The organism is Pseudomonas sediminis, assembly GCF_002741105.1.
Lineage (GTDB): Bacteria > Pseudomonadota > Gammaproteobacteria > Pseudomonadales > Pseudomonadaceae > Aquipseudomonas > Aquipseudomonas sediminis.
Map to the genome: position 1 here is coordinate 1 of NZ_NIQU01000002.1, position 114455 is coordinate 114455.

The 114455-nt window shown below is 62.5% G+C and carries 100 protein-coding genes, 6 tRNA genes and 1 pseudogene; 30 read left to right on the forward strand and 77 right to left on the reverse strand.

Translation table 11 applies throughout. The annotated features are described in order from the left end of the window. Positions 1–167: 167 nt before the first annotated feature. The 6 genes from recD to CDO35_RS05575 all read right to left on the reverse strand — a co-directional run bounded on the left by recD (position 168) and on the right by CDO35_RS05575 (position 12174). Positions 168–2198 (reverse strand): exodeoxyribonuclease V subunit alpha, encoded by a 2031-nt coding sequence (gene recD, locus CDO35_RS05550; RefSeq protein WP_099522984.1) that lies wholly within the window; start codon positions 2196–2198, stop codon positions 168–170. Beyond that, positions 2195–5824 (reverse strand): exodeoxyribonuclease V subunit beta, encoded by a 3630-nt coding sequence (gene recB, locus CDO35_RS05555; protein WP_099522985.1) that lies wholly within the window; start codon positions 5822–5824, stop codon positions 2195–2197. The genes recD and recB overlap by 4 nt, the downstream gene beginning before the upstream one ends. Then, positions 5821–9234 (reverse strand): exodeoxyribonuclease V subunit gamma, encoded by a 3414-nt coding sequence (gene recC, locus CDO35_RS05560; protein WP_099522986.1) that lies wholly within the window; start codon positions 9232–9234, stop codon positions 5821–5823. The genes recB and recC overlap by 4 nt, the downstream gene beginning before the upstream one ends. Positions 9235–9395: 161 nt before the next feature. Beyond that, entirely contained in the window at positions 9396–9719 is a 324-nt protein-coding gene (locus CDO35_RS05565) for a ComEA family DNA-binding protein (protein ID WP_099522987.1), read from the reverse strand. A 364-nt stretch (positions 9720–10083) separates the two neighbouring features. Next, a complete protein-coding gene (locus tag CDO35_RS05570; RefSeq protein WP_021490517.1) occupies positions 10084–10968 on the reverse strand; it encodes an SDR family NAD(P)-dependent oxidoreductase in 885 nt (294 codons plus the stop codon). Positions 10969–11040: 72 nt separating this feature from the next. Continuing rightward, complete coding sequence (locus CDO35_RS05575) at positions 11041–12174, reverse strand: Gfo/Idh/MocA family protein (RefSeq protein ID WP_099522988.1); 1134 nt, start codon at positions 12172–12174, stop codon at positions 11041–11043. A 249-nt stretch (positions 12175–12423) separates the two neighbouring features. On the opposite strand from CDO35_RS05575, the gene CDO35_RS05580 reads away from it, so the two are divergent. Further along, positions 12424–13263 (forward strand): LysR family transcriptional regulator, encoded by an 840-nt coding sequence (locus CDO35_RS05580; protein WP_243699056.1) that lies wholly within the window; start codon positions 12424–12426, stop codon positions 13261–13263. 229 nt (positions 13264–13492) lie between these two features. Here CDO35_RS05580 and CDO35_RS05585 read toward each other — a convergent pair whose 3' ends face one another. The 6 genes from CDO35_RS05585 to CDO35_RS05610 form a co-directional block, all read right to left on the reverse strand. Then, the gene (locus tag CDO35_RS05585; protein WP_079783569.1) at positions 13493–13720 is read right to left on the reverse strand and encodes a hypothetical protein; all 228 of its coding nucleotides are present in this window, start codon (positions 13718–13720) and stop codon (positions 13493–13495) included. Next, positions 13713–14975, reverse strand: a complete 1263-nt coding sequence (locus CDO35_RS05590) for an MFS transporter (RefSeq protein WP_099522990.1) — start codon at positions 14973–14975, stop codon at positions 13713–13715. Before CDO35_RS05590 ends, CDO35_RS05585 begins: the two co-directional genes overlap by 8 nt. 73 nt (positions 14976–15048) lie before the next feature. Further along, a complete protein-coding gene (locus CDO35_RS05595) occupies positions 15049–16173 on the reverse strand; it encodes an alkene reductase (RefSeq protein WP_099522991.1) in 1125 nt (374 codons plus the stop codon). A gap of 128 nt (positions 16174–16301) precedes the next feature. Then, positions 16302–17756: an aldehyde dehydrogenase family protein gene (locus CDO35_RS05600; RefSeq protein ID WP_243699051.1), complete on the reverse strand. Its 1455-nt coding sequence runs from the start codon at positions 17754–17756 to the stop codon at positions 16302–16304. A 208-nt stretch (positions 17757–17964) separates the two neighbouring features. Further along, complete coding sequence (locus CDO35_RS05605) at positions 17965–18642, reverse strand: type 1 glutamine amidotransferase domain-containing protein (protein WP_099522993.1); 678 nt, start codon at positions 18640–18642, stop codon at positions 17965–17967. Positions 18643–18701: 59 nt separating this feature from the next. Beyond that, complete coding sequence (locus tag CDO35_RS05610) at positions 18702–19295, reverse strand: TetR/AcrR family transcriptional regulator (protein ID WP_079783565.1); 594 nt, start codon at positions 19293–19295, stop codon at positions 18702–18704. 172 nt (positions 19296–19467) lie between these two features. Between CDO35_RS05610 and CDO35_RS05615 the strand changes: the two genes are divergently transcribed. After that, positions 19468–20418: a GlxA family transcriptional regulator gene (locus tag CDO35_RS05615; RefSeq protein WP_017676611.1), complete on the forward strand. Its 951-nt coding sequence runs from the start codon at positions 19468–19470 to the stop codon at positions 20416–20418. Positions 20419–20481: 63 nt separating this feature from the next. Here the strand turns inward: CDO35_RS05615 and CDO35_RS05620 are convergent, their stop codons facing one another. Beyond that, complete coding sequence (locus CDO35_RS05620) at positions 20482–21063, reverse strand: TetR/AcrR family transcriptional regulator (protein WP_099522994.1); 582 nt, start codon at positions 21061–21063, stop codon at positions 20482–20484. Positions 21064–21198: 135 nt separating this feature from the next. On the opposite strand from CDO35_RS05620, the gene CDO35_RS05625 reads away from it, so the two are divergent. Then, positions 21199–21900 carry a glutathione S-transferase gene (locus CDO35_RS05625; RefSeq protein WP_099522995.1) on the forward strand — a complete coding sequence of 234 codons (702 nt, stop codon included), beginning with the start codon at positions 21199–21201 and terminating at the stop codon, positions 21898–21900. 100 nt (positions 21901–22000) lie between these two features. Here CDO35_RS05625 and CDO35_RS05630 read toward each other — a convergent pair. The 10 genes from CDO35_RS05630 to CDO35_RS05675 all read right to left on the reverse strand — a co-directional run bounded on the left by CDO35_RS05630 (position 22001) and on the right by CDO35_RS05675 (position 29789). Then, a tRNA-Pro gene (locus tag CDO35_RS05630) sits at positions 22001–22077 on the reverse strand. A 75-nt stretch (positions 22078–22152) separates the two neighbouring features. Continuing rightward, the gene (locus CDO35_RS05635; protein ID WP_013716019.1) at positions 22153–22509 is read right to left on the reverse strand and encodes a MerR family transcriptional regulator; all 357 of its coding nucleotides are present in this window, start codon (positions 22507–22509) and stop codon (positions 22153–22155) included. After that, the gene (gene ihfA, locus CDO35_RS05640) at positions 22490–22792 is read right to left on the reverse strand and encodes an integration host factor subunit alpha (RefSeq protein ID WP_003243414.1); all 303 of its coding nucleotides are present in this window, start codon (positions 22790–22792) and stop codon (positions 22490–22492) included. The genes CDO35_RS05635 and ihfA overlap by 20 nt, the downstream gene beginning before the upstream one ends. Before the next feature lie 3 nt (positions 22793–22795). After that, a complete protein-coding gene (gene pheT, locus CDO35_RS05645; protein WP_099522996.1) occupies positions 22796–25174 on the reverse strand; it encodes a phenylalanine--tRNA ligase subunit beta in 2379 nt (792 codons plus the stop codon). A 44-nt stretch (positions 25175–25218) separates the two neighbouring features. Next, entirely contained in the window at positions 25219–26235 is a 1017-nt protein-coding gene (gene pheS, locus CDO35_RS05650; RefSeq protein WP_017676600.1) for a phenylalanine--tRNA ligase subunit alpha, read from the reverse strand. 96 nt (positions 26236–26331) lie between these two features. Further along, entirely contained in the window at positions 26332–26688 is a 357-nt protein-coding gene (gene rplT / locus CDO35_RS05655; protein ID WP_003461224.1) for a 50S ribosomal protein L20, read from the reverse strand. A 30-nt stretch (positions 26689–26718) separates the two neighbouring features. Next, positions 26719–26913 (reverse strand): 50S ribosomal protein L35, encoded by a 195-nt coding sequence (rpmI, locus tag CDO35_RS05660; RefSeq protein ID WP_003461222.1) that lies wholly within the window; start codon positions 26911–26913, stop codon positions 26719–26721. A 60-nt stretch (positions 26914–26973) separates the two neighbouring features. Further along, on the reverse strand, positions 26974–27525 hold the full coding sequence (gene infC / locus CDO35_RS05665; protein ID WP_177345355.1) for a translation initiation factor IF-3: 552 nt from the start codon (positions 27523–27525) through the stop codon (positions 26974–26976). After that, positions 27525–29447, reverse strand: coding sequence for a threonine--tRNA ligase (gene thrS / locus CDO35_RS05670; protein WP_099522997.1), 1923 nt, complete (start codon positions 29445–29447; stop codon positions 27525–27527). Before thrS ends, infC begins: the two co-directional genes overlap by 1 nt. Before the next feature lie 265 nt (positions 29448–29712). After that, positions 29713–29789: transfer RNA gene (locus CDO35_RS05675), tRNA-Val, on the reverse strand. A 183-nt stretch (positions 29790–29972) separates the two neighbouring features. Here CDO35_RS05675 and CDO35_RS05680 point away from each other — a divergent pair. Beyond that, positions 29973–31256: an NAD(P)/FAD-dependent oxidoreductase gene (locus tag CDO35_RS05680; protein ID WP_099522998.1), complete on the forward strand. Its 1284-nt coding sequence runs from the start codon at positions 29973–29975 to the stop codon at positions 31254–31256. Between the two features lie 49 nt (positions 31257–31305). Here CDO35_RS05680 and CDO35_RS05685 read toward each other — a convergent pair whose 3' ends face one another. From CDO35_RS05685 to CDO35_RS05740, 12 genes are all read right to left on the reverse strand, one after another. Then, the gene (locus tag CDO35_RS05685; protein ID WP_425048527.1) at positions 31306–32259 is read right to left on the reverse strand and encodes a PA2778 family cysteine peptidase; all 954 of its coding nucleotides are present in this window, start codon (positions 32257–32259) and stop codon (positions 31306–31308) included. After that, a complete protein-coding gene (locus CDO35_RS05690; RefSeq protein ID WP_059391549.1) occupies positions 32244–32651 on the reverse strand; it encodes a PA2779 family protein in 408 nt (135 codons plus the stop codon). The genes CDO35_RS05685 and CDO35_RS05690 overlap by 16 nt, the downstream gene beginning before the upstream one ends. 80 nt (positions 32652–32731) lie before the next feature. After that, positions 32732–34456 (reverse strand): hybrid sensor histidine kinase/response regulator, encoded by a 1725-nt coding sequence (locus CDO35_RS05695; RefSeq protein WP_099523000.1) that lies wholly within the window; start codon positions 34454–34456, stop codon positions 32732–32734. After that, positions 34440–35603 (reverse strand): alcohol dehydrogenase-like regulatory protein ErcA, encoded by a 1164-nt coding sequence (ercA, locus tag CDO35_RS05700; RefSeq protein ID WP_099523001.1) that lies wholly within the window; start codon positions 35601–35603, stop codon positions 34440–34442. Before ercA ends, CDO35_RS05695 begins: the two co-directional genes overlap by 17 nt. 77 nt (positions 35604–35680) lie before the next feature. Next, the gene (locus tag CDO35_RS05705) at positions 35681–37573 is read right to left on the reverse strand and encodes an alpha/beta hydrolase family protein (RefSeq protein ID WP_099523002.1); all 1893 of its coding nucleotides are present in this window, start codon (positions 37571–37573) and stop codon (positions 35681–35683) included. Next, entirely contained in the window at positions 37561–38715 is a 1155-nt protein-coding gene (pqqE, locus tag CDO35_RS05710) for a pyrroloquinoline quinone biosynthesis protein PqqE (protein ID WP_099523003.1), read from the reverse strand. The genes CDO35_RS05705 and pqqE overlap by 13 nt, the downstream gene beginning before the upstream one ends. Beyond that, entirely contained in the window at positions 38687–38968 is a 282-nt protein-coding gene (gene pqqD / locus CDO35_RS05715; RefSeq protein ID WP_017363275.1) for a pyrroloquinoline quinone biosynthesis peptide chaperone PqqD, read from the reverse strand. Before pqqD ends, pqqE begins: the two co-directional genes overlap by 29 nt. 100 nt (positions 38969–39068) lie before the next feature. Beyond that, entirely contained in the window at positions 39069–39821 is a 753-nt protein-coding gene (gene pqqC, locus CDO35_RS05720) for a pyrroloquinoline-quinone synthase PqqC (protein WP_099523004.1), read from the reverse strand. 87 nt (positions 39822–39908) lie between these two features. Beyond that, entirely contained in the window at positions 39909–40823 is a 915-nt protein-coding gene (pqqB, locus tag CDO35_RS05725; protein WP_099523005.1) for a pyrroloquinoline quinone biosynthesis protein PqqB, read from the reverse strand. Positions 40824–40870: 47 nt separating this feature from the next. Then, a complete protein-coding gene (pqqA, locus tag CDO35_RS05730) occupies positions 40871–40942 on the reverse strand; it encodes a pyrroloquinoline quinone precursor peptide PqqA (protein WP_003243383.1) in 72 nt (23 codons plus the stop codon). A 327-nt stretch (positions 40943–41269) separates the two neighbouring features. Next, positions 41270–42790: an acetaldehyde dehydrogenase ExaC gene (gene exaC / locus CDO35_RS05735; protein ID WP_099523006.1), complete on the reverse strand. Its 1521-nt coding sequence runs from the start codon at positions 42788–42790 to the stop codon at positions 41270–41272. Between the two features lie 329 nt (positions 42791–43119). Further along, entirely contained in the window at positions 43120–44895 is a 1776-nt protein-coding gene (locus CDO35_RS05740) for a methanol/ethanol family PQQ-dependent dehydrogenase (RefSeq protein WP_099523007.1), read from the reverse strand. 217 nt (positions 44896–45112) lie between these two features. Here CDO35_RS05740 and CDO35_RS05745 point away from each other — a divergent pair, with 217 nt between their 5' ends. Then, the gene (locus CDO35_RS05745) at positions 45113–45499 is read left to right on the forward strand and encodes a hypothetical protein (protein WP_099523008.1); all 387 of its coding nucleotides are present in this window, start codon (positions 45113–45115) and stop codon (positions 45497–45499) included. A 169-nt stretch (positions 45500–45668) separates the two neighbouring features. On the opposite strand, the gene CDO35_RS05750 is transcribed toward CDO35_RS05745, so the two are convergent. From CDO35_RS05750 to pedF, 4 genes are all read right to left on the reverse strand, one after another. Continuing rightward, the gene (locus CDO35_RS05750) at positions 45669–46598 is read right to left on the reverse strand and encodes a quinoprotein relay system zinc metallohydrolase 1 (RefSeq protein WP_099523009.1); all 930 of its coding nucleotides are present in this window, start codon (positions 46596–46598) and stop codon (positions 45669–45671) included. 119 nt (positions 46599–46717) lie between these two features. After that, positions 46718–47467, reverse strand: coding sequence for a quinoprotein dehydrogenase-associated SoxYZ-like carrier (locus tag CDO35_RS05755; RefSeq protein ID WP_099523010.1), 750 nt, complete (start codon positions 47465–47467; stop codon positions 46718–46720). Positions 47468–47488: 21 nt separating this feature from the next. Further along, on the reverse strand, positions 47489–48361 hold the full coding sequence (locus CDO35_RS05760; protein ID WP_099523608.1) for a substrate-binding periplasmic protein: 873 nt from the start codon (positions 48359–48361) through the stop codon (positions 47489–47491). 148 nt (positions 48362–48509) lie between these two features. Then, the gene (pedF, locus tag CDO35_RS05765; protein ID WP_021490544.1) at positions 48510–48929 is read right to left on the reverse strand and encodes a cytochrome c-550 PedF; all 420 of its coding nucleotides are present in this window, start codon (positions 48927–48929) and stop codon (positions 48510–48512) included. Positions 48930–49258: 329 nt separating this feature from the next. Here pedF and exaA point away from each other — a divergent pair, with 329 nt between their 5' ends. From exaA to CDO35_RS05785, 4 genes are all read left to right on the forward strand, one after another. Then, entirely contained in the window at positions 49259–51121 is a 1863-nt protein-coding gene (gene exaA / locus CDO35_RS05770; RefSeq protein WP_099523011.1) for a quinoprotein ethanol dehydrogenase, read from the forward strand. 114 nt (positions 51122–51235) lie between these two features. Beyond that, positions 51236–51895, forward strand: coding sequence for a pentapeptide repeat-containing protein (locus CDO35_RS05775; RefSeq protein WP_099523012.1), 660 nt, complete (start codon positions 51236–51238; stop codon positions 51893–51895). Between the two features lie 517 nt (positions 51896–52412). Next, a complete protein-coding gene (locus CDO35_RS05780) occupies positions 52413–52841 on the forward strand; it encodes a DUF2231 domain-containing protein (RefSeq protein WP_099523013.1) in 429 nt (142 codons plus the stop codon). Next, complete coding sequence (locus CDO35_RS05785) at positions 52838–54139, forward strand: PQQ-dependent sugar dehydrogenase (protein ID WP_099523014.1); 1302 nt, start codon at positions 52838–52840, stop codon at positions 54137–54139. The genes CDO35_RS05780 and CDO35_RS05785 overlap by 4 nt, the downstream gene beginning before the upstream one ends. A 172-nt stretch (positions 54140–54311) precedes the next feature. On the opposite strand, the gene CDO35_RS05790 is transcribed toward CDO35_RS05785, so the two are convergent. From CDO35_RS05790 to CDO35_RS05800, 3 genes are read right to left on the reverse strand one after another with little or no spacing between them, the layout of a single operon-like run. Beyond that, a complete protein-coding gene (locus tag CDO35_RS05790) occupies positions 54312–54962 on the reverse strand; it encodes a response regulator transcription factor (RefSeq protein WP_099523015.1) in 651 nt (216 codons plus the stop codon). Further along, a complete protein-coding gene (locus CDO35_RS05795) occupies positions 54959–56224 on the reverse strand; it encodes a sensor histidine kinase (RefSeq protein ID WP_099523016.1) in 1266 nt (421 codons plus the stop codon). Before CDO35_RS05795 ends, CDO35_RS05790 begins: the two co-directional genes overlap by 4 nt. 13 nt (positions 56225–56237) lie before the next feature. Beyond that, positions 56238–56675: a cupredoxin domain-containing protein gene (locus CDO35_RS05800; protein ID WP_099523017.1), complete on the reverse strand. Its 438-nt coding sequence runs from the start codon at positions 56673–56675 to the stop codon at positions 56238–56240. A gap of 249 nt (positions 56676–56924) precedes the next feature. Between CDO35_RS05800 and CDO35_RS05805 the strand changes: the two genes are divergently transcribed. From CDO35_RS05805 to CDO35_RS05840, 8 genes are all read left to right on the forward strand, one after another. Continuing rightward, the gene (locus CDO35_RS05805; RefSeq protein ID WP_099523018.1) at positions 56925–57884 is read left to right on the forward strand and encodes a tetratricopeptide repeat protein; all 960 of its coding nucleotides are present in this window, start codon (positions 56925–56927) and stop codon (positions 57882–57884) included. 121 nt (positions 57885–58005) lie between these two features. Next, positions 58006–59190, forward strand: coding sequence for an ABC transporter substrate-binding protein (locus CDO35_RS05810; protein ID WP_099523019.1), 1185 nt, complete (start codon positions 58006–58008; stop codon positions 59188–59190). 144 nt (positions 59191–59334) lie between these two features. Continuing rightward, positions 59335–60300, forward strand: a complete 966-nt coding sequence (locus CDO35_RS05815) for a YVTN family beta-propeller repeat protein (RefSeq protein ID WP_099523020.1) — start codon at positions 59335–59337, stop codon at positions 60298–60300. Further along, a complete protein-coding gene (locus CDO35_RS05820) occupies positions 60297–61157 on the forward strand; it encodes an ABC transporter ATP-binding protein (protein ID WP_099523021.1) in 861 nt (286 codons plus the stop codon). The genes CDO35_RS05815 and CDO35_RS05820 overlap by 4 nt, the downstream gene beginning before the upstream one ends. Then, positions 61154–61945 (forward strand): ABC transporter permease, encoded by a 792-nt coding sequence (locus tag CDO35_RS05825; RefSeq protein WP_099523022.1) that lies wholly within the window; start codon positions 61154–61156, stop codon positions 61943–61945. Before CDO35_RS05820 ends, CDO35_RS05825 begins: the two co-directional genes overlap by 4 nt. A 247-nt stretch (positions 61946–62192) precedes the next feature. Then, entirely contained in the window at positions 62193–62768 is a 576-nt protein-coding gene (locus CDO35_RS05830; protein ID WP_099523023.1) for a PQQ-dependent catabolism-associated CXXCW motif protein, read from the forward strand. 23 nt (positions 62769–62791) lie between these two features. Further along, the gene (locus tag CDO35_RS05835; RefSeq protein ID WP_013716056.1) at positions 62792–63457 is read left to right on the forward strand and encodes a response regulator; all 666 of its coding nucleotides are present in this window, start codon (positions 62792–62794) and stop codon (positions 63455–63457) included. A 154-nt stretch (positions 63458–63611) separates the two neighbouring features. Further along, complete coding sequence (locus tag CDO35_RS05840) at positions 63612–64031, forward strand: GNAT family acetyltransferase (protein ID WP_099523024.1); 420 nt, start codon at positions 63612–63614, stop codon at positions 64029–64031. A 250-nt stretch (positions 64032–64281) separates the two neighbouring features. Here the strand turns inward: CDO35_RS05840 and nahK are convergent, their stop codons facing one another. The 14 genes and pseudogenes from nahK to CDO35_RS05905 all read right to left on the reverse strand — a co-directional run bounded on the left by nahK (position 64282) and on the right by CDO35_RS05905 (position 83114). Further along, positions 64282–66924, reverse strand: coding sequence for a hybrid sensor histidine kinase/response regulator NahK/ErcS' (gene nahK / locus CDO35_RS05845; RefSeq protein WP_166432386.1), 2643 nt, complete (start codon positions 66922–66924; stop codon positions 64282–64284). Next, positions 66854–68017 carry a nitric oxide-sensing protein NosP gene (nosP, locus tag CDO35_RS05850; protein WP_099523026.1) on the reverse strand — a complete coding sequence of 388 codons (1164 nt, stop codon included), beginning with the start codon at positions 68015–68017 and terminating at the stop codon, positions 66854–66856. The genes nahK and nosP overlap by 71 nt, the downstream gene beginning before the upstream one ends. Positions 68018–68268: 251 nt before the next feature. Next, the gene (locus CDO35_RS05855) at positions 68269–68661 is read right to left on the reverse strand and encodes a hypothetical protein (protein ID WP_099523027.1); all 393 of its coding nucleotides are present in this window, start codon (positions 68659–68661) and stop codon (positions 68269–68271) included. A 72-nt stretch (positions 68662–68733) separates the two neighbouring features. Next, on the reverse strand, positions 68734–69918 hold the full coding sequence (locus CDO35_RS05860; protein ID WP_079783496.1) for a porin: 1185 nt from the start codon (positions 69916–69918) through the stop codon (positions 68734–68736). A 314-nt stretch (positions 69919–70232) separates the two neighbouring features. Next, complete coding sequence (pqqF, locus tag CDO35_RS05865) at positions 70233–72623, reverse strand: pyrroloquinoline quinone biosynthesis protein PqqF (RefSeq protein ID WP_099523028.1); 2391 nt, start codon at positions 72621–72623, stop codon at positions 70233–70235. Positions 72624–72793: 170 nt separating this feature from the next. Further along, positions 72794–74347: a BCCT family transporter gene (locus CDO35_RS05870; RefSeq protein WP_099523029.1), complete on the reverse strand. Its 1554-nt coding sequence runs from the start codon at positions 74345–74347 to the stop codon at positions 72794–72796. 305 nt (positions 74348–74652) lie between these two features. Further along, positions 74653–75924 (reverse strand): MFS transporter, encoded by a 1272-nt coding sequence (locus CDO35_RS05875; protein ID WP_208019936.1) that lies wholly within the window; start codon positions 75922–75924, stop codon positions 74653–74655. Positions 75925–76006: 82 nt separating this feature from the next. Beyond that, entirely contained in the window at positions 76007–76378 is a 372-nt protein-coding gene (locus tag CDO35_RS05880) for a cupin domain-containing protein (RefSeq protein WP_099523030.1), read from the reverse strand. After that, entirely contained in the window at positions 76375–77703 is a 1329-nt protein-coding gene (locus CDO35_RS05885) for an NAD(P)/FAD-dependent oxidoreductase (RefSeq protein WP_099523031.1), read from the reverse strand. Before CDO35_RS05885 ends, CDO35_RS05880 begins: the two co-directional genes overlap by 4 nt. A 10-nt stretch (positions 77704–77713) precedes the next feature. Further along, positions 77714–78967: an FAD-dependent oxidoreductase gene (locus tag CDO35_RS05890; RefSeq protein WP_243699058.1), complete on the reverse strand. Its 1254-nt coding sequence runs from the start codon at positions 78965–78967 to the stop codon at positions 77714–77716. Then, positions 78956–79120 (reverse strand): annotated as a pseudogene (locus tag CDO35_RS23000) (rubredoxin); the annotation flags it as partial. The gene CDO35_RS05890 and the pseudogene CDO35_RS23000, both read right to left, overlap by 12 nt. 5 nt (positions 79121–79125) lie before the next feature. Beyond that, entirely contained in the window at positions 79126–80571 is a 1446-nt protein-coding gene (locus CDO35_RS05895; protein ID WP_099523033.1) for an aldehyde dehydrogenase family protein, read from the reverse strand. A 10-nt stretch (positions 80572–80581) separates the two neighbouring features. Continuing rightward, a complete protein-coding gene (locus tag CDO35_RS05900; protein ID WP_208019937.1) occupies positions 80582–81772 on the reverse strand; it encodes an aromatic ring-hydroxylating oxygenase subunit alpha in 1191 nt (396 codons plus the stop codon). Between the two features lie 415 nt (positions 81773–82187). After that, the gene (locus CDO35_RS05905; protein ID WP_099523035.1) at positions 82188–83114 is read right to left on the reverse strand and encodes a LysR substrate-binding domain-containing protein; all 927 of its coding nucleotides are present in this window, start codon (positions 83112–83114) and stop codon (positions 82188–82190) included. 240 nt (positions 83115–83354) lie between these two features. Here CDO35_RS05905 and dusA point away from each other — a divergent pair, with 240 nt between their 5' ends. Further along, positions 83355–84356 carry a tRNA dihydrouridine(20/20a) synthase DusA gene (dusA, locus tag CDO35_RS05910; protein WP_099523036.1) on the forward strand — a complete coding sequence of 334 codons (1002 nt, stop codon included), beginning with the start codon at positions 83355–83357 and terminating at the stop codon, positions 84354–84356. Here the strand turns inward: dusA and CDO35_RS05915 are convergent. Continuing rightward, positions 84350–84652 carry a transcriptional repressor gene (locus CDO35_RS05915; protein ID WP_099523037.1) on the reverse strand — a complete coding sequence of 101 codons (303 nt, stop codon included), beginning with the start codon at positions 84650–84652 and terminating at the stop codon, positions 84350–84352. The two genes, dusA and CDO35_RS05915, sit on opposite strands and share 7 nt — an antisense overlap. Before the next feature lie 195 nt (positions 84653–84847). On the opposite strand from CDO35_RS05915, the gene tal reads away from it, so the two are divergent. Beyond that, on the forward strand, positions 84848–85774 hold the full coding sequence (gene tal, locus CDO35_RS05920; protein ID WP_099523038.1) for a transaldolase: 927 nt from the start codon (positions 84848–84850) through the stop codon (positions 85772–85774). Positions 85775–85896: 122 nt separating this feature from the next. On the opposite strand, the gene rssC is transcribed toward tal, so the two are convergent. Beyond that, the gene (gene rssC, locus CDO35_RS05925) at positions 85897–86379 is read right to left on the reverse strand and encodes an anti-sigma factor antagonist RssC (protein ID WP_026088796.1); all 483 of its coding nucleotides are present in this window, start codon (positions 86377–86379) and stop codon (positions 85897–85899) included. Positions 86380–86387: 8 nt separating this feature from the next. Next, entirely contained in the window at positions 86388–87572 is a 1185-nt protein-coding gene (rssB, locus tag CDO35_RS05930; protein WP_099523039.1) for a two-component system response regulator RssB, read from the reverse strand. A gap of 214 nt (positions 87573–87786) precedes the next feature. Between rssB and CDO35_RS05935 the strand changes: the two genes are divergently transcribed. After that, positions 87787–88086 carry a PilZ domain-containing protein gene (locus tag CDO35_RS05935; protein ID WP_021490576.1) on the forward strand — a complete coding sequence of 100 codons (300 nt, stop codon included), beginning with the start codon at positions 87787–87789 and terminating at the stop codon, positions 88084–88086. A gap of 57 nt (positions 88087–88143) precedes the next feature. On the opposite strand, the gene CDO35_RS05940 is transcribed toward CDO35_RS05935, so the two are convergent. Continuing rightward, positions 88144–88848 (reverse strand): MlaA family lipoprotein, encoded by a 705-nt coding sequence (locus CDO35_RS05940; protein ID WP_099523040.1) that lies wholly within the window; start codon positions 88846–88848, stop codon positions 88144–88146. Positions 88849–88952: 104 nt separating this feature from the next. Between CDO35_RS05940 and CDO35_RS05945 the strand changes: the two genes are divergently transcribed. From CDO35_RS05945 to CDO35_RS05955, 3 genes are all read left to right on the forward strand, one after another. Beyond that, a complete protein-coding gene (locus CDO35_RS05945) occupies positions 88953–89363 on the forward strand; it encodes an acyl-CoA thioesterase (RefSeq protein ID WP_099523041.1) in 411 nt (136 codons plus the stop codon). A 62-nt stretch (positions 89364–89425) separates the two neighbouring features. Further along, positions 89426–90142 (forward strand): HAD superfamily inactivated hydrolase PcrP, encoded by a 717-nt coding sequence (pcrP, locus tag CDO35_RS05950; RefSeq protein WP_099523042.1) that lies wholly within the window; start codon positions 89426–89428, stop codon positions 90140–90142. 116 nt (positions 90143–90258) lie between these two features. After that, positions 90259–90525 (forward strand): DUF4404 family protein, encoded by a 267-nt coding sequence (locus CDO35_RS05955; protein WP_021490580.1) that lies wholly within the window; start codon positions 90259–90261, stop codon positions 90523–90525. Between the two features lie 67 nt (positions 90526–90592). On the opposite strand, the gene queF is transcribed toward CDO35_RS05955, so the two are convergent. The 6 genes from queF to CDO35_RS05985 form a co-directional block, all read right to left on the reverse strand. Further along, positions 90593–91423: an NADPH-dependent 7-cyano-7-deazaguanine reductase QueF gene (gene queF / locus CDO35_RS05960; protein WP_099523043.1), complete on the reverse strand. Its 831-nt coding sequence runs from the start codon at positions 91421–91423 to the stop codon at positions 90593–90595. A 301-nt stretch (positions 91424–91724) separates the two neighbouring features. After that, on the reverse strand, positions 91725–94793 hold the full coding sequence (locus CDO35_RS05965; protein WP_099523044.1) for an efflux RND transporter permease subunit: 3069 nt from the start codon (positions 94791–94793) through the stop codon (positions 91725–91727). Next, positions 94790–95812, reverse strand: coding sequence for an efflux RND transporter periplasmic adaptor subunit (locus CDO35_RS05970; RefSeq protein WP_099523045.1), 1023 nt, complete (start codon positions 95810–95812; stop codon positions 94790–94792). Before CDO35_RS05970 ends, CDO35_RS05965 begins: the two co-directional genes overlap by 4 nt. Positions 95813–95968: 156 nt before the next feature. Next, positions 95969–96763, reverse strand: coding sequence for an ABC transporter permease (locus tag CDO35_RS05975; RefSeq protein WP_099523046.1), 795 nt, complete (start codon positions 96761–96763; stop codon positions 95969–95971). Then, positions 96760–97692, reverse strand: a complete 933-nt coding sequence (locus tag CDO35_RS05980) for an ABC transporter ATP-binding protein (RefSeq protein ID WP_099523047.1) — start codon at positions 97690–97692, stop codon at positions 96760–96762. The genes CDO35_RS05975 and CDO35_RS05980 overlap by 4 nt, the downstream gene beginning before the upstream one ends. 154 nt (positions 97693–97846) lie before the next feature. Further along, positions 97847–98509, reverse strand: coding sequence for a transglutaminase-like domain-containing protein (locus CDO35_RS05985; RefSeq protein ID WP_099523048.1), 663 nt, complete (start codon positions 98507–98509; stop codon positions 97847–97849). Positions 98510–98649: 140 nt separating this feature from the next. On the opposite strand from CDO35_RS05985, the gene CDO35_RS05990 reads away from it, so the two are divergent. After that, positions 98650–101097, forward strand: coding sequence for an acyl-CoA dehydrogenase (locus tag CDO35_RS05990; RefSeq protein WP_099523049.1), 2448 nt, complete (start codon positions 98650–98652; stop codon positions 101095–101097). Between the two features lie 142 nt (positions 101098–101239). After that, the gene (locus tag CDO35_RS05995; RefSeq protein ID WP_099523050.1) at positions 101240–101647 is read left to right on the forward strand and encodes a PA2817 family protein; all 408 of its coding nucleotides are present in this window, start codon (positions 101240–101242) and stop codon (positions 101645–101647) included. Positions 101648–101758: 111 nt separating this feature from the next. On the opposite strand, the gene CDO35_RS06000 is transcribed toward CDO35_RS05995, so the two are convergent. From CDO35_RS06000 to CDO35_RS06015, 4 genes are all read right to left on the reverse strand, one after another. Next, positions 101759–101834: transfer RNA gene (locus CDO35_RS06000), tRNA-Gly, on the reverse strand. 14 nt (positions 101835–101848) lie between these two features. Further along, positions 101849–101924, reverse strand: a tRNA-Glu gene (locus CDO35_RS06005). A 46-nt stretch (positions 101925–101970) separates the two neighbouring features. Then, a tRNA-Gly gene (locus CDO35_RS06010) sits at positions 101971–102046 on the reverse strand. 15 nt (positions 102047–102061) lie between these two features. Beyond that, positions 102062–102137, reverse strand: a tRNA-Glu gene (locus CDO35_RS06015). Between the two features lie 222 nt (positions 102138–102359). Between CDO35_RS06015 and CDO35_RS06020 the strand changes: the two genes are divergently transcribed. Next, positions 102360–103127: a hypothetical protein gene (locus CDO35_RS06020; protein ID WP_243699052.1), complete on the forward strand. Its 768-nt coding sequence runs from the start codon at positions 102360–102362 to the stop codon at positions 103125–103127. A gap of 47 nt (positions 103128–103174) precedes the next feature. Beyond that, positions 103175–103837, forward strand: coding sequence for a glutathione S-transferase family protein (locus CDO35_RS06025; protein WP_099523052.1), 663 nt, complete (start codon positions 103175–103177; stop codon positions 103835–103837). 89 nt (positions 103838–103926) lie between these two features. On the opposite strand, the gene CDO35_RS06030 is transcribed toward CDO35_RS06025, so the two are convergent. Together CDO35_RS06030 and CDO35_RS06035 are read right to left on the reverse strand one after the other, a co-directional pair. After that, positions 103927–104409: a GAF domain-containing protein gene (locus tag CDO35_RS06030; RefSeq protein WP_099523053.1), complete on the reverse strand. Its 483-nt coding sequence runs from the start codon at positions 104407–104409 to the stop codon at positions 103927–103929. Then, a complete protein-coding gene (locus CDO35_RS06035; protein ID WP_099523054.1) occupies positions 104406–105296 on the reverse strand; it encodes an ATP-binding protein in 891 nt (296 codons plus the stop codon). Before CDO35_RS06035 ends, CDO35_RS06030 begins: the two co-directional genes overlap by 4 nt. Positions 105297–105406: 110 nt before the next feature. Here CDO35_RS06035 and CDO35_RS06040 point away from each other — a divergent pair, with 110 nt between their 5' ends. Beyond that, positions 105407–107728: a response regulator gene (locus tag CDO35_RS06040; protein WP_099523055.1), complete on the forward strand. Its 2322-nt coding sequence runs from the start codon at positions 105407–105409 to the stop codon at positions 107726–107728. Here the strand turns inward: CDO35_RS06040 and CDO35_RS06045 are convergent. The 3 genes from CDO35_RS06045 to pdxB form a co-directional block, all read right to left on the reverse strand. After that, the gene (locus CDO35_RS06045) at positions 107718–108176 is read right to left on the reverse strand and encodes a MarR family winged helix-turn-helix transcriptional regulator (RefSeq protein WP_099523056.1); all 459 of its coding nucleotides are present in this window, start codon (positions 108174–108176) and stop codon (positions 107718–107720) included. The genes CDO35_RS06040 and CDO35_RS06045 overlap by 11 nt on opposite strands. Continuing rightward, entirely contained in the window at positions 108173–108658 is a 486-nt protein-coding gene (locus CDO35_RS06050) for a glutathione peroxidase (RefSeq protein WP_037002727.1), read from the reverse strand. The genes CDO35_RS06045 and CDO35_RS06050 overlap by 4 nt, the downstream gene beginning before the upstream one ends. Before the next feature lie 181 nt (positions 108659–108839). Further along, positions 108840–109970, reverse strand: coding sequence for a 4-phosphoerythronate dehydrogenase PdxB (gene pdxB / locus CDO35_RS06055; protein WP_099523057.1), 1131 nt, complete (start codon positions 109968–109970; stop codon positions 108840–108842). A gap of 289 nt (positions 109971–110259) precedes the next feature. Here pdxB and CDO35_RS06060 point away from each other — a divergent pair, with 289 nt between their 5' ends. Then, positions 110260–111633, forward strand: a complete 1374-nt coding sequence (locus CDO35_RS06060; protein WP_099523058.1) for an MATE family efflux transporter — start codon at positions 110260–110262, stop codon at positions 111631–111633. A 39-nt stretch (positions 111634–111672) separates the two neighbouring features. After that, complete coding sequence (locus CDO35_RS06065; RefSeq protein ID WP_099523059.1) at positions 111673–112746, forward strand: DUF3080 domain-containing protein; 1074 nt, start codon at positions 111673–111675, stop codon at positions 112744–112746. A 90-nt stretch (positions 112747–112836) separates the two neighbouring features. Here CDO35_RS06065 and tusA read toward each other — a convergent pair whose 3' ends face one another. Both tusA and rlmM read right to left on the reverse strand, forming a co-directional pair. After that, on the reverse strand, positions 112837–113088 hold the full coding sequence (gene tusA / locus CDO35_RS06070) for a sulfurtransferase TusA (protein ID WP_425048528.1): 252 nt from the start codon (positions 113086–113088) through the stop codon (positions 112837–112839). Between the two features lie 68 nt (positions 113089–113156). Further along, the gene (gene rlmM / locus CDO35_RS06075) at positions 113157–114212 is read right to left on the reverse strand and encodes a 23S rRNA (cytidine(2498)-2'-O)-methyltransferase RlmM (RefSeq protein ID WP_099523060.1); all 1056 of its coding nucleotides are present in this window, start codon (positions 114210–114212) and stop codon (positions 113157–113159) included. Positions 114213–114455 lie beyond the last annotated feature (243 nt).

Here is a 114455-nt window from a genome sequence, read left to right on the forward strand (position 1 = left end):
ACCCTGTCGACCGGCGCGCATTCTACACGCCAGATCCAGTTTTGCAAGCCCTTCATTCAACTTAACTTATTGATTAACAAGAAGTTTTTGAAGCGCTTCATCGCTGAAGTGGCGCGCATTCTACATCCAGCAGAATGCGCGTCAAGCTTTAATTGCAGTTTTATTACTCAAAGCGCTTCGAGCGCCTCACGCAGACCGCTACGACGTTCCACACGTCGCTGTACGGCCTGCTCGAAGATACCTGCTCGGCTTTCAATCAAGCTGAACCAGTGGCGGGCACGCGTGATACCCGTATACACCAGCTCCTTGGTCAGCACTGGATTGAGACTATCAGGCAGAATCAGCGCGCAATGAGCGAACTCAGAGCCCTGCGACTTGTGCACGGTCATGGCAAACACGGTCTCCACCGCGCTCAGACGACTCGGCAGGATATGGCGCAAGGCGCCGCTGCCATCATTGCGTGGGAATACCACCCGCAACACCTGGCGCGTGGGTGCGCCCGGAACCTCTGGTGGCTCGGGTAAGCGCAGCGCGATGCCGATATCGCCATTCATCAATCCCAGGCTGTAGTCATTGCGCGTTACGAGCACAGGCCGACCTTCATACCAGCCATGCGCCTGCTCAAGGAGTCCACGCCGGACCAACGCTTCAGCGATACGCTCGTTGAGCGCCTCCACGCCCCATGCACCTTTGCGAACCGCACAAAGCAGCTGGAACTGATCGAATGCCGCCAGCACCTTACCGGCCCAACGATCCCAGGCTTGCGAATCAGCATCGGGAGCGGGACGCTCCATCTGCATCGTCCGCAAATAATGCGCATACCCCTGAGGACGAGGCTCACCACTGCCCTGCCCGTCTATTAAGAATCGCTCCAGCGCACGATCCTGCTCACCAGACAAACGCAATACATGCAGATCGTCCGCACCGGCTGCCAACGTCGCACGAGCCGTCTGCGCATCGCCCTGGTTCACTGCACGCGCCAGACGCCCGATACCCGAGCCACTGCCGAAGCGGCGTGAGTGACGCAGCATGACGATGTGCTGTGCCAGCGCCTTGTCCCCTACGACCAGCGCAGGATCTTCAAGCCGCTGCCCCGTCTGATTTTCCAGCCAGGTGCGCGTCGCCTCGCTATAGCCACCGCTTTCCGCCTCTCGGCACAGATCGCCCAATACCGCACCAGCCTCGACGGACGCGAGCTGATCCTTGTCGCCCAGCAGAATCAGACGCGCATGCGCCGGCAACGCGTCCAACAGGCTGGCCATCATTTCCAGGTCGATCATCGAGGCTTCGTCGACCACCAACACGTCCAGCGGCAACGGATTGGCGGCATCGTGACGAAAATGACGACTGCCAGGACGGCTGCCCAGCAAGCGATGCAGTGTCGTCACCAACGTCGGAATCTGCTCACGCACTCGCTCGTCCAGCGCCAGGGATTGCACTTGCGCACCGATGGATTCGGTCAGGCGCGCGGCAGCCTTGCCGGTGGGTGCAGCCAGGCTCAGGCGCAGCGGTTCACCAGTGGCCATGGCAGCTTCCTGCAACAATGCCAGCAAGCGCACCACCGTGGTCGTTTTGCCGGTTCCAGGCCCCCCGGTGATCAGCGTGAAGCGGCCTTGCGCGGCCATCGCACAAGCCAGCTTCTGCCAGTCGGTCTGGCGCTTGCCGTCCACCACCAGCGCATCAGGAAAGAGTGAAGCCAGGCGCATGGCCAAATCGGACGGCGCTGCGGCACTCGCCTGCAGACGCCGAGCGATGTTGCCGGCTACCTGTCGCTCATAGTTCCAGTAACGCCTCATATATAGACAGGCGCCGCTGAGCACCAACGGCGCCCCCTCGGACTCCAGCAAGGCGCTGCCGGCACAGGCCGCCAGCCAGGACTCCAGGCTTAGCCCCGCCAGCACTTGGGACGGCAGAATCATCGCCTCTTGCGCGTCATCACCTTCCGGCGGCAGGGACAGGGTGAAGTCCGGGTTGGCCAAGGTCGCCGCCAGATCCAGACAGACATGTCCCTGGCCCAATTGGTGACTGGCCAGTGCGGCGCCGAGCAGCAACAGGGGCGAAGCGTCTGGATCCAGTTCAGCGAACAACTGTGCCAACGCTCGATCCAGCTCACGTAGCCAGCCGCGCTCACTCCATATAGAAAGCAAGGCAAAGAGTTCGGCGCGATCACGCAGCGCCGGCGCAAGGGTCGTACTCATGCTGCGCCCTCCTCGGCTTCGCCCATGAACAGTGCGTCCAATCGCTCGATCAGCTCGCGCGGCGGCCGCGCCAGGTAGGCGCCCTGCTGCGGCGCACGCAGGAACAGGAAGAGCGCGCCCCCCACATGCTGGTCATAGTCGTAATCCGGCAGGCGCAGACGCAGTTGCCGGTGCAGCGCCAGCACATAGAGCACGTATTGCAGGTCATAGCGGTGGCTGGCGATGGCCACTTCCATCGCTTCACGGGTGTAGGCGCTATCGTCGCTACCGAGCCAGTTGGACTTGTAATCCGCCACGTAGTAACGCCCCTGATGTTCGAATACCAGATCGATGAAACCTTTGAACATGCCGTTGAGGGTGTCAGCCCGCAGCGGCTGCCTGGCGATACCCGGCAACTCGCACTGCTGCACCCACTGATCCAGCAGCCTGACATCGACCCCACGCGCTTCGAACCAGAACTCCAGCTCGGGCTGATATTGCGTCAGTTGCGCCAGCACCACGGCATCCGTGCCAGTCAGCGGCAGCGGTTGAGTCAGAAACGCCAGCAACCAGTCCAGCAGCGGGTCGATCCAGCTTTCCAGGCCGCGACGCTGGCAGCGCCGCGCCAGTGTTTCGCGAAGTTTCGGAGGATCCTGCGCCAGGATCGCGAAGCCTTCCTGCGCCGCCATTTCCATCAGACCGTGGAGGAAGGTGCCCGGGTTCGGCCCGCGCGGGAAGCGATGCAGCCCCTGGGCGTGTGCCGGCAGTGGCGCCAGGGCCAGCAAAGGATCTTCATCGTCGATGGCGTTCTGCATCGCCGGACTGTCGGGCGCGGCGTCTTCATGGCGACTGACCTGGCTGGGCGCATCCTCGTCCAGGCGCAGCGCACTGTAGGAGGCGATCCACCAATGCTCAGCGGCACGTCGTACTGGCGTACGCCAATGCGGCTCGAACTGCTCATCTTCGATCATGCGATAGCGCTGCTCGCTGGCGGGCGGTACCGGCGCCACGGTGCTTTCCAGACCAACAGCAAAGGGTGCGAGCCAGTTGGCGAGTTCGCCACTGGCGCCCAGCGATACGCCACCACCGAGCAGGTAGCCCAAGGCCGACTCATGCAGACGCGACTTTTTGCCGTTACCGATCTTCAGATCTGCCACGCCCAGCCAGCAGGCATGGCGGGCACGGGTCAGCGCCACGTAAAGCAGGCGCAAATCTTCACCCAGACGCTCACGCTCGGCGCGTTCCAGGCTGTCTTCATCGGCCTTGAGCACCAGTCGGCGGCGCTCGCCGTCGTGGATCTGCAGCGGCTTCTTGTCATCCACCGGGCGGAATGCACAGATGAATGGCAGGAAAACCAGGGGATACTCCAGCCCCTTGGATTTGTGGATGGTCACCACGCGCACCAGTGCTTCGTCACTCTCCAGACGCAGCACCTGCTCATCGGCAGCCTGCACCTCGCCAGCCAGCAGCTCGCTCAAGTGCCGAATCAGCGCCAGCTCGCCATCGAGTTCGGCGGCGGCCTGCTGCAGCAGTTCCGCCAGATGCAACAGATTGGTCAGCACTCGCTCGCCATAGTCACGCCCCATCAGCCGTTGCGGCAGCTCGAAGTCCTGTAGCAACTGACGCAGCATCGGCAGTACGCCCTGGCGCTGCCAGCGCTGACGGTAGTCGCGGAACTGCATGACGCGGCGCTCCCAGGTGCGCTCGTCGAGATTGAGCTGCTCCAGCTCACTCAATGCCAGCCCCAACGTCGCGCTGGCCAGCGCTGCGCGTAGCGGCCGATCCTGATCCGGCTCGGCACAGGCGCGCAACCACAGCAACAGGTCGCGTGCTTCCTGGGCGGCGAACACCGAGTCCTTGTCGGAGAGGTAGACGCTGCGCACGCCACGAGCCGACAGCTCGCCGCGAATGGCCTGTGCCTCGTTGAAGTCGCGCACCAGCACCGCGATGTCGCTGGGTCGCAGAGCACTGAGCGCACCATCCTTGCTAAAGCCGGCCTGCCCGCGCTGGCCCAGATCCAGCAGACGCACGATCTCGCTGGCTGCACCCGCCGCCAAGGCATCCAGATAGGCGCCTTTGGCAACCGGCTCGTCGCTCTCCAATTGCCACACCGTCAGGGCTGGTTGCGCCTGGCCGTCGACACTCCATACTTCGCGTCGACCTTGCGCGCCCACCTCGATAAAAGGCAGATCATCGCGCAGCAGAAACGCACCCTCACCGCCCTCGCGCTGTTCAGCCCGCAGGAAAACGCCATTAACGGCATCGACCATGGCCTGACTGGAGCGGAAGTTCTTTTCCAGATTGTAATGCCGACCGAACGTGGCCCGGCGCGCGCGCAGGTAGGTGTGAATGTCGGCGCCACGGAAGGAATAGATGGCCTGCTTGGGGTCACCGATCATGAACAGGCCGCAGTCGTCGCGATTGGCTTCGACCTCGTAGAGCGTATCGAAGATGCGGTACTGCAGCGGGTCGGTGTCCTGGAATTCATCGATCATTGCCACCGGGAACTGGCGGCGGATCACCTCGGCCAGGCGCGGGCCATTGCTGCCTTGCAGGGCAGCGTCCAAACGCACGAGCATGTCGTCGAAGCCCATCTCCGCGCGCTGGCGTTTCTCCCAGTCGAAGCGCTGGCGAACCCAGGCTGCAGCGTGGCGCAAAGCCGCCTCAGCGGGATCAGGCAACGCATCGAGTTGCGCCTTGAGTACAGCCATGGCATCCAGCGCGGGATGATCAGGCGCCTCGCCCTTCCAGGCTTCGGCCAGGCCGTCGGGGGTCAGGCGAGTGAAGCCTGTGCCCAGGTCGAGACGCGACTCTTCGCCACCAGCCCACTCACGCAACTTGGCCAGCCAGGGGTTGTAGAAGCGCGCCTGGATTTTCTTGCCGTCCACTTGCTTGGCCGCCACAGCTGCATCCAGCAACAGCTGCAGCTCCTCTGCCCAGGCCAGCCAAGGCGACTTGAGCTCGACCAGCGCCTGATCACGCTGCTGCAGCGCGTGATCGAGCAACTCGCCCAACGACTGCGCCGTCCCCTCACTCTCCTCGCCCAGCAAGGGACGCAACCTGACGCCAAGACCATCCGGCGTCCCCCAGACGCTTGCCACCCATTGCAGCGCGACGCCCTGCAGCGGATAGCAGTTCTGCCTCCAATAGTCGCGCACCACCTCGGCCAACAGTTCACTGTGGTCAGTCTCCAGGGTCTGACTGAACAGGCTGCCGCTGTCGAAGGCATGCTCACGCAGCATGCGCTGACACCAGCCGTGAATGGTGGACACGGCGGCCTCGTCCATCCACTGCGCTGCCAACTCCAGGCGGCGGGCGCACTCGTCCCACTGCGTCTGGGCGAAATCACCACGTAGCTCACGCAGCAGGTCATCGCCCTGGGCATCACCGCGAAATACGGTCGCGGCCTCGACTAGACGCGCACGAATTCGATCGCGCAGTTCGCGAGTGGCCGCATCGGTGAAGGTCACCACCAGAATCTGCGGCGGTAGCAGCGCCTCGCGGAACGCGGCGTCGCCGCCATGGCCTAGAATAAGCCGCAGGTAGAGCGCGGAAATGGTAAAGGTCTTGCCTGTACCAGCGCTGGCCTCGATCAAGCGGCTGCCGTGCAGGGGAAACGTCAGGGCCAGTGGGCGCTGTTGGCTCATGCTGCGCCCTCCTCGAGCGCCTGGGGATGACTGTCGAGCAAAGGCAGGTAGAGCTGCTCGCTCCATGCCGGAAACTGACCATCGTCGGTAAGCGCGGCGTAATCCGGGAACTGCCTGGCCAGACTGGCGCTGCCCTGAACTTCACCTGTGAGGTTGTAGCCGCCCTCGTAGACACTGCGGGCCTTGTCCTCGTTGTTGTCCTGCAACCAGGCCAACGAGGTTTTCAGGGCGACCGGCAGAGGTGCCTGCATGCCGGCGCTCCAGGCTTGCAGCCAAGTGCTCAGCACACCGGCTGCCTGCTCAGCAGGTAGGGGCTCGAACGCCAAGCTGCGATCCTCGCCGACCAGCAAGGTGGTCAGCGGTACACCGCAGGCCGACGCGATGACATGCAGCGCATAGGGGCGCAGAAGGCGATGCCATTTCCAACTCTTGTCCTTGTGCAGTGCGCCCGGCAGCAGCTCCAGGCGCGCCAGGCTGCCATCGGCCCTCTGTCGCAGCCCGGCGAGCCAGCCATCGAGCTCAACACCGGCTGCACTGAAGAGCAGACGCTGTGGCGACTCGACCGGGGTCGGCCAGCACAGGCAGAGCCCCTGATAACGCCGCAACTGCGCCGGCAGCGGCTCCAGCAAGGCGTTTCGATACTGTTCGCCAAAACCAGCCAGCGGCAGGACACCACTGCGTTGCAGGCGATCAGCTGCCGCCCTCAGCGCATCGTCGTGGTCCCCGTCGCCTGCTACCGCCGCCTTGAGCAAGGTTTCCTGCAACTGGTAACGCTGCAGACCGTCGAGGGCGAACGGCTCGCTGTCGAGCTGCGCCTGCTCTTGTTCATCGAGAAACACCTTGAGGCGGCGGGTGAAAAAACACTTCACCGGGTCACGCAGGAACGACTGCAACAGTTCGGGCCTGAGCTGTTGCCCCTCTTCCCAGGCCGGCAGGGAGGTAGCGCTCTCGCGCGCCGAGGCCTGGTCATGTAGTTCCGCCCACTCGTGGGCATAACTGAACAGTTGCGCCTCGCCATCGAAGTAACGGCGGCTGAAAGGCTGCAAGGGATGCTCGGTGGTCAGGCCATGCAGAACGTCGCAGCCATCGGCCAGCGTCCAGGCACTACCAAGATGGTCGCGCAACTGACCGACCAACACGGAAGGCGGACGCTCGCTGTTATCACGAATGCTGCGCCCTACCCAACTGATGTAGAGACGATCACGCGCTGCCAGCAGTGCTTCAAGCAGCAGGTAGCGGTCATCTTCGCGGCGCGAGCGGTCACCGGGGCGGTAATCACCAGCCATCAGGTCGAAATCCAGCGGCGCCTGACTGCGCGGATAGTCGCCATCGTTCATGCCCAGCAGGCAGACCTGACGGAACGGAATCGCACGCATCGGCATCAGGGTGCAGAAATTAACCGCCCCGGCGAGAAAGCGCTGACTCAGCCGCCCCTGATCGAGCCCGCCGAGCCAGGCTTCGCGCACCACTGGCAGAGTCAGCGCTTCGTCCAGCGTCGCAGCCTCACACAGCTCCAGCCAGGCATCCAGCGCATCGAGCAACTGAGTCGTGAGCACGTCTTCGCGGTCGTTTTGTGGCAGGAAGAAATCGTCGAGCACGCTGCGCAAGCGTTCGCCCCACTGCCCCGGCGTGGCCGGCTCACGCATTTGTTGCAGGTGGCGGTCGAGGCTTTCCAACAGCCGCGTTACCGGGCCGATCAACGCAGCATCGAGCCCGCCGATCTCGTCGTAAGGTTCAATACCGGCAAAGGCGTCGGCCGAGCCCACTGCGTAGCCCAGCAGCATGCGCCGCAAGCCGAAACGCCAGGTGTTCTGCTCCAGGTTCTCACCCAGGCCCAGCGATTGCCGCTGAGTCGCGTCCAGCCCCCAGCGCACACCGGCACCCTCCAGCCAGCGGCGCAGCGTCGGCAGCTGATCCTCGGCGATGGCGAAGCGTTGACGCAACGCGGCGACATCCAGCAGATCAAGAATCTCGCTGACGCTGAAGCGGCTGTCCGGCAGACGCAGCAAATGCTCCAGCGCGATGATCATTGGCTCCTTACCGCGCAGCCCCTGGTCGGCCAGGGTGAAGGGAATGAAGCGCGGGTCGTCGCTGGCGAACTGGCCGAACACGGCCTGGATATGCGGTGCGTAGGCATTGACGTCCGGCACCATGACGATCACGTCGCGCGGCCTTAGCGTGGCGTCCTCGCTGAAACTGGCCAGCAACTGATCGTGGAGAATTTCCACTTCGCGCTGAGCACTGTGGGCGATGTGAAAACGCAACGAATGATCACGTTTCGGGTCGACCGGCGGCCAGGTGCTACGCGTTTCCGCCAGCGGACGCAGGTCGAGGATGTCGTTCTGCAACTGGCCAAGCAGGCAGCTCTCACTGGCCGGGCTGAACAGGTCGATGCGTTCGAACTGCTCACGGTAACGCTGCGGCTCGTCGTACTGATCCAGCAGGTTGATGTAGTCACGCCCCTGCTTGCCCCAGGCAGCGAGCAGCGGCTGCCCGTGCTGGTGCATGTCCTCCTTCTCGAACAGACCGATCTGGGCGCTTGGTTTGCCCTTGCGCTGCTGACGGCGGTATTCGTGGCGCAGCAGATCCTTGTCTTCGACGATATCGCCCCAGTGGTGCTGACAGGGGTTGTGCACGTAGAGCATGACCTGGCTGAAACGCGCCATGGCCGCCAGCGCTTCCAGCACCTGGGCCGGCAATGAGGAAATACCGAAAACGGTGATGCGCCGGGGCAGTCCGGACGGCGCTGCATCCAGTTCGCCCATTCGAGCGACGAAACGCGGATGCACGCCGGCGCGGCTCTCGGCCAGATGCTGCTCGCCAACGTCCGCGAGCAAGGCGCGCCACAGCGCGGGTTGCCAACGGGAGTCGCCCTCCAGCACCCTTTCGCCGCCGCGCGAGGTGCGCAGGCGATCCTGCCCCGCCGCCCAGTCAGCCAGCCAGTCGGCGCGGTAGACCTGGTACTGGTCGAACAGATCGGCCAGGCGCTCGGCCAGTTGGTGGCGCTTGCGCAGATCCTGGTCATCGGCGAGAAAGCGGCGCAAGGGCGCAAACGCCTCCTCGGCCAGCAGGCCCGGCAACAGGCGCATCAGGCGCCAGGTCAGCGGCGCCTTATCCAGGGGCGACTGCTGTGGAATCGCGTCCTTGCCTAAGACGTTGCGGTACGCCTGCCAGAGAAAACGCGCCGGCAGGTCAACGTCCAGCGCCGCCGCGATGCCACAGCCGTCACGCTCGGCCAACGCCAGCTTGAGCCACTGGGCGATGCCGTTGCTCTGCACCAGCAGTACCTCATTCTCCAGCGGCCGCAATGGATAGCGCCGCATCCACTGCACCGCCAGCGCACGCAGCTCTTCGAGGTGATTGCCGTGAATGACGATAAGGCCGGGGGACAGCTCCGGGCTGGCGGGCATCGACTGACTCCTGTCGAAAATCGAAGCGCAAGTTTGCCAGCATTTGACGACAAGGTGCGTCATCAACGGCTATGTCACAAGCGACCTGAAGCATTTGAGAGCGATCCAAAACGAAAAGGCCGGTCAACGACCGGCCTTGGTGGTAACGACAGCTACAGGCGTCAATCAACCATGAGTTTGTCGCGATTCTTATCCAGAGTCGCCTCACCGATACCTTTGACCTCAAGCAACTCGTCAACCGAAGCGAAGTTACCGTGAGCCTCACGATAAGCCACGATTGCCTGCGCCTTGGTTGCTCCGATACCCGCCAACTCGCGCTGGAGAGTCTCGGCATCAGCGGTATTCAGATTAACGGTGACCGCCTGGGCAACCTGCACAGAGGCCGACTTGGCTGGTTCGGTCTTCGAGGTTTCTACTGCCGAAGCAGCGAGGGAGAGGGAGGTGAGAACGGCGAATAGCACGGAGGAAAGGTAGATTTTCATCATTTTAACGTTCCTTGTAAGTGAGTAAGACGAGCACGTTAGGCTCGTTCTTGAACCTAGACGCTATTTCCTCACTGTCAAATCGTAGTGGACAGCTCCAGCTTTTCTAATCCTCATGAACATGCGGATGGATGGCTGGAGCGAGCTTATGACGGCACAGTCCGCTTGAGCATGTTCGAGTCCAATGGACACACCCTTGATGCTCTGGTGCTCATCGCTCCAGCACTTGGTACCGCACGCCAAAATGAGTTTCCACCCAGCTCAAAACCCTCAAGTCCTCGCTCACGTGACTTACTCGCCGATTTCATTATCAATACCAGCCGAAACGGGGGCGGCGGTGAATCGACTTCTGCTGCCCCTCATTTCTTTACGCATTGAAGCCCGCATCCACTGTGATTACAGACCCAGTCATGAAGCTGGCGGCCGGACTCGCCAGGAAGGTGACGGCGGCGGCGATATCAGCTGGCGTGCCATAGCGTCCCAGTGCGGTGAACTGTCGATTGATGTCCGCCCAGGGGCCATTCGCCGGATTCTGATCGGTGTCGATCGGCCCAGGTTGTACCAGGTTGACAGTGATCCCCTGTGGGCCAAGATCGCGGGCAAGCCCTCGCGTCAATGCCAGCATTGCGGACTTCGTCATCGAGTACACGGTCAACCCGGGAAAAGGCACGCGTTCGGCAACGCAGGAGCCAATAGTGATGATGCGCGCGCCCCGCTTCAGATGAGGCAGGGCTGCCTGGGAAGCGAGCACGGCGGCTCGCGTGTTTACGTGTAGCAGCGCATCTATGTCTTCGAGGCTCATCTCCGCAAATGTGCCGTCTCTGGAGATGCCCACGTTGTTGACAAGAACATCCAGCCCACCAAGACCGCCGATCGTCTCTTCGACCGACCGCCGTACCGCAGCAGGGTCCGCACTGTCGGCTCGAATGGCGACGGCACGCCGACCTTTGGCTTCGATCATGCGAACCACTTCGGCGGCACGTTCCGGCGAGTTCAAAAAGGTGATCGCGACATCGGCGCCTCTGTCAGCCAGCGCGAGAGCAATACCTGCACCGATCCCGCGCGAGGCCCCCGTCACCAAGGCGCGCTTGCCCTGCAACTCCGCTGCTCGTGCAGCGCCATTCTGCTCTCCGGCAATATCGGTTTGTTTCGCAGCCGCAGCTAAGCTGGGGAGCGTGGCGGCGGCAACGCCTGCTGCTGCCGTCATCAACATGCTGCGTCTACTGATACTGGTCAGGGGGATCTCGCTCATGAAAGTCTCCTCGCTTGTGGTCGTTTCGTCGGTTGATCGTCTGTTGCCGAATAGGGGCGCAAGATAGGGTCGTTATCGAACTGCTGCCGCACGCTCCAAGCACAGGGCGTTCGGGACCAGCTGTCTTTGCCCTGTCACGGCGGCACGCTCGACCGCTGCGATCAGTTGGCTGCTGTGCAATGCGTGGGCGAAACCTGGGGTGTGGTACGTGCCCATCCTGAGGTCGCGTGCAAGACTTGCGTAAACCTCGCCCACATTGATTGCTGCGCCGGCCCAAAACTCGTCGGCCGTCGGGCTGTTCCCCGTTGCGACGGGGATGTCGGGCAATGCAAACGGCACACTTGCCGAAAGAGTCAGGTCCCCAACCTGGACGCCTGCCAGGTGATGGCCGCGCAGCATGAGCGTGCCTTTCGATCCGCGGACCTCCATCACGAACTGCGGGTCGTTTTCAATGCCTGCGAGGACCTGCACGGACACCGAAGCGCCCTGGCTCGTTTCGCCGATCAGGTCCAGGTGATCGGCAATTTCACGGTGAGATGTTTCGCCGGTATCGACCACACTGACGGTCGGCCAGATGAGTTTTGTCCGCGCATCGACCTCAGTGATGGGGCCTAGTACAGCCTCGACCACGTCGAGCACATGCGCGACCGTGATGGTCAGAAAGCTCGCCCCGGATGCGGCCTTGTTGAAATAGTCGTAGTTGCTAAGCGTGGTCGGGCCGTAGCCGAATGTGGTGGCTTTCACGTCCGCCGAGAGCAATGTTCCGAGCTTGCCCGACGCGATAATCTCGATGGCGCGCCTTACAGAAGGGTTCAACCGACCCTGCAGTCCGATCGCGGTATGCAGCGATCCCGTGGCCGCGGCCATTTCTTCAGTCTCTGCCAACGTCGCGCCCAGCGGGGCTTCGCAATACACGGCTTTGCCAGCCTTCAGAGCTGCCAGAACCAGGTCCCTATGCGCCGGTACTTTCACCGCAACGGTGACAATATCGATGCTGTCGTCGCAGATGAGATCGTACGGGTTCGCGTACCAGCGTTCGGCACCGAAGGCATCGGCGGCCGCCTTGGCACTTTCTTCCTTGCGGGTAGCGACAGCCGCAAGTTTCAGTCCTGGTTGCGCCTGGATGGCGGGAATGTGGGAGGCGCCGGCCCAACTGGCCCGAATATCAGCGCCGATGATGCCGATGCGCAGAGGCATGTTTGCCATGGCATGTTCCTTCCTGTGAGAAGAGGGATGGAGACGTGAGCGGTACACGTCGGCGCACGTTGGTGTACGCAGTTGCTTGCTCGATGGAAATGACGTTACGCCGACGATTGATCTTGAAAAAGAGCCAAAAACCCACATCAGTGTTAAGTATTTATTTACAATACGTGCATGACTCCATCACTGCTCCCCTCGCTTGCGTGGTTTGCCCACATAGCCCAGCACCGCAGCTTTTCGCGTGCAGCAGAGGCCATGGGGGTTTCGCGCGCGGCGCTATCGCAAAACCTCAAGGCTTTGGAGCAGGAGCTAGGGGTGAGGTTGATAAACCGCACCACACGACACATGTCCCTGACCGAAGCGGGACAGCAATTGTTCGACACCCTGCGGCCCAGTCTTGGCGAGATCGAATCTGCCATTCGTAATCTTGGCGACGCACTAGGGGTACCCTCCGGCCTAATCCGGATCAACACATCACGCCTGGCCGCCAAGGCCCTGATCGAACCGCATCTGACAGAGTTTTACGCGCGCTTCCCGAAGGTGGCACTCGAACTGGTCATGGCAGATGGTCTGTCGAATATCATCGCCGACGGATGCGACGCAGGCATACGACTGGGGCAGGCGCTGGCTGAGCATGTGGTCGCCGTACCGATCAGCCCGCCTCTATCCATGGCGGTTGTGGCATCCCCGGCCTATCTCGAACGGTATGGCACCCCGAAGACACCCGCGGATCTGGCCACGCACAACTGCATCAACTATCGGTTCGCGGGCAGCGGTGCATTGCATGACTGGGACTTCACCGAGCCCGGCAAGAACGGAGGCCACTTCACTCAAGCGGTAACCGGAAGCCTGACCGTCAACGACGATGGCTGCATGACTCGGGCTGCCCTTCAGGGACTTGGGCTGATGCAGATCGTCGACATTGCCATCCAGCGACCACTGGCAGAGGGTCGCCTGGTGCGCGTCCTGCACGATTGGACCTATCACCATGCTGCCTTCTGCCTGTACGTATCCTCACGGGAACAAATGCCCGCCAAGATGCGTGCATTGATCGACTTTCTGGTAGAGAAACGAGGGGAGGCTCTACCCTGGTAGACGCTGATTTCTCTGAGAGAGATGTCGGCCTGGAATGACGCACCCACCCAGTTCAATAACCTCAAGCCAAGGCTTACAGGTGCTGATCTTTTGATAGCGGCCCAGCAGCTACTGGCGCTGCCCCCTCGGAAAGACGGCTCAACGCCGACTGCATCACGAAGAACAGCCCCCGAGCGCGCACCGCGAATAGCCTGTCTCAGTTGCCTGACGTCGTATCCGCAAGGTCGCCTCAGCCGGCAGCTCCAGCGATTGACCCGAATATCCAGCGATTGCTACCTGTTCGCTCAATGATTTGCGCATCGACTGCTTCGAACAAGGCCAGAGTCACCGGCGCATCGACAAAGTCGACATGAAAGACAAAGGCGCTTGCTCCTGCTTGCCAGATAGCAGCAACGACCTCATCGCCCCCCGCCTTGATCGAGTTGCAGGTCAAATCTGCAATCAAAACATCAACCACAGCAACACTCTTTCAGCCTGCGATTACGGTAAGGCTGCAAGAACGGGGTCACCATCAACATCAGCACCCCTACTGCCACCAGCAGCCACAAGGCCGACTGGAAGTGGCCCGCGCTATCGCGCAGATATCCCATGAGCAACGGACCGGCAGCGCCGACCAGATAACTCTGCAACATCACAAAAGCAGTCCAGGCGCCAGCCTCCTCAGGAGTCGAAGCATTGTCCAGCGGCAAGGTCATGCCCAGGGTGAAGGCACCTCCGGTGCCAAAAGCGGCAATCGCGGCAGTCACCAGCGGCATGGCATCAGGCGCAACGGCCATCGCCAGGCTGCCCAGCAAGACGATACTGGAGCTCGCGGCAAGCAACAGACGTCGATCATCGCTGCGGCTGAGCAAGCCAAACACCGGGTTGGCCAGCATGAACCCCAGGGTATAACTGGCCAGGATCAAGCCAGCCGAACTGGCGCTCTCGCCACGCTCGATATACATCGGTGCCAGCCAGGCAATCAGGGCGTAGAACACCAGGTTGTTGCAGGAGAAGAACAGTGCGATCAGCCAGGCCGTGGGATTGCGTAGCGGCATCCTGGGCATCTGGGTCGAAGAGGTAGAGACCGGCGTTCTCAGGCTCCGGTGCTCAATGCCCACCCAGGCCATGATCGCCAACAGTGCCGGCAGTACCCAGAAACCGCCCGCCCAACGCCAATCACCAATCCACTGATCGATCGGCCCGGTCGCCACCGCAGCGACCGTGCTACCCAAGCCGATGGCCGTTGCATAAATGCCCATGAACAGCGCGATACGATTCGGCGAGCGCGCCTTCACGTAACTGGAAAACAGCGTGCCGGCGACCGCGATACCGGCCCCGACTGCCGCAGTACTGGCGAACAACTGCCCTATGGAGCCAGCCAGCGCACGCAAGATGATCGCGACGCCCAGCACGATCAGCGCCAACAGGATGATCCGGTCACGCCCAAATCGATGCGCCAGCCAGGGTGCGGGCAATGCCAGCAATCCCATCAGCAAGGTAGGAATCGCGGTCAGCAGCGAGGCCTGGGTGTGAGTCAATCCCAACTCGTCGATGATGGTGGTCAGCAATGGTCCCATGGAAACGATGCCCGGGCGCAGCGTGAGCGCGACGAGCAGGATACACAGGACCACCGCTGCGACTGACGGAGCACGGACGTCGCTGCCAGCTAAGGCCGGATACGCCAGACCAGGCGTAACATCGCGTTTGATCGGTACGGATTTGACAGACATGACGAAGACTTCCTACGCAGTGAGCAGCTAGTCCTCGGCACTCTCGTCGAGGACTAGTCGCCAGATGTGAACCTCAGCCCGAGTAACTCGGGTAGTCCGTCAGGCCCTTCTCCGCGCCCCCATAGACAGTGGCAGGATCCAGCGGGTTGAGCGGCCAGCCATTGGCGATGCGTGCAGGCAGATCGGGGTTGGCGATGAAGGGACGACCGAATGCGATCAGGTCGGCGAGCCCGGCCTCGATCAGCCGCTCACCACGCTCGGCGGTATAACGACCAGCGTAGAGAATCTTCCCGCTGAAGCTCGTGCGTACGTCGCGGCGGAAGCTCTCGGGCAGATCCGGTGCGTTGTCCCAGTCCGCCTCGGCGATCGACACATAGGCCACACCTGCTGCCTCCAGCACCTTGATTGCTTCGATATAGGTGGTGTGCGGGTCCTCTTCGACCAGACCGATGTACACCCGGTCCTGATCGGTGCCGGTGAACAATGGGGTGAAGCGCACACCAAGGCGATCTGCGCCTACGGCAGCGGCCACGGCGTCTACGATCTCGCGCAGGAAGCGCAGACGGTTCTCCAGCGAGCCACCGTAAGCATCATCGCGCTGGTTGGAATGTGCGGAGATGAACTGGTTGACCAGATAACCGTTGGCTGCGTGAATTTCCACGCCATCGAAACCGGCGTCGATGGCATTGCGTGCCGCCTGGGCGTACTGCCCGACCAGGTCGCGGATTTCAGCCAGTTCCAGTGCGCGAGGAAGCGACGGCTGCACCAACTCGCCGACACCAGGGCCGGTCTGAATGAACGCCTTGACCTTCTGCGCCTGAATGGCGGATGGCGCCACGGGCGCCTGCCCGTCAGGCTGAAGCGCGTTATGGGAAACGCGACCGACGTGCCAGAGCTGAGCGAAGATCACACCACCTTCGGCATGCACCGCTTCGGTCACCTTGCGCCAGCCATCGATCTGAGCCTGGCTGTAGATACCGGGCGTCCAGGCGTAGCCTTGGCCACGCGATTCGATCTGGGTGCCCTCACTGACCATGAAACCGGCACCGGCCCGTTGGCGGTAATAAGTGGCCATCAGATCAGTCGCGATATCGCCTGGCTGGGCGCTACGCTGGCGAGTCAACGGCGGCAGCACGATGCGGTTCTTGAGAGTGATACGCCCCATGTCGATGGGGGTAAACAGAGCAGCATGTTTCATGATTTCTATCCTGTTGTTCAGGCGACTGCAGTTATCGACAGGCGCACGGGCGCGAATGGACGCACCTGGCGCCCAATGGGCTTGATGAGTGGGAGTGCGGCCCCTCTGCTCGAGAGGCCGCTCAGGCGTTACTTCTTGATCAACACGGTTTTCGGGTTGGTGAACAGCAGGCGCCCCTCATGGCCGTGCTCAGTGCCGATACCCGATTGCTTGTGGCCACCGAAAGGAATATCGATGCCCTGAGTGTGGATCTCGTTGACCCAGACCATCCCGGTTTCCAGGCGATTGGCCACGGCCACCGCTGCCTGGGTATCACGCCCCCAGACCGAACCACCCAGGCCGAATGGGCTGTCGTTCGCGCGGGCGACGACATCGTCGACGTCGTCGTAGGCGATGATCGGCACGATCGGCCCGAACTGCTCCTGCTGCACGATCATCGAATTCTCTGGCGGGTTGTCGACCACGGTTACCGGGATGAAATAGCCAGGGCGGCTCTCGTCTACCTCACCGCCCAATACCACCTTGTAGCCGTTGGCCTTGATGTCATCCAGGAAGCTACGAACCTTGTCGTACTGCATCTTGTTCTGCACGGGGCCGACGGTGACGTTCGGGTCGAGACCGTCACCCATAATCTGCTGCTGCGCATACTCGACGAACGCTGCCACGAACTCTTTGCGATAACTGCTGTGCACGTAGAGGCGCTTGATACCCACGCACCATTGCCCCGAGTTACCGACGGCACCCCAATACAGTTGCGGGATGATCGCTTGCCAGTCGGCATCAGGCATGACGATTGCCGCGTCGTTGCCGCCCATCTCCATGGTCAGCCGCTTGACGGTGCCTGCAGCCGAACGGATGACATGCTTGCCGGTCTCGGTGGAGCCGGTGAAGCTGATCTTGGCGATATCCGGGTGAGCGGTCATTTGCGGGCCCAGTTCATTGCCACCTGAAACCACTGAAAGCACACCAGCAGGCAGCACGGACTGAGCAATCTGCCCAAAGCGCAAGGTGGTGAGGGGTGTGAATGGCGACGGTTTGATGACCATGGTGTTGCCGGTGATCAGCGCGGGCGCCACTTTCCACAGTGCCAGCAGCACCGGGAAATTCCACGGCGTGATCGCGCCGACCACACCCAGCGGCGTGTGATGCAGCTCCACGATGTGGCTATCGTTCTCCTCGACGATCTCCACCGGAATACGCCGCGCAGCAATCTGGCGAATCCACGAGATCGCCTGGTCGACTTCCGGTTCGGCCATGGTTTTCAGCGGCTTGCCTTGTTCCAAGGTCAGCAAGCGAGCCAGTTCATCGCGGTGCTCCAAAAGCGCATCGGCATAGGCATCCAGATAGCGCTGGCGCTGGTCGTAGCTCAAGACCGACCAGGTCTTGAACGCATCCTTGGCAGCAGCGATCGCCGCCTCCAGTTGCTCAGGTGAACCCGACGGAGCCTTGGCGAATACCTGGCCAGTCGCCGGATTGAACACATCGAAATGCGCATCGGTGGCGACCAACTCACCCGCGATGGACAGGTAGTACGGGCCGTCGAAGACGCTGCTGGAGCGGGAATCTTTCATGACAGTAGACATAAGCCTATCTCCTTGAATCCAAATGAAAATCTATTGATCTCAATGATCAAGACAACTTTTTTCAGGCAGCAGAAATCCCGTCACCCAAAAGGCGACTGCTGCTGCAGTGTGGTTATGCGGTAGCGTGCGCGAAGGCGCTCAGAGCGGGCGCACAGTGCGCCCGCTCATTACTTGCACGGGTTCGTCTGAACCCTGCAGATTGCCCGTATCAAGCCAGCAGTTTGAGCAAGGCGTTGGCAGCGGACTCGGAACTGGCGGGGTTCTGACCAGTGACCAAGCGCCCGTCGACGACAGTGAACGGCTGCCAGTCGCCGGCTTTCTCATAGTGTGCGCCCAGTGCCTGGAACTCGTCCTCGATGAGGAAAGGCACCACGTCAGTCAGTTCTACAGCGGCTTCTTCGCTGTTGGTGAAGCCAGTCACCCGACGCCCCTGGACCAGCGGCTCGCCATTCGCAGCCTTGACGTGGCGAAGCACGCCAGGGGCATGGCAGACGAAGCCGATTGGCTTACCGGCGCGCTCGAAGCTCTCGATCAGGGCGATGGATGTATCCGACTCTGCCAGATCCCACAGAGGGCCATGCCCGCCTGGGTAGAACACCGTGTCGAAATCCTCAGCCTTCACCTCACTGAGTCTTACCGTGCTGGCCAGGGCTTGCTGCGCGGCCGAATCAGCAGCGAAACGATGGGTCGCTTCGGTCTGGAAATCCGGCAGATCACTCTTGGGGTCCAGAGGGGGTTGGCCACCTGCCGGCGAGGCCAGCACGACGTCGGCGCCGGCGTCCTTGAAGACGTAGTAAGGGGCGGCGAACTCTTCCAGCCAGAAACCGGTTTTCTTGCCGGTGTTACCCAGCTTGTCATGGGATGTCAGTACCATCAGAACTTTCATGATCATTACCTCGTATTGAGCATTGCATTGGTTTCGACCGACCTATGCCGGTCATGGGTTCACTTGTTATCGAGAAGGTGCTGCGTCTGCAGCAGAGCCTCTTCGAACGAATCGGTCGTGCGGGTGATCTTGGTCATCACACTGGCCCCCAACCACAGGGCATAGAGCCTCAGTGCCAACTGAGCGGGCGTAGCAACGATGGTGACCGTGCCCTCCTCCACACCTCTGCTGATCGCAGCCTCCAGCCGCTCGACGATCTGCGCGGTACCGCGCTGAAGTGCCAATCGCATCGGTTCGGAAAGATCGGCGACTTCAGCGCCCAACTTGACGGCCAGGCATTTACCGCACTCGACCTGACTGGTCTGGTTGGAGATCCACAGTTGCCAGTAACGCATCAGCGCGTCGTGGGCGCTGGTTGCCGAGTCCTGAAAAATACGATCCATGTCAGCGAAATAGGTCTCGAAGTAGTGCTCCAGCAGCGCCGTGCCGAACGCGTCCTTCGAAGCGAAGTAGTGGTAGAAGGACCCCTTCGGCACACCCGCGGCATTCAGCACCTCGTTCAGCCCAACGGCAGAGAAACCTTTGCGGGCGATGATCGATTGAGCGGCGTCGAAAATACGCTGCCGGGTCTGGTTGCTGTCAGTGGTTGTCATGGCTATCCGTCTCAGTAGACCAGTCGTCTAGTTCGTTGGGGCCATGTTAGGAATCGCCACCGACAGCAGCAATGTCATATCCGCAAGGATTTAGGACATGTACGGTAAGCCGATTGCGCAAACCAACTGGCCCTCCGACAATCGGTAAATGCCCGCAGAAAGGACGTGATCGATGCATACCGTGGCGTTGGTGGTTTACCCGCAATTCCAAGCGCTGAGCCTGTCGGTCGGTTCCGTATTCGAGTGCGCCAACCTTCTGCATGGCGAGCCGGTCTACGGATTCACCCTGGTATCGGAGACAGGTGGACCCGTGCTGTCGTCTCAGGGCTTCTCGGTCAATACCGAGGCTCTCGGCCTGGCTGGCTATGACACCATCATCGTCAGCGGCTACCTGGAATTGGGTGAACCCAGTCCCGAACTGCTGACTTGCCTGTCCAGCGCCAGCTCGCAATCGCGGCGTATTGCATCACTGTGCACAGGTGTATTCGTACTCGCCGAAGCCGGCCTATTGGAGGGCAAACGGGTCACGACTCATTGGTTGCACGTACCCGAGTTCAAGAAACGTCACCCCACCGTCAGAATCGATGATGATCGACTGTTCGTGGTCGACGGGCAGATCTGGACGGGTGCAGGCATGAGTGCCGGAGTGGATCTTGCCCTGGCCATGGTCGAGAACGACCTGGGCCCTGACCTGGCCCGCCGCGTAGCTCGCAAACTGGTCATCGCCCAGCGCAGAGGCGCCGAGCAATCACAGCTTTCGGCGCTGCTGGAGATAGACCCGAAATCCGACCGCGTGCAACTGGCAATGGCCTATGCGCGCGAAAACCTGCGCAGCGATCTGTCGGTCGAAGCTCTGGCAGATGTCGCGCGACTGAGCCCTCGCCAGTTCAGCCGGGTGTTTCGCGAGGAAACCGGAAAAACTCCAGCGAAAGCAGTCGAAAGACTGCGAGTAGAGGCCGCACGCGTGATGATGGAGACGAGCCGTCACCCCGTAGAAGTGATTGCTCGCGAGACCGGTTTTGGCGATCGAGAACGCATGCGCCAGGCGTTTCTGCGTGCCTATGGCAAGCCACCGCAGTTGATGCGAGACGAGCTGTACAAAACGGCTAACGAGACTGGCTGAACACGCCGATTGGATCGTTCACCAACAGATATACCTGAGCTTGCTGCTGCAACCGCAATTCTTTCAGTAGCGCTCATTGCTCGTGGAAGCGTGAGCAGGAATGAGGCCTGACTCTCGATAGCTGTCGATCAGCTCGTCGAACAGTTTCAGGTCGACGCGGGTTCGTGCAATCAGTTGAGCACCGGCAACCGCAGCGTAAATGGCGCCTGCGCGGCGCTCGACATCTTCCAGCCCTGCCTCAACTAATACCTGCGTCAGCCACTCCACGTTGATGTCTGCAAACGCCTTGACCTCTCGCTCGACTTCTTCCGGCAGGTCTTCGTATTCCGCAGCCATGAAGCTGGCGAGGCAAAGTCTATTGCCGTTCTCCAACGATCTCCGAAAGAGCGACGGGTATGCACGCAAACAGCCGAGCGGGTCGGGATTCGACTCGCGTATCGATCGCAAGGCTTCGGCGGTTTCTCGCCAATAGCGTTCTGCGACTGCGGCACCAAGGTCGGCCTTGCTCGCAAAGTGGTAGTAGATACTGGCGTTCTTCACGCCTACGGCTTCACCGATGCTACGGAAATTGATACCGCTGTATCCATGCAACTGAGCCGCCGTTGTCGCAGCAGCCAGGATGGCTTCTCGAGCATTGCCAGTCACGATCAATTCCTCACACCTTCGATAGACCTTGGCAGTCTACTGCTGCGCCTCCTACCTGCCAACTGGAAGGTAGGGATTGACAGGGTGTATTTTCTCACACAATCTTTACCTACCAACTGACAGGTAGGCATCCCCATGACTCTTACATCTCGCAACTCAGACATATCCGTTCTCCCTGCAATGAAAATCCACGACTGGTTCGATGGCCCGTACCCCGCTCGCGTGCGAATCGCCTTGGCGGAGAAAGGACTGCTTGACCATGTCGAGTTCATCTCAGTCAACCTGTGGAAGGGGGAGCATAAGAAACCGGAGTTCCTGGCAATCAATTACTCAGGAACACTGCCGGTGTTGGAGCTCGATGACGGCACGCTCATTGCCGAATGCACAGCGATCACCCAATACCTGGACGCACTCGACGGTAACCCCACGCTTACTGGGCAGACGGCAAAAGAGAAAGGCCTCATTCATATGATGACAAAACGCGCTGAAATCGAATTTCTCGATGCGGTCAGCGTTTACTTTCATCACTCAACGCCAGGGTTGGGGGCAGACGTGGAGCTATACCAAAACCCTGAGTGGGGAAATCGCATGCGCGATAAAGCCATCAGGGGGATGCACTACTTCAACGGCGTGCTTGAACAACAGTCCTTCGTTGCCGGTGCCACCTTCTCCATGGCAGATATTGCGGTGCTCGGGGGGATGATCTTCGCGTCATTGGTCAAGCTTGCCGTACCCGATGAATGTGCAGCTCTACGAGCCTGGCACGCTCGCATGCAAGAAAGGCCAAGTGTTAGGGAGTGGCGAACGATGGTGGCAAATAACGCACCGAGAGCATGAAGGCTAAAGCATCATTCCTGGTCGCCGCCGGGCACTTTTGCGCAGCCCAAAAACAAAAACGGCCAGTGATTGCTCAACTGGCCGTTTTCGTTGGAGTTTTTGGTCGGGACGGAGTGATTCGAACACTCGACCCCTTGCACCCCATGCAAGTGCGCTACCGGGCTGCGCTACGCCCCGACGATGCTTTCGGGTGACCGAAAGCGGGAGGAACTATACATTAAGCTTTTGAAATAAGGCAACTTTTTCTTAGCCCTACTTCTTCAGCACGTGCAAAACGTCCTCGAGCTCGGCGATCATCTGTTTGATCAACTGACGATACTGAGTGGTGTCGTCTTTGGCTTCGTCACCAGAAAGACGCTGGCGTGCGCCACCGATGGTGAAGCCTTGATCGTACAGAAGCGCACGAATCTGCCGAATCATCAGCACATCCTGACGCTGGTAATAGCGACGGTTGCCCCGCCGCTTTACCGGGTTCAGTTGTGGGAATTCCTGTTCCCAGTAACGTAGAACGTGGGGCTTGACCGCGCAGAGTTCACTGACCTCACCAATGGTGAAGTAGCGTTTGCCGGGAATTGCCGGTAGTTCGTCGTTATGACTTGGTTCCAGCATAGGCCTCGACCCTGGCTTTCAATTTTTGCCCTGGACGAAAAGTGACCACACGGCGAGCCGTGATTGGAATCTCTTCCCCTGTTTTCGGGTTACGGCCGGGTCGCTGGCGCTTATCGCGCAAGTCGAAGTTGCCGAACCCGGACAGCTTGACCTGTTCGTTCAGCTCAAGAGCCTGGCGGATCTCTTCAAAAAACAGCTCCACGAGTTCCTTGGCTTCCCGTTTGTTCAGGCCGAGCTCTTCATACAGACGTTCCGCCATCTCAGCTTTCGTCAGAGCCCCCATACGCTACTTCCTTAACGTGGCGTTGAACCTTTGTTCGAGGCAGGTGAGGATATTTTGCGTAGTAGTACTCACCTCATCGTCATTAAGAGTGCGCGATGGATGTTGCCAGGTCAAGCCGACGGCAAGGCTTTTTCTAAGCGGATCAATGCCTTTACCGTGATAGACGTCAAATAGCTTGAGGTCTGTCAGCCATTCTCCCGCCGTTTCACGGATTGCGCCCAGCACAGCCTCGGCTGGCTGCTCGCGATCAACCAGCAGCGCCAGGTCGCGACGCACTTCAGGGAAGCGCGACAACTCGCTGAACGCCGGCATGCGGCCAGCAGCCACTTCAGCCAGGACCAGCTCGAAGAGGAACACCGACTGATCCAGGCCCAATGTCTTGGCCAACTCAGGATGCAGAGCCCCCATGAAACCAACTAGGCGCCCTTCCCGTTCGATGCGAGCAGTCTGGCCCGGGTGCAGAGCAGGATGCTCGCCCGGCACGAAGCTGAAAGCATCAGCTGCACCGGCATAACCCAGCAGCGCCTCGACATCGGCCTTCAGATCATAGAAGTCGACGCTATCACGACTGTTGGCCCAACCTTCGGGCAGGCGGCTGCCGGTGATCACGCCAGCGAGCATGGCTTCTTGCTGCAGACCTTCCAGCTGACCAACAAAACGCAGGCCGCTCTCGAACAGACGCACGCGCGACTGCTGGCGATTGAGGTTGTGCTGTAGTGCCTTGACCAGACCTGGCCACAGCGAGGAACGCATGGCGGCCATATCGGCAGAGATCGGATTGGCCAGTTGCAGCGGCTCTACGCCAGGCGTAAAGAGCTCGAAGAGTTTCGGGTCGATGAAGCTGTAGGTGATCGCTTCCTGATAACCGCGGGCGACCAGCAGACGACGCAGTGCCGGCAGTTCGGCACGCGCTTCGGCTTTGGTCTGCGGCGCCAGGCGAGCTTGCGGGTAGCGTACCGGCAGACGGTTGTAGCCATACAGGCGACCCAGCTCTTCGATCAGGTCCACTTCCAGGCTGATGTCGAAGCGATGACTCGGCACGCTGACCAGCCACTGGCCGGCCCCCTGAGCGCTGACGCCCAGCCCCAGTGCAGTGAGCAGACGCTCGACCTCGACGCCATCCATGTCCATGCCCAACATCTGGCTGATACGCTCGGCACGCAGGGTGATCGGCGCCACGCTAGGCAGGTCCGCCTCGCTACTCGCTTCGATGATCGGGCCTGCTTCGCCGCCGACGATTTCCAGCAGCAGCGCAGTAGCACGCTCCATTGCCTGACGTGCCAGCTGCGAGTCCACACCACGTTCGAAGCGGTGCGAGGCGTCGGTATGCAAGCCGTAGGAACGAGCCTTACCAGCGACAGCGATGTTGTCGAAGAAGGCGCTTTCCAGGAACAGATCCCGGGTATTGTCGCTCACACCGCTGTGCTCACCGCCCATCACGCCGGCGATGGCCAGCGCGCGGCCATGATCAGCGATGACCAGAGTATCGGCACGCAGGCTGACTTCCTGGCCGTCGAGCAACACCAGCTTCTCGCCCTCTTCAGCCATGCGCACGCGAATGCCGCCATTGATTTCGGCGAGGTCGAAGGCGTGCATCGGCTGGCCCAGCTCGAGCATCACGTAGTTGGTGATGTCCACCGCCGCATCGATGCTGCGAATATCGGAACGACGCAGGCGCTCGACCATCCACAGCGGGGTCGAGCGAGACAGATCGACGTTACGCACCACGCGACCGAGGTAACGCGGGCATGCCTTGGGCGCGAGCACCTCGACAGGGCGCACTTCGTCATGCGCAGGCGCAACGGCGTCGATAGCGACTGGCGAAACGGAAGCGCTGTACATGGCGCCTACTTCCCGAGCCAGGCCGGCGAGCGACAGGCAGTCACCACGGTTAGGGGTCAGGCCGATCTCGATGCTGGCGTCGTCCAGTTGCAGGTGGGAGCGAATGTCGCTACCTACCGGCGCATCGGCCGCCAGTTCCATCAGGCCGCTGTTGTCTTCGCTGATCTGGAGTTCGGAAGCCGAGCACAGCATGCCCTGGGATTCCACGCCGCGCAGTTTGGCCTTCTTGATCTTGAAGTCGCCCGGCAGCTCGGCACCGATCATGGCGAACGGAATCTTGATGCCGGCGCGGGCATTGGGCGCGCCGCAAACGACCCGGAAGGTCTCAGCACCATTGCTCACCTGGCATACGCGCAGCTTGTCGGCGTCCGGGTGTTGTTCGGCACTGAGAATCTCACCGACCACGATGCCACTGAAAGCACCGGCTACCGGTTGCACCGCGTCGACTTCAAGGCCGACCATGGACAGGCGTGCGACCAGATCTTCGCGGGATACGTCGGGATTCACCCAACTGCGCAGCCATTGTTCACTGAATTTCATGTTGTCTGTTCTCCTTAAACGAATTCGATCACGAGTGGCGGCTGCTAGCGAAATTGCGCCAGGAACCGCAGGTCGTTATCGAAGAACAGGCGCAAGTCATTGACGCCATAGCGCAGCATGGCCAGGCGCTCGACACCCATACCGAAGGCGAAGCCAGAGTATTTTTCCGGGTCGATGCCGCTCATGCGCAGCACGTTCGGGTGGACCATGCCGCAGCCCATCACTTCCAGCCAGCCGGTCTGCTTGCACACGCGGCAACCTTTTCCGGAGCACATCACGCACTGCATGTCGACTTCGGCCGACGGCTCGGTGAAGGGGAAGAAGGAAGGACGGAAACGCACACCCAGTGGTTTTTCGAAGAACACACGAAGGAATTCCTCGATGGTGCCCTTGAGGTCAGCGAAGCTGATGTCCTCGTCGACCAGCAGGCCTTCGACCTGATGGAACATCGGCGAGTGGGTGATATCGGAGTCGCAGCGATACACACGACCAGGGCAAACGATACGGATCGGCGGCTGCTGCGATTCCATGGTGCGCACCTGCACCGGCGAGGTGTGAGTGCGCAGCAACATGTTCGCGTTGAAATAGAAGGTGTCGTGCATCGCCCGCGCCGGGTGGTGGCCAGGGATGTTGAGCGCCTCGAAGTTGTGGTAGTCGTCTTCGACTTCCGGACCCTCGGCCACGTTGTAGCCGATATGGGTGAAGAACTGCTCGACACGCTCAAGCGTGCGAGTGACCGGGTGCAGACCACCGGATGCCTGGCCACGACCAGGCAGGGTCACGTCAATCCGCTCGGACGCCAGCTTCTCGGCGAGCAAGGCCTGCTCAAGCACGGATTTGCGGGCATTCAGGGCGTCTTGCACTTGATTCTTGGCAGTATTGATCAGGGCGCCAGCCTGTGGGCGCTCTTCGGCAGACAGCTTGCCCAGAGTCTGCATCAGGGCGGTCAGTTCGCCTTTCTTGCCAAGGTACTGAACCCGGAGCTGTTCCAGGGCATTGACATCTTCACTTCGTTGCACAGCCTCAAGCGCTTGCGAGACCAATGCATCCAGATTTTCCATTTACAGACTCCAGATACGAAATAGGGGAAGAGCTGTTAAGGCTCTTCCCCTATCTTTGACGTTGCCACCGGGCGAACCCGGTGATTGTCGGGGGACTTAAGCCAGAACGGCCTTAGCTTTCTCGACAATCGCAGCAAACGCCGCTTTTTCGTTCACTGCCAGATCAGCCAGAACCTTACGGTCGATTTCGATCGACGCTTTCTTCAGGCCAGCGATCAGACGGCTGTAGGACAGACCGTTGACGCGAGCACCAGCGTTGATACGAGCGATCCACAGTGCGCGGAACTGACGTTTTTTCTGACGACGGTCACGGTAGGCATATTGACCAGCCTTGATGACAGCCTGCTTGGCAACACGGAACACGCGCGAACGAGCGCCGTAGTAGCCTTTAGCCAGTTTCAGAATCTTTTTGTGACGAGCACGAGCGATAACGCCACGCTTAACACGAGCCATGAGTAATTACCTCTAAGTATCTTGACCGAATTAACGAACGCGCAGCATGCGCTCGACTTTAGCTTTGTCCGACGGACCGATCAGCGAACTGCCACGCAGCTGGCGCTTACGTTTCGTGGACATCTTGGTCAGGATGTGGCTCTTGAAAGCGTGCTTGTGCTTGAAGCCTGTAGCAGTCTTCAGGAAGCGCTTTGCAGCACCGCTCTTGGTTTTCATTTTTGGCATGTTTTGTACTCCGCATTCATTAACTACTGATAACCATCAGGCCTGCCAGTGCCCGGTAGATTATTTACGCTTCTTGGGTGCGATAACCATCATCAGCTGGCGTCCTTCCAGCTTAGGATGCTGTTCTACGGTGCCAAGCTCGATCAGGTCTTGTTCGACCCGTTTGAGCAGCTCCATACCCAGCTCCTGGTGAGCCATCTCACGACCGCGGAATCTCAGAGATACCTTGGCCTTGTCCCCATCTTCAAGGAAACGTACCAGGTTGCGTAGTTTTACCTGGTAATCCCCCTCTTCCGTCCCTGGACGAAACTTGATTTCTTTGATCTGCTGCTGGTGCTGATTCTTCTTGGCGATAGCAGCCTGCTTCTTCTTCTCGAACAGGTGCTTGCCGTAGTCCATGATGCGGCAAACGGGTGGCACTGCATCAGCTGAGATCTCTACCAGATCCAGCTTGGCTTCTTCAGCCACGCGCAATGCCTCATCGATCGAAACAATACCGACCTGCTCGCCGTCAGCGCCAATCAGGCGCACTTCACGAGCGGTGATGTTTTCGTTGATCGGCGCCTTAGGGGCGGCCCGCTTGTCCTGTCTCATTTCACGCTTAATAGTTATTACTCCAAATCTTGGCGACCACGCCGGGAAACCGCTTGCTGCAACTGTGCGGCGAACTGCTCGATGGGCAGAGAGCCCAGATCGACGCCTTCACGGGTACGGACAGCAACGGATCGAGTCTCGACCTCCCGATCTCCAATAACCAAGAGATAGGGAACCTTGAGCAAGGTATGCTCGCGGATTTTAAAGCCGATCTTTTCGTTTCTCAAGTCAACCTTGGCACGAAAACCGCTTTGATTGAGAGTTTTCTCGACTTCACGGGCAAAATCGGCCTGCTTGTCGGTGATATTCATGATCACCGCCTGGGTCGGCGCGAGCCAAGCCGGGAAGGAACCGGCGTAGTGCTCGATCAACATACCGATGAAGCGCTCGAACGAACCGAGGATCGCGCGGTGCAACATGACCGGGCGTTTGCGGTTGTTGTCTTCGGCGATGTAGCTGGCATCCAGACGCTCAGGCAGGTTCGGATCGTACTGCAGCGTACCGCACTGCCAGTTACGACCCAGACAGTCACGCAGGGTGAATTCGATCTTCGGACCGTAGAAGGCGCCCTCGCCCGGCTGATATTCCCAGGCCAGGCCGGATTCGTTCAGCGCCTCGGCCAGCGCACCCTCGGCGCGATCCCACAGCTCATCGGAGCCCACGCGCTTGGCGGGACGAGTCGAGAGCTTCATGGCGATATCGGTGAAGCCGAAGTCCGAGTAGACCTGCAAGGTCAGCTTGATAAAGTCGGCCGCTTCCTTCTTCACCTGCTCTTCAGTGCAGAAGATATGCGCATCGTCCTGCACGAAGCCACGCACGCGCATGATGCCGTGCAGCGCACCGGACGGCTCGTTACGGTGGCAAGCACCGAACTCGGCCAGGCGCAGCGGCAGGTCGCGGTAGGACTTCAGGCCCTGATTGAAGATCTGCACGTGGCACGGGCAGTTCATCGGCTTGACCGCGTAATCACGGTTTTCCGAGGCCGTGGTGAACATGTTCTCGGCGTAGTTGGACCAGTGGCCAGAACGCTCCCAGAGAATTCGATCGACCACCTGCGGCGTGCGCACCTCAACATAGCCGTTCTCACGCTGCACCTGGCGCATGTACTGCTCCAGCACCTGGTAGACAGTCCAGCCATTGGGGTGCCAGAACACCATGCCCGGCGCTTCTTCCTGCAGGTGGAACAGATCCAGCTGCTTGCCGATGCGACGGTGATCGCGTTTTTCGGCTTCTTCGATGCGCTGGATATAGGCAGCCAGCTGCTTCTTGTCAGCCCAGGCAGTGCCATAAACCCGCTGCAGCTGCTCGTTCTTCGAGTCACCGCGCCAGTAGGCGCCGGAAATACGGGTGAGTTTGAACGCTTTGAGGAAACGCGTGTTCGGCACGTGCGGGCCGCGGCACATGTCGACGTACTCTTCATGGAAATACAGGCCCATGGCCTGCTCATCCGGCATATCGTCGATCAGGCGCAGCTTGTATTCCTCGCCACGCGACTTGAACAGCTCGATGACCTCGGCACGCGGCGTCATCTTCTTGATGACGTCGTAGTCCTTGTCGATCAACTCAGCCATACGCTTTTCGATGGCCGCCATGTCTTCCGGAGTGAAGGGGCGATCGATGGCGATGTCGTAATAGAAGCCTTCGTCAATGACCGGACCGATCACCATCTTGGCGCTCGGGTACAACTGCTTGACCGCATGCCCAACTAGGTGAGCACAGGAGTGGCGAATGATCTCCAGCCCCTCTTCGTCCTTCGGCGTAATGATCTGCAGAGTGGCGTCGGTATCGATCACGTCACAGGCATCGACCTGCTTGCCGTTTACCTTGCCAGCCAGGGTGGCCTTGGCCAGACCCGCACCAATGGATTGAGCGACCTCCAGCACGGATACCGGATGATCGAACGAACGTTGACTGCCGTCGGGAAGAGTAATGATGGGCATGGCGCCTCCTCTCCTAGTGGTGACCCCTACCAAAGGTCACGTGGGTTGGGATGAGCCAGGAAGCGATTCGGCGGTATACCCGCCTAACAATGGCAGGAGCCCAAAGGCCAACCAGACCGAACCAAGTCACTGGAAGTAAAGAGTGCGGATGCTTTCAGAAAGCCTGAACTCTGACAAGCAGCCGCCTGCAACAAAACACGCAAAGCCTGCTCGAAAAATTCGAGCAATAAAAAAGGGGTCGCTTAGCGACCCCTTTTTATCGATTTGGTAGGCACAATTGGACTCGAACCAACGACCCCCACCATGTCAAGGTGGTGCTCTAACCAACTGAGCTATGTGCCTTCGATGGGTGCGCATTCTACGCAGATCTTTTTGGCCGTCAACAGATTTTTTCGCTAACTCACTGAAATAGGCCAATTTTTTATCAAAACCGGATCGTTGAATATTTTGCACGGGCACTAGCCGGCTATTTTCAACTCAGGTAGCATCGGATCATTCGTAAAAAATAAAGAACAGAGGTTCAAGATGGCGCACACGGCATATCCACAATCCTATTACGCCGCTTCAGCCAACCCCGTACCGCAACGCCCTGCCCTGCAAGGCGAGGTGGAAACCGATGTGTGCATCATCGGCGCGGGTTACACCGGCCTGTCCACTGCACTGTTTCTGCTGGAGAACGGTTTCAAGGTGAGCATCGTCGAAGCGGCCAAGGTTGGCTTTGGCGCTTCCGGCCGCAACGGCGGACAGATCGTCAACAGCTACAGCCGCGACATCGACGTGATCGAACGTACGGTCGGTCCCAAGCAGGCGCAACTGCTCGGGCAGATGGCGTTCGAGGGCGGCCGCATCATTCGTGAGCGCATCGCCAAGTACGACATCCAGTGCGACCTGAAGGATGGCGGCGTATTCGCCGCGCTGACCAGCAAGCAGATGGGCCACCTGGAATCGCAGAAGAAGCTGTGGGAGCGCTACGGCCATACCCAGCTGGAGCTGATGGACGCCAAGCGCATCCGCGAAGTGGTTGCTACCGAGAACTATGTCGGCGGCATGCTGGACATGAGCGGTGGGCATATCCATCCGCTAAACCTGGCTTTGGGTGAAGCCGCTGCAGTGGAATCGCTGGGCGGGGTGATCTATGAACAGTCCCCGGCCACGCGCATCGAGCGCGGCGCCATCCCGGTGGTGCACACTCCGGAAGGCCGTATCAAAGCCAAATTCGTCGTGGTCGCCGGTAACGCCTACCTGGGCAATCTGGTGCCGGAGCTGGCGTCCAAATCGATGCCGTGCGGCACTCAGGTGATCACTACCGAGCCACTGTCCGATGAAGTCGCCGCCAGCCTGCTGCCGCAGGACTACTGCGTGGAAGACTGCAACTACCTGCTCGACTACTACCGCCTCACCGGCGACAAGCGCCTGATCTACGGCGGTGGCGTGGTCTACGGTGCGCGTGACCCAGCCAACATCGAAGCGATCATCCGGCCGAAGATGCTCAAGACCTTCCCGCAATTGAAGGACGTGAAGATCGACTTCGCCTGGACCGGCAACTTCCTGCTGACGCTGTCGCGGCTGCCGCAGGTCGGTCGTATCGGCGACAACATCTACTACTCGCAAGGCTGCAGCGGCCATGGCGTGACCTATACGCACCTGGCGGGCAAGGTTCTGGCCGAAGCACTGCGCGGGCAGGCCGAACGCTTCGATGCCTTCGCCGACCTGCCGCACTACCCCTTCCCGGGCGGTCGCCTGTTCCAGGTCCCCTTCAGCGCCCTCGGCGCCTGGTACTACACGCTGCGTGACAAGCTCGGCGTGTAATCCCGCCCATCAAAGAAAACGGCGCCCTCGGGCGCCGCTTTCTTTTGCATCACGGACAGGTCGGCAAGGCCTGACACTGCCCTCCAGAACCACTGGCCTTCGGCGATGCGGCGAAGCGCCCATCCTCCGGCGCCAGACGCTGTGCGCAGGCCTGGGCCTGCTGCGCCTCAGCAGCACACCCCTGCTCACCCAATACTTGCGACAAGTTGAACCAACCCGCAGCAAAACCCGGCTCGCGCTTGAGGCTCTCACGCAACGCCTGCTCGGCGCCCTTGCGATCGCCATCGGCGTAGCGGCTGTTACTCAGGGCGAACCAAGGCAATGACTGCTCCGGCCAGGCCTCGGCGGCGCGGCGATAGGCGCGCCGAGCCGGCTGAGCATTGCCGGTTTGCTCAAGGTCGTTGGCAGCCTTCATCCAGACATGCATATCGGCCTGTGCCGGCAAGCGTTCCGGTGGCAGGGTCACGACCGCCCAGCGACCACCGCGTGCCCAGGTTCTGTCGAAGCTGTTGAAGCTGTCTTCGAGCCTGCGCGTAGTGGCCGAGCGCAAAATCAGCGTGCGCTCGCGGCGGTCGTAACCCACCACCACCGCGAAGTGCCATTGCGGATACCAGTCGAATGCCAGGTTCTGCAGCACCAGCACCGGGTTGCCGGCGGCCACCTCGGCGAGCACCGCCTCCAGGCGTGGCTGCAGCGGATACACCAGCATTTCGTGATTGCGTGCGGCGGCGACCATCTCCACCTGCAGGCTGCCTTCACGGCTGGGGATGTAGACCTTGTCCTTGAGCGCACCAGGCGTGGTCAGCACGCCACGCTGGTTGAGCATGGTGGCCAAGGCAGCCGGGCCGCACTGATAGGCGTCCTGGGGGAAGAAGGGAACGTCGGTGAGTTCCACCCGCTCAGGCAAACGCTCGCCCACCGGTGATAACACCGGGGAGCGAGCGCAGGCTGTGAGTAGAACGATCGATGCGATACAGCAGAGGCGAATCAGCGATTTATGCATTTGACGAAATTGAAGATGTTGGTGGCGCACAGCATATCAGTGATGATGAAGATCACCAGAAACAACACGATGATGCCGACCACACCTGCACCGGCGGGTGCCTGATCCAACTGCTGGTTGAACTGCGCCAGTTCGGCCGGGGTCAGGCTGGCGATACGCGATTCGACCTGATCACGGTCGACGCCCATCGATACCAGTTTCTCCTTCACCTGCTCGTCATCGAGCATGGCCATCAACTGCTCCTGATCCACCTTGTGCTGCTGCTCGGCGATCACCTCGTGAGTGCCAACCATTGCCGCATTCGCGGCAGGAATCTGCACCACCAGCAGCAAGTGAAACAGCGCGGTAATAGCTGCCAGACGGCGCATAACGGGTTTCATGGAAGTTGTCATTGTGGTTATCTCCTGAGGGACGAGGTAGCCAATAGACAGCATCCAAATCGCTCAGGTTCACTCCACCAGTCTGCGCGCGTTCACGTTTCCGTCAAAAGCTGGCTGAGCACCGCACGCAGCTTGCCTGGCTTGACCGGTTTGTTCAGCAAAGGCGCACCCAGCGCCTGCAATTCGCGACGACAGTCATCGCTGCGATCAGCGCTGATGATCAGCGCCGGAATCGGCCTGGAAAACTCATCACGCAGCTGCTGAATCACCTGACAACCGAGCACGCCGTGATCGAGATGGAAATCCGCCAGAATCACCTCTGGTGCCCTGCCCTGCAGACGCTGCAGGGCCTCGTTCAGATCGACCGCCGTGACCACCTCGCAGCCCCACTGCCCGAGCAGCGCCTGCATGCTGTGCAGGATGTCGACTTCGTTATCGATCACCAACAAGCGCCTCCCCGGCAGGGGGTTGCCGAGGACCGGTTGCGTCGCAGATTGTGCCTGGCGCCGCGGAGCCTCCTGCGCCAGCGGCACGCGGATGCTGAAGACCGAACCACGCCCCGGTTGCGAGCGCACCTGCACCGAGTAGCCCAACATGCGCGCGATGCGCTCGACGATGGCCAGACCCAGGCCGACACCCTTGCGCTCGGCCGCACGCCCGACCTCAAGCTGGCTGAACTCGAGAAAGATTTTGTCCAGTTGATCGGCCGCGATGCCGCGCCCGCTATCCCACACCTGCAATTCGACGAAAGCGCCACGCCGACGTGCGCCAAGCAGCACGCCGCCACGCTCGGTGTAACGACAGGCATTGCTGAGGAAGTTGCGCAGGATGCGCGTCAGCAAGCGGAAATCAGTATGCACCGTATAATTGGCAATTCTCGCGCGCAGGCGCAAACCACTGGCCGACGCCACGCTGTCGAACTCGGACGCCAGCGGAGCGAGCAACTCTTCAAGGCGATAGACATCGAGATCCGGCTTGATCGCCGCCTGATCCAGCTTGGAAATATCCAGCAGATCCGCCAGCAGATCCTCGGCACCTTCCAGGGCCAGGTGGCTGCGCTCCACCAGGTTGCGTTCGGCGCTTGGCAGCTCACGCTCGCGCAGCGTGGAGATCAACAAGCGCGCCGCATTGAGCGGCTGCAACAAGTCGTGGCTGGCTGCGGCCAGGTACTTGTCCTTGCTATGGTTGGCCGCTTCGGCCGCGTCACGCGCATCGCGCAGGGCCAGCTCGATGCGCTCGCGCTCCTCGATCTGCCGCTGCAGATTGCGGTTGGATTCGAGCAACTCGAAGGTGCGCGCCGCGACGCGGCGCTCCAGTTCGTCATTGAGTTGTTGCAGGCGCTGCTGCGCCTGCTTGCGCTCGGTGATATCGGCGACGAAGCCTTCGAAGATTCCCTCCCCTTCGGGCTTGAGCAGCAGGTTCATCAGCACGTCGATGGTGCTGCCATCGCGCCTGCGCAGGCGCGTCTCGTAGCCAAGCAGAGCCTGGCCCTGGCTCAGTCGCTGGCGAATCACTTCCAGCTCGTCGAAGCCGCCCACGAACAGGTGCCGAGCCAGATCGCCCGGCGACCAAAGCACCTGCTGCGGGTCGTCATAACCGAGCATGCGCGCCATCGCCGGATTGGCCGCCAGTACCCCGTCCTGCAGGCTGGCCTGGATGATCCCGTGTACGGCGTGTTCGAACAGCCATTTATAGCGGTTGCGCTCGACTTCCAGCTCTTCCAGGCGCGCCAGCAGCTCGGGGTAATGACTCTTGCGCGCCGACTGGCTGCCGAGCCCCAGCAGCCCGGCCAGCGCTTCGTCAGAGCGCCTCGCCATACACCACCTCGACGTCACGCTGGGTCGATTCACGCGGATTGGTGAGGATGCACGGGTCGTCCATCGCATGGCTGGACAAGAACGGAATGTCAGAGGTACTGACGCCGTGCAAGCTGAGCGTCTCACGGAAGCCCATGGCGTGCTTGAAGGCAATCAGGTGCTCGACCAGGCGCTGGCGAATCTGCGCATGGTTGAGCCCACGGCAGTCGATGCCGAGGGTTTCGGCGATGACCTTGAAACGCTCCGGCGCCGCACTGTAATTGAACGCCACCACGTGCTCGACCAGCACCGCATTGCACAGACCGTGCGGCAAGTCGAGGTAGCCACCGAGGCTGTGACTCATGGCGTGCACCGCGCCAAGGATCGCGTTGGAGAACGCCAGGCCGGCCTGCATGCTGCCAAGCATGATCTTCTCGCGCAGGGCGATATCGCCCGGGTTGGCGATCATCTGCACCAGGTTGCCGTTGATCAGGCGCATGGCCTCCAGCGCGTGCGGATCGGTCAGCGGGCCGTGGCCAGTGGAAACGAACGCTTCGATGGCGTGCACCATGGCGTCGATGCCGGTACAGGCGCTGAGGAACGGGTCCATGCTCAGGGTGGTTTCCGGATCGATCAGCGACACGTCCGGCACCACGGCCTTGCTGACGATGGAGAACTTCATCCGCTCCTGCTGGTTGGAGATGATCACGAACTGTGACACGTCGGCCGAAGTGCCGGCGGTGGTCGGGATCAGGATCAGCGGTGGGCTGGGCACGCGAATGGTGTCCACGCCTTCGAATTCGAGAATGCTGCGACCGTGGGCGACGACGATACCGATGCCCTTGGCGCAGTCCATCGGGCTACCGCCACCGACCGCGACAATGACGTTGCAACCCTCGCTGCGATATAGCTCGGCGCCCTCCATCACCTCTTCCACGCGCGGGTTGGGCGACACCTTGGTGTATAGGCAGTAGGCGATGCCCTGGGCCTGCAAGCTGGCCTCGACGTCGCCAGCCCAGCCCGCGGCGACCACACCGGGATCGGAGACGACCAGCACCTTGCGTGCACCGAAGGTCTTGGCGTAATTGCCGACGTTATGCCGGGAGCCGGCGCCAAAGATGATCTCGGGGGAAACGAACTTTCGCAGCTGATTCAATTCGTGGCTCATACAACGGCCTGAAATTTCTTGTTATGGAATGGCGATCAGCCTACTGCATTGCCCGGTTTATGCAATGCGACCTGCGCTTAGCCCAGACGTAGATAGAAGGCATGCTCGGCGCGCAGAGCCTCGGCCAGGTTCGCGGCCTGACGGAAACCGTGGCGTTCTTCTGCGAACAGGTAATATTCAACCGGCAAACCGCGCTTACGCAGCGCCTCGACCATGCTTTCGGTCTGGCTCGGCACCACCACGGAATCCAGCGCGCCCTGGAAAAAAATCACCGGTACCTTGATCCGCTCGGCCTGCAACAAGGGCGTGCGCTCTCGGTAGCGCTCGGCATCCTGCTCGGGGTCGCCGATCAGCCAGTCGAGATAATCCGCCTCGAACTTGTGGGTCAGCCGACGTAGCGCCAACGGGTCGCTGACGCCATAGAGGCTGGCGCCGCCACGCAGTTGCGGCAACTCGACCAGTGCACGTAGCGCGCTGAAGCCGCCCGCGCTGCCACCGCGTACGAATACGCGCTGCGGATCGATACGGCCATTACTGGCGAGCGAGTCGATGGCAGCGCGAATATCTTCCACTTCCAGCTCGCCCCACTGCCGTGCCAGACGCAGACGATAGGCACGCCCATAACCACTGCTGCCGCGATAGTTGAGATCGAGCACGGCGTAGCCACGTAGCGTCCAGAAAGCGATACGCGGATCGAACACCGGGTAGCAGGCCGAGGTCGGGCCGCCGTGCAGGAAGATCACCAGCGGTGGGCGCTCTGCGGACGACACGGGGGCGTAGAAAAAGCCGTGACAATGTTCGCCCTCACCCACCGTGCAGCTGAATGGCTGAGGCAGTGATAGCTGTGCTTCAGACAGCGGCTGCTCACCGCCAGCCAGCATCTGCAATGCGCCATCGCTGCGGCGAATGGCGAGCACCGCTTGCAGACGATCAGGAGCGGCAGCGATGCAGTAGAAATGTTCGTTGTCGGCAGCCAGGCTACGGAAACGCGTAAACCCTTCGGCCAACAGCCGATCTGCCTTTGGGTAGGGTGTCGCGGGGCCGCCCAGGCTGTGCGCACCGATTGTTTTGCCGTCGAGATCGCTGGTGCGCACGGCGCACCCTACCAGCGCGCCGACACCCTGCTCGAAACGGGTCAGCAGAAACTCATCGTTTTCCAGCGACAGATAGGTTCGACCGCCCAGTTGCCAGGGCGCCGGCGCGTGATCGTAAGACGCGGCATGCAGTGTTGTGTCGCCATCGACGCACCAGGGTTGCCACCACCCTGCCTTGTCGCTCAACACCCATAACCGGCCCCGGGAATCGAAGCGCGGCTGCTGCAGGGATCGATCACCGGCCTCACCTGACAGCACCCGAGTGCGCTCGCCGGACTCACGCTGGCACAGGCGCGTGGCGATCCAGGGCTGATGTGGTCGATCCCATTCGATCCAGGCAAGACGCTGGCCAGTGGGGTCAGCCACCGGCGCCGCATAGAAATCGGCACCCTCCACCAGAACATCGCGCTTACCGGTAAGGCCGATGCGCACCAGACGATGCACCACCGCGCCGCCCTCATGGCTTTCCTCCACCGCCAGCAATGCCTGCCAGGCGGGTACGAATGCCAGGTCGCCATAGCGGCAGTGGGACTGACTGGTGAGCAGGTAGGGTGCGCCGTGCGCACCGCCGTCCAAGCCGATATCGATGCAATAGACCTGCTGATCACGCTCATTGACGAACGCCACGCCCTGCTCCGTGGCGCAGCAGGCGCCGCCACCGTACTCATAGACACGGCTACGTACGGAGAAGCCTGGCGGCGTCAGTTCACTGACGACACCGTCACGACAGAAGAACAGCCCACAACGCGCCAGAGCAGGGTCGAACGCCACCCATAGCACGCCGCCGTGGGCAGCGTGCAGCTCGGCGAAGTCGGCGCTGGCCACGGCAGCCTGCTCGGCACTCCAGATCGCGCCGGGATCGGTCAGGCTTTGCATATGATTCGTGAGGCCTTCTCGTTGCGATACTGCAGGGCCTCAAGCCCCAGCGGCGCCTCATCGGCCTGCTGACGTGCAGCGAGAATCACGCCATGGTGCGCCGACTTGCTGCACACCGGGTCGGCGTTACTGGCATCGCCGGTGAGCATGAAGGCCTGGCAGCGACAGCCGCCGAAATCCTTGTCCTTCTCGGCGCACGAACGACACGGCTCGGGCATCCAGTCGTCGCCGCGAAAGCGGTTGAAACCGAAGGAATGCCGCCAGATATGTTCGAGACTGTGCTCGCGCACGTTGGGAAACTGCACCGGCAACTGCCGCGCGCTGTGGCAAGGCAGCGCCGTGCCGTCAGGGGTGATGTCGAGGAACAGGCTGCCCCAACCGTTCATACAGGCCTTGGGGCGCTCCTCGTAGTAGTCCGGGGTGACGAAGATCAGCTTGCACGGGTGGTTCTCGGCCGCCAGCTTGTCGCGCCACTGATTGGTGATGCGTTCGGCGCGCTCCAGTTGCGCGCGGGTCGGAAGCAGCCCGGCCCGGTTCAACTCGGCCCAGCCGTAGAACTGGCAGGTGGCGAGTTCGACGAAATCCGCCTCCAACTCCAGGCACAGCTCGATGATGCGCTCGATATTGTCGATGTTATGTCGATGGGTGACGAAGTTGAGCACCATCGGGTAGCCGTGCGCCTTGACCGCACGGGCCATCGCCAGTTTCTGCGCGAAGGCCTTCTTCGAGCCGGCCAGCAGGTTGTTCACTTCCTCGTCGGCAGCCTGAAAGCTGATCTGAATATGATCGAGGCCGGCATCGGCGAACTCGGCGATACGTGCTTCGGTCAGGCCGATGCCGGAGGTAATCAGGTTGGTGTAGTAGCCCAGGCCGCGCGCCGCTGCGATCAGCTCGGCCAGATCCTGGCGCACCAGCGGCTCGCCACCGGAGAAGCCTAACTGCGCCGCCCCCAGTTCACGGGCCTGGCGGAATACCTCGATCCATTCGGCGGTCGACAACTCTGTGCCCTGCTGGGAGAAATCCAGCGGGTTGGAGCAGTACGGGCACTGCAGCGGGCAGCGGTAGGTCAGCTCGGCCAGCAGCCACAGCGGTGGCCCTGGTTCATGACCTGCTTTAGCGAAGCTCGATCCAGAACTGAGCATGGGCCACCTCCATGAAGGCAAGAATGTCTTCGTCGATACCGGGCACATCAGGGAAGCGCTGGTGCAGGTTGCCGATGATCTCGGCCACCGAGCGCTTGCCGTCGACCTGCTGGAGAATTTCGCTGGCGCTGTCGTTGAGCTTGATCATGCCTTCCGGATAGAGCAGCACATGACAGCCTTGCGCCGGTTCGAACTGCAGACGAAAGCCGCGGCGGATGGCGGGTACGCTGGGTGGGAGGATGACAGCAGTCATTGTTCGGGCTCCTGACTGGTGCGCGCGGCGTACCCTACAAAGGGCGCGTCGAACGGAAATGCGGCCGTAGGGTGCGCCGTGCGCACCGCTTGCTCGATACTCACAGGGCTATACCCCGATGCCAAGCGCGCTCGTTGGTCACGGTGTGATACGGCGGACGCTGCAGCTCGTAGGCCATGCTCATGGCGTCGAGCATGCTCCACAGCACGTCGAGCTTGAATTGCAGGATCTGCAGCATGCGTTCCTGCGCTTCACGGGTGCGGTAGTGTTCGAGGGTGATGCGCAGGCCGTGTTCGACATCGCGGCGCGCCTCTTTCAGACGCTTGCGGAAGTAGTCGTAGCCGGTGGCGTCGATCCACGGGTAATGCTGCGGCCAGGCATCCAGGCGCGACTGGTGGATCTGTGGGGCGAACAGCTCGGTCAGCGAGCTGCTGGCCGCTTCCTGCCAGTTGGCGCGACGAGCGAAGTTGACGTAGGCATCGACGGCGAAGCGCACGCCAGGCAGCACCAGCTCCTGCGACAGCACCTGATCACGGTCGAGACCGACGGACTCGGCCAGGCGCAGCCAGGCCTCGATACCGCCCTCTTCTCCGGGCGCACCGTCATGGTCGAGGATGCGCTGAATCCACTCGCGCCGGGTTTCGCGATCCGGGCAGTTGGCGAGGATCGCCGCGTCCTTCAGCGGGATATTGACCTGGTAGTAGAAGCGGTTGGCCACCCAGCCCTGGATCTGCTCACGGGTGGCGCGCCCTTCGTACATGGCGCGGTGGAACGGGTGATGGATGTGATACAGCGCGCCCTTGGCGCGCAGCGCCTGCTCGAACTCGGCAGGGGTCATGGCAGGTTGGCTCATCAGTATCTCCGATACGCGTTGCCGTAGGGTGCGCCGTGCGCACCAGCATTCTTCAAGGTACGCACGGCCTGAGCGGCCCCGCACACCCTACAAAACGATGCTCATGCCATCGAACGCGACCTCGATGCCGTGGGCGTCCAGTTCGGTGCGCTCGGGCGAGTCCAGGTCGAGAATCGGGTTGGTGTTGTTGATATGGATCAGGATCTTGCGCGCGGACGGCAGGCCGTCGAGCACCTCGATCATGCCGCCAGGGCCGCTCTGGCACAGGTGGCCCATCTCACTGCCGAGCTTGTCGCCCACCTCACACACGCACATCTCATCGTCACGCCACAGCGTGCCATCGACGAGCAGGCAGTCCGCGCGGCGCATCCAGCCCAGCAGGTGCTCGTCTACCTGGCCCAGGCCCGGCGCATAGAACAGGCTGCGGCCGCTGCGACGGTCCTCGATGAACAGGCCGATGTTGTCCCCCGGGTGCGGATTGCCCCGATGCGGCGAATACGGCGGCGCGCTGCTGCGCAGGGCAATGGCGGTGATGCTCAGCGCCGGACAGGCGGGAATACTGAAGGGTTTTGCATCCAGCTCGATCAACTGGTGCTGCAGGCCGCCATTCCAGTGGCTGAGCATGTTGAATAGCGGAAAACCGGTGGTCAGATCCTGATGCACCATCTCGGTACACCAGACCTGATGCGGGCAGCCTTCGCGCAGGGTAAGCAGACCGGTGCAATGGTCGATCTGGCTATCGAGCAGGACGATGCCGGCGATGGCCGTGTCGCGCAGCTTGCGCGCTGGTTGCAGCGCCGGAAAGGCCTCGATCTGCGCACGGATGTCCGGCGAGGCATTGCACAGGATCCACTGCTCACCGTCATCGGAAATGGCGATGGACGATTGTGTGCGCGGCTGCGCCCGCAGGGTACCGGCACGCACGCCGCGGCAGTTGCGGCAGTTGCAGTTCCACTGGGGAAAGCCGCCGCCAGCGGCGGAACCGAGAATCTGGATATGCATGGAAGTCACCAGCGGGGATGCCCCGGACGAACCGGGGCCAGGAGCGATCAGCGGTTGGCGAAATACATGGTCACTTCGAAGCCAATGCGCAGATCGGTGTAGGCGGGTTTAGTCCACATGGTGCGGTCCTCTTTTTATGAAGCCGGGGCATTCCGGCAACCCCATTAAGCCCCCGCCAGGCAAGAGGCCAAATGGTACTTTGGGATGAATCGGCACTGGCATTGGTAGGTGACGCTATCAGTAGGCATGCCTCGCGCCTGGAAGGTTCCAGTCATCGCCCGAGCTGAAACATGCGCCAATAAAAAACGCGGCCGAAGCCGCGTCGCGATAAGGATCTGCTGCCGTTCAGGCCCATGGCTGCCTGCAGATCCACCCGGGTAGGGTTCTTCGCCTGGCAAGAGGCGGCGCACCGGAGCGAGCGCGCCACCGTTGGGATGCATCACAACTCAGAAGAAACCGAGAGGATTGATGTCGTAGCTCACCAGCAGGTTCTTGGTCTGCTGGTAGTGGTCGAGCATCATCTTGTGGGTTTCACGGCCGACGCCGGACTTCTTGTAACCACCGAAGGCGGCATGCGCCGGGTACAGGTGGTAGCAGTTGGTCCATACGCGGCCGGCCTTGATCGCACGGCCCATGCGGTAGGCGACGTTCATGTCGCGGCTCCACACGCCGGCGCCCAGGCCGAACTCGGTGTCGTTGGCAATCGCCAGGGCTTCGGCTTCGTCCTTGAAGGTGGTCACACCGATCACCGGGCCGAAGATTTCTTCCTGGAACACGCGCATCTTGTTGGTGCCCTTGAGCAGGGTTGGCTGGATGTAATAGCCGCTGGCCAGGTCACCTTGCAGTTGCTCGGCCGCACCACCGGTGAGTACCTGGGCGCCTTCCTGCTGCGCGATTTCGAGGTAGCTGAGGATCTTGTCGTACTGCTGCTGCGAAGCCTGGGCGCCGACCATGGTGTCGGTGTCCAGCGGGTTGCCACGCTTGATCTGTTTGACCTTCTTCAGCACTTCGACCATGAAGGCGTCGTAGATCGACTCCTGCACCAGTGCACGCGACGGGCAGGTGCACACCTCGCCTTGGTTGAAGAAGCCAAGTACCAGGCCTTCGGCAGCCTTCTCGATGAAGGCCGGCTCGGCGTTCATGATGTCGGCGAAGAAGATGTTCGGCGATTTGCCGCCCAGTTCGACGGTGCTCGGGATGATGTTCTCGGCGGCGCATTTCATGATGTGCGAGCCGACCGGGGTGGAGCCGGTGAAGGCAATCTTGGCGATGCGCTTGCTGGTGGCCAGCGCTTCACCTGCCTCGCGACCAAAGCCCTGAACGATGTTGAGCACGCCCGGTGGCAGCAGGTCGCCGATCAGCTCGACGAAGAGCGTGATCGACAGCGGCGTCTGCTCGGCTGGTTTGAGTACGATTGCGTTGCCAGCAGCCAGTGCCGGCGCCAGTTTCCACGCGGCCATCAGCAGCGGGAAGTTCCACGGAATGATCTGCCCGACCACGCCCAGCGGTTCGTGGAAGTGATAGGCCACGGTGCCTTCGTTGATCTCGGCGGTGCTGCCTTCCTGGGCGCGGATGCAGCCAGCGAAGTAACGGAAGTGATCGGCAGCCAGCGGCACGTCGGCATTCAGCGTTTCACGCACGGCCTTGCCGTTGTCCCAGGTTTCGGCCACGGCCAACAGTTCGAGGTTGGCTTCGATGCGGTCGGCGATCTTCAGCAGGATGTGCGAACGCTCCTGCACCGAGGTCTTGCCCCAGGCATCGGCGGCGGCATGCGCGGCATCCAGTGCCTTGTCGATGTCGGCAGCATTGGAACGGGGGAACTCGCCGATCACCGAGCCATCGACCGGGCTGGTGTTGCTGAAGTATTGGCCACTGAGCGGGGCGACGAACTCACCGCCGATATAATTGCCGTAGCGCGGCTTGAGGGTGACGACGGCGCCTGCAGAACCCGGATTCGCGTAAATCATGATGCTGACCTCTCTTGTTGTCGGAGCCCGCTGCCAATCGGGGAAGCGAGTCATGGTTCGATCTTAGAAAGCCCCCGGAAACCTCGGTATGCACCCATGGCACAGATCGCCTAGTCATTTGGTAGTAGAGCGGTCTGGCACGGGCCTTTGGCAGCGAGGTACAGGGCTATGGAAGCTAAAGGCTAGACCCGTTGGCCTGGTCTTGCGTTCCAAACCAGGAAATTTCGCCCGTGGCATTTCACAGCGGCTCGGCGCTGGCAGCGAGACGCCAGACACCGGAAACGACGATGGCCGGACAGAGTCCGGCCATCGTCTGACACCTCAAGCGATCAGCGCTTGGCCACCAGCTCCTTCGGCAGCTTGAAGGTCCACAGCATGCCGCCCTGGTTCAGGTGCTTGACGCGCTTGGCCACCTCACCGCCCCACAGCGGTACCGCACCGCCCCAGCCGGACAGCACGGAGACGTACTGCTCGCCGTCCATTTCCCAGGTTACCGGCGAGCCGATGACGCCCGAGCCGGTCTGGAATTCCCAGACTTTCTCACCGGTCTTGGCATTGAATGCCTGCAGGTAGCCTTCCGGATTGCCGGTGAACACCAGGTTGCCCTTGGTGGTCAGCACCCCGCCCCACAGCGGCGCGTAGTTCTTGTGGCGCCAGACTTCCTTGCCGGTCTTCGGGTCGATGGCGCGCAGCACGCCGATGTATTCCTCGTTGAGCGGCTTGATGGTGAAGCCGGCACCCAGGTAGGCGGCGCCCTTCTTGTAGGCGATGTCCTCGTTCCAGATGTCCATGCCCCACTCGTTGGACGGCACGTAGAACAGGCCGGTGTCCTGGCTGTAGGCCATGGGCATCCAGTTCTTCGCGCCGAGGAAGGCCGGTGCGGAGAACACGCTCGTGCCCTTCTCCTTCGCACTCGGCGAGCCAGGACGGTTGCTGTCGTCGTAGATCGGCCGGCCATTCTTGTCCAGGCCCTTGGCCCAGGTGATCTTGTCGACGAAGGGGAAGCCACGGATGAACTTGCCGTTGGTGCGATCGAGCACGTAGAAGAAGCCGTTACGGTCGGCGGTGGCTGCCGCCTTGATGGTCTTGCCACCTTCCTGATAGTCGAAGGAGATCAGCTCGTTGACGCCGTCGAAGTCCCAGCCATCGTGCGGCGTGGTCTGGAAGTGCCACTTGATGCTGCCGTCATCCGGATTCAGTGCCAGGCGCGAGGAGGAATAGAGGTTGTCGCCAGGACGCAGGTGCGAGTTCCACGGCGCCGGGTTGCCGGTACCGAAGAACAGCAGGTTGGTGTCGGCATCATAGTAGCCGCCGAGCCAGGGCGCGGCGCCGCCGGTTTTCCACAGGTCGCCCGGCCAGGTCTTGCCGGCCTCGCCACCACTGATGCCATTCTCGACAGCCTTGCCGTCCTTGTAGACGTAGCCCATGTGACCTTCGACGGTCGGGCGACTCCAGAGCAGCTCACCGTTCTTCGGATCGTAGGCTTCGATCTTGCCGACCACGCCGAACTCACCCCCGGAGACGCCAGTGATCAGCTTGCCGTTGACCACCAGCGGCGCCGCGGTGATGGAGTAACCCGCCTTGTGATCGGCGACGTTCTTGCGCCACACCACCTTGCCGGTGTCCTTGTTCAGCGCCACCAGCTTGGCGTCGAGGGTGCCGAAAATCACCAGATCGTCGTACAGGGCGACACCCCGGTTGATCACGTCGCAGCAGGGACGGATATCGTCCGGCAGGCGCGCTTCGTACTGCCACAGCTCACGCCCGGTGCGCGCATCGACGGCGAACACCCGCGAATAGGAAGCGGTGACGTACATCACGCCGTCCTTGATCAGCGGCTGCGCCTGCTGACCACGCTGCTTCTCACCACCGAAGGACATGGTCCAGACGGGGCGCAGTTCCTTGACGTTCTGCTCGTTGAGGATGTTCAGCGGGCTGTAACGCTGGCCCTGCAAGCCGAGGCCGTTGGTGACGATCTCGTCGGTGGTGGTGGCGTCCTTGAGAATCTCGGCGTCGGTGACCGCCAGCGCGGCGGCGGACGGCAACAGCATGGCGGCACAGAGTGCGGTGAGGAGGAAAGGCTGGCGAAGACCGGCGTGTTTCATTGCGGCTACCTCTGCGGGTTCATTGTTATTGCCGGGAAATTTTCCCGGTCTGCCGCAAATTCTTGGCTCACCCGGGCCACCCAACAATTGCACCCCCAGCCGATTTTCCTCGTTCCTTGGTAGCAATACCTGCTCCACAGGCCATGATGATGACGATTGCGGCGGCCCCGGCTTTGCCCGACACTTGGCCGCCCGCACATTCTGATCGGAGACGCCCGTGCCCCACCCTCGCCAGGAAATTCTCAACCATCCCGATGCAATGGACTGCACGGTCTATCGCCCGGACGAGCAGGACCCGGATGCCGAAGAGCAGGATCTGGGCGACGGCAAGGTGCTGATCACCGGTGCCTTCGAGCCGCCGCAGGATTGGGATGCGCACCAGCGCGAGGACTACTACGGCGAAGAAGACCCCACCCACTTCGTCAGCGCCCATATCGAATGCCTGGCCAAGCCGGCGACTCGGGATTTCTTCATGCCCGAGAGCGGTGACTATGTAGCCGTGCAGTCGAGCCAAGGCGAAGTGGTGATGTATTACGTCTACGACCACGAAGAGACCGAGCACGGCCGTCATTACGTGCTGATTCGTGACGACGAAGAGCTCTGATCGCTGAGAGTGGGAGGCGCTTCAGCGGCGACGCTTTTATACGCAAGTCGCGGCTAAAGCCCCTCCCACAGGGTATTTCCAGCACATGCTGGTGCGCGCGGCGCACCCTACCAAGCCGTGGCGACGTTCGCGTAGGGTGCGCCGCGCGCACCGATGACACCCCAGGCTTCTAATCCTGACGATCAACCCGCCCCATGGCGTTGCGCTCATAGCGCGGGTAGAGGTGGCTAACACTGCGGATCAGCTCATAGCGCGACAGATTGACCTGAGCGAAGCGCTCGGGGATCGGCGCACGAATCAGTTCGTTCATCTCCGCGCCCTGCTCTGCCCCCTGACGCAGCAAGCCATCGAGCCAGCCCAGGTAGTCACGCATCTGCACGAACGGCGCCGCATCAGTGGTCACCGGGCCATGGCCGGGCACGATCTGCTTCCATGGCATTGCTTCGAGTCGATCCAGATCAGCCAGCCACACATCCAGCCCGGGACTGTTCGGCGTGGTCAGCGCACGCTGATAGAACAGGATATCGCCGGCGAACAGCACGCCCGTGCGCTCATCCAGAATCGCCAGGTCGGCGCCGGTATGCCCCCGTAGCGCCAGCAGTTGCAGGCGCGTGCCGCCAATTTCCAGCGTGCCTTCCTGCACCTCCTCGGTGGGCAACACCACTTCGGTGCCGCGCATCCAGTCGCCGACCAGGCGGTACATGTTCTCCGCCATGGCGTCGCCCTGTTCGGCCAGCAACCGGGTGGTCTCGGGCAATGCCGCGATGGGCACCCCGGCGAAAGCCTGGTTGCCCAGCACATGATCGGGGTGATGGTGAGTCAGCAACACGCGCAGCACCGGTTTGCCGGTGGTTTGCTCGATGCTCTGGCGCAGCGCCTCGCCGTAGCGCCGTGAAGGACCGGTGTCGATCACCACCACACCGTCTGCGGTTTCGATGAAGCCGATGTTGACGATATTGCCGCCGTTTTCCGCCGCGAAATTATCGGTACTGCCCTCCAGCAACCAGACGCCATCGGCGATCTGCCGGGGTTGCAGGTGGTAGTCGAGCGCGTGAGCAAACCCGGTACCGAGAGCCAGCAGAAACAGTATCCAGCGCATGCTTTTCTCCTCGAAATACACCTGAGCTGCGAGCTTCGCCCCGAGGCGGGGCTCCTACAGACAGGGCGAGCGCTGCTGCCTACTGTGGGAACTGCTCCCCGCGGCGAATAGAAACGTCGTCAGAACGCGGCCTGGAATTCGTTGCCGTTGTTGTCGCGCAGCCACAACTCGGTCTGCTGATCGCCGCGTAGGTCTAAGGTCAGCGTCGGGTTCTCGCTGACCGCAGGGAACAACTCGATGCGTCCCAACACCTGGCCATCGGCATCGCGCAGCTCGGCCTGCTCGATGTAGAACTCGGGGATGCCGCCGACCAGGCCGTTGTCCATCGGGTGCGACACCTGCAGGCGCAGGCGGCTGTCCTCACCACGTTCGAAGCGCTTGCCCAGCACCTGGCCCAGTCGCTCCTCCCAGCCGGCCTCGGCGCGCACCACGCTGGGCGCAGTACAGCCGCCACCCGCCGCCTCGACGCGGGCCGAACCGATATGCCAGACGCCATCGTCGGTGAGCACTGCCGCGCGAATCGGCGTGGCCTGCTCGACCCGAATGCGAATGGCCAGGCTCGGCTCCAGATGCTCGCCGGGGGCGAAATCGAGAATACGCGGGATCGGGTTGAGTTCGGCCCAGGCCAGAATGCGCTTGACCTTGCCGCGGTAGGCGCTGGCGTCGATCTGGATCGGCACCTGGCGCGCATCCTCGGCGAATGGCGGCACCTCTAGACGAACCTTGTCGTCGAAGACGAAAGCCTCACCGTTGAGCAGACGCTGATGGTAGTAATCCCACATCACCGAGGTGACCGGATCGGGCGCGGCGGCCCGCGCTTCCCAGGCCCAGGCAAACAGGGCCAGCAATATCAGGCTACGCCAATCCATCGCCCACCTCCGGCTCGACTCTTATTGGTATTGTTCCGGCTTCTCGTAGCGCAGCCCGTAGCGCGCGTACAGGCGCTCGAGTGAGCCGTCGAGGATCATGTTTTCCAGCTGTTCTTCCAGGGCATAGGCCAATTGCCGATTGGTTTCGTGCACCGCCATGCCGATTTCCCAGATCTGCCGGCCCATGTCCGGGTAGGCGTTCTCGGCCAGCGCCAGTTGTGGGTCATCGGCCTCATGCACCAGCCAGTCCACCTCGCCACGCAGCGCCATCACCGCATCCACTTCACCACCCTGCATGGCCGCAAAGGCCAGCTTCGGTGTTGGGTAATGGCGGGTTTCCTGGCTGAGCATGCCGCCCTGCACCGAGCTCAGGTAGAACGAGGGCACACTCTCGACTTCGACGCCGACTGGATGCTGGCGCAACGCAACGATGCTCGGCACCTCGGGCAGACGCCGACGATCGAACGCCAGTTGCCAGCGCTCACGCTGATAGGGGCCAAACATCACCACGAGTTCGTTGACCAGCTCGCCCAGCTCGTTGCGCATCTGCGCGTAGTCGCGGTCGTATGGCACACGCAGCATCACATCGGCCAGTTGGCCCTGCGCGGTCACCCGGCCACGCCAGATGTAGTCACGCAGGTCGTCGTCAAGCTTTTCGCCTGGCGGCGCCCACATCACTTCAAGCTTCAGCCCAAGCCCTTCAGCCAGCGCCTTGGCCAGCTCGTAATCGACGCCACGCGGCTGACCGTCCTGCTCGTAGCTGTAGGGCGGGAAGTTCTGGTACAGCGCCACGCGCAGGGTGCCCGACTCGGTGATGCGGTCGAAGTCGCGCACCTGGGCCTGAGCGATGCCCAGGCCAAGCAGCAGGCCACACAGGAGGATCAGCAGGCGCATGACGCGAGCGCTCATGAAGAAATCGTCGCGAGCGATGGCAGGTCGCGCTTCGCCGGAGCACAGCAAGCGGAATGTATTGAAATACATGAGCATTGCGAGCACCGCCGAAACGCGAGATGCCGAGCGCAGCAGATTTATCATCAAGCGCTTACTCCTCGACGTGCACGCTCTCCAGGTAGCTACGCACCGCCCACAGTGCTTCCTGGCTCAGGAAGTCGGCCATCTTCGGCATGTACACGCGCCCATCGCGCACCGCGCCGTTGATTACCCGCTCCTTGAACCATTCGTCACCACTGGCGCCCAGTTCCAGCATCCGCAGGTCGGGGGCGATACCGCCGGACTTGGCTTCCAGGCCGTGGCAGGCGGCGCAGTTCTGGTTGTAGGCCGAGGAGCCAATCTCGATGGCCCGCGGGTTGTCGCGATAGGGGTTCTCGTCCAGCCATTCCTCACCCAGCGGTTCCAGGCCATCAGTGTTCACCGCCTGCGGTACCACATCGCCGTGCGCCCAAAGGTTGGTCGATGCGGCGAGCAACAGCAGCGCCAGGGTGGATTGGATCTTCTTGTTCATGGCTAGGACCTCATCTAATGCACGCAAGACAGCCCATACAGAGCTCGTGGCGACCATCTTAGAAAGGCCGTGCAAAGCGCCGAATGCTGCTTTGGTGGTCGCGTTCTAGTCCCTTGGTAGTAGGGCTTGTGAGGGGGTGTTGGCGATGCCTTGGCAGCAAGGCCAAGTCATGGGCCGACCGGGAAATCCTCCCGGCAAAGGCGGGAGTTTTTCCGTAGGCGCGAAGGTGGCCGGGTACCACCATCGGCTTGCCTCTGCTGGACATCCCTGGAACCCAGTTTTCGCGGTGTCACTGCAGCGACCTACCACCTCCAATGGGAAGCACAACGATGACAACAAGAAACCTACCCAGCACCCCGCGCCCTCTGGCGCTTGCCCTGATGTTGGCCGGCGGCCTGGCGCTGAGCCAGGGCGCGTTCGCCAAGCCGGTCACCTGGGAAGACATCGCCAACGACCACACCACCACCAGCAACGTGCTGCAGTACGGCATGGGCACCAACGCCCAGCGCTGGAGCCCGCTGGCTCAGGTGAACGCCGAAAACGTGTTCAAGCTGACCCCGGCCTGGAGCTACTCCTTCGGTGACGAGAAGCAGCGCGGCCAGGAGTCCCAGGCCATCATCCACGACGGCGTGGTCTACGTGACCGGCTCCTACTCGCGCGTCTTCGCTCTCGACGCGAAAACCGGCAAGCGCCTGTGGACCTACAGCCACCGCCTGCCCGACGACATCCGCCCGTGCTGCGACGTGGTAAACCGTGGCGCCGCCATCTACGGCGACAAGATCTACTTCGGCACCCTCGACGCCCGCGTCGTGGCGCTGAACAAGGACACCGGCAAGGTGGTGTGGAACAAGAAGTTCGGCGATCACTCCGCCGGCTACACCATGACCGGCGCGCCGACCATCGTGAAGGACGGCAAAAGCGGCAAGGTACTGCTGATCCATGGCAGCTCCGGTGACGAGTTCGGCGTGGTCGGCCGCCTGTTCGCCCGCGACCCGGACACCGGCGAAGAAGTGTGGATGCGCCCCTTCGTCGAAGGCCACATGGGCCGCCTGAACGGCAAGGACAGCACCCCGACCGGCGACATCAAGGCGCCGAGCTGGCCGGATGATCCCAACCACCCGACCGGCAAGAAGGAAGCCTGGAGCCAGGGCGGCGGTGCGCCGTGGCAGAGCGCCAGTTTCGATGCCGAGACCAACACCATCATCATCGGCGCCGGCAACCCGGCCCCGTGGAACGGCTGGGCACGCACCAGCGACGGCGGCAATCCCAAGGACTACGACAGCCTGTACACCTCCGGCCAGGTCGGCGTCGACCCGACCACCGGCGAAGTGAAGTGGTTCTACCAGCACACCCCGAACGATGCCTGGGACTTCTCCGGCAACAACGAGCTGGTGCTGTTCGACTACAAGGACAAGGACGGCAAGGTCACCAAGGCCACCGCCCACGCCGACCGCAACGGTTTCTTCTACGTGGTCGACCGCGCCAACGGCAAGCTGAAGAACGCCTTCCCCTTCGTCGACAAGATCACCTGGGCCAGCCATATCGACCTGGAAACCGGTCGCCCGGTCGAAAACGAAGGCCAGCGCCCGCCGAAGCCCAAGCCCGGCGAAAGCAAGGGTGAAGTGGTCGAAGTCTCCCCGCCGTTCCTCGGCGGCAAGAACTGGAACCCGATGGCCTACAGCCAGGACACCGGCCTGTTCTACGTCCCGGCCAACCACTGGAAAGAGGACTACTGGGCCGAAGAAGCGCATTACAAGAAAGGCTCCGCCTACCTGGGTATGGGCTTCCGCATCAAGCGCCTGTTCGACGACCACGTCGGCATCCTGCGGGCGATGAACCCGACCACCGGCAAGGTCGCCTGGGAACACAAGGAGCGCCTGCCGCTGTGGGCCGGCGTACTCGCCACCAAGGGCAACCTGGTGTTTACCGGCACCGGCGACGGCTACTTCAAGGCCTTCGATGCCAAGAACGGCAAGGAGCTGTGGAAGTTCCAGGTAGGCACCGGGATCATCTCCCCGCCCGTCACCTGGGAGCAGGACGGTGAGCAGTACATCGGCGTGACCGCCGGTTACGGCGGCGCCGTGCCGCTGTGGGGCGGCGACATGGCCGACCTGACCAAACCGGTCGCCCAGGGCGGTTCCTTCTGGGTGTTCAAGCTGCCGAGCTGGGACAAGGCCAGCGCCCAACGCTAAAGGCCCAACGCATGGCGCACCTGAGTGCGCCATGCGCCTTTGCCTGTAGGAGCGGCTGGGCGGCATTCCGTTTCAGCCGCGAAGCGAACCAGGCCATCACCCCGAGGACTCAACATGAACTACCTGCCCCTGCTTATCCCGGTCCTGCTACTGGTAATCGGCAGCCACGCCATCGGCGCCGAAACCCAGACCGACGGCGTGCCGCAGATCAACGGTTGCCGCATCGAACCCGACAGCAAATGCCCCAACGCCAACCTGCGCGGCGCCGACCTGCGCAACCTCGACATGCGCCGCATGGACCTGTCCGGTGCCGACCTTTCCGGCGCCGACCTGCGCCATGTCAATCTCGACCTGGCCAACCTGGAGAAAGCCAAGCTGCGTGGCGCCAACCTGACCCGTGCCAGCCTGCAACAAAGCAACCTTCGCCTGGCCGACTTGTCCGGCGCCAGCCTGGTGGCCATCAGTGGCTGGGCCCTGTTCGCCCAGGCTGCGCAATTCGAAGGCGCCGACATGCGCGCCGCCAACCTGGAATTCGCCCGCCTCTCCGGCGCCAAGCTGCACAACGTCCAGCTGCAGGCCGCCAACCTGGAAATGACCTGGCTGAGCAAGGCCGACCTAAAGGGTGCACATATGGAAGATGCCAACCTGCAGGAAGTGAAACTCAGCGGCTCCAACCTGGAGAACGCCAACCTCACCGGCGCCCGCACCCGCTTCGGCAACTTCCAGGACGCCAACATGCCCGGCTGCGTGCAATGCCCCAAAGGGTGGGATTGAGCCCGCTCGCAAACACCCACACCCCGTAAGAGCGGCTGGGCGGCACTGCGCTTCAGTCGCGATGCGCGCCTTAACATCGCGGCTAAAGCCGCTCCTACAGGTCGGCTGCAACATTAGGCTACAGGCTGCTCTTGTGGGAGGGGCTTTAGCCGCGACTGGCGCCTCCCAAGGTTAGCTTCGTAGCCCGATAAATCCGGGAGCAGTATGTATGCGGTCCCCGGATTTCATCCGGACTACACGCCAATGCCGATCAAATAAGCCTCCAGACCGCTTCCCGTAGGAGCCCCGCCCCGTGGCGAAGCGCTTCGAGTGCCCGTCGTACGGGTTCGCGGCGGGGCGCCGCTCCTACATCATCCGAGCGCCAGGCTATACAGCTCTCATCGTGGGCCTCGCCCATCTGACTTGGTGCAAAAACAACCTGAACCATGCCCACCCAGGGCAATCCCTTCTTAGGAACAGCCAGATCGAGGCGGCAGCATCCAGGCCGTCATCAGTCATTGCCCAAGAGGGATCTGCCGTGACCACCACCACTGCAACTTCACACGTCTACCCCAACGTTCTCAGCCCTTTGCACGCCACCCTGCTGTGCGGCCAGGTGCCGCTGTTTCTCGGCGCCCTGATGGCTGATATCGCCTACTACCGCAGCTACCAGATCCAGTGGAGCAACTTCGCCTCCTGGCTGATCGCCGGTGCTCTGGTATTCGCCGGTCTGGCGATGCTGTTCGCCCTGGTCGGGCTATTTCGTCGACGCAATCCGCGCCCGCTCACCTACTTCCTGCTGCTTCTGGTTACCTGGGTGCTGGGCTTCATCAATGCGCTGGAGCACGCCAAGGACGCCTGGGCCGTGATGCCCATGGGCCTGGCCCTGTCGGTGATCGTCACCTTGCTGGCCATTGCCGCCACCTGGGTCGGTATGGCCCAGCCACGCACAGGAGATGCCCGATGAAAACCGCCATCGCACTCACCGCCCTGCCCCTCGCCCTGCTGTTGACCGCCTGCGGCGAAGAGCCCGGCAGCAACCAGCAGTTCTACGGCGCCCAGCCGGACCTGCCCTCCCCCGAACGCGGCATCCTGCCAAGCATGACCATTGCCGAACCGACGCCATGGGATGATCAACGACCCACCGTGCCCGAAGGCTTCAGCGTCACTGCCATCGCCACCGACCTGAAGATTCCTCGGCAAACCCTGGTGCTACCCAACGGCGACATCCTCGTTGCCGAGGGCCGTGGCGGTAACGCAGCCAAGCTCAAGCCCAAGGACGTGATCGCCGGTGTGATCAAGGCACGTGGCAACACCTCGGTGGACAGCGGCAACCGCCTGACCCTGCTGCGCGACGCCGATGGCGACGGCAGCTACGAGCTGCAGACGGTGTTCGCCGACGACCTCAACGCGCCCTACGGCCTGGCCCTGCACGAAGGCAACCTGTACGTGGCCAACCAGGACGAGCTGGTGCGCTTCGACTACGAAGAAGGCCAGACCAAGGCCAGCGGCCCGCCGAGCAAGGTCGCCGACCTGCCATCTGAGATCAATCACCACTGGACCAAGGCGCTGACCATCAGCGAGGACGGCCGCTACCTGTACGTTGGCATCGGCTCCAACAGCAACATCACCGAGCGCGGCATGGAGGCCGAAGTCGACCGCGCCCTGGTCTGGCAGGTGGACGCCGAAACCGGCGCCTATAAGCCCTACGCCACCGGCCTGCGCAACCCCACCGCGCTGGCCATCCAACCGGGCACCGGCACCCTGTGGGCGGTGGTCAACGAGCGTGACGAACTGGGCGAAGACCTGGTGCCCGACTACCTGACCTCGGTGCAGGAAGGCGGCTTCTACGGCTGGCCCTACAGCTACTTCGGCCAACACGTCGACCCACGGGTGAAACCACAGGATGATGAAAAGGTGGCCAGCGCCATCGTTCCCGACTACGCCCTCGGCGCCCACGTCGCGGCGCTGGGCCTGGACTTCTCCAGCGAAGTGATGGGCGAGCAATATGCCGACGGCGTATTTATCGGCGAGCACGGCAGCTGGAACCGCAAGAACCCGGTGGGCTACAAGGTGATCTTCGTGCCCTTCGAAAACGGCCGCCCTGCAGGCGACCCCATCGACTTCGTCACTGGCTTTCGCACCGAAGACGGCAAGACCCGCGGCCGCCCGGTGGGCGTAACGGTCGATCCGAGCGGCGCACTGATCGTGGCGGATGATCTGGCCAATACGGTTTGGCGGGTGGTGCGAGAAGGTAGCGAGTGAGGCTAAGCAAGCGGTCACACCTATCGCCTATGGCTCCCACGCTCCGCGTGGGAGCTAGCCTGCGGCGCTCTGCGTCGCCTGCGAATTCAGTTGCGCCTCGCCAGTGGAGGCGGAGCGTCAAGAGCTGCATACCACGCGATAAAAGCAGCCCAGTGAGCCAACCATTGCGGCCTCAGGCACTCTCCAACCCCACCCTTACCACCCCACTATCAATCGCCAAATGCACCAGCTCCGCCTGCGAGGCGATTTGCAGTTTGTTCTTTACCAGGGTCTGGTAGTTGGACAGGGTCTTGGCGCTGATGCACAGCTTCTCGGCGATCTGCCGGGGTGGCAGGCCGCGGGCGAGCATGACGAAGATTTCGAACTCGCGCTGGGTCAGTTCGCGCAAGCGCGGGTCGAGGCCATCGCTGCTGGCGGGGTTGCAGGCCAGTTGGGTGGCCAGTTGCTGTTCGATATAGGCGTGGCCGGCGGCGGTGCGTTTGACCGCCTCCACCAGCACTTCCGGCGAGGAGTTCTTGGTCAGGTAGCCGATGGCGCCGGCGTCCAAGGCCTGGCGTACCAGGGGCAGTTCGTCGTGCATGGTGAAGAACAGCACGCGCAGTTGCGGCAGGCGCTGGCGCAGGCGGCGGGTGGTTTCCAGACCACTGATGCCGGGCAGGCCGATGTCCATGATCACCAGGTTGGGAATCTCTTCCTGTACCCGCTGCAACGCCTGTTCACCATCACAGGCCTCGCGCAGTTGCACGTCTGGCAACAGGGCGCGCAGCAGGCTGGCGTAACCCTGGCGTACCACTGCGTGGTCATCTACCAGCAGAATCTTCATGACGTTGCCTCCAGGGGAATATTCAGACACAGCGCCCAGCCGGCTTGCGGTCGACTGTGCAAGCGCAATTCGCCGCCGAGGCTGCGGCTGCGTTCGCGCATCGAGCGCAGGCCGATGCCGGGGCGCAGCGGCAGCGCGGTGCCCTGGCCGTTGTCGCGCACCAGCAGACGCAGCCCTTGGCCGCGGCGTTGCAGGCGAATATGTACTTCGCTGGCATCGGCATGGCGGGCGACATTGGTCAGCGCCTCCTGCACCAGGCGATAGAGATGGGCCTTGCTCGCCAGCGGCAGGCTCGGCAGTTGTTCGCTCAGTTGCAGTCGGCAGCGAATGCCTTGTGCCTGCTGCCAGTCGGCGGCCAGTTGCTGCAGTGCCGGGCCGAGTTCCAGACGCTCCAGCACCACCGGGTAGAGGTCGCGGATCAGGCTGCGAAAGCCCTGCTGCAGGCGCTCGCAGTTGTCGTCGAGCAGGCGCGCGGTGTCCTGCACCTGCTGCGACCGGTCGGCAATCACCTGGAGCAGGCAAGCCTGGGCGCGAATGCCGCTGAGGTATTGACCGAGGTCGTCGTGCAAGGTCTGGCCGAGGCGCGTGCGCTCGCGCTCCTGCAACTCCAGCAGCGCCTGGGTCAGCTCGGCGTTGTCCGCCTGCACCTGCTGCAGGGTGATGGCCATCTCGTTGAAGTGCGCCGCCAGGTGCTTGGCCTCGGCCAGGCCGTGGTCGTGCAAACGGGTATCGAAGTGACCGGCGCCGACTTCGCGCAGACCGGCGAGCAACTCGTCCAACACGCGCCGAGCCCGGTTTACGGCGAAGCGGATGGTGAGCAGGCTGAGGATCAGGGCGAAGGCGCTAAGCAGTAGCAGTTGCAGCAGCGAGTCGTAGATTTCCTCGATCTCGTCATAGGGGTCGAGAGCGATACGCAACTCGCGGCCATCTTCCAGCGGCCAGGCATCGGCCACCAGTGAAGCCGAGCCCAGCAGGCGCTCGGCGATCCAGTGCTCGATGAGGCTTTCGGTCTGCTGCTCGGGCTCTTCACCCGGACGCAGCCAGCTCACGCGGATATGTCGCAGGTTCTCGGTCAGCTCCGGGCGTAGGCTGCCGGGGTTGCTGCGCGCCACTTCACCGAGGTATTCCACCACCGCTTCGGCGGCCTGCAGCTCGCGCTGCACATCGTGGCTGGCCTGGCGCAACAGCAGCGCCAGCCCGGCCAGGGTCACCAGCCCGAACATCAGGCTGACGCCGAGGTTGATACGGCCTAGGGCAGTCATCTGCTTGGCCGCGCTATTTGACGACGAAGTAACCGAGCATGCCCTTGCCTTCCAGGCCCTTGGCATAGAAGCGGTATTTGCCCGGCTTGACCGGCAGGAAGAAGATCTCCGCCTCGCCAGCCTCTTCGAACTCCAGTTCAGTGAGGGTGACCGCCTTGATCTCCACACCACCCGCTTCGACCTTGCGCAGGTAGATGGAAGTGGCGAACTCCGGCGCCTGGAAGGCGTATTCCTTCTGCCCGCTGGCGATGATCTTGAGCTGGTAGGCCTGGCCGGTTTCCAGCTGGTATTCGGTCTGCGACATGAAGTAGTCGCTGTCGTCATTACCCAGCACCAGATCAGGCAATGCCACCGGGCGGCGGGTCATATCACCGGCGGCGTGCAGCTGATCGACACCGAGCAGGCTGATGATCAGCAACAGCGGCAGTAGCAGAGCCTTGAAAATACGCATGGCGTTCACCTGTTCTTGTTATTGGACGTTGACTGCCATGCTAGGAAGTAACGCCTTGCGCCGGGTTACTACCTTGGTACTGACGCGCTGGTACTTTGGGCATATTTCCCGGCAGCTGCGGGCTGACTGCCTAGCACGACCGCCCTACCCGCCACCATTGGTGCATCCATTCGCCACCATCGAGTTAGATACCCCACGCACTGGGCTTGCTAGCCTCCATTGCCCACGTCTAACCACTGGAGTATCACCATGCGTCAACTTGCCGGCCTGTTGCTGGGCGCGCTGTTGAGTACGCCGCTGAGCGCCAGCGACGACGAACAGACGCGCATTGCTCGCGAGATGATCCAGGTGCTGGACGCTTACGCGGTGTACAAAATGGGCGACTTCGACGAAGCCTTCGAGCGCTATCGCCGGCTCGCCGAAGCCGGTAACCGCCAGGGCATGCTCAACCTGGGCAACATGCACGCCGCAGGTCTCGGTACCAGGACCGATCTGGGGCAGGCGTTGAGCTGGTACCAACGCGCAGCTGATGCGGGCGACGCTATCGGCATGTATGAAGTGGCCCGCGCCCACGACATCGGGCTCGGTACGCCAGCTAACCCCGACGAGGCGCTACGCTGGTATCAGCGTGCCGCCGAGCAGGACAACGCCGACGCCCAGTGGGCGCTGGGCGAGCGCCTTTACCAGCAGGGCCAGCACGCCAATGGCCTGAGCTGGATTCGCGCTGCGGCCAGGCAAGGCGAACATGCGCAGGCCCAGCAATTTCTTGCCGCGCTGGACGGTGATGGCGTTGCCGCCATCCAACCCAATAACGAACAACGCCAAGCGGTACTGGCCGCACTCAGCCTGATCGACCAGGCGGCGCAGCGCCGTGACGTCGACGCGCTGGTGGCGTTGATCCGCGATGACGCCCAAATACAGGTGCGCCTCCCGCAGTCACGTAGCTGGCAAGCGTTGAGCAAGGCGCAGCTGCGTACATTGTGGCAACAAACATTCGCCCAGACAGATCGCTATCACTACCAACGTAACGAACCAGAACTGCTGAGTACTGATGATGGGATCCTGGCCTTCTCGCTGATTCGCGAAACGCTGGCACGCGGCGAACGTACGCAGCAGCTGGAAATCCACGAGAGCGCCCGACTGCAGCTCCTTGAGGGCAGGGCAAGCATCTACGGTCTGCGCCTGGATATCCGCCAGCGGGGCGAGTGAGCACGATACACCGCCACCCTGAAGAGCTACTACCTTCGTACGTGTCCGGCGCTACCTTGGGCATATTTCCCGAGCCGTAAGCGCTTCCTATGCTGGCGACACCCTTTGCAGGAGTCGTCCCATGCACCGGATCAGTTGCCGCTTGTTGTTCTGCCTCGCTGCCACATTCAGCTTGGTGGCCGAAGCCAGCGCGAACGAGCTGCAGGTGCACATCGGCTACCTGGCTCATCAACCACCACGCGGGCCATTGCTGTCCAACGTCATCCCCGAACCGCTGGACGCCGGCCGCCGAGGCGCGGAGCTGGCGATCATCGATAGCAACAGCACCGGGCGCTTCCTCAAGCAGAAGTTCGAACTGCAAAGCGCCGAGAGCGAGGATGCAACGGAGCTGCTCGCCGCCGCCGAACAACAGCATCAGGCCGGCATTCGCCTGTTCGTAGTCAATGCCCCGGCCGCTACCCTGCGCCAGCTCAGCGAGCGCCTGCCGGACAGCCTGCTGCTCAACGCCGGCAGCGCCGACGACGGCCTGCGCCGCGAGCAATGCCTGGGCAACGTGCTGCACACCCTGCCCAGCCGCGCCATGCTGGCCGACGCCCTGGCGCAGTTCCTCGCCGTGCGCAAATGGACACGCTGGCTGCTGGTCACCGGCAGCACCGAGGACGACATCGCCTACGCCGACGCGCTCAAGCGCGCCGCGAAACGTTTCGGCCACAAGATCGTCGCCGAAAAGCCTTGGAGCTTCGACAACGACCAACGCCGCAGCGCCCAGGCGGAAATGCCGTTGTTCACCCAGGCCAGCGAATACGACGTGGTGCTGGTGGCCGACGAGCGCGGCGACTTCGGTGAATACCTGCCCTACAACACCTGGTACCCGCGCCCGGTGGCCGGAACCCAGGGCCTGACCCCGACTGCCTGGCACAAAACGGTGGAAACCTTTGGCGCCGCGCAGTTGCAGAAACGCTTCGAGGAGCTGGCCGGACGCTGGATGAACGACCGCGACTTCGCCGCCTGGATGGCCGTGCGCAGCTTGGCCACGGCCATCACCAAGCAGCGCACCGCCGAGCCGCAGGGCATTCGCCATCTGCTGCTGAACGAACAACTGCCGCTGGACGGCTTCAAGGGCCGCAAGTTGAGCTTCCGCCCTTGGAACGGCGAGCTGCGCCAACCGATTCCGCTGGTACACCCGCGCGCCCTGGTCAGCACCTCGCCGCAGGATGGTTTTCTCCATCCCAGCAACGAAATGGACAGCCTCGGCTATGACCGGCCCGAGGTTGGCTGTGATCTGGCGGGGACGCCTCACGGATAGCATCTGTGGGAGGCGCTTCAGCGGCGACTGTCGCGGCTACGACTGCAGGCATGCAGGAGGTAGAGCGAAGCAGGATGCCCGAGCCGAAAGCCCCTCCCACAAAAAGCAACGGCTACCAACAACTACAACAAGAGGATCAACCCCATGCACCTGACCCGTCTTGCCTGCGCCGTCGCCTTCGGCCTGGTCTGCCACTCGGCCTTCGCCGCCACTGCCTACGTGTCCAACGAGAAGGATGACAGCATCAGCGTCATCGACCTCGACAGCCTGGAAGTCACCGCCACTCTCGATGTCGGCATGCGCCCGCGTGGGCTGCTGCTGTCCTCCGACAATAAGCTCTTGTACATCTGCGCCAGCGACTCGGACCGCGTACAGGTGATGGACCTGGCCACGCGCAAGATCATCAAGGAGCTGCCCTCCGGCGCCGACCCCGAGCAGTTCGCCCTGCACCCCAACGATCGTTGGCTGTACATCTCCAACGAGGATGATGCGCTGGTAACGGTTGTCGACACCCAGAGCGACGAAGTGCTGGCGCAGATCGAAGTCGGCGTGGAGCCGGAGGGCATGGCGGTGAGCCCCGACGGCAAGTGGGCGGTCAATACCAGCGAAACCACCAACATGCTGCACTGGATCGACACCAGCACCAATCAACTGGTAGACAACACCCTGGTCGACCAGCGCCCGCGTCACGTCGAGTTCGACAAGGACGGCAAGCGTCTGTGGGCCTCGGCCGAGATCGGCGGCACGGTGACGGTGCTGGACGTCGACTCGCGCCAGGTGCTCAAGGTGCTCAACTTCGCCATCAAGGGCGTGCACCAGGACAAGGTGCAACCGGTCGGGGTCAAGCTGACCGACGACGGCAAGTACGCCTTCGTCGCCCTCGGCCCGGCCAACCATGTGGCCGTGGTGGATGCCAAGACCTACGAGATTCTCGACTACCTGCTGGTGGGCCGGCGCGTCTGGCACCTGGCGTTCACCCCGGATCAGAAGCGCCTGCTGACTACCAACGGCGTCAGCGGCGACGTATCGGTGATCGACGTCGATACGCTCAAGGTGACCAAGTCGATCAAGGTTGGCCGCTATCCCTGGGGCGTGGTGGTGACGCCATGAATGCGCTGGAGGTGAGCGGCGTCGGTTTCGCCTATGGCGCCCGCCAGGCGCTCAATGACCTGGCCTTCGAGCTGGCGCCGGGGCGCTTCGGTGCCCTGCTCGGCCCCAACGGCGCCGGCAAGTCCACGCTGATCGCCCTGCTCACCCGCCTGTACGACCTGCAGCAGGGCGACATTCGCATCTTCGGCCATAGCCTGCGCGAGCAGCCGCGCCAGGCGTTGCGCCAGCTCGGCGTGGTATTCCAGCAGAGCACGCTGGATCTCGACCTCTCGGTGCAGCAGAACCTCGCCTATCATGCCGCGCTGCACGGCATGCCTCGTCGCGAGGCGCAGGCACGCATCGACGAGGAGCTGTTGCGCCAGGATCTCGCCGAACGTCGTCACGACAAGGTGCGCACGCTCAACGGCGGCCACCGCCGCCGCGTGGAAATTGCCCGCGCCCTGCTACACCAGCCACGCCTGCTGCTGCTCGACGAAGCCAGTGCCGGGCTCGACCCGGCAAGCCGCCTGGCGCTGGGCCGGCACGTGCGCAATCTGTGCCGTGAGCAAGGCCTGTGCGTGTTGTGGACGACCCACCTGCTGGATGAGATCGAGCCCAGCGACGACCTGCTGATCCTCCATCGCGGCGCGCGCGTGGCCTGGGGCAAGGCCAGCCAGTTCGGCGACGACCTGACCATCAGCTTCGCCCGCCTCACCGGTGACGAGGCGCTAGGCCGTGGCCATGTGCGTGAGGCGCTGCGGCCCAGTTGTGGGAGGGGCTTCAGCCGCGACATCCACAATATCGAAGAGCTCGCGGCTAAAGCCCCTCCCACTCAGTCCACACCACCCACAGATTCTGCAAAGGGGCCGCAACCATGAGCGCCTATTGGGAATGCCTACGTGGCATCGTCCTGCGCGAATGGCTGCGTTTCGTGCTGCAGCGCTCACGCTTTCTCAGCGCCCTGGTGCGCCCGTTGCTGTGGCTGCTGGTGTTCGCCGCTGGCTTTCGCGCCGCGCTGGGCATCGCCATCATCGAGCCGTACGACACCTACATCACCTACGACACCTACATCGTGCCGGGCCTGGCCTGCATGATCCTGCTGTTCAACGGCATGCAGGGCTCGCTGTCGATGGTCTACGACCGCGAGATGGGCAGCATGCGTGTGCTGCTCACCAGCCCGCTGCCGCGCGCCTTTTTGCTGGCGGCCAAGCTGCTGGCCACGGCGCTGATCTCGCTGCTACAGGTCTATGCCTTCCTCGCTATCGCCTGGGTCTATGGCGTGCAGCCACCGGCGTGGGGTCTGCTCGCCGCACTGCCGGCACTACTGTTGGTGGCGCTGCTGCTCAGTGCGTTGGGCTTGCTGCTGTCCAACGGCATTCGGCAGCTGGAGAACTTCGCGGGGGTGATGAATTTCGTCATCTTCCCCATTTTCTTCCTGTCGTCGGCGCTGTACCCGCTGTGGAAGATGCGCGAGTCCAGCGAGTGGCTGTACTGGCTGTGCGCGGCCAACCCCTTCACCCATGCGGTGGAGTTGGTGCGAAATGCGCTGTACCTGCGCCTGCATGTCGAGGCGCTGCTGATCTGCGCCGGCCTCACCGTGCTGCTGACACTGCTCGCCGTAGTCAGCTTCAATCCGCAACATGCTGCGCTGCGCAAGGCGGGTTGACCAATAGGGAATCTCCCCGTAGGGCGGACTCAGGAGCGAAGCGAACAGTCCGCCGTTCTTCGTAGACTCACGAATTCGATGGCGTACTGCTTCCCGAGCGGCCGGCGCACCGGGACGCCCTACGTTGCATGCAAGGCGCACCGACCTCTTCTACTACTTTGGTACTGGTTTTCCTCTCCAACGTAGAATTCCCAAGCCCGCGACCATGGCCTGTAATACCGCTACAAAAATAAGTAGAGACCTTGCCATGAAGTACCGTCTGCCCGTGCAAGCAGGCCTGATGCTCGCCTCCCTTCTGTTGGTCTGCGTCGTGCGTGCCGAAGAGCTGTTCGATGCCGACGGCTATCGCAGCAGCCAGTACCGCAGCCCCACGCCTTCCAGTCTGGAAGGCGTACAGATCGTCGATACTCCCGCCCTGCAGAAGCTGCTTGCCGAGCGCCCGGATACCCGCCTGATCGATGTTTATCGACGCCCCTTCGTGCAAGACCGCTTCGTCGAGGACGCGCCCCACGCCAACCTGCCCGGCAGCCTGTGGCTGGCCAACGTCGGCGACGGCAACCTGGCCCCACAATGGCAGCGCTACTTCACCCACTACCTGCACCAGCAGAGCCGTGGCGACGTGCGCCAGCCCTTCGTATTCTACTGCCGCTCCGACTGCTGGCTGAGCTGGAACGCCGCGCGTCGCGCCAATGCCATGGGCTATCGCCAGCTCTACTGGTACCGTGACGGCGTCGATGCCTGGGAACAGGCCGGCCTGCCCCTGGTACCCGCAAAACCCGCCGAACTGCCTGCTGCTTTCCTCACGCCCACTGCCACACCATAATCACAACAACGAGGTGCAAGGCCATGTACAAGATCCTGATTGCCGACGACCATCCGCTGTTTCGTGAAGCCATCCATAACGTCATCGCCGACGGGTTTCCCGGCAGCGAGATCATGGAAACCGCCGACCTGGACAGCGCCCTGGAGCTGACCCAGAGCCACGACGATCTGGACCTGATCCTGCTCGACCTGAACATGCCCGGCATGCACGGCCTGGGCGGGCTGATGAACCTACGCAACGAGGCGCCAACCATCCCGGTGGTGATCGTTTCCGCCGAGCAGGACAAGCAGATCGTGCTGCAGGCCATCACCTATGGCGCTGTGGGTTTCATCACCAAGTCCTCGCCACGGGCACAGATGACCGAGGCCATCGCACAGATTCTCGACGGCAACGTCTACCTGCCGCCGGACATCATCCGTTCGCAGAAGAGCGGCAGCTCGCGACAGCACCACGACAACCACAGCATCGCCCCGGAACTGCTGCAAGCCCTGACGCGCAAGCAACTGCTGGTGCTCGAGCGCATGACCAAGGGCGAGTCGAACAAGCAGATCGCCTACAGCCTGGATATCGCTGAAACCACGGTCAAAGCACACGTCTCGGCCATTCTGCGCAAGCTCAACGTGCATAACCGCGTGCAGGCGATTCTCTCGGCGGGCGATATCGATTTCGCCTCCTATCTGCGGCGCTAGCATCCGACAGGTTAGCTGTCGTTCCCGCGCAGGCGGGAAGCCAGCACTCAAGAAGCATCTCGGCTCCCGCCTTCGCGGGAGTGACGAACGAGGTTGTCCTGACTCCCGTCATCAAGCCGTGCTAAAACGGCGGCCTCACCGATTGGAGTCCACCATGCACATCCGCCCTTTCCGGCTCGCTGACGAAGCCGCCGTCATTGATCTCTGGCAACGCTGCGACCTGACCCGCCCGTGGAACGACCCGCACAAGGACATCCAGCGCAAGCTCACGGTGCAGCCCGAGCTGTTTGTGGTGGGTGAGATCGACGGCAAGCTGGTGGCCTCGGCCATGGCCGGTTATGAAGGCCACCGCGGCTGGGTCAACTACCTGGCGGTGTGCCCGGAGCAACGCCAGCAGGGCCTGGCCCGTCAGTTGATGGCGTATATAGAAGAGCAGTTGCTGGCCATGGGTTGTCCCAAGCTCAGCCTGCAGGTGCGCGACACCAACACGGCGGCATTGGCCTTCTACGAGCGGCTTGGCTACAAGATCGACGCCTCGGTCAGCCTGGGCAAACGCCTGATCGCGGATGACTGACGAGGCGCCCTTATCGTAGCCCGGATGAAATCCGGGGTAGAACGGCGTGATCGTTCCCGGATTGCATCCGGGCTACGGGCTCGCCTCGGTGCGCGCAGCGCACCCTACAGGAGGATCGACGCAGTGTCGTAGGGTGGATCACGCTCTACCGATCCACCGCTGCGGTGGATGTAAAAAGCGACATCCACCCTACAGCTCCTGCGCTCTGCTCGCTCAGGTAAACCCTGGGGTGCGCCGTACGCACCGGGTTTCAAGCCCCCGCCCCACGCTCCATCAAATGACTCATCGCCGCCTTCAACTTCATCGGCCTCACCGGTTTGTGCAGCAGGCTATGGCCCAGCTCGCGCATCTGCTGCTTGAGCTCGTTGCTGTAGTTGGCGGTGATCATCAGCGCCGGTAGCGGCGTGCTGCGTCGGGCGTTGATCTGTGCCACGGCGTCGACGCCATTGCGCTCGTCGTCGAGGTGGTAGTCGGCGATCAGCAGGTCGGCCTCGGCATGGTAGTTGTCCACCTGGCACGCCAGGTCTTCTTCACTCAGCGCAGTAACCACTCGGCAGCCCCAGCCTTCGAGCAGGGTGCGCATGCCCGCGCAGATCGCGGCGTCGTTATCCAGCACCCAGACCCGCGCGCCGCTGAGGCGTTCGAGCAACATATCCGGGCTGTCCTGCACGGCACGCACGCGCGGCGCGCGGCGGGTGAGCGGCACCTCGACGGCAAACATCGAGCCCCTGCCCTGCTGCGACGCGACGCGGATGCGATGGCCGAGCATGCCCGCAATCTTCTCGACGATCGCCAGGCCCAGACCCAGACCGCGATCCTGCTTGCGCTGCACGTTATCGCCGCGTTTGAACTCCTGGAAAATCTCCACCAGCTTGTCCTGGGCGATACCGATGCCGGTGTCCCAGACTTCGATGGACAGGCTGTTGCCGCGCCGTCGACAGCCCAGCAGGATGCGCCCGCTGGCGGTATAGCGAATGGCGTTGCTAAGGAAGTTGCGCAGAATCCGTGCCAGCAGTTGCACGTCGCTGCGCACCAGGGCCGAGCTGGGCAGGTAATCCAGGCGCAGGCCTTCGCTGCGGGCGATCTGGTGATACTCGGCGGCCAGGTTCTCCAGCAGCTCGCTTACAGCGAATGGCGCGATATCAGGTTTGATCACCCCGGCATCGAGCTTGGAAATATCCACCAGCGTGCCGAGCAGACTTTCCACGTCTTCCAGCGAGTTGCTGACGTTGCGCACCAACGGCGCGCAGCCTGACAGGTCGCGTTTCTCCAACAAGGCACTGGTGAACAGCCGCGCTGCGTTGAGTGGCTGCAGCAGGTCGTGGCTGACCGCGGCGAGGAACTTGGTCTTGGACAGGTTGGCCTGCTCGGCCTCGCCCTTGGCTTCACGCAGGCGTGCCTCCATCTGCGTGCGCTCGTCGATCTCGCGACGCAGCTGGTCGTTCACCGTGGTCAGCTCGGCAGTGCGCTCGCGCACGCGCTGTTCCAGGTGTTGATAAGCCTGGTGTAGCGCTTCGGCCGTGCGGCGACGCTCGGTGATATCGCGGATCAGCACGAAGATGCCGACCACCTCGCCACTGGCCTGACGGTTGGGCACATAGGAACGCAGCATGTAGCGTTCCTGGCCGTTGTGGTTGGTTTCGGCGAATTCGAAGGTCACGCTCTCGCCGGACAGCGCCAGTTCGACGTAGGGCTCCAGGCGCTGGCAATGCTCCTCGCTGTGTACTTCGCGCAGGCTCTGGCCGAGCATGGCGCCGCGCGGCCAGCAATACCATTCCTCGTAGACCTTGTTGGTGAATTCGTAGACCAGGTCGGCCGACAGGTAGGCGATCAACGCCGGCACGTGGTCGGTGATCAGGCGAATCCAGCGCTCGCTGTCGCTCAGTGCCTGGGCCTGGCGATGGCGCTCGGTGATATCGGTGAAGGTATTGACGAAGCCGCCGGTGGGCAGCGGATGAGTACGCACTTCCAGCATGCGCCCGTCGAACAGACGCACCTCCACCTGGCGCAGCGGTTTGCCGCCGGCGTCGCGGCTGTCCGGGGTCAGCGGCTCAAGTTCGCTTTCCGCCATCACTTCGGCGAACGGCCGATGGGCGTTGATCGGCGCCAGCCCGCAAAGCTCGAGGAAGCGGTGGTTCCACAATTCCAGCGCGCCCTCGGCATTGACCATGGCCATGCCCTGCGACAGGTTGTCGACCGCGCGCTGCAGCAGGCGCGACTTCTGCGCCAGGGCCTGCTCGCGGCGCAGAGCCTCGCTCTGCTTCACCTCGGTGATGTCGGTGTAGAGGATCACCAGCCCACCTTCGCGGGTCGGCCGCTCACTGACCTGCACCCAGCGCCCGTCCTGCAGGCGGAACAGGCTCGGCTCGCCTTCCTTGCCCAGCTGCGCTTCTACCACCAAACCGGTGCTGCGGCTCAGCCGGCGAATTTCCTCCAGCCGCGTGCCGGTGCCGATGCGCGCGCGGCTACGCGCCCACAGCGCCTTGAAACGGCTGTTGAACAGCACGATGCGCTGACGATCATCGAACAGCACGAAGGCATCGGAGATGCTCTCGATGGCGTCGATCAAATGCTGGTGCGCAGTCTCGGCACGCAAGCGCGCATCGCTGAGCAACTGGTTGCTGGATTTCAGCTCAGCCATCGCCTGGTTCAGCGCATCGGTGCGCTCGCGCACTTGCTCGGAGAGCACCACCGAATGCTGGAAGGCCGCGTAGGCGTCATCGCCACGGGAATGGATCGACTCGACCCGCTCGATCAGCGCGGCGTTGATGCGCCGGAGCTTGGCGTTTTCCTGCTCCAGCGCCGTGCAGCGTGCCTGCAGCTCAGCGCTCGGCACGCCCAACAGGTCGGCCAATGGCGACACCGGTAAAGGTCTGGTTGATGTGCATGCCATTGAACTGCTCTCCGTAGGTGTTGAAGCCGATCACCCGCTGCTGGCGCAGCAGTGTGGCGACCGACTCGACGCCGCCATCGTTCTCGATCTCCAGGCGGCGCAGGAAGCAGTCGCAGCCGATGGTCAGCAGCAGCGGACCGAGGCGCTGCTCCAGTCCGGCGAACAGCTGCGCAAGGTTCGGCAGCAAGGGCCCGGGGTGCATGGCGGTAAGGACGATGCCGTTCTCCACCGCGCAGTAGAAGGTCAGGCTGAGGTCGTCGTGCACCTGCTGGATCGAGCGCACGTAGTAGTGATCGCTAATGCGCACCGCCAGCGGATAGGCGGCGAACGCGCGCAGATCCAGCGCCTCGACCGGCACACCGATCAGCTCGGCATATTCCTGCGCGGCCGGTGCGGCATTGAGTTCGTACACCCGGCGTGTGGCGCTGTCGGCGCGCGTCACCACCAGCTTTTCCGCACTGGGCTGGATGTGATGGGTGCTGAACACCTCGAACTCCAGCCAGGTGTTGAACAGCACCACGACCGCTGCGCCGCTGTGGAAGCGGCCGCCGTGATAGACGTGGGTGTGGGTCAGGTGGTTGTCGTCGCCGGCCGAGCCGCCGAAGTGCGGGATGCTGCCCAGCGCCGCACTGAGTGCGCCGAGCACCAGTTCTTCGCGGCTGGAAAGTCCGTCGAGCAAGGTCAGGGCGAAGCTGTGGCCCTTGATCGAGGCCAGCTCGTTGCTGCGGCAATTCTTGACCAGACCATCGACCAGTTGCTGCGCGTCGAGCAGGTTGAAGCGCTCCATCTCGTCGATCAGCACGCTGGCGATGGAGAAGCAGCGTAGGTCGAATCCCAGTGCCACCACGCAACCACGGTCGTAGCCCTGCGGGGTGATTTCGCCGGCGCTGGTACAGCCCACCAGGCTGACACCGCCGAAATGGGCCTCCAGCGCCTGGCCGAGACCGTCGAGATCGTATTCGGCCGAGCAGAAGAACAGTACGAAACCGAGATAGGGATGGATCAGCTGGCGTGCCAGTTCCTGGGCGGCCAATTCCACATCCTTCGTGCTGGAGACGGCGCTGAGCACGCCCTCCGACTGTTCCAAGGCCATATCACGCCCCAATTCACGTGCTGATCATGGGGAAATTCTACGAAGCCGGTGCTGCCCGCCCCATGCTACTTGAGTACTGGATAGCCGACCCGTAGGGCGTACTCGCGAAGCAGTACGCGAGGCGGCAAGGGCAATCGGGGGATGCGACCCCGGATTTCTCGTTCGTCTTCACAAAAGGGGGACCACTGGTACGCATGGCGCCCCGGGACGCCGCCATGCTCGTGTAGGGTGCGCCGCGCGCACCAGGGCCCTCAATGCGCCGGCCAGAACATCAGGGTCAGCACGAACATCCCGGCGTAGAAGCCGATCTCCAGGGTTTCCGTCCACGGCTGGATGCGCTTGATCGCGCCATGAACATGCACCAGCACCATCAGCAGGGCCACCGCGGCCAGCACCTCGAAGGTGGTGTGCAGCGCTTCACCGGTCAGCGCGGCGCGCAGCATCAGCGCCTCGACGATCAGAATGAAGGCGCCCAGGCAACGCCCGAAGTACACCGCCAGGTCGATGTCCTGCGGAATGCGCCAACGCATCAGGCGGGCCCAGGTCAGCGGTACGAGGAAGATGGGTAGCGCGAAGACCAGCGTAGTGCTGATCGCCAGCACCAGCAGATAGGTTTGAGCCGATTCGCTCCAGAGTCCGATCATTGAATTCTTCCTTTCGATTCCTAAAAAGAACGGGAGGCCCTTGGGCCTCCCGTTGTCCGCAAGCCGTATGGCTTACCAGCTGAGTACCGCACCGACGGCGAAGGTGTCGGTGTCCTCGTTCAGACCGCTGCCGGCGGCGGCGTCGATCTGGTACTGGTTGTATTCGGCGACCAGCTTGAGGTTGTCGTTGATGGTGCGGAAATAGGCGATGCCGCGGGTCTCGTAGTCCGCTGCCACGCCTAGGCCGTTGCCGTCGTCCTCGGTCTTGCCGTAGGACAGCGCCACGCGGTTCTTGCCCCAGGTGTAGGAGCCCTGCAGCAGGTAGCCGTCGCTGTCGATGTCACGCAGGGTCGGCTCGCCCAGGTTGTTGGTGAAGAACGGGTTGATGCCCTTGGCCTGGAAGCCCGAACCAGTCAGCGACAGGCCGCCGAACTTGGCCTGCACGCCATAGCCGAGGCCCTTGGAGGTGACCTTGTCGACGGTGTCGTCGGTGTTCTCGGAGGTCTGGTAGGCGCCGTTGACCCAGGTGTAGATGGTCGAACCGCCCAGATCGAACTGGTAGCTGACCTCCGATTCGAAGCGCGGGTTTTCCTGGTAGGCCTTGCCGGTCGGGCTGTCGTCGTTGGTGTCGACCGGGTCCATGATGCCGACCGCGACACGCAGGCCTTCAGCCAGGTTGTTGTTGCGGTAGGTGATCTGCGAGGTCGGGAACGGATACGGGTAGCCGGTGCCGATGTTGCCGAAGGACACGCCATTGCCGTCCACCAGGCCAAGGGTGTCGGACACGTTGCCGTAACCGGCCAGCAGCTCATCGAGGAAGATGTTGGAGCGCGAGAACAGGCCGAAGTCCTTGCCCACCAGCACTTCGCCCCACTCCGGGCTGGAAACGGTGCCGTAGAACTGACGAACGTCGATGGCGGTATCGGTGCCATTGGTTTCGCTGTCGTTGATGGTGACCCAGAAGGAGGAGCGGCCGGTCAGCTTGAGCCCGTCGATCTGCTTGCCGAAGTTGAAGCCGATCCAGTTGGGCAGAAAGCCCATCTTCACCCGCGACTGGCGGCGGTCGAACTGCTCGCCATCACGATCCACGTCGCTATTGACGTAGAAGGCGTTGATGTAGCCGTCGGTGGAGAAAGTGGTGTCGTCCTTGTCGTACAGGACGATCTCGGCGGCGGCCTGCTGCGCAGTCGCCAGGGCGACGGCCGTAGCCAGGGTCAGGGGCAGAAATCGAGTGATGGCGATCTTGTTGTTGTTCATAACGCTCTCCGCTTGAGTGGCGACCGCCAGGGCAGTCGTGTCGGAGGCGATTATCGAAAGCAGGTCCGGCGAGCCATACGCTGCCTTGGCAGCGATTCGCTGCTGCTTTGGCCGGGCGCTACCGGCCCGCTCCCGCCGGCTCGCGACTGACCTGCTACCGGTAGCAGGAGAAAGGTCGTAGTACCGGGCCAGCCCTAGGGCGTAGACGCGCACGCAAAGCGCTGTGAAAAGGGAAATAGGCAAACGTCTGCAGGCAAACGCAAAACGCCCAGGCCTGCATATGGGAATGGAGAGCGGGAGGAAAAACGGTGCAGTTAGGCCGGCGATGGTGCTCCGCTGGCCAACACGCGCCAGTCGCGGGCGCTTAGCAACTGCTTATGCGCTCGCAGCAGATCGCTAGAGGTCAGGGCCACCAACGCCTGCTGCACCCGTTGCAGGTGCACCTCAGGCAAGCCTGCCAGATGCAGCTGCCATAGCTGCTCGGCACGTGCGAGGTTGGCCTCAGCCGGGCTCACTGCCGGCAGCAAGGCATCGCGATAACGCGACACGGCCTCATCATCCAGCGCAGCGAGCGACTGACGCTGCTCGCCCAGAAAGGCGCGGATATGCTCGAAGATGCCAGCCGCCTCGCAGACGGGTGACTGCAAGGCAAACAGCAACCCCCGGCAACCCTCGACCTGGCGGAAGCCGGCGAACAGCGCGTAACCCAGTTGCAACTCACCGCGCAGGCGCTGGTAGAAACGCCCCTGCAAAATCTGGCCAAGCAGACGCCAGGCAGTCTCGGTGCAGGCATCGACGGCAGGCAAGGGACAGAACAACAGCAACGCGGCATCCGTACTTGGCTGCGCGACCTGGTGCCAGTCGATGCCAGTCCCGATACACGGCGCGGGCGACAGATCCGTGAGCGGCTCGACAGCCACGCACGACTCGTTCAACTGCGCCTGCTCGCGCGCCCCAAGCCCAACACTCAGCCCTTCCAACCGCGAGGCCCTGGGCAGCTCGCACAGCTGCGGCAAACGCTGCAACAGCGCCCGCAACAGCATGCCCTGGGAAGCGGGCTCGACTGGTTCATCCCGCGCGGCCAACAGCAGCGGTACCAGCAAGGCACTGAAGGCCGGCAACAGCGGCGCAGGCCCGCGCAATGAAAGGCTCCAGCCAGCCGCACGCACGCTCAGCTGGCAGGCGATGCCAAGCCGCTCACCGCGCCAGCGCAGATCGGCACTAAGCGACAGCAATCCCGCTTCGATGACCGCCGCGTCGCCCACCACTGCACAGGGGCCTCGCCAGTAAAGCGCAGCCGGCCCGCCCTCGACCTGCCCCGGATGATGTCGCAACGCGGCCAATGGCAAAACGGCCGATGCCACCGCAGCGCCGGCCAGCAACGGATCATTGCCAGGCAGCCGCCAGGGATGGTTCGACATTGGGGTTGGCAATGGCATCGGCAAGGCCTGCAATGGCAAATCCAATCCAATTGCCGGCCACAAGGGTCGCGCCTGCTCGCCACACTGCAATTCGATCAGCCCATCACCACGAACCAGGCGAGCCAGCACGGCATTCAGGTCGCGCAGGGTCTGGCTATCGTCCTGAACAGGCGATTGCAGCTCCCTGGCGGCCGCCAACGGGCTGAGCCCAAGCAACCTGAGCGCTGCTGCCTGCTGCTGGTGCTGCAGTCGCAATGACCAATCTGTATCGCCCTGCAACTGCGTGGCCCAACTCTGCACGGTGGCGCGCACTGCGCCGCCCTGCTCCGCGCTGGCGCCAGGAAAGTCCAGACGCAGCAGGCATTGCCCACCGTGCTGATACAGCACCCGCGCCTGCAACTGCCGGCACAATTGCATCGCGCGCAAGCCGTCGAGCAAGCCGCCGGGCGTAGGGTCCTGCAAGGCATCCAGCAACAGATCCAACGATGCGTTCAGGTCGCGGGTGTCGAGCTGCACGGCAAGACCCAGGTACACACCAGAGCGACTGTGTTGCAGATGCAGGCACGGCGCTCGCAGCGGCAGCAGGTCCGGCGGCGGAGCGGAACAGGCGTCGCCCTCGCCTGCCGGCAACCTCCCAAGTAGCGCCTCGGCGATATCCAGCAACTGCTCGGCCGGTTGTGGCCCGACCAGAGTCAGGCTCATATGCCGAGCCTGGTAGTGGCGCTGATGATGATCACGCAGCGCCCGCTGAAATTCCGCAGATTCCACAGCCAGCGTGCTGCGATCACCGGCCAGGAACGCGCCGCAGCGATGCCCGGCGGCGAGCGCCTGGCCCAGCGCATGATCGATGCGACTGTCGGCATCCTGGCTGCGCGCCTGGTATTCGGCGTCCAGCACCTCGCGCTCACGCAGCTGCGCGTCGATCGCCAGCAGCGGCTGGCCGAGCATATCCAGCAGACGTGTCAGCGCTGGCTGCAGCAACTCGGCCGGTACCTCGCAGACGAAGTCGGTGTAACGCGTCTGAGTCGAGGCATTGACCAGCCCGCCATGGCGCTGGACGAAGGCCATCAAGCCCTGATCGACCGGGTATTCGCGGCTACCGAGAAACAGCAGATGCTCCAGAAAGTGCGCCAGGCCCGGATAGGCCTGCGGCTCGTCATGACTGCCGGCGGCCACCCGCAGACACAACCCCACCTGCTGCGCCCAGGGCTGCTGCTGCGCACACAAGTGCGCGCCATTGGCCAAGCGCCGAACAGAGGCAGAACGTGGAGCGTACAGGGTCATCGAGGGTTCTCTGGGCAGCTTACCGTTCAGCTTCGACAACGCACCAGCGCCAGGCAATCCTGCTTTCGGCCGAGTAAAACGCGCCTTTGGTCGTAAAAAGGGTGCACGCAGAAACGCAAACGCCCCGAGACTCGCCTTGCGGTGAGTGTCGGGGCGTCGATTGGCAGACGTCAGCTGCGGCAGTCTTCGATCAGGCCTTTGACCAGACCAATCATCAGCAGCAGCATCAGCCCCATGAACGGCAGGCCCATGGCCACGGCACCAGCCTGAATGCCCTTGAGCGCAGTATCGCCACCAATCACGAACAGCGTGACGGTCACCAACGCGATCATCACCAGCCATAGCACGCGCTGACCCGGCTGGGTGTCGGGGTCGCCACCAGCCGACAGGTTGTCGATCACCAGCGCACCGGAGTCCACCGACGTCACCATGAAGAACACCAACAAGGCGACCACCAGCAGCGAACCGATACCGGCCAGCGGCAGCATTTCCAGGAACTGGAAGATAGCCATGTTGACGTCACTGAGGCCAGCCGCCAGGGCACCGCTGCCATCGATCACCTGGGCGATGGCGCCGCCACCAAAGGCAGAGAACCACAGCAGCGTGACCACGGTCGGCGCCAGCATCACCATGCCCACCATCTGGCGCAGGGTGCGACCCTTGGAAACGCGTGCGACGAAGATCCCCACCAGCGGGCCCCAGGTGCACCACCAGGCCCAATAGAACACCGTCCAGCCCTGGAACCAGTCCTGATCAGGACGATCGATCCAGTTGCTCAGCGGCAGGAACATCTGACCGTAGTCGACCGCTGCGCTCAGGGTGTTGGAGAAGAACGCCATGCCCCCAATACCCACCGCGACCAGCAGAAACAGCACCAACGCCAGCAGCATGTTGATGTTACTCAGGACCTTGACCCCGGCATCCAGCCCCCGCCACAGCGAGAACGCGGCCAGGCCGGTAACCGCGACGATGAACAGCAGTTGAAAGGCAAAGGTATTCGGTGTGCCCAGCACGTGGGCAATACCGGCCGTGGCCTGCATGGCGCCCAGCCCTAGGGAAGTGGCCAGGCCGAAGATGCTCAGCACCACGGTGAACACATCGACCATCTGCCCTGGCAAGCCACGATGCCCACGCCCCAGCAGCGGCTGCAGACCGGAACTGAGCGACAGTGGCAGGCCCTTGTTGTAGGAGAAGTACCCCACCACCAGAGCGCTGGTCAGATAGATCGCCCAGGGGTGAAAACCCCAGTGATACAGCGTTGCGCCCATCGCCGCATGAGCGGCCTCCGGGGTGCTGGCTGCCACGTTCAGCGGTGTTTTCCACCAGGCGGTGTATTGCGCTACCGGTTCGGCGACGCCCCAGTACAGCAGGCCGACGCCCATACCGGCGGCGAACATCATGGAGAACCACGACAGGGTGCTGAATTCGGGTTTGGCATCACGACCACCGAGACGCACCTTACCCAGCGGCGACAGCGCCAGGCCGGCGCAGAACAGCACCGCCAGATTGCCCATGATGATGATGAACCAGTCGAAGTTCTTCAGGATCCAGCCCTTGATGCCTTCCAGCGTCTCGCCGAAGACCACGGGATTGCTCAGTGCCAGGAGAACCAGCAACAGGATGATGGAGAAGGAAACGGGGAATATGACGCGATGGAAGTTCAAGCCGAGCACTCGAATATTGAAGTCTCGACCGACTATGTCTTCCGCAACCATAGGCTTCATGCACGCACCTCGATTTTGTTCTTGTAATAGTTTTCTCCGCATCCGGACTGAGCCCTGCAGGTGCAGTTGGCGGCTCGGTAATCGCTGCGGATGATCAATAGTCGAACAGGCGCGAATCCATCGACAAACCATTTAATCTGCGCGACTTATGACTTTTAATCATCAATCCACACGGTCGCTCAGGGCACCTCGCAAAAGCCTCAAAGCCATATTTCATGGGCGCTGGTGAGCCGCCAGGCAGGCACCTGCAGGCTCGTCGTTATGGCTGAGCTTTGCGCATCCATTCGCAGGTAGGGATGGATCGTTCAGAGCCTCTGGCTGGGTGCCTCCTCGACTCGCTCCTCCACGCTGACCGCTGGTTCGATAACCGCAGCCAGGGTCGTGCAGGCAAGGGCATTGGGTGTGGCCTGATGCTGCAGAGGCGCATCGTCCTGCAGGTGCTCGCCGGTCACGCGCCCTTGCCCCACGGCAACCGCCAATACCGCCGCGCTGATGGCAAAGAACAGATAGAGGCTGGAGGGGCCGAAATGCCCCATCAGCGCACCGGCCAACAGCGGACCGATGCAGGCGCCCACGCCGAAGGTGGCTAGCAACAAGCCCGCCAGTGACACGCGCAGACGCGGCTCCATATTGTCGTTGGCCAGGGCCACGCCGAGCGGGTACAGGCAGAACTGCAGAAAGCCGATACACGCGCTGAACAGCAGCAGCACGCCTAACGACAGGCCCTGATAGAACGCCAGCGGCAGGCAGGTCAGGATCAGCAACGCCGCCACACCGCGAATAAGGCTGGCGCGTGGCAGACGATCCGACAGCCAGCCCAGTGGGAGTTGCGCAAGCAGCCCGGCTGCAATCGCCAGGGCCATGAACTGGCTCACCTCCACCGTGCTCAGGCCCTGTCGGCTGGCGTAGATCGACGACAAGCCATAGAAACCACCGTTGATCATCCCCGAGATCAGTACGGTGAACAGCGACTGCGGCACTCGCTGCAGGAACAGGCGCAGGTCGACCGGCTCGGAGCCCGGTATGCTCGGATGGGTGCTGCGGGTCAGCGCCACCGGCACCTGGCTCAGGGCGAAGGCGATGACCACGCCGAGCAGCGCATGCAGGCCGAGATTGCCGTCGATGCTCAGCGCCAATTGACCGAGCATCATGCCGACGTAGGCCGCGACCATGTAGATGCCCAGCACCTTGCCACGCTGATCGCTCTGCGCGCAGTCGTTGAGCCAGCTCTCCACCACCATCAGCTGGCACATCATCGCCACGCCGACGACAAAACGCAGCAACAGCCAGAGCGGCAATGCTTCACTGAAGGCATGCGTCAGCACCGCCGCGCAGATGATGCCGGAACAGGCGACGTAGGTACGGATATGGCCGACACGGCCGATCAGCACCTGGCCGACCTTGCCGCCGACCACCATGCCCAGAGCATTGGCAGCCATCAGCGCGCCGCCCCAGAATTCGGCGACGCCGCCGGCAGCCAGGCGCAGCGCCAGATAGGTCATCAGCAGAGTCGAGCCGAGCTGCATCAGCAGACTGGCCAGATAGAGTGCAGCGAACGCCTGGGTCAGTCCGAGCAATTGCTCACCCCTTTTTCACGGAGAACCACCACGCCTGAGCCGGGCGCGCAGCAAAGCAGGACCATCGTCAACCCTCTCGCTGCTAGGCCAGACCATGCCGTTGTTTCCAGTCACCCGGATGCACCACGTAACCGAACAACGCATGTCCGCCGTAAACCAGCTCGGTGCCTTCGGGAATCCACAACAGTTGCCCCGGTTGCACGCGATACAACTGACCATTGGCCTTGAGCTCGAAGCAGCCCTCGATGACGAAGATCACCTCGTCATAGAGCAGAGTCCAGGCCACCTCGGCGCCCTCCCAGCGGGCGAAGCCGATGCCGATGTTCGGCGAAATGTCGTTGCTGATCGCTCGCGCTACGAAGGCGGCGCCGGGCGGTCCGCCGCGCGGGAGGAACTCCAGATCATGGTGATCGACCAGCAGCACCGGGCCTTTCCCGGAAACGACCTGGCTCATAGCTCACTCCGACTGTTCCAGGCTGCCAGGCGGATGCGCGAGCGCACGCCCAGGCCGAGGAACGGTTCCGGAGGATTGAGCGACGGCATACCAGTGACCGCCTGGATATCGCGCAACTGCGCCGAATCGCTGCCCACCGCCATTTCCGCCAACAGTGTGCCGGAGATGGTGCCCCAGGCCGCGCCGACGCCGTTGTCGCAGGCCGAGGCGAACACGCCCGGCTCAAGCTCGCCGAAGAAGTTGGTGAAGTTGCGCGAGATCGCGTAAACGCCGCCCCAAGTGTGGCTGAACGGCACATCGGCCAGTTGCGGGAAACGCGCCAGGAAAGCCTTGCGATGATCGGCGCGCACCGACTCGCGCATGCCGTCGCTGGTGCTCTTGCCGTACTTGGGAACGTGCTTGTAGGTGTTACGGATGATCAAGCGGCGATCCTGGGTCATGCGCACCGTGGTGCCGGCGTGATCGGCCGGGGTCAGGCCCCAATCGAGCTGACCACCGTAGGCCGCCAGCTCGGCATCGCTCAGCGGACGCGTCCAGCTGGCGAAGGTCATCACCGGCAGCAAACGGTTGCGCAGGTAACCGAACTCCTGGGTGAAGATGCTGGTGCCAAGCAGTAACTGCTCGGTGTGAATCGTGCCCTGACTGCCCTGTAGCAGCCAGCCGCCCTGCCCGTCGCGTTGCAGACCGGTGATGGGCGACTCTTCCAGCAGCTCGACGTTTTCCGGCAGCGAGTGCGCCAGCCCGGTGACCAGTGCCGCCGGCTGCATCAGATAGCAACCCGGAGTGAAGATCGCGCGGCTGTAATAGGTATTGCCCAGCACCTGCGCCAGCTCGTCGCGCTCGACCAGGCGAAAGGGTTCACCCAGATTGCTCAGCAATTGTTCGAAGTGCTGCAGATACGCCAGGCCACGCTGGCCCACCGCGCCCTGATACTTGCCGGCATGGGACCATTGGCAGTCGATACCGTGACGCTCGATCAACCCTTGCAGCTGGGCGATGGCAGCGCGGTTGAGCGACAGCAGGCGCTGCTTGTGGGCCGGGTCGGGATGTTCAAGGGCGAACTTGTGCGGCAGGTCGATGACGAAACCGGAGTTGCGTCCCGAAGCGCCCTGGCCGACACGCTGGGCGTCGACCAGGATGATGCGTTTGTCCGGCAGCAGCTCGCCAAGGCGGCGCGCAGCGGCCAGGCCGGCGAAACCGGCACCGATCACCGCGTAGTCGGCACGTTGCTCGCCTTGCAGGCGCTTGCACGCAGGTTGCTGCGGCAATGCGGCGTACCAGCCGCAACTGCTGTCGTCATGGGGCAGATTGATTTGCTTGCTCATGCGCGTGCCCTCAGGCCACTGATCGTTGTGCGTTCTGGCAGCTTTGCAGCCAGCTGTTGCGTTGGGTCTGCGCCTGTCGTCCGAGCAGGACGAAGCCGCACGCCAGCCCCTGGGCATCGTAGAAGCCGGCGCTCAGGCCATCGGCGCTCGGTGTGCAGCGCCACTCACCAGCGGTGCCAGGTGCCGGCGCCAACAGACACAGCGGTGCGGCCGGGGTTTTCACCGTCACCGGCATCAGCGGATAGCTCACCGCTGTGGGCTGGCCGAGCAAGGTCTTGCTCAGCGCGGCAATACCCTGGTTGATCGGCGCCAGATAAGGCAGCAATTGCCCATCGACCTCGATGCAGTCGCCCAGGGCGTAGATACCCGGTTGCGAACTCTGCAGCTGAGCATCGACCTGAATCCCACGGCCCACGGCCAAACCAGCACATTTGGCCAGGCCCAGATTGGGTTGAAGGCCGACAGCCGATAGCACCAGATCGGCCTCCAGGCTTTCGCCATTGGCCAGGGTCAAGCGGTAGCCCTGCTCCAGCGCATCGACACGGCGAACGGTGTTCTGCAAGTGCCAGCTAACGCCCAACGCTGCCAGCGCACTTTGCAGATGTTGCCCGGCTTCGGCCGGCAGCAAGCGCTCCATCGGCCACTTACCCAGGCCGATAACGCTGACCTGGAAACCGCTGGCCGCCAGGTCGTTGGCGAACTCGCAGCCGATCAGCCCATCACCGAGAATCGCCACACGTCGCACGCCGACCAGGCGCTCGCGGAAGCTGCGGTAGTCATGCAGGTTGTTGACGCTGATCAGCGCATCGCTGGCCCCTTCGATGGGCAGGCGAATCGGCGCCGCACCGCTGGCCAGCACCAGCTGGCCGTATTCCATTTCACCGATGTTGGTGTGCAGGCGCCGCGCCGTGGTGTCGATGTGCCCCACCATGCAATGCGGGTAGACGCGAATCTTCAGGCGCTTCTCGATGGCCAGCGCCGACTCACCGGCCAGCGCGTCGGCACTCTTGCCCTGAGCCAGGCCGATGGACAGCGCCGGCTTGGAGTACAGGTGCCCGGACTCCTGGGTCAGCACACGTATTTCTACCTCGGCATCGGCGCGGCGCAGGGCCTGGGCCAGGCCATAACCAGCATAACCGCTGCCGATGATGACGATGGGCTGGCGCACGTCGGCCGCTATGGCTTGCAACGGTTGCGGTGGCACCGGCAACGGCGTGCTGAGCGGCGCTGCGGCGGCAGCGACGACCGGGCTGATGTCGAGCATCTCGAAATCTTCCTTGCCGACTTTGCACTCCGGGCACTTCCAGTCCGCCGGTACGTCTTCCCAACGGGTGCCGGCGACAATGCCGTCGTCCGGCCAGCCCAGGGCCTCGTCATAGATGAGGCCGCAGACCACACACAACCAGGTCTTGAACATGGCGCTCACTCCCCCGCCACGCGAATGGCGACGTTCTTGGTGCGTACGTAGCTGTACAGCGCTTCCTGGCCCTTCTCACGGCCGAAGCCGGACAGGCCAACACCGCCGAACGGCGTTTCGATGCCACCGGCATACCACTCGTTGACAAAAACCTGGCCAGCGCGCAGGCGCCGCACGCAGCGCATGGCGCGGCTGATGTCCTGGGTGAAGACGCCGGCGACCAGGCCGAAATCGGTGCCATTGGCAATCTCGATGGCCTGCTCTTCGCTGTCGAAGGGGATGATCGCCAGCACCGGGCCGAACACCTCTTCCTGGGCGATGCACATGTCCGCGCGCACGTCACGAAACACTGTCGGGCGCATGAAGTGCCCGGCCAGTTCGCTATGAGCCTCGCCACCGGTGGCCAGTACCGCGCCTTCATCGACTGCGCGCCGACACAGGGTTTCGATTCCAGCAAGTTGAGCGGCACTGACCACCGGGGTGAGGTCCGGGTTGTCCTGGCCGAGGCCGACGCTGAGCCCTTCGGCCAGCTCGACCACCGCCTGGACGATGTCTTCGTAGATATCGCGCTGCACCAGCAGGCGCGACATGGCCGAGCAGACCTGCCCGGCATTGAAGAAAATTCCGTTCTTGACGCTGGCCAGCAGCTGCTTGCGGTCAACGTCGGCGAAGGCGATGGCGGCCGATTTGCCGCCCAGTTCCATGACGCTGGGAATGGCGTTGGCCGCCGCATCACGGAGGATCGATTGGCCGGTAGGCACCGAGCCGGTGAAGACGATCTGGTCGACCTTGGCACTGCTCACCAGATGCGCTCCGACCTCGCGACCGCGGCCGCAGATCAGGTTGATCGCACCCTGCGGCAAGCCTGCCTTGACGATGGCGCGCACCAGCACGCACATGCCCAGCGGCGACAGCTCCGGCGACTTGATCACCACCGCGTTGCCGGCAGCCAGCGCCGGCGCCAGGGAACGAGCGCAGATGGACACCGGGAAATTCCACGGCACGATCTGCGCCGATACGCCCATCGGGTCGTAAACGGTGAAGTCCATGTAACCGTTGCCCAGCGGGATCGAGGTGCCCTCGATCTTGTCCGCCATACCGGCGTAGTACTCGAAGTAGCGCGCGGCTTCGATGAACTCATCGCGGGCATCGTTGATGCTCTTGCCATTCTCCTGGCACAGCACCCAGGCGCCCTCATCCGCCACCGCGCGGATTTCCTCGGCGATGCGCAGCAGCCAGCTGACCCGCTGCGCCGGTCGGGCGCGGGTCAGCTCGCCGCTGTCGGCGCAGCGACGCGCTGCCTGCAGTGCACGCTCGGCGTCTTCGACAGTAGCCTGGGCGATGGTCGCCAGCGGCTCGGCAGTACCGGGGTTGTTCACGCGCAGGTGCTGGGCGCTGTCGACCCAAGCACCATCGATGTAATTGAGCCAGTGAGAGGCGATCGGATACATGACGGCCTCCTCAGGCGTTCTGCGCGATGGTCAGCAACTTGCGCGCGGCCCACTGGTGGAAGTAGTGCGTTGGGATGTCCATTTCCGGGGAGAACGCGCCGCCGCCGTAACCTGGCGAATGACGGCCCTTCTGCATGCCCTCGACCGAGGCGATGTCCTCGGCGAACACCACCTTCCAAGATTCCAGAATGGCATTGCGGCAGGCGGCGTACTCGTCGCTCAATGCCTCGTCACCGACATAGAACAGGCGCAGGTGCTCGATGGTACGGCCCGGTGCGACCGGTTCCAGCTGCATGGCGAAGGCATGGTCGGCCTGGATGCCCAGCAGCACGTTGGGGAAGAAAGCCACGTACTCGGCGTTGCGCAGGCGGTCCTGCGGCCAGCTTGGGAACTGCGGCAAGTGGGTGCCGGCAACGTCGGAGAGGTTGTAGGCGTAGCTGCCCTGGCCGGCGAACTGCTCGTCGAAGAGGATGTTGTAGTGATCTTCCAGACGCGAGTAGGTGTTCAGGCTCGGGTGCACCCACGGCAGGTGGTACGCCTCGCAGTAGTTCTCCACGGCCAGCTTCCAGTTGCAGGCGATGTCGAGGGTGGTCGAGTCCATGTTGGCGCGGCGGCGCATCAGGCCCATGCCGTCATCACCGAGGAACTGGCTCCAGCGCGCGGTCAGCGGCGCCAGCATCTCTTCCAGCGGCTGCGCGTCGCCGGACAGGTTGACGAATACCATGTCCATCCAGATGGCGCTGCGGATGGCCTTGAGGCCGTGCTTCTCGCAGGCGAAACGCTCGTCCTTGTGCTTGTCGATACCGCCCACGTGCGGCGTGCCCTTGAGGCCGCCGTTAAGATCGTAGGTCCAGGAGTGGTACGGGCAGCGAATCACGCCCTGCACGGTACCGGCCTCTTCCACCAGCTTCATGCCACGGTGGCTGCAAACGTTGTGGAACACCTGCACCAGGCCTTCACGGTTACGCATCAGCAGCAGCGGCAAGCCCATGAAGTCGACCGGTTTTACCGAGCCGTTCTGGTTCAGGTCGCTGGCGAAACCGACACAGGCCCAGGTCTTACCCATGACCTGGTCGCGCTCGAGCTCGAACAGCTTCTGGTCGGTATAGAACTCGTTGGACAGGCCGGTGGCTTGGTGGATGGGCGCGAGTACGGTTTCCAGTTGGTGCACTGGAATTTGCTGAGAAGTGGCTTGAGTCATTGTTGTTATCCCCTGCAAGGCACGGTGGTGGTGATCGGCAGTCGCTAGGGCGCTGCTCGTTGGTCACCAGTGTCGAAAAGCAGGGGATTGTTCGACAAACGATTTTTTGCACTGATATTTATGATAAAAAATCATAAATATCAGGATAGATGGGTTAGTAAAGCCAGTAATTACGCGGGTTGATGCATGTCGTTAACTCATCGACTCATGAAGAGAAATGGTTTGTCCGGCGTTGCCACCGGTGCCATCTTGCCGGCACTGCGCAACGCTCTGCAGGCACTTGCCAACCCGGCAAGCGCTGCCTGCTGCGCAGCGGTTCCACGCCAACAGCCGCGAAACCGCCCTCCTCACTGATCGCCCACGCTACGGGCAAAGCACGAGCTGCCTCAGGCCAAAAGCCTGCGGCAGCCTCGTTTCACCCCGCTTGAAGCTCATCACCGGACTCGCTGGTGACCTGCTCCATCAACCAGTTGCGAAAGCGCTGCACGCTCTGTCGGCTGCTGCGCCCCAGCGGTTCGAGCAGGCAGAACTGTGCATCGGTATGCAGCGTGACATCGATGGGTCGCACCAACGCGCCGGTCTGCAGGTGGTTGTCGACCAGGTTCGACCAGGCCAGCGCAATGCCCTGCCCGCTCAGCGCCGACTGGATCAGCATCGAATAGCTGTTGATGTTGATTCGGTGCCGCGGCTCGCGCGCCTTGTGGCCCAGACGCTGGAACCACTCCGGCCAGCTGATCCAGTCACGCTGTGGGTCTTCCAGCCACAGCCAGGTGCCGGTGGCCAGCTGCGTCGGGTCGTAGAAATCCGGGTGCTTGGCCAGGTAGCCAGGGCTGCACACGGGGAACACTTCTTCAGCGAACAGCGGCGTCACCTGCATGTTCTTCGGCGGCGTGCGGCAGTAGTACAACGCCAGATCGCAGTCCAGGCGGGAGAAATCCTTGACGTGGTCATAGGCGATGATGCGCAGGTCCACTTCTTCATTGTCTCGCTGGAACTCGGCGACCCGCGGCAACAGCCAGAGCGAGGCCATGGCGGTACTGGTGACCACCGTGACCTGCTGCGCGCCGCGCCAGTGACGGATCTCGCCGGTGGCATGGGCCAACTGCAGCAGGGACTCACGCACCGTGTCGTAGTAGTGGCTGCCGGTCGGGCTGAGATTGATCTCGCGGGTGGTGCGCTCGAACAGGGTCTTGCCGAGGTAATCCTCGAGCAGACGAACCTGCCGGCTGATCGCACCCTGGGTGACGTTCAGTTCCTTGGCCGCGAGGGTAAAACTCAGGTTTCGCGCGGCTGACTCGAACGCCACCAGGCTGTTGAGTGGGGGCAGAGGTTGAATCTTCATGCAGGCAATTCACGCAGGCGTTGTTGTTATTTGGCCGCTGTCTGGAGAGCGACTCGACCTGAAGCATGCAGCTTGTAGCGTTAAACCGATACGCGTCGCGAGAGAAAAGTCACAGCTCTGGTAGACTTGCACGCCGCTGCCAGCAGTTGCGCCACTGCGCGACGGATACCAGTAGAACAGCGCCGCGCCAGAGTTTCTTGCCTGAAAACCCCGTCAACACGTCAGAACGCGTCATCCCACATGTCTTTAGAAAATGTTGTAGCCACGCCGTCCGCCCTGTCCCGCCGCTTCTCCGTGGCCCCGATGATGGATTGGACTGACCGTCACTGCCGGTTCTTTCTCCGTCAGCTGTCGCGTCATGCCCTGCTCTACACCGAGATGGTCACCACCGGCGCGCTGATCCATGGCGACCGCGAGCGTTTCCTGCGTTACAGCGAGTGCGAACACCCGATTGCCCTGCAGTTAGGCGGCAGCAACCCGCAGGACCTGGCGACCTGCGCGAAGATGGCCGAAGAACATGGCTATGACGAAGTGAACCTGAACGTCGGCTGCCCCAGCGACCGGGTGCAGAACAACATGATCGGCGCCTGCCTGATGGGCCACCCGGCGCTGGTCGCCGACTGCGTGAAGGCCATGCAGGACGCCGTGAACATCCCGGTGACGGTCAAGCACCGCATCGGCATCAACGGCCGTGACAGCTACGCCGAGCTGTGCGATTTCGTCGGCCAGGTGCGCGATGCCGGCTGCCGCAGCTTCACCGTGCATGCGCGCATCGCCATCCTCGAAGGCCTGTCGCCGAAGGAAAACCGTGAGATTCCGCCGCTGCGCTACGACATCGCCGCACAGCTCAAGCAGGACTTCCCAGATCTCGAGATCATCCTCAACGGCGGTATCAAGACCCTCGAGGAATGCGAGCAGCATCTGCAGACCTTCGATGGCGTGATGCTCGGCCGCGAGGCCTATCACAACCCCTATCTGCTGGCGCAGGTGGACAGCCGCCTGTTCGGCGCCGCAGACCCGGGCATCACCCGCATGGACGCCCTGCTCGCACTCAAACCCTACGTCGAGCAACACCTGCGCGAGGGCGGCACCCTGCATCACGTCAGCCGTCACGTACTGGGCTTGGCCCAAGGCTTCCCTGGTGCACGGCGTTTCCGCCAGCTGCTGTCGGTGGACATTCACAAGGTGCAAGACCCACTGGCGCTGCTCGACCAGGCAGCCGAACTGCTACGCGGTCATTGATCCGGCGCGCTCAGGCGATAGCGGCTACGCCCCGTCGTCTGCACCAGGCCATTCTCCTCCATACGCCGTAGCACCTGGCGCACGCTGACCAGCGACAGCGGTTCGCCGGCCTCACTCAATTGCTGGTGGAGTGCGCGCGCGGATATCCCCTGCTCGTCATTGGCGCTGCACAACGCCTCCACCACCTTGAGCCGAGGCATGCTGAAGCGCAGCCCGGCGGCCTGCAACCACTCACGGCACTGGCGCGTATCCAGGCCAGCGGAAACTGAACGAGAAAGCTGGGTTTGGGTCGACATGCTCGGGCTCCTTGGCAGCTCGTCTACAGTCGGACTCCACCGACTTCGGCACGTTCTTACGTACCGTCATAGATAAAGACGAACGAGCCGGTAAAAAGCGCAGCCCGAAAAGCTAAATTTTGTCAGTGACCCGACCGTTGAGCGCCCGCTGCGCCTCGGGTAAGGTCATGCCATCTGTAACGACAAGGCCTCGTCATGACCTCCAAGCTGGAACAACTCAAGCAGTTCACTACCGTAGTCGCCGATACCGGTGACCTCGATGCCATCGCCCGCCTGCAACCGGTGGATGCCACCACCAACCCCTCGCTGCTGCTCAAGGCAGCTGCCCTGCCTCGTTATGCCGACCTGCTGAATCAGGCCATGAGTGCTGGCAAGGGTGACGTGGGGCTGGCCTGCGATCATTTCGCGGTCGCCGTCGGCCAGGAGATCCTCAAGGTCATTCCAGGGCGCATTTCCACCGAAGTCGATGCGCGCCTGTCGTTCGACACCGACGCGACCCTGCGCCGCGCCGAGCGCCTGATCGGTCTTTACGAAAAAGCGGGGATCGGCCGCGAGCGCGTACTGATCAAGATCGCTTCGACCTGGGAAGGCATCCGCGCCGCCGAGCAGCTGGAAAAAGCCGGCGTGCAGACCAACCTGACGCTGCTGTTCGCCTTCGCCCAGGCGCAGGCCTGCGCCGATGCCGGCATATTCCTCATCTCGCCGTTCGTGGGGCGCATCTACGATTGGTACAAGAAGTCCGAGGGCCGTGATTTCGTCGGCAACGAAGATCCAGGCGTGCAATCGGTCACGCGCATCTACGACTACTACAAGGCCAATGCCTACGACACCGTGGTGATGGGTGCGAGCTTCCGTAACACCGGCCAGATCGAAGCGCTGGCGGGTTGTGACCGTCTGACCATCAGCCCCGAACTGCTGCAGAAGCTAGCAGAGGACGATGGCCAGCTCACTCGTCAACTCGCCCCTGGCGCTGCCGGCGAACCTCGCCAGAGCCTCGATGAAGGCGGCTTCCGCTGGGCTCTGAACGAGGATGCCATGGCTACCGAAAAACTGGCCGAGGGCATCCGCCTGTTCGCCCGCGATCAGGAAAAACTCGAAGCCCTGCTGGCCGCCAAGGCCTGAATGACAAAGGGGCGTCAGCCAAGCTGACGCCCCTTTTCATTGCGAGGTAGGGTGCGCTGTGCGCACCACCAACTTTCTCGGCAGATATCGGTGCGCGCAGCGCACCCTACGGAAGCACTCGATCAGTGCCGCTCGAGTGCGCTGACCAGATCATGGAACGCCTCGCGATTGGAGTCGTTGAGCCCCATCAGGATGCGGTGCGCTTCCAGCACCTTGGCCTTCACCACCTCTTCGGACTGATCCTGCGAAGGCAGATCATCCAGGCAATCCGGGCAGGGAATCGGCCGATCGACGATGTTGAACACCTGGTCGAAGCCCATGGACTCCAGCAGGCGCGTGATGTCGTCGTGAGTGGTGACAACGGTCGGCAATAGACCAACCTTCTGCCGCGACAGAATGGACAATTTCGCCAGCAAACCGAGGGTCGTGCTGTCGATACTGCGAGTTTCGGTCAAGTCGATGACGATGGCCGAAAAATTCAACGCGGTGAAAATCTTTTCAATCGTGGCATCCAGTGCTGAACACAACGTCAGACGGACTTCACCGACAAACTTCAGGACGAAGGTTCCGTCCTGCTCGGCGAATTGGATGCGACCGGGGCTTATCCCAGGATTCATGCAAGGTTCCTGCTCAACACCAGCAAGGCGATATCATCCGGCATCTCGCCCAGATTGGCCAGACCGAGAACTTGACGCAAACCACCCAGCGTACCGCCAGCCTGGCTAACCAGTTGTGGCAACGCCAATTCCTTCTCTTTCAGCGTGTCACCTGGCAGCAGGTCGAGAATGCCATCGGACAGCAGCGTCAGGCTGAAAGACTCTGGCAACTGCATTTCCAGATCACCGTATTCGGCTTCCTCGAACAGGCCGACTGGGAGGCCACGGCCTTCCAGGTAGCGCGCCTGGCCATTTTCGAACAGCACCGGCAGCGGCAGATGCCCGCCGATGCTGTAGGTGAGCATGCCGCTCTCCTCGTCGATCACACCGCCGAGCATGGTCACGTGCTTGCCCAGCTTGCAGTTGATCAACCCGCGATTGATGTGGCCGAGTACATCGGAGGGTTTGAATTCCGGTAACGTGCCGCCACGCCGCCACTCGTAGAGCAGGCGCGTGGTCATGAACTTGAGCAGCACGGTGACGAATGCCGACGACGCACCATGGCCGGAAACATCGGCCAGGTAGAACGCTACGCGTCGCTCGTCGATACGGAAGTAATCGACGAAGTCACCGGACAGGTACAACGACGGGATGATCTGGTGCGCGAAGTTCAGGCCATCGGCCTGCCAGGGCGTCACCGGCAGCATGTTCATCTGCACCTGACGGCCGGCGTTCTGGTCCTCCTGCAACAGGTGCAGGCTGGCCTGGAGCTCACGATTGGTCGCTTCCAGCTTCTCACGATAGAGCTGGTTCTCGACGCGCAGACGCGCACGGTCCAGCGCACGGCGCACCGAATGCTCCAGCACGGCGAGGTCTTCGAGAGGTTTGATCAGGTAGTCGGCAGCGCCGAGACGGAGGGCTTCGACAGCATCGGTCATCACACCGGCGCCGGAAACGACGATCACCGGCACCTCGACACCCAGTGCGTTGATACGACGAATCAGTTCAAGACCGTCGACCTGCGGCATGCGCAGATCGCAGATCATCAGGTCGGGGCCTTCCTGCTGGAACACTTCCAGCCCCTGCAAACCGTTGTTGGCCTGCAACACCTTGAAGCCGCTGTCCTCGAGGTAGGCCGCGAGGCTTGCACGTACGACATCGTCGTCGTCAATGATCAGCAGAGTGGCACTGGTTTTGTGCATGGGGTATCCAGGCAAACTGCGCCAGGGCAATTTTTGGTCACTGCCCGTGGCGCGGCGCTGCATCTATGGCGCCAGGGCGATTTCAAGGGGCAGACGGTACTCCCATCTGCCGGCCGATTCAAGCCGGGACCGGTCGTCGTTCGGCGGCTTTACAGGTCAAATCGACGAGGGTTATAAGAGCCGCGGGAGAGCTCATAAGAAGAGGACAGGGTCCATGAGTCAGAACGATCGAGCGTACAGCGAGAAACGCGACTACATCCGCATGCGACTGGAAGCTGCAGTCGTCCTCCATCATGCTGGCCGGGAAATTCCCGCACTGTGCCTGGATCTTTCCAGTACTGGCATGCAAATCGAGGCTGAAGCGGCCTTGAGCATGGGCGACAAGGTCAAGGTCCATATCCCTTCAGAACACAGCGAACTCGCCGGCCTCGACGCTCACGCAGAGGTCGTGCGGGTCGGCGACCTGGGTGACGGTCGTCAGTCGCTGGGCCTGGCCATCATCTCCATGAGCTGAAATCTGCATTTACGAAAAAGGCGGCCCAGGGGCCGCCTTTTTTGCATCTGTCAGGACTTAAAAGTCGTCTTCGACCTGGCCATCCTTGACCTTGAACTCACGGCTCTGCAGGTATGCGTTGCGGATGAAGATGTACTTGTCGCCGCTGATCAGCCGCTCGGCCTGCAGCAGGTTGGCACGGGTGTCGACAACCTGCACGCCACGGGTGACGTTACGCGTTGGCACATGATCCATGTGCGGATACGGCGTCAGGAAGCTGTCCGGCACCCGACCGGTGGCATCACGCACGGTGCTTGGCCCGAGGAGCGGGATGACCAGGTAAGGCCCGCTGTTCAGACCCCAGACGCCCAGGGTCTGGCCGAAGTCTTCGTCACTCTTGCGCAGGCCCATGTGCTTGGCCACGTCGAAGAAGCCCAGCACACCGAAGGTGGTGTTGAAGATCAGGCGACCGGTATCGACGCCAGCGTTGTGCAGCTTGCCCTGCAGCAGGTTGTTGGCCAGGTTGCCAACGTCGCCGATGTTGCCGAACACGTTGTGTACGCCATCTTCGAGAAATTGCGGCGTGACCGCCCGATAACCCTGGGCGATCGGCTTCAGCGCATAGGTATCGACGGTATCGTTGAAACGGAAGATGGGGCGATTGAAGCTTTCCCAAGGATCTTCTTCCGAAGCTGCCTGACTCATCGCAGGCAGCAGGCTCAGGCCGACGAGGGCCATCAGGCCACCCAGGCGCGCGATCCAGCGAGCACCGATCACATGCATTTAAATCTCTCCTTGAGGAAAATAATGTGGCCACCGCCAGCGGGCCGAATGCCGCGTAGTATAAAGCCTGGAGCCCTGATTGGGCAGCATAGCGAAGAAAAGCGATGACCGACGAAACCTTGCTGCACACCGCACACATCCCCGTACGCTGGGGCGATATGGACAGCTACGGGCACGTCAACAACATCATCTACATGCAATACCTGGAAGAAGCCCGTGTCGCCTGGTTCGAGCTGGCCGGCGTAGCCATGAGCAACGTGCCGTTCGGCCCGGTGGTCCTGCAAACCCAGCACACCTATCTGAAACCGGTGATCCACCCCGCCACCGTGGTGGTGGAACTGCGGGCTGGCGCGGTGGGGCGCAGCAGCCTGGTGATCGAACACCGGCTGCGCACCGTCGAGGACCCGCTCACGGTCTACGGTGAGGGTTACTGCAAACTGGTGTGGATCGACCATGAGAGTGGCAAGTCGGTAGCCCTGCCGGAGCATGTACGCGCTCTGTTCGACGTCATCTAGCGGTCACATTACGGTCATCCGCTGGCGCTAGATTGGCCTAGGCCAATGCCACGGATGATCCCATGCCCTCCCCCTGCACCGCCCTGATCTTTCAACTGTCCGGCTGCCTGGTCGACTTCGGTGCCCGCACGCTACCCGTCGCACTGCAGCGGCTGCACCCCGAGTGCACGCCCACAAGCCTCGTCGGTGCGCCGCAGCAGACGCTGGACGCCTGGCTAGGCAAGCCGGCAACCGCAGCACAACTGCAAGCGCTACAGCAGACGCTGAGCGAGGTGGCCGGCGACCATGCCGAGCTGACCCCAGGTGCTGCACAGTTGCTGCAAAGCCTGCATGCCAATGGCACGCCCTGCGCCTGGCTGGACGACCTGCCGGCCGATACCACCCTGCGCCTGGCCGAAGCACTGCCCACGCCCATCGAAGCGGTGTTGGCGCGTCAGACAAGGCCGTGGCCGGCGCCAGACAGTTGCTGGCAGGCATTGAGCCAGCTGAATGTCGAGCGCCTGGATGGTTCTGTAGTCGTCAGCGGTAATCCGCTACTGCTGCAAGCCGGGCTCAATGCTGGCTGCTGGACCATCGGCCTGGCCGCCTGCGGGCCACTGTGCGGCTATGCCCTGGCCGACTGGCAGGCACTGGACGCAAGCGAGCAGAAACACCTGCGCGCCGAGGCCACGCTGCAGCTCTATCGTCTGGGCGTGCATTCGGTAGTCGATCACCTGGGAGAAATCGAGGCCAGCCTGGACGATATCGGCGTACGCCGGAGCAAGGGCGAAAAGCCCTGAGCCTTTGACTCTGATCAGGCAAAGCCGGCTCGCTTGGATTAACCTTCAGGTACGGGTTGAAAACTTCCAGCGCAGCTGGGGGTCAATGCCTAAGCTGATTCGAAAAGGAGAACTCTATGCCAGCAAGCGACCTGCAGCAGCAACTGGAAGCCCTCCAGCAACACTTGGCCCAGGACACGCCGCTCAGCGAGGAAGAACGTGCATCGCTTTACCTGCTGACCCAGGAAATCGAAGTGCAATTGGCGCGTGAAGCCGCCTCAGCGCCCGACGCCACGCTGGTCGATGGCGTCAATCTGGCGGTGGAACGTTTCGAGGCCAGCCACCCTACCCTCGCCGGCACCCTGCGCAACATCATGCAGAGCCTGGCCAACATGGGCATCTGAATGCCCTGCCCCGGCTAACATCGAGCAACTCAGGAAAATGCCGCCGTTTGGCGGCATTTTTCATGGATTACTGCCGCGCCAGGCGACCATTTTCCGGTTTGATCACCTCGGTGCTGCGGTACGGGTTGATGTCCAGCCCGCCACGGCGCACGTAGCGTGCATAGACAGTCAGCGACTGCGGCTGCAGCAGGCGCTGCAGATCGAGAAAGATGCGTTCGACGCACTGCTCGTGAAAATCCGCGTGCTGGCGGAAGCTCACCAGATAGGCCAGCAGGCTGGCATGATCCAGCGCGGCACCACGATACTCGACGACCAGACTGCCCCAATCCGGCTGACCGGTAACCGGGCAATTGGATTTGAGCAGATGACTGTGCAGGCTCTCCTCCACCACGCGACCGGCGTCGCAGCGCAGCAGCTCGGGTTGCGGGTGGTCGTACTGGCTGACACTGATATCCAGCTCATCGATGCACTGACCGGGCAGCGTTGCCACTCCTTCGTCAGAAACCTCAGCCAGCGAGCGCAGGCGCACCGCTACTGGCTTGCCGGCCACCGCCGACAGATCACGCACCAGTGTCGCTTGCAACTCATCCCAACTGGCGAAAGCCGACTGGTTCAGGGAGTTGAGGTACAGCTTGAAGGACTTCGACTCGATGATGTTCGGCGAGTCGGCCGGGATGGCGAACTCACCGATGGCCACCACCGGCTTACCGGACGGCAGCAGCCAGGACAGCTCGTAGCAGTTCCAGTAGTCCACGCCCTGATACGGCAGGCTGGCGCCATCGAGGCCCAGCTCCGCCCATTTGGTGGTACGCGAGATGGGAAACAGCAACTCGGGGCTGTACTCGGCGATGTACTGGCTGGACTTGCCCAGCGGGGAATGTTCGGCGGGGTGCTGCATGGCTGGCAATCCAGGGTGGCGAAAACCGCGCGAGTTTAGCGGGTTGAGCGCCAAGTCGCACCCGCGAAGCACCACGCAGACACTTGCAGGAGCGAGCTCCGCTCGCGAATCGCATTACCGCCAAAAGCTTCGCGAGCAGAGCTCGGTCCTACGACAATCAGTCGTTCAATGCCCGTGGGAGGGGCTTTCGGCTCGGGCATCCTGCTTCGCTCTACCTCCTGCATCCCTGCAGTCGTGGCCGCGACAGCTGCAAAAGCTCGCCGTTAAAGCGCCTCCTACGATGGCCATCGGCACAGGCCAGTCAGACCGCTGCCGGCTCCTCCTCGATTACCCGCAGCGGTGCCCAACGGCGCAGCAGCAGGTACAGCGTCGGAATCACGTAGAGGGTGAAGAAGGTCCCCACCAGCAATCCGCCAACAATCACCAGGCCGATCTGCTGACGGCTTTCGGCACCGGCACCCGTGGCGATGGCCAACGGCAGCGAACCCAGCACCATGGCGCCGGTGGTCATCAGGATCGGCCGCAGGCGCTGCACCGACGCCTCGATCACCGCCTCACGTAGCGCCTTGCCCTCGCGCAGCAGGTGGTTGGCAAACTCGACGATAAGGATGCCGTGCTTGGTGATCAGGCCGATGAGAGTCACCAGGCCGATCTGCGAATAAATGTTCCAGGTCCCTCCGAACAGCTTCAGTGCCAGCAAGGCGCCGGCCATCGACAAGGGCACGCTGAACAGAATGATCAGCGGGTCGCTGAAGCTCTCGAACTGCGCCGCCAGCACCAGGAAGATGAACGCCAGCGCCAGGGCAAAGATCAGCAGGATGCCCGAGCTGGATTCCTTGAAATCACGCGAAGTGCCGGTGTAGTCGTACTGCGTCTCGGGCGGGAACACCTCGCGCGCAGCGGTCTCCAGGTGGTTGAGCGCCTCGCCCAGGGTGTATCCGGTGCCGACGTTGGCGCTGATGGTCACCGCACGCAGCTGGTTGAAGTGATTGAGCTCGCGCGGCGCCACCGTCTCGCGCACCTCGATAAGGTTGGACAGCTGCACCATGCCGCCATCGCGATCACGCACGTACACCCGATCCAGGTCCTGCGGGTTGCTGCGGTCGATATCCTGCAGCTGCACCATCACGTCGTACTGCTCGCCGTTCTGCTTGAAGCGGGTCACCTGGCGGCTGCCGAACAGGCTTTCCAGGCTGCGCCCAATCACCGAAACATCGGTGCCAACCGCCGTTGCCTGCTCACGATTGACAGTGATCTTGAGCTGCGGCGAATTGAGCTTGAGGTCGCTATCCAGCCCCTCCAGGCCCGGATAATCACGCATGCGCTCCATCAGTTGATCGACATAAACCTGCAGCTCGGCGTATTCCATGGACGAGCGCACGACAAAGTTGATCGGCTGGTTACGCGCACTCTGTCCCAGCGGCGGACGGTTGACCGGGGTCACGCGCATGCCGGCGATGTCCTGCAACTGCGGCAGCAGCTCGTTGCGAATCTCGAACTGGGTACGCGAGCGGTCGCCCCAGTCCTCCAGTTTCATGAAGGAGATGCCCTGCGCCACCGTGGGGAAACCGGCGATCATCAGATAGCGATTGGTCTCCGGAATGCTCGCGTAAGCGGCTTCGACCTCACGGCCGTAGCGCGCCGTGTAATCGATGGTGGCGCCGTCCGGACCATTGAAAACGCCGACGATGGTGCCGGTGTCCTCGGTAGGCGCCAGCTCCGAACGCAAGCCGCCGAACAACCAGGCGCACATCACGAAGGCACCGAGCAGCACGCCAAGCACCAGCGGCCAGGCGCGCAGCGCACGGTCCAGGCTGTGCTTGTAGCTATAGGTCAGGCCGTTGAGGAAGCCTTCGATCAGGTTGTACACGCGGCCATGGCGCTGCTCGTGCTGATGCGGCTTGAGCATCACTGCGCACATCATCGGCGTCAGCGTCAGCGCCACGAAACCGGAAACCAGCACGGCGCCGGCCAGGGTCCAGGCGAACTCGGTAAACAGCTTGCCGGTGGTGCCCTGCATGAAGCCGATGGGGGCGAAGACTGCAGCCAGGGTCAAGGTCATGGCGATCACCGCGAAGGCAATCTCGCGACTGCCCTTGAAGGCCGCCTGCATGGGCTTCATCCCGGCCTCGATATGACGATGGATGTTTTCCAGCATGACGATGGCATCGTCCACCACCAGGCCGATGGCCAGAACCATGGCCAGCAAGGTCAGGGTGTTGATGGTGAAGCCCATCAGCGACATCAGGGCGAAGGCGCCGATCAACGAAACGGGGATGGTCACCAGGGGAATCAGCGTCGCGCGCAGCGAGCGCAGGAAGATGAAGATGATCAGGATGACCAGCGCCACCGCCTCCCAGATGGTAGTGAAGACGTTGTCGATGGATTCGCGGATGAACTGCGAGTTGTCGTTGGCCACGGTCATGTTCATGCCGTCGGGTAGCAGTGCCTTGACATCGTCCCAGGCCGCTTCGAGCCCGTCGGAGATATCCAGCGGGTTGGCCGTGGCCTGCTTGACCAGGCCCAAGGTCACCGCTGGCAAACCGTTGAAACGCACCACGGTACGCTCATCGCGCGGCCCCACTTCGGCGCGGCCAACGTCGGACAGACGCAGCAGATAGCCTTGCGAGTCGTCGAGAATCAGCTCGCTGAACTGCTCCGGGGTACGCAGATCGGTTTCCGACAGCACGCTGAACTCACGCTCGCGCGACTCGATGCGTCCGGCTGGAATTTCCACGTTCTGCCGGCGCAGGGCGTCTTCCACGTCCTGCACGGTGAGGTTGTGCGCGGCGAGCTTTTCCGGGTCGAGCCAGATGCGCATGGAGAAGGTACGCGCCCCGCGCACCTGTACTTCGGACACACCGGGAATAGTTTGCAGGCGATCCTTGACTACCCGCTCCAGCAGATCGGTGATCTCCATGGCGCTGTGCTGCTGGCTGTGAAAGGCGATCCACACCACCGGCTGGGCGTCGGCCTCGACCTTCTGCACGATGGGCTCATCGACCTCATCCGGCAGCAGGCTGCGCACCCGCCCGAGGCGATCTCGTACGTCGTTGGCTGCCTCGTCGGCACTGCGGCCGAGACGGAACTGGGCGGTGATCTGGGTGTTTTCCGCGCGACTGATGGAGGTGACGAAGTCCAGGCCCTCGATGCCGGAGAGCACGTCCTCCACCGGCTGCGCTACCTGCGACTCCATGATTTCCGGGCTGGCGCCGGGGTAGGTAACCTGCACGGTGACGATGGGCACGTCGATATTGGGGTATTCGCGCACATTGAGGCGGTCGTAGGCCATCAGTCCCAGCAACACCACGATCAGCGACAGAACAGTGGCGAATACCGGCCGGCGAATGCAGACGTCGGAAAGTGTCACGGCTGGCGCTCCCCGCTCTTGGTACGCACGGCCAGCCCTTCACGCACACGCTGCCAACCGGCGCTGATGATGGTTTCGTCACCCTGCAGGCCCTCATGCACTTCCACCAGGCCATCGAAACGCTTGCCCAGCGTCACCTCACGGCGCTCGACCTTGCCATCGACCACCAGGTTGACCAGCAACTTGTCGCCCTGTGGCATCACCGCCTCTTCGGGGATCACCAGCGCCTGCGGCCGCTCTTCGAGAATCACCGAAACGCGGACGAACTGACCTGGACGCAGGCGTCGATCATCGTTGCCGATATGCGCGCGGATCGCCTGGCTGCGCCCCGCCTCATCCAGGCGCGGGTTGATGGCGAAGATCTCGCCACGAAAGCGTTCGCCTGGGTAGGTATCGAGGGTGATTTCCACGGTCTGACCGAGGCGCACCTGGGCCACGGCCTTCTGTGGAATACGGAAGTCGACCTTGAGCGGGTCGAGCACCTCCAGGTTGACGATGTTCTGCCCGGCGCTGAGGTAGTCACCGACGCTGGCCTGGCGTAGGCCGAGCGTGCCGTCGTGAGGGGCCTTGATCTGAGTCTTGTCGAGCCTGGCCTGGGCCAGGGCCTGGCTGGCGCGCGCAGCCTGCAGCTGGCTCTGCGCCTCATCCAGCGCCTGAGCATTGCTGGCGCCGCGCTGGAACAACATCTGCGCCCGCTGGTGGTTCTTCTCGGCGAGATCGAGATTAGCCCGCGCCTGGGCGAATTCGGCGCGCGCAATGGCGTCGTCAAGGCTGATCAGCAGATCGCCGGCGGTTACCGCCTGGCCCTCGCGAAAATGCAGGGTGGCCAGGCGTCCTTCCACTTCCGGGCGGATCATCACCGACTCGTCGGAGCGCAGCGAACCGAAGGTGATTAGCTCGTCACGCACCTCCATCTGCCGCACCGGCACGATCTCGACCATTGGTCCTTCTGCAGCCACCGCAGGCAACGCGAATACACCCAGCCACAGCAATGGAAGAGCACGCAACAGCACGGTCATGATCAGCCCCTTCTTCTTGGTAGAGGCGGAGTCTAACCGGCTGCTGCGTTACTGACAGGTGCGCAAGTTATTTCGCTATGTTTTTTCCCTCGCCACCACGCCTGTAGGAGCGGCCTTAACCGCGAGATCGCGGATGAATCCGCTCCCACAAAAGCGTCACTGACGCATGCCGCGACCGCTGATCAGCAGGCGGATGCACAGGGTGTAGAGCGCAGCAGTGGCCAGCAGCATGAAGCCGATGGCTACGCCAATGCGGATGTCGGATACCCCGAGAATGCCGTAACGGAAGGCGTTGACCATGTGCAGGATGGGGTTACCTAGCGACACCGTCTGCCAGAACGGCGGCAACAGGGTGATGGAATAGAACACCCCGCCCAGGTAGGTCAGCGGCGTCAGCACGAAGGTCGGGATGATCGAAATGTCGTCGAAGTTGCGCGCGTACACCGCGTTGACGAAGCCACCGAGGGAAAAGATGGTCGCCGTCAGCAGCACCACCAGCACGGTCACACCCAGGTGATGCACCTGCAAGTGGGTGAAGAACAACGACAGCAGCGTGACGATGAAGCCCACCGCCAACCCGCGCAACACGCCACCGACGACGAAGCCGATGAGGATGGTGTGCGGCGATACCGGCGATACCAGCAGTTCTTCGACGTTGCGCTGGAACTTGCTACCGAAGAAGCTCGATACCACGTTGCCGTAGCTGTTGGTGATCACCGACATCATGATCAGCCCCGGCACGATGTACTCCATGTAGCTGAAGCCACCCATATCGCCGATCTGCCGGCCGATCAGGTTACCGAAGATCACGAAGTACAAAACCATGGTGATCGCTGGCGGTAGCAGGGTTTGCGGCCAGATCCGCACGAAGCGGCGGATCTCACGGTGAACGATGGTACGCAGGGCCACCAGATTGGCGGCGAATTCGCTGTTGAGGTACTGAGAGGTCATTGCGCCACCTTGGCCAGGTTCTTTTCCACCAGGGAGACGAACAGCTCCTCCAGGCGATTGCTCTTGTTACGCAGGCTGAGCACCTCGACCTGCTGCTGGGCCAGTTGCTGGAACAGCGCGTTGAGGCCCTGACTCTTCTCCACCTGCACTTCCAGGGTGTGATGATCGACCAGGCGCGCGGGATAGCCCTGCAGCAGCGGCACTGAGCTGTAGGAGTCCTTGAGGTCGAAGAGAAAGGTCTCCACATGCAGCTTCTTCAGCAGATCCTTCATGCTGCTCAGCTCCACGATACGGCCGTGGTCGATGATGCCGATGTTGCGGCAGAGCTGCTCGGCCTCTTCCAGGTAGTGGGTCGTCAGGATGATGGTGGTGCCCTGCTTGTTCAGCTCGGTGAGGAAGCTCCACATCGAACGGCGCAGCTCGATATCCACCCCAGCGGTGGGCTCGTCGAGGATCAGCAGGCGCGGCTGGTGCACCAGAGCGCGGGCGATCATCAGGCGGCGCTTCATGCCACCGGACAGTTCGCGTGAGGCCACGTCGCGCTTGTCCCACAGGCCGAGCTGGGTCAGGTACTGCTCGGCGCGCTCCTTGGCGACGGAACGCGGAATGCCGTAGTAGCCGGCCTGAGTGACGACGATGTCGAACACCTTCTCGAACTGGTTGAAGTTGAATTCCTGCGGCACAACGCCGAGGCAGCGCTTGAGCGCGTAGGGTTCGCGGTCAAGGTCATGGCCGAACACGCTGACCGTGCCGCTGCTCTTGTTCACCAGCGTGGAAAGCACGCCGATGGTGGTGGATTTGCCGGCGCCATTGGGGCCAAGCAAGGCGAAGAAGTCACCTTCGGCAACGTCCAGATCGATGCCGTGCAGGGCCTGGAAGCCGTTTCCGTAGGTCTTGGTCAACTGGCGAATGGTCAGGGCGGAGCTCATGAAGATGGGGTTTCCCGCGCGAGAGTGAGGTCGTTATAGATGGGTACGAAGAGCCCCGATTGCAACCGGGTGTTTCGCCCATTTCTTTCTGGCATGCACCCTACCGACCCCGGCGCGCAGATAAAAGACCGTCATGCCAATCTTGATTATCGACTCAGTCGATAACACTGGCCTCACGTTGCATATCGCCGTTCAGCTCCAACGCGCCGACCTCGAACAGATGCGGATAACACCCGCGCAGATGGTCGAAGAACAGTTGCTCGGGCAGATCCTCGAACTGACCGTGATCGTGCAGGTATTCCATGTAGCGCTCCCCCTGGTCGTTGTAAGGGTGGAAGACGCTGTCATGCACGCCGTCGAATTCCAGCGGCGCCACCTTGAATACCCGGCACAGTGCCTCGTTGAACGCCGACGTGGCCTTGACCCAGCGCCCATCCAGATACAGCTCGGTATAGCCATGCATGGCGAACACCTCGCTACGCAGCAGCTCCAGCAGGCGCGGCGTCGACAGGTGATTGCGCACGTCGGCCAGGCCAATACGCGCGGGAATCCCGCAATGCCGGGCACAGGCAGCGAGCAGATTGGCCTTGGGCACGCAGTAGGACTCACCGGCCGCCAATGCATGACTGGCCTTCAATGTCTGCGCATCGAGGCTGAAGGCATAGGGGTTGTAGCGAACCTCGTCACGCACCGCCAGATACAGGGCCACGGCCTGACTGGTCGGTTCTCGTGACGCACCACGCCAACGTTCGGCGAACTCGACTACCGCGCGATGGTCACTGTCAATGAAGCGGCCGGGACGTAGATAGGTCTGCATGGCGAGGGCTCCTGAAGTTTGCTTCAGTCTAATCTCGTCAATTGCGCCACGTTCACGACGATCCGGCCAAGCTCACCGCCCCTGCCGCCATTTATGGCTATGCTCGGGGCGTCGCCCGCTCGAATCATGGAGGAATGCACATGCTCGTCATCTGGTTGCTGGTTCTGCTGCTCGGGGTCGCCTACCTGGCCCATAGCCGTACCGCCGCCCTACCCGCCCTCGGCATCACCGCAGCCTATCTGGTGGCCATGGCATTGTTCAGCCCGGTACCGGGCTGGTTGCAACTGCTGCTGTGGATCGTCACCGGCGCCGTCGCCGCGTTCATCCTGCTCGGTGATCTGCGCCGGCAACTGTTCACCAGCCCGTTGTTCGCCTGGTTCCAGCGCGTACTGCCGCCGATGTCAGCCACCGAACGCGACGCCATCGAAGCCGGCACGGTGTGGTGGGATGGCGAGCTGTTCAGCGGCAAGCCTGACTGGGACAAGCTGCTGGCCTACCCCAAGGCCAAGCTGACCGACGAAGAACAAGCGTTCATCGACGGCCCCACCGAAGAACTCTGCGCCATGATCAGCGACTGGCAGGTTGGCCAGCAGATGGACCTTCCAGAGAAAGCCTGGGAACACATCAAGCAGCATGGTTTCTTCGCCCTGATCATTCCCAAGGAGTACGGCGGCAAGGGCTTCTCGGCCTACGCCCACTCGCAGGTGGCGATGAAGCTGGCCACCCGCAGCGGCGACCTGGCCTCCACCGTGATGGTGCCCAACTCCCTCGGCCCAGCCGAACTGCTGCTGCACTACGGCACCGATGAGCAGCGCCAGCACTACCTGCCGCGCCTAGCACGCGGCGATGACATCCCCTGCTTCGCCCTGACCGGCCCACTGGCAGGCTCCGATGCCGGTGCCATGCCGGACACCGGGATCATCTGCAAGGGCCAGTACAACGGCGAAGAAGTGATCGGCCTGCGCCTGAACTGGGAGAAGCGCTACATCACCCTCGGCCCGGTGGCGACCCTGCTCGGTCTGGCCTTCAAGGCCTATGACCCGGATCATCTGCTGGGCGACAAGGAAGACCTCGGCATCAGCCTGGCGCTGATCCCCACTGACACGCCCGGCGTAGAAATCGGCCGCCGTCACCTGCCACTGGGCGCTGCTTTCATGAACGGCCCGAACTCCGGCAAGGACGTGTTCATTCCGCTGGAGTACCTGATCGGTGGCCAGGAGTACCTCGGCAAGGGCTGGATGATGCTGATGAACTGCCTGTCGGTCGGCCGTTCCATTTCTCTGCCGGCGGTCGGCACCGGCGCGGCCAAGTTCACCAGCCTCGCCACCGGCCAGTACGCTCAGCTGCGTGAGCAGTTCAACGTGCCGCTGGCCGCCTTCGAGGGCATTCAGGAGGCCCTGGCGCGCATCGGCGGCAACGCCTGGCTGATGGACAGCGCGCGCATCCTCACTGCCAACGCCGTCGATCTGGGCGAGAAGCCCTCGGTACTGTCGGCGATTCTCAAGTACCACCTGACCGAGCGCGGCCGTGAGTGCATCGGCCACGCCATGGACGTGCACGGCGGCAAGGGCATCATCATGGGCCCGAACAACTACCTGGCCCGCTCCTGGCAGGGCGCGCCGATCTTCATCACTGTCGAGGGCGCCAATATCCTCTCGCGCAACCTGATGATCTTCGGTCAGGGCGCCATCCGCTGCCATCCGTACGTGCTAAAGGAAATGTCCCTGGCCGACCGCGACGACAAGGACCAGGCACTGATCGAGTTCGACTCACTGCTGATGAGCCATATCGGCTTCGCCGTCGGCAACGCTGCCAGCAGCTTCCTTCTCGGCCTGACACTGAACCGCCTGGGCACTGTGCCGGGTGACGATCTCAGCCAGCCCTACTACCGCGCCCTCAATCGTCTGGCAGCAGCCTTCGCCCTGTGCGCCGACAGCAGCATGATGCTGCTCGGCGGCGACCTGAAACGCCGCGAGCGCCTGTCCGCCCGCCTCGGCGATGTGCTCAGCCACCTCTACCTAGGTTCGGCCGCACTCAAGCGCTACCACGACCTGGACTACCCGGAAGCGATTCGTCCGCTGCTGCGCTGGGCCATGGAGGAAAACCTCTACCACGCCGAACAAGCGCTGGATGACCTGCTGAGCAACTTCCCCAACCGCCTGTTCGGCTGCCTGCTCAAAGTACTGGTGTTCCCTCTGGGCCGCCGCCACCAGGGCCCGAGCGACGCACTGGACGCCGAAGTGGCGGCAATCATCGGCCGCCAGGCCGGCGATCCTGCTCTGGAGTCGGTGCTGGAAGGTTGCTACCGCCCGCAGGCCGATCAGGATTCGGTGGGCGCCCTGCAGCATGCGTTGAACCTCGTGCAGGCCAGCCAGGACGCGCGCAAGCGCCTACATCAGGCGCTCAAGGACGGCAGCCTGCAACCGGCTCCTGGCCAGGACACCATCGAAGCGGCGATCGCCGCCGGCATCCTCGACGGCGAACAGGGCCAACGCCTGCAAGCGGCCGAAGCGGCTCGGCGTCGAGTGATCGACGTCGACGACTTCGCCAAGGAAGAGCTCACGCTGGAGAGCGGCAAGGTACGCTGACGCTATCGCTTGTGGGAGGGGCTTCAGCCGCGAGCTTCTGCATCGCGACCGCCCCCTCCGACGCAAAGGCCAGCCAAACGGGACAGCGGGCGTCAGGAACTCTATACTCCTGCGCCCGTTTTACCCTTCAGGAACCTGCACCATGGCCAGCCATATCGAACACCACCTCGCCCTGCTCAATCACCTGCGCGGCATCCTCGTCGCCCTGGGCGAAGCCGAACAGGTGCTCGACGACAGCCACGCCCTGTTCCTCGAGCGCTACGACGAACTGCTCGCCGAATTGCCGCGCGACCCGGTTTCCAGCCAGTATCTGGGCCAGGATCTGATCAGCCAGGTGTTCCACCGCTACCCACAAATTGCCCACCTGGTCCCCCGTGATCTGCTGTGGTTCTTCGGTGGCGACTGCCTGCACTTCATGCCCGACGAAGAAATCGCCCTGTACCAGACCCTCGACGAGCGCCGTTTCGAAGCGGAAGAGAACGACGAGCCCTTCGACTGGAACTTGGAAAAACAGCTGCTGGCCCTGCCCACTGACGGCGCCAAGCACTGATCGCTGGCCGGCCAGCAACGAAAAAGCCCGCCGATACACCGAGCGGGCTTTTTCTGGCAGCAAACGACAGAAACGAAAACGCCGCTCGATTGAGCGGCGTTTTCGTTTATTTGGAGCGGGAAACGAGACTCGAACTCGCGACCCCGACCTTGGCAAGGTCGTGCTCTACCAACTGAGCTATTCCCGCAGTACAACTTGAAATGGCGTCCCCTAGGGGACTCGAACCCCTGTTACCGCCGTGAAAGGGCGGTGTCCTAGGCCACTAGACGAAGGGGACCTTGGAACTTCGTTTGAAACCCTGCCTAAGCAGCATTTCCAAAATTTGGAGCGGGAAACGAGACTCGAACTCGCGACCCCGACCTTGGCAAGGTCGTGCTCTACCAACTGAGCTATTCCCGCATTACAGCTTGAAAGTGGCGTCCCCTAGGGGACTCGAACCCCTGTTACCGCCGTGAAAGGGCGGTGTCCTAGGCCACTAGACGAAGGGGACACACCCCGGAACATCAAGCAACTTTCCGGCTTCCTTCGCTTCGCTTTGGGCTTTGCGCTGGAAGTGGCGCGCATTCTATGGAGGCTTTTAAAGGTCGTCAACCACTCTCTAAAAAATTTTTAAAATCAAAGACTTCAGCCCAGAAATCGATATGCCACTAGGAGCCATGCGACCAAGCCACTACACTCGGTCGAAAAGTCGATTCTCGAGAGGTCCCAAGCAGTGTCCGCACTCGTGATAACCATGCTGATCGTCGGCGGCATCGCCCTGTTGATGGTGATTGCCTACATCAACCACGCCGTCGAGAACAGCAAGCTGGAGAAAGCGCGCCAGCGCGCCGATCTGCTCGACCGAATTCGTCGCTGCCAGGACATCTCCGAGCGTATACCTGGCCAATTGATGACGCCGCAGCTGAAGCTACTGCTGAGCCAGTTACAGTTGCAGGCCAGCGAACGCTTACTGCCACTGGAGAAACAGAACACCACCCTTCGGAGCGATATCGACACGCTGAAGGCGCAGGTCGCTCAGGGCGAATCCATTGCCGTGAAGAACCCTCCTCAACCCATCGCCAACGAAGCCAAAGCCAAGGACGTGCGTTTTCTGCTGGAAAACCTGCATGCCCTGATCACCGGTTCGGTTCAGGCCGGCCTGCTACCCGCGGGCGACGGCAAGCATTGGCTCAAGCAGATTCGGCAGATGCTGGTGCTGGTGCATATCGAGTTCTTCAGCACCCTGGGCCAGGCAGCCATGCAGCAGAAACAACCCGGCCAGGCCCGCCTGGCCTTCGAGCGTGGCGTGCAGTACCTGCGCAAGCAGCCAGATCCCGCGCCCTACCAGGCGCAGCTCAAACGATTCGAGGAGCAGTTGGCACGTGCCAATGCCATGGTGCTCAACAACAATGCTCCTACGGCGGAAGAACCGAGCCAGTTGACCGAAGGTCTGAAAGATCTGGAAGGCGACGACTGGAAGAAGAAGAACATCTACGACTGAGGATCGCCACGCTCACTCGAGCACACTGACCGCCGCTAGGAGTTGCAATGAGCCTGACCGTATACGGGGCACCGCTGTCCCCCTTCGTCCGCAAACTCTGCCTGTGCCTGATCGAAAAGGGCCTGGATTACGAGCTCGAAGTGGTCATGCCCTTCGGCCAGCCCGATTGGTTTCGCGAACTCAACCCGCTAGGCCGAATTCCCGCCTTTCGCGACGGCGACCTCAAGCTGGCTGACTCCAGCGTCATCTGCCAATACCTGGAAGAACGCTACCCCGAGCACACACCGCTGTATGGCGCCGATGCAGAGCAACGCGCCAAGGTGCGCTGGCTGGAAAAATACGCCGACTACGAGCTGGCGCCACTGTGCACCTTCACCGTGTTCCGCAACCGCGTGTTGAAAGCCACCATGGGTCAGCCCTGCGACGAGGAAAAGGTGCAGCAGACGCTCAGGGACAAACTGCCCAACCACTTCGACTACTTCGAGACCACGCTGGGTGATGCGCCCTATTTCCTCGGTGAGCAGCTGTCCATGGCCGACCTGGCGCTGGCCAGCCAGCTGATCAACATGGAGCATGGCGGGGAAACCCTGGATGCCGGCCGCTGGCCGAACCTGATGGCGCACTACGAGCGCATCAAGAACCGTGCATCCACACAGCAACTGCTGCCGCGTGAACTGCGTACGCTGGAGAAGATCGGCGCCAAGCGCTGAGCCCGCTTCGCAGGGTGCGCGCGGCGCACCCTACCGGACCGCGCCCACACCGCCACATCGCCTCAGACAGAGCCGCACCATGGGCGTATTCAGCAGTCGCTGGCAGCCAGGAATACCGCTGCCAGCGCTTCGATGCCGGTCTGATCCACCTCGGTGAAACGCCCTACCGACGGACTGTCCAGATCCAGCACGCCAATCAGGCGGCCGTCCTTGACCAAGGGCACCACCAGTTCGCTGTTCGATGCACTATCGCAGGCAATGTGCCCCGGGAAAGCATGCACATCCTCGACTCGCTGGGTTTGCAGGCTGGCCGCCGCTGCGCCGCAGACACCACGACCGAAGGCGATGCGCACGCAGGCCACCTTGCCTTGGAACGGGCCAAGCACCAGTTCGCCATCCTTGACCAGATAGAAGCCAGCCCAGTTCAGGTCGGCCAGCTCGTGAAACAGAAAGGCGGAAAACTGCGCGGCATTGGCAATGAAATCACGCTCGCCGGATAACAGCGCCTGCAACTGCGCAGTCAGCAACGGATAGCCATTGAGGCCGTCACCCGCCTGGGAAAGATCGATCATGCCTGTTGCTCCAGCAGTTGCAGCCCGACCCAGTGGCGGGCGAATTGATAAGCGCAGCGGCCATTACGGTTACCACGACCCAGCGCCCAGCGGATGGCGGCCTTTTCCAGCGCCTCGTCCCAGCTCCAGTTCAGCCCGACCTGACGCGCCTGCACGTCCACCCAGTGGCGCACGACGATCAGGAAGTGATCCTGAGTGAAGGGATAGAACGACAGCCACAGGCCAAAACGGTCGGACAGCGCGATCTTGTCCTCCACTGCCTCATTGGGATGCAGCTCGCCGTCGACCCTCTTCCAGTTCTCGTTGTCACTCTGATGCTCGGGCACCAGATGGCGGCGGTTGGACGTGGCGTACAGCAGCACATTGTCCGGCGCCTGCTCCAGCGAGCCGTCGAGCACGCTCTTGAGCACACGGTAGTCGCCCTCACCCGCCTCGAACGACAGATCATCGCAGAACAACACGAAACGTTGCGGCAGGCCGGCCAGCAGCTCGACCACGCGCGGCAGATCGGCCAGGTGATCACGTTCGATCTCGATCAGGCGCAGGCCGGCCTTGGCGTGCTCGGCGAGCAAGGCACGCACCAGCGATGATTTACCGGTGCCGCGCGCGCCCCAGAGCAAGGCGTGGTTAGCCGGCATGCCGCTGACGAACTGGCGGGTATTGCGCGCCAGTTGCTCGCGCTGGGCATCCACACCCAGCAGGTCGCTCAGCGACAGATCGAGGCTGACATCCAGCGGCAGCAGGTAGCCGCTGCGCCCATCACGCACCCAGCGCGCCGCCACGCACTGGCTCCAGTCCACTTCCGGACGCAGTGCAGGCAGCAGGGGTTCGATGCGCTCCAGCACCTGTTCGGCGCGGGCGAGAAAATTCAGCAATCGGGAATCCACGATCTACTACTCCTTTTGCGCAGAACCGCACGTTGCAGGCTCTGCCGGTACAGGGTCGCTATCAGCTATGCTTGGCAAGCGCCCAAGGATCAGAGACGACGCACGCATTCATGGATATATCGCTCACCAATCGTCTGTCGTTCAAACAGGCCGGTCTGACCGTCCTGGTGGCGTTTATCCTTGGTACGCTGCTCAGCGTCACCCAGGTGGCGGTCGATTATGCCAGCGAAGAGGCCTCCATCAACCGCGAGATTCGTGCTCTGCTGGAAATCAGCCACAACCCTGCCGCCCGCATCGCCTACAACATCGACGCCGAACTGGCCCAGGAGCTGGTCCTCGGCCTGCTGCGCTCCCCTGCGGTGACCCGCGCTGAACTGATCGACAACAGCGGCCTGGTTCTGGCCAGCGTCAGCCGTCCACGCAGCGAAAGCCGTTATCGGGTCTTGAGCGACAGCCTGTTCGGCGCCCAACGGCAGTTTCAGGACCCGCTCCACGTCAGCCACGCCCCCGACGAAGCCCTTGGCTTTCTGCGCCTGGAGGTCGACACCTACGCCTTCGGCAGCCACTTCCTGAAACGCTCGATGCTGACCTTGCTCACCGGGTTCGCGCGCAGCCTGCTGCTGTCGCTGATCCTGCTGGTGCTGTTCTATTTCATGCTGACCAAACCCCTGACCGGGGTGATTCGAGCACTCAGCGAGCGCAACCCGCAGGACCCGCAGCATCGCCCGGTGCCCTGCCCCAAAGGCCATGAGCACGACGAGATCGGCACCCTGGTCGAGGTCACCAACCGCCAGTTGTCGAACATCGCGCTGGAGATCGAGCAACGGCGCAACGCCGAGGATCGCCTGACCCAGTACCTGAGCGAACTGGAAAACATCGTCTCGGCCCGCACCGCCGAACTCAAGGCGACCAACGTGCGCCTCAGCCAGTCCAACGCCGAGTTGGAAACGGCGCGCACCACCGCCCTGAACATGGCGCAGGCGCGCTCGGCCTTCCTGGCCAACATGAGCCATGAGATCCGCACCCCGCTCAACGGCCTGCTGGGCATGCTCGCCCTGGCCCTGGACGGCCCGCTCAGCGCCGAGCAGCGCCAACAGCTGGGTATCGCACACGACTCCGGCAAGGTGTTGGTGGAGTTGCTCAACGACATTCTCGACCTGTCCAAATTCGAAGCTGGTCAGCTCGAACTGGAGGATATCCCCTTCGACCTCGGCGCCTTGGCCGAAGAGACCGCCAGCTTGCTGTCGCAGAACGCCGCCAACGCCGTGGAGCTGACCTGCCTGATCGATCCGGCACTGCCGGCGCAGGTGCTGGGCGATCCGACGCGGGTTCGCCAGATCGTCAGCAACCTGCTGTCCAATGCGCTCAAATTCACCCGCTTCGGCCGCGTCGACCTGATCGTCGCCTGCGCGGTGGACGGCATCAGCATTCGCGTGCGCGATACCGGCATCGGCATCGCCGAAGACGCCCAGGCGCGCATTTTTCAGCCCTTCGCCCAGGCCGAAGTGGGCATCACCCGTGAGTACGGCGGCACCGGGCTCGGCCTGGCTCTGACGCGGCGCCTTTGCGAGGCAATGCACGGCAAGCTGAGCCTGCAATCGAAAGAAGGCTTCGGCAGTGAGTTCTGCGCCGAGCTACCGCTGCCTGCCCATGTACAAGCCAGCTCACAACCGGCGCTGGAGGGCCGCATCGTCGCGCTGACCCCGGCCAGCAGCGGCCTGCAACAGATGCTCAGCCAGTGGCTGCCCGCCTGGGGCCTGAGTTATCAGCGCCTGGCTACCGATGCCAACCTGCACGGCGTGGAGGCCGACCTGCTGATCAGCGATTGCCCGGAATGCCTGTTCGGCATTCGTCCGGCGATGAACACACCGGTGTTGCTGGTCACCGCCTACGGCAACTTCCTGCCGCATGAGCAGGCACAACGCCTTATGCCGCTGCTGCAGATCGCCCGCCCAGTGTCGCGCAATGGCCTGCTACAGGAGCTGCGGCACGTCCTGCACAGCGACGACGGCGACGTTCACAGCAGTGCCCAGGCGCAGCCTGTGCGGGAAAGCAGTGCACGCGTACTGCTGGTCGAGGACAACCCGGTCAACCAGATGGTCGCCAAGGGCATGCTGGGCAAGCTCGGCTATCAGGTGCTGGTAGCCGGCCATGGTGGTGAAGCGCTGGAGGTTCTGGAGCAGGAACCTGTCGACCTGATACTGATGGACTGCAATATGCCGGTGATGGATGGCTACGAGGCCAGCCGGCGCATTCGCAGCAACGGGCGCTGGCCCGAGCTGCCCATTGTCGCCCTGACCGCCAATGCGCTGTCCGACGAACGCGAACGCTGCCGCGCCGCCGGCATGAACGACTACCTGGCCAAACCCTTCCGCCGCGAGGAACTGGCGGCCATTCTGGATACCTGGCTGCCCGCCGACCTCACTCGCTGAGCCTGGCCAACAGGCGATCCAGACTGCGGCGCAGCCCCTCCATCTCCAGCAGGTCCTGATCGTCGAACTGGCAGAGCAACTGCGCCTTCAGCGGCAAGACTTGCCCCTGGAGCGCCCTGCCAGCCTCGCTCAGCGCCAGATGCACCTCACGCTCGTCCACCTGCGCGCGACGGCGCTGCACCAGCCCCATCTGCTCCAGACGCTTGAGCAGCGGCGTCAGGGTCCCGGAGTCCAGTTGCAGACGTTGCCCGAGCGCCTTGAGCGTCGGCTGCTCGGGCGCCCGCTCCTGCCACTCCCACAGCACCAGCATCACCAGATATTGCGAGTAGGTCAGGCCGAGGCCGTCGAGCATCGGTTTGTAGGCGCGGATCACCGCACGTGAGGCGGCGTAGAGCTTGAAGCACAACTGATTGTCCAACTGCAGCCCAGCGGTATCGAAAGTACTCATTTCAGCAGGGCTTCGATCTCGCTGCTCAGCTCTTCGGGCTTGGTGGTCGGGGCGAAACGCTTGACCACCTGGCCATCCTCGCCAATCAGGAACTTAGTGAAATTCCACTTGATGCCCTGACTGCCCAGCAGCCCCGGTGCGCGCTTCTTCAATTGCACGAACAACGGGTGAGCATCGCTGCCATTGACGTCGACTTTCTTGAACAGCGGGAAGCTGACGCCGAAGTTCAGCTCGCAGAATTCCGAGATGGCGCCCTCGTCACCCGGCTCCTGCTTGCCGAACTGATTGCAGGGGAAACCGAGCACCACCAAGCCCTTGTCCTTGTACTGCTGCCAGACGTTTTCCAGGCCCTTGTACTGTGGGGTGAAGCCGCACTTGCTAGCGGTGTTGACCACCAGCACGGCCTTGCCGCCGAAGTCAGCCAGGGTCTTCTGCTCGCCCTTGATGGTGGTGACCGGGATATCGAAAAGCGCGTTGCTCATGGGGAATCGTCCTGAATGGGCTGAAAGTGACGAACAAGGTAGCGAGCAATTAAATTGCATGCAATTCAATTAACGCAAAATAAGGCGCATGGATAGCGCCTTATCGTAGGGTGTCGCGGGGCCACCTAGGCTGTGCGCACCTCGGGTGCTCTGCGATATCAGCCGGTGCGCACAGCGCACCCTACACAAGGGTCGCGCCCAGGGCTCGTACCAGCGCGGTCAGTGGTGCTGCATCACCCTGAATGCGTACGTGCAGGCCATCGATCTCGCGGCGCATAGGGTAATGCTTGCGCAGTCGGTCGAAGCCGGCGCGACGCGCATCGGCATCGCCGACCAGGCTACGGCGAAAATCCACATCGTCGCGGCGCGGGTCGTACACCGAGCGGCAAATACTGGCCAGCGCCCATGCCGGATCGGCGCTGCCGTCGATGCTCAGCTCACTCAACCAGGGCGCCGGCAGCAGATCGGCCAGACTCACCTGCTCAGCCACGCCCAACGCGCGACAGCAGGCTTGGTAGATCTGCGCTGTGCCGCGCAGCTTGCCGTCCAGGCTGTAGCCGGCAATATGTGGCGTCGCTAATTGGCACAGGGCGGCCAACTCAACATCGGCCTGCGGCTCGCCCTCCCACACGTCCAGTACCGCTTTCAGATCTGGCCGCTGCGGCAGCAAGCTGCGTAGCGCGGCGTTGTCCACCACGGCACCGCGACTGGCGTTGATCAACCAGGTTCCTGGCTTCAATGCCGCCAGGCGAGTCGCACCGAACAGATGCCGCGTCGAAGCGTCCAGCGGCGTGTGCAGGCTGATCACATCGCACTCGTCGATGATCTGCTCCAGGCTGACGAAGTCGCCGCCCTCGGCAGCCTGGCGCGGCGGGTCACACACCCGCACCTGCCAACCGAGACCACGTAACAGATCGACCAGACGCCCGCCAACCTGCCCCGCCCCGACCACGCCATAAATCCGCGCTGCCGGATCGACGCCCTCACGCTCGGCCAGGGTCAGCACGCTGCCCAGCACGTAATCCACCACGCCACGGGCGTTGCAGCCAGGCGCACTGCTCCAGGCGATGCCGGCCTCGGCGAAGTAATCGAGATCCAGATGGTCGGTGCCGATGGTGCAGGTGCCGACGAAGCGCACCCGGCTGCCTTCGAGCAAGGCGCGATTCACTTGGGTCACCGAGCGCACCAGCAGCAGGTCGGCATCACGCACATCGGTCGCTGTGATGGCGCGCCCCGGCAAGCGACGGATGCTGCCGAACGCGGCGAAGAACTCATCGAGCAGGGGAATGTTTTCGTCGGCGACTATGTGCATGGCAGGCTCCATCGGGCAGGCCGCCATTCTAACAGGCCGTTGAAAAACTACCTGCGTTGCCATTGCTGCGTTAAAAACAGCCTCAAAATGCTCATTTACAACACGTAGACTGCGCTTTCTCGACTGTTATTGCCTTGCACTGGCTGCCTCGCCTACGTTTTTCAACAGCCTGCTAAATCAGCCGGCACTTTAGACCCACAGGCCGCCAGACAGAGGGGCAGATCGTTCTTTCCTGACCGCTACGTCAAGGCGTAGACTACGCGGTTTCCTGTTATCCCGAAGAGTCGAAATGTCCACCGACAGCCGCCTTGGCCGCGTGCGCACGGAACTGCGCAGCCTCCTGCTCCTGGCCACGCCCATCATCATCGCCCAGCTGGCGCACACCGCCATGGGCTTCGTCGACACGCTGATGGCCGGGCGCGTCAGCCCGCAGGACCTGGCGGCCGTGGCACTGGGCAACTCGATCTGGGTACCGGTATTCCTGCTGATGACCGGCATCCTGCTGGCGACCACGCCCAAGGTGGCGCAACGCTTCGGTGCCGGCCAAGAGGCCGACATCGGCCCGCTGGTGCGCCAGGCGCTCTGGCTGGCGCTGGTTGTCGGCTGCAGCGCCGCAGCCCTGCTGTGGAACGCCGAATTCATCCTGCGCACGATGAACGTCGACCCGGAGCTGATCACCCCAGCCATGGGCTACCTGCGCGCGGTCGCTTGCGGCTTTCCGGCAGTGGCGCTGTATCACGTGCTGCGCTGTTTCAGCGACGGCCTTGGCCACACCCGCCCGGCCATGGTGCTGGGCATTATCGGCCTGCTGCTGAACATTCCCGCCAACTACATCTTCATCTATGGCAAGTTCGGCCTGCCGGCCATGGGTGGCGTTGGCTGCGGTTGGGCAACCGCACTGGTGATGGGCTTCATGCTGATCGGCATGCTGGTCTGGGTGAAGTGGGCGCCCTACTACCGTGCCAGCGCGCTGTTCACCCGCTTCGAATGGCCGCAGTGGACGGTGATCAAACGCCTGCTGAGCATTGGCGTCCCGATCGGTATCGCGGTGTTCGCCGAGTCGAGCATCTTCGCGGTGATCGCCCTGCTGATCGGCGGGCTTGGCGCCACCGTGGTGGCCGGTCACCAGATCGCGCTCAACTTCAGCTCCATGGTGTTCATGATCCCTTACTCCTTGGCCATGGCGGCCACCGTACGCGTCGGTCAGGCGCTGGGCCGTGGTCAGCCGCGCGAGGCGCGCTTCGCTGCCGGGGTGAGCATGGCGGCAGCACTGGGCTATGCCTGCATATCGGCCAGCCTGATGTTCCTGCTGCGCGAACAGATCGCGCAGATCTACACGCCGGACCAAACGGTGATCGCCGTGGCGGCAACACTGATTGTCTATGCGGCGCTGTTCCAGTTCTCCGATGCCATTCAGGTGACCGCGGCCGGCGCACTGCGTGGCTACCAGGACACGCGCATCACCATGCTGCTGACCCTGTTCGCCTACTGGGGCATCGGCCTGCCGGTGGGGTATGCGCTGGGGCTGTCCGACCTGTTCGGCGAGCCCAGCGGGCCCAGCGGCTTGTGGCAGGGCCTGGTGGTGGGTCTGACCTGCGCCGCGGCGATGCTCACCGTGCGCCTGGCGCGCAGCGCACGCAAGCGCATTCGCCGGGCCGCCTGAGTCATTGGATAGGCAGGAGATCAGCTCTAGACTGAGCGCATGATTCGACCAGCCCTGCTCCTCTGCCTACTTCTGCTCGCTGCATGCGGCCCGGCCAACGACGGCCTGGCCCTGCAGAGCGATTACCTGCAACGCCTGCAACGCTCACTCGATGCTGCTGACGGCAACGCCTTCGACAATCGCAGTGTCAGCCAGTACCGCCTGCCGGCCCGGCGTGAGCGGCTTAGCGAGATTCCCGAGTTGCGTATCGGCCTGCTCGATCTGGTGATCGATGCACGGCGCTGCCCGCACCTGCAACAACTGATCAGCCAGCGTAACAGCAGCCTGGGCAAGCAACTGATGCCCAGCCAGCGCCTGGGCTACGAAGGTGATCTGCTGCGCGCCATCGATGCCTGCCTGCCCCATCTGCAGGAAGACTCCAGCCTGAAGGCCACGCTGCAGCACCTGGCCAGCGACAAGCGCCAGCAACTGCCCGCAGTATTCTGGAATGCGCTGAACGGCAGCCCGGAGTTCGAGAACTATCTGCGTTTCGCCGATCAGGCCTTGCCGGTGGACACGCTGGAAGACAGCGCCGCGCTGGGCGCATTGCAGCGACTGGCCAGCATCGGAGCCGCCCTGCCTGCACAACTACCACCGAATACTGACGAGCTGGAGCCGCTGTTCTTTGCCCTCTATGCCAGCGAACAGGGCAGCCAGTTGATCACCAGCCTGGCCAGCCTGCGCCACACCCTCGACGTCGGCAGCGAGATGCTGGAGCAGCGCCAACAGGACCGCCCCCTTTGCCCACTGGGCCAGGCGACGCCGCGCGGGCGCATCCTGCAGAACATCTTCGTCAAGTTCTACGCTGGCGGCCTGCAGCCCTATCTGGCAAAGGTCGACCAGCGCGGTCAGCAGTGGCAGGCGGCACTGCTGCAATTGCAGCGCATCGACGGCATTCCTCCAGCCACCCGCGAACACCTGCAGCGGCTGGCCGGCGAGCAGGATTCGTTATGGCAGGATTTCCGCGCCGCCACGGCGCGTCACGTCAAGGCCTGGCAAACACTACTGAACAGCTGCGGCCTGGCGCCGGGGCAGGCGGGATGGAACAGAGCTGAAAACGACGCAGAACCGTAGGGTGCGCCGCGCGCACCAATAACCACAGATAACCCGAATCAAGGCACATCAACGGTGCGCACGGCGCACCCTACATGCGACATGCGTCGCCTAGTCGGCCTTCTTACGAATCCAGTACAGGTAGGCGCCGTCTTCCTCGGCCTGACCGATCAGCTCGTGGCCGAGAAACACGCAGAACTTGGGAATATCACGGCGGGTAGAGGGATCGGTGGCGATCACCTTGAGCAGACCGCCCGGCGACAGGTCGCGCACCTTGTTGTGCAGCATCATCACCGGTTCCGGGCAATTCAGGCCGCTGGCGTCGAGCAGGTCATCGTGGTTGAGGGTCAGGACTTCGGACATAAGGGGCTCCACAAACAGGCGCGCATTGTCGCGCAAAGCTGACCTTCAGGTCACCTACGCGCAGACCATCACTTGCCGTGCCGACGCAGGTGGCAGGTCACTTCCTCACGGTCGTGATACAGCTGCTTGCAGCCGATGCTTACCTTCAGGCCGCGCTCGACCAGCCCCGATTCGATGCGATCAAGCAGGCGCCGCACTTCGGCATAGCGCTGCTTCATCGGCAGCTTGAGGTTGACCACCGCCTCGCGGCACAGCCCCTCGCCCAGCCAGGTTTCGATCATCGCCGCCGTGCGCGCCGGCTTCTCGACGATGTCGCAGACCATCCAGTGCACCGGATGCCGTGGGCGGAAGGTGAAACCATCGGCGCGCTGGTGCACGACAAAGCCGGAATACATCAGGCTTTCGGCCATCGGCCCGTTGTCCACGGCGGTGACGCGGATTTCCCGATTGACCAGTTGCCAGGTCCAGCCGCCCGGTGCGGCGCCCAGGTCGACCGCGGTCATCCCCGCCGCCAGGCGCTGATCCCACTGCTCGCGCGGGATGAAATGGTGCCAGGCTTCCTCCAGCTTGAGCGTGGAGCGGCTCGGCGCCTCGCGCGGAAACTTCAGGCGCGGAATGCCCATCGGCCACATCGCCTGGTTGTCCGCCTCGGCGATGCCCGCGAACACCTCACGGCCGCTCTTGAAGGTCAGCAGCAGGCGCGGCTTCTTGGCATCGTCCACCAGTTTGCCGGCCTTGAGCAGCGCCTTGCGCAGCGGCGCCTCGAACTTCTTGCAGAAGGTCGAGAGTTCCTTGCCGTCGTTGGTATCCACCACTTCCAGCCACAGGCTGCCGCACACCGGGTAATCAGCCAGCGCCTCCAGCAACACGCTGATACGGTCGCTTTCCGGCAGGCTGACATAGATCCCGCGCGCCCATTGCCGCGGGAAGATCAGCTGATTGAAACGCACGCTGCGCATCAGCCGTTCGCAATCGGCCGCCTCGCTGCAGACGAACTCGGCGCACGCGCTGCCGGGCTTGGTCTTGGAGTAGCCTGGTACATCCAGGCGTGCAGCAAGGTCGGTGATCTCGGCGCAAACCTCCCCTTCGAAACCGGGGCGGCAATGCAGAAACAGGGTATTCATCAAAGGCTCTCCTCGAGGCCCGCATGATACCCGAGACCGGAACCCAGAGCCGCTAAACCTGTCCAGCTATACATGTGCTGCCTACATATATGAAGCCGCCAGTCATCGTGTTTCGATGAAATCCGGCCATCCAGACCAGGCAGCACATAGCAACCGATTAAGGATATGCGCTAGCCAGACCGCTCAAGCCGAACTAGCTTGAAGGTCTGCCGCCATCAGACACAGCCCGAACCGTGCGGGCCC

Excerpts from the sequence above, each read along its gene's own strand:
- CDO35_RS05835 (WP_013716056.1), top strand. The coding sequence starts at position 62,792 with ATGTACAAGATCCTGATTGCCGACGACCATCCGCTGTTTCGTGAAGCC.
- CDO35_RS05595 (WP_099522991.1), bottom strand. The coding sequence starts at position 16,173 with ATGAAACATGCTGCTCTGTTTACCCCCATCGACATGGGGCGTATCACT.
- CDO35_RS05795 (WP_099523016.1), bottom strand. The coding sequence starts at position 56,224 with ATGACTGCCCTAGGCCGTATCAACCTCGGCGTCAGCCTGATGTTCGGG.
- CDO35_RS05685 (WP_425048527.1), bottom strand. The coding sequence starts at position 32,259 with ATGCATAAATCGCTGATTCGCCTCTGCTGTATCGCATCGATCGTTCTA.
- CDO35_RS05980 (WP_099523047.1), bottom strand. The coding sequence starts at position 97,692 with ATGAGCTCCGCCCTGACCATTCGCCAGTTGACCAAGACCTACGGAAAC.
- rlmM (WP_099523060.1), bottom strand. The coding sequence starts at position 114,212 with ATGAATACCCTGTTTCTGCATTGCCGCCCCGGTTTCGAAGGGGAGGTT.
- CDO35_RS05810 (WP_099523019.1), top strand. The coding sequence starts at position 58,006 with ATGCACCGGATCAGTTGCCGCTTGTTGTTCTGCCTCGCTGCCACATTC.
- CDO35_RS05840 (WP_099523024.1), top strand. The coding sequence starts at position 63,612 with ATGCACATCCGCCCTTTCCGGCTCGCTGACGAAGCCGCCGTCATTGAT.
- CDO35_RS05815 (WP_099523020.1), top strand. The coding sequence starts at position 59,335 with ATGCACCTGACCCGTCTTGCCTGCGCCGTCGCCTTCGGCCTGGTCTGC.
- pqqC (WP_099523004.1), bottom strand. The coding sequence starts at position 39,821 with ATGAGCCAACCTGCCATGACCCCTGCCGAGTTCGAGCAGGCGCTGCGC.
- CDO35_RS05575 (WP_099522988.1), bottom strand. The coding sequence starts at position 12,174 with ATGGCAAACATGCCTCTGCGCATCGGCATCATCGGCGCTGATATTCGG.
- CDO35_RS05760 (WP_099523608.1), bottom strand. The coding sequence starts at position 48,361 with ATGCGCCTGCTGATCCTCCTGTGTGGCCTGCTGCTTGGCCTGGGCATC.
- CDO35_RS05705 (WP_099523002.1), bottom strand. The coding sequence starts at position 37,573 with ATGCAAAGCCTGACCGATCCCGGCGCGATCTGGAGTGCCGAGCAGGCT.
- CDO35_RS05600 (WP_243699051.1), bottom strand. The coding sequence starts at position 17,756 with ATGTCTACTGTCATGAAAGATTCCCGCTCCAGCAGCGTCTTCGACGGC.
- CDO35_RS05610 (WP_079783565.1), bottom strand. The coding sequence starts at position 19,295 with ATGACAACCACTGACAGCAACCAGACCCGGCAGCGTATTTTCGACGCC.
- CDO35_RS06040 (WP_099523055.1), top strand. The coding sequence starts at position 105,407 with ATGGATATATCGCTCACCAATCGTCTGTCGTTCAAACAGGCCGGTCTG.
- pqqF (WP_099523028.1), bottom strand. The coding sequence starts at position 72,623 with ATGACCCTGTACGCTCCACGTTCTGCCTCTGTTCGGCGCTTGGCCAAT.
- dusA (WP_099523036.1), top strand. The coding sequence starts at position 83,355 with ATGTCTTTAGAAAATGTTGTAGCCACGCCGTCCGCCCTGTCCCGCCGC.
- pqqB (WP_099523005.1), bottom strand. The coding sequence starts at position 40,823 with ATGCATATCCAGATTCTCGGTTCCGCCGCTGGCGGCGGCTTTCCCCAG.
- CDO35_RS05605 (WP_099522993.1), bottom strand. The coding sequence starts at position 18,642 with ATGAAAGTTCTGATGGTACTGACATCCCATGACAAGCTGGGTAACACC.
- CDO35_RS06045 (WP_099523056.1), bottom strand. The coding sequence starts at position 108,176 with ATGAGTACTTTCGATACCGCTGGGCTGCAGTTGGACAATCAGTTGTGC.
- CDO35_RS06025 (WP_099523052.1), top strand. The coding sequence starts at position 103,175 with ATGAGCCTGACCGTATACGGGGCACCGCTGTCCCCCTTCGTCCGCAAA.
- rplT (WP_003461224.1), bottom strand. The coding sequence starts at position 26,688 with ATGGCTCGTGTTAAGCGTGGCGTTATCGCTCGTGCTCGTCACAAAAAG.
- CDO35_RS05790 (WP_099523015.1), bottom strand. The coding sequence starts at position 54,962 with ATGAAGATTCTGCTGGTAGATGACCACGCAGTGGTACGCCAGGGTTAC.
- nosP (WP_099523026.1), bottom strand. The coding sequence starts at position 68,017 with ATGGCCTTGGAACAGTCGGAGGGCGTGCTCAGCGCCGTCTCCAGCACG.
- tal (WP_099523038.1), top strand. The coding sequence starts at position 84,848 with ATGACCTCCAAGCTGGAACAACTCAAGCAGTTCACTACCGTAGTCGCC.
- CDO35_RS05885 (WP_099523031.1), bottom strand. The coding sequence starts at position 77,703 with ATGAGCAAGCAAATCAATCTGCCCCATGACGACAGCAGTTGCGGCTGG.
- CDO35_RS05890 (WP_243699058.1), bottom strand. The coding sequence starts at position 78,967 with ATGCTCGACATCAGCCCGGTCGTCGCTGCCGCCGCAGCGCCGCTCAGC.
- CDO35_RS05970 (WP_099523045.1), bottom strand. The coding sequence starts at position 95,812 with ATGACCGTGCTGTTGCGTGCTCTTCCATTGCTGTGGCTGGGTGTATTC.
- CDO35_RS05690 (WP_059391549.1), bottom strand. The coding sequence starts at position 32,651 with ATGACAACTTCCATGAAACCCGTTATGCGCCGTCTGGCAGCTATTACC.
- CDO35_RS05830 (WP_099523023.1), top strand. The coding sequence starts at position 62,193 with ATGAAGTACCGTCTGCCCGTGCAAGCAGGCCTGATGCTCGCCTCCCTT.
- CDO35_RS05825 (WP_099523022.1), top strand. The coding sequence starts at position 61,154 with ATGAGCGCCTATTGGGAATGCCTACGTGGCATCGTCCTGCGCGAATGG.
- pedF (WP_021490544.1), bottom strand. The coding sequence starts at position 48,929 with ATGAACAAGAAGATCCAATCCACCCTGGCGCTGCTGTTGCTCGCCGCA.
- CDO35_RS05615 (WP_017676611.1), top strand. The coding sequence starts at position 19,468 with ATGCATACCGTGGCGTTGGTGGTTTACCCGCAATTCCAAGCGCTGAGC.
- ihfA (WP_003243414.1), bottom strand. The coding sequence starts at position 22,792 with ATGGGGGCTCTGACGAAAGCTGAGATGGCGGAACGTCTGTATGAAGAG.
- exaA (WP_099523011.1), top strand. The coding sequence starts at position 49,259 with ATGACAACAAGAAACCTACCCAGCACCCCGCGCCCTCTGGCGCTTGCC.
- pdxB (WP_099523057.1), bottom strand. The coding sequence starts at position 109,970 with ATGCACATAGTCGCCGACGAAAACATTCCCCTGCTCGATGAGTTCTTC.
- CDO35_RS05905 (WP_099523035.1), bottom strand. The coding sequence starts at position 83,114 with ATGAAGATTCAACCTCTGCCCCCACTCAACAGCCTGGTGGCGTTCGAG.
- CDO35_RS06065 (WP_099523059.1), top strand. The coding sequence starts at position 111,673 with ATGATTCGACCAGCCCTGCTCCTCTGCCTACTTCTGCTCGCTGCATGC.
- CDO35_RS05990 (WP_099523049.1), top strand. The coding sequence starts at position 98,650 with ATGCTCGTCATCTGGTTGCTGGTTCTGCTGCTCGGGGTCGCCTACCTG.
- CDO35_RS06060 (WP_099523058.1), top strand. The coding sequence starts at position 110,260 with ATGTCCACCGACAGCCGCCTTGGCCGCGTGCGCACGGAACTGCGCAGC.
- CDO35_RS05870 (WP_099523029.1), bottom strand. The coding sequence starts at position 74,347 with ATGAAGCCTATGGTTGCGGAAGACATAGTCGGTCGAGACTTCAATATT.
- CDO35_RS05915 (WP_099523037.1), bottom strand. The coding sequence starts at position 84,652 with ATGTCGACCCAAACCCAGCTTTCTCGTTCAGTTTCCGCTGGCCTGGAT.
- recD (WP_099522984.1), bottom strand. The coding sequence starts at position 2,198 with ATGAGTACGACCCTTGCGCCGGCGCTGCGTGATCGCGCCGAACTCTTT.
- CDO35_RS05750 (WP_099523009.1), bottom strand. The coding sequence starts at position 46,598 with ATGCGCTGGATACTGTTTCTGCTGGCTCTCGGTACCGGGTTTGCTCAC.
- recC (WP_099522986.1), bottom strand. The coding sequence starts at position 9,234 with ATGCCCGCCAGCCCGGAGCTGTCCCCCGGCCTTATCGTCATTCACGGC.
- pcrP (WP_099523042.1), top strand. The coding sequence starts at position 89,426 with ATGCCCTCCCCCTGCACCGCCCTGATCTTTCAACTGTCCGGCTGCCTG.
- CDO35_RS05895 (WP_099523033.1), bottom strand. The coding sequence starts at position 80,571 with ATGTATCCGATCGCCTCTCACTGGCTCAATTACATCGATGGTGCTTGG.
- CDO35_RS05785 (WP_099523014.1), top strand. The coding sequence starts at position 52,838 with ATGAAAACCGCCATCGCACTCACCGCCCTGCCCCTCGCCCTGCTGTTG.
- rssB (WP_099523039.1), bottom strand. The coding sequence starts at position 87,572 with ATGCACAAAACCAGTGCCACTCTGCTGATCATTGACGACGACGATGTC.
- CDO35_RS05820 (WP_099523021.1), top strand. The coding sequence starts at position 60,297 with ATGAATGCGCTGGAGGTGAGCGGCGTCGGTTTCGCCTATGGCGCCCGC.
- CDO35_RS05860 (WP_079783496.1), bottom strand. The coding sequence starts at position 69,918 with ATGAACAACAACAAGATCGCCATCACTCGATTTCTGCCCCTGACCCTG.
- CDO35_RS05695 (WP_099523000.1), bottom strand. The coding sequence starts at position 34,456 with ATGGCGAGGCGCTCTGACGAAGCGCTGGCCGGGCTGCTGGGGCTCGGC.
- CDO35_RS05755 (WP_099523010.1), bottom strand. The coding sequence starts at position 47,467 with ATGGATTGGCGTAGCCTGATATTGCTGGCCCTGTTTGCCTGGGCCTGG.
- pheS (WP_017676600.1), bottom strand. The coding sequence starts at position 26,235 with ATGGAAAATCTGGATGCATTGGTCTCGCAAGCGCTTGAGGCTGTGCAA.
- pheT (WP_099522996.1), bottom strand. The coding sequence starts at position 25,174 with ATGAAATTCAGTGAACAATGGCTGCGCAGTTGGGTGAATCCCGACGTA.
- CDO35_RS05590 (WP_099522990.1), bottom strand. The coding sequence starts at position 14,975 with ATGTCTGTCAAATCCGTACCGATCAAACGCGATGTTACGCCTGGTCTG.
- exaC (WP_099523006.1), bottom strand. The coding sequence starts at position 42,790 with ATGATTTACGCGAATCCGGGTTCTGCAGGCGCCGTCGTCACCCTCAAG.
- CDO35_RS05775 (WP_099523012.1), top strand. The coding sequence starts at position 51,236 with ATGAACTACCTGCCCCTGCTTATCCCGGTCCTGCTACTGGTAATCGGC.
- CDO35_RS06050 (WP_037002727.1), bottom strand. The coding sequence starts at position 108,658 with ATGAGCAACGCGCTTTTCGATATCCCGGTCACCACCATCAAGGGCGAG.
- CDO35_RS05740 (WP_099523007.1), bottom strand. The coding sequence starts at position 44,895 with ATGAAACACGCCGGTCTTCGCCAGCCTTTCCTCCTCACCGCACTCTGT.
- nahK (WP_166432386.1), bottom strand. The coding sequence starts at position 66,924 with ATGGCATGCACATCAACCAGACCTTTACCGGTGTCGCCATTGGCCGAC.
- pqqD (WP_017363275.1), bottom strand. The coding sequence starts at position 38,968 with ATGACTGCTGTCATCCTCCCACCCAGCGTACCCGCCATCCGCCGCGGC.
- CDO35_RS05625 (WP_099522995.1), top strand. The coding sequence starts at position 21,199 with ATGACTCTTACATCTCGCAACTCAGACATATCCGTTCTCCCTGCAATG.
- CDO35_RS05995 (WP_099523050.1), top strand. The coding sequence starts at position 101,240 with ATGGCCAGCCATATCGAACACCACCTCGCCCTGCTCAATCACCTGCGC.
- CDO35_RS05565 (WP_099522987.1), bottom strand. The coding sequence starts at position 9,719 with ATGATGAAAATCTACCTTTCCTCCGTGCTATTCGCCGTTCTCACCTCC.
- CDO35_RS05580 (WP_243699056.1), top strand. The coding sequence starts at position 12,424 with ATGGGGGTTTCGCGCGCGGCGCTATCGCAAAACCTCAAGGCTTTGGAG.
- CDO35_RS05900 (WP_208019937.1), bottom strand. The coding sequence starts at position 81,772 with ATGACTCAAGCCACTTCTCAGCAAATTCCAGTGCACCAACTGGAAACC.
- CDO35_RS05635 (WP_013716019.1), bottom strand. The coding sequence starts at position 22,509 with ATGCTGGAACCAAGTCATAACGACGAACTACCGGCAATTCCCGGCAAA.
- CDO35_RS05855 (WP_099523027.1), bottom strand. The coding sequence starts at position 68,661 with ATGATCGGACTCTGGAGCGAATCGGCTCAAACCTATCTGCTGGTGCTG.
- CDO35_RS05805 (WP_099523018.1), top strand. The coding sequence starts at position 56,925 with ATGCGTCAACTTGCCGGCCTGTTGCTGGGCGCGCTGTTGAGTACGCCG.
- CDO35_RS05935 (WP_021490576.1), top strand. The coding sequence starts at position 87,787 with ATGAGTCAGAACGATCGAGCGTACAGCGAGAAACGCGACTACATCCGC.
- thrS (WP_099522997.1), bottom strand. The coding sequence starts at position 29,447 with ATGCCCATCATTACTCTTCCCGACGGCAGTCAACGTTCGTTCGATCAT.
- CDO35_RS05680 (WP_099522998.1), top strand. The coding sequence starts at position 29,973 with ATGGCGCACACGGCATATCCACAATCCTATTACGCCGCTTCAGCCAAC.
- CDO35_RS05985 (WP_099523048.1), bottom strand. The coding sequence starts at position 98,509 with ATGCAGACCTATCTACGTCCCGGCCGCTTCATTGACAGTGACCATCGC.
- CDO35_RS05570 (WP_021490517.1), bottom strand. The coding sequence starts at position 10,968 with ATGAGCGAGATCCCCCTGACCAGTATCAGTAGACGCAGCATGTTGATG.
- CDO35_RS05975 (WP_099523046.1), bottom strand. The coding sequence starts at position 96,763 with ATGACCTCTCAGTACCTCAACAGCGAATTCGCCGCCAATCTGGTGGCC.
- ercA (WP_099523001.1), bottom strand. The coding sequence starts at position 35,603 with ATGAGCCACGAATTGAATCAGCTGCGAAAGTTCGTTTCCCCCGAGATC.
- CDO35_RS05880 (WP_099523030.1), bottom strand. The coding sequence starts at position 76,378 with ATGAGCCAGGTCGTTTCCGGGAAAGGCCCGGTGCTGCTGGTCGATCAC.
- tusA (WP_425048528.1), bottom strand. The coding sequence starts at position 113,088 with ATGTCCGAAGTCCTGACCCTCAACCACGATGACCTGCTCGACGCCAGC.
- pqqE (WP_099523003.1), bottom strand. The coding sequence starts at position 38,715 with ATGCTCAGTTCTGGATCGAGCTTCGCTAAAGCAGGTCATGAACCAGGG.
- CDO35_RS05940 (WP_099523040.1), bottom strand. The coding sequence starts at position 88,848 with ATGCATGTGATCGGTGCTCGCTGGATCGCGCGCCTGGGTGGCCTGATG.
- CDO35_RS05955 (WP_021490580.1), top strand. The coding sequence starts at position 90,259 with ATGCCAGCAAGCGACCTGCAGCAGCAACTGGAAGCCCTCCAGCAACAC.
- CDO35_RS05800 (WP_099523017.1), bottom strand. The coding sequence starts at position 56,675 with ATGCGTATTTTCAAGGCTCTGCTACTGCCGCTGTTGCTGATCATCAGC.
- rpmI (WP_003461222.1), bottom strand. The coding sequence starts at position 26,913 with ATGCCAAAAATGAAAACCAAGAGCGGTGCTGCAAAGCGCTTCCTGAAG.
- CDO35_RS06030 (WP_099523053.1), bottom strand. The coding sequence starts at position 104,409 with ATGATCGATCTTTCCCAGGCGGGTGACGGCCTCAATGGCTATCCGTTG.
- queF (WP_099523043.1), bottom strand. The coding sequence starts at position 91,423 with ATGCAGCACCCCGCCGAACATTCCCCGCTGGGCAAGTCCAGCCAGTAC.
- CDO35_RS05945 (WP_099523041.1), top strand. The coding sequence starts at position 88,953 with ATGACCGACGAAACCTTGCTGCACACCGCACACATCCCCGTACGCTGG.
- recB (WP_099522985.1), bottom strand. The coding sequence starts at position 5,824 with ATGAGCCAACAGCGCCCACTGGCCCTGACGTTTCCCCTGCACGGCAGC.